This window comes from Streptomyces sp. NPDC050121 (assembly GCF_044460385.1).
GTDB classification, from domain to species: Bacteria; Actinomycetota; Actinomycetes; order Streptomycetales; family Streptomycetaceae; genus Streptomyces; species Streptomyces soliscabiei.
The window spans coordinates 115,343-228,851 of record NZ_JBITJV010000005.1 but is presented as its reverse complement, the minus strand read 5'-3'; the positions used below and the strand labels follow the sequence as shown (position 1 = coordinate 228,851).

General features: G+C 70.6%; 106 protein-coding genes, 5 tRNA genes, 1 pseudogene and 1 riboswitch (2 of these 113 cut by a window edge). Of the genes and pseudogenes, 74 read left to right on the top strand and 38 right to left on the bottom strand.

The features are described 5' to 3' along the window. Together cimA and ACIBTS_RS10665 are read left to right on the top strand one after the other, a co-directional pair. A protein-coding gene (gene cimA / locus ACIBTS_RS10670) for a citramalate synthase (protein WP_319671554.1) crosses the window boundary here: on the top strand, window positions 1-530 show its 3' end. 1,075 nt of this gene lie to the left of the window's left edge; the window shows 530 of its 1,605 coding nt (coding positions 1,076-1,605); its start codon lies off the left edge, out of view; the stop codon is at window positions 528-530. Window positions 531-583: 53 nt separating this feature from the next. Next, entirely contained in the window at window positions 584-1,975 is a 1,392-nt protein-coding gene (locus ACIBTS_RS10665) for a hypothetical protein (protein WP_399318244.1), read from the top strand. 123 nt (window positions 1,976-2,098) lie between these two features. On the opposite strand, the gene ACIBTS_RS10660 is transcribed toward ACIBTS_RS10665, so the two are convergent. The 4 genes from ACIBTS_RS10660 to ACIBTS_RS10645 all read right to left on the bottom strand — a co-directional run bounded on the left by ACIBTS_RS10660 (window position 2,099) and on the right by ACIBTS_RS10645 (window position 5,212). Continuing rightward, on the bottom strand, window positions 2,099-2,887 hold the full coding sequence (locus ACIBTS_RS10660; protein WP_399318242.1) for a S1 family peptidase: 789 nt from the start codon (window positions 2,885-2,887) through the stop codon (window positions 2,099-2,101). Between the two features lie 169 nt (window positions 2,888-3,056). Further along, entirely contained in the window at window positions 3,057-4,685 is a 1,629-nt protein-coding gene (locus tag ACIBTS_RS10655) for an IS200/IS605 family accessory protein TnpB-related protein (protein ID WP_399318428.1), read from the bottom strand. Window positions 4,686-4,827: 142 nt separating this feature from the next. Further along, complete coding sequence (locus ACIBTS_RS10650; RefSeq protein ID WP_399318241.1) at window positions 4,828-4,968, bottom strand: hypothetical protein; 141 nt, start codon at window positions 4,966-4,968, stop codon at window positions 4,828-4,830. Between the two features lie 55 nt (window positions 4,969-5,023). Continuing rightward, entirely contained in the window at window positions 5,024-5,212 is a 189-nt protein-coding gene (locus ACIBTS_RS10645) for a hypothetical protein (protein ID WP_399318239.1), read from the bottom strand. 192 nt (window positions 5,213-5,404) lie between these two features. Between ACIBTS_RS10645 and ACIBTS_RS10640 the strand changes: the two genes are divergently transcribed. Beyond that, complete coding sequence (locus tag ACIBTS_RS10640; RefSeq protein WP_399318236.1) at window positions 5,405-6,850, top strand: ATP-binding protein; 1,446 nt, start codon at window positions 5,405-5,407, stop codon at window positions 6,848-6,850. A 46-nt stretch (window positions 6,851-6,896) separates the two neighbouring features. Here ACIBTS_RS10640 and ACIBTS_RS10635 read toward each other — a convergent pair whose 3' ends face one another. The 3 genes from ACIBTS_RS10635 to ACIBTS_RS10625 all read right to left on the bottom strand — a co-directional run bounded on the left by ACIBTS_RS10635 (window position 6,897) and on the right by ACIBTS_RS10625 (window position 10,521). Next, the gene (locus ACIBTS_RS10635) at window positions 6,897-9,050 is read right to left on the bottom strand and encodes a tetratricopeptide repeat protein (protein WP_399318235.1); all 2,154 of its coding nucleotides are present in this window, start codon (window positions 9,048-9,050) and stop codon (window positions 6,897-6,899) included. A 138-nt stretch (window positions 9,051-9,188) separates the two neighbouring features. Further along, window positions 9,189-9,827 (bottom strand): hypothetical protein, encoded by a 639-nt coding sequence (locus tag ACIBTS_RS10630; RefSeq protein WP_399318233.1) that lies wholly within the window; start codon window positions 9,825-9,827, stop codon window positions 9,189-9,191. A 94-nt stretch (window positions 9,828-9,921) separates the two neighbouring features. Then, on the bottom strand, window positions 9,922-10,521 hold the full coding sequence (locus tag ACIBTS_RS10625) for a YceI family protein (protein WP_319671547.1): 600 nt from the start codon (window positions 10,519-10,521) through the stop codon (window positions 9,922-9,924). 433 nt (window positions 10,522-10,954) lie between these two features. Here ACIBTS_RS10625 and ACIBTS_RS10620 point away from each other — a divergent pair, with 433 nt between their 5' ends. Both ACIBTS_RS10620 and ACIBTS_RS10615 read left to right on the top strand, forming a co-directional pair. Then, entirely contained in the window at window positions 10,955-12,487 is a 1,533-nt protein-coding gene (locus ACIBTS_RS10620) for an acyl-CoA carboxylase subunit beta (protein WP_319671555.1), read from the top strand. Between the two features lie 57 nt (window positions 12,488-12,544). Then, window positions 12,545-12,739 (top strand): acyl-CoA carboxylase subunit epsilon, encoded by a 195-nt coding sequence (locus tag ACIBTS_RS10615; protein ID WP_079659281.1) that lies wholly within the window; start codon window positions 12,545-12,547, stop codon window positions 12,737-12,739. Window positions 12,740-12,909: 170 nt separating this feature from the next. Here the strand turns inward: ACIBTS_RS10615 and ACIBTS_RS10610 are convergent, their stop codons facing one another. The 8 genes from ACIBTS_RS10610 to ACIBTS_RS10575 all read right to left on the bottom strand — a co-directional run bounded on the left by ACIBTS_RS10610 (window position 12,910) and on the right by ACIBTS_RS10575 (window position 23,621). After that, window positions 12,910-13,491, bottom strand: a complete 582-nt coding sequence (locus tag ACIBTS_RS10610) for an ATP/GTP-binding protein (RefSeq protein ID WP_026248371.1) — start codon at window positions 13,489-13,491, stop codon at window positions 12,910-12,912. Continuing rightward, window positions 13,472-14,059, bottom strand: coding sequence for a DUF742 domain-containing protein (locus tag ACIBTS_RS10605; RefSeq protein WP_399318230.1), 588 nt, complete (start codon window positions 14,057-14,059; stop codon window positions 13,472-13,474). The genes ACIBTS_RS10610 and ACIBTS_RS10605 overlap by 20 nt, the downstream gene beginning before the upstream one ends. Before the next feature lie 96 nt (window positions 14,060-14,155). Next, the gene (locus tag ACIBTS_RS10600; RefSeq protein ID WP_037781109.1) at window positions 14,156-14,569 is read right to left on the bottom strand and encodes a roadblock/LC7 domain-containing protein; all 414 of its coding nucleotides are present in this window, start codon (window positions 14,567-14,569) and stop codon (window positions 14,156-14,158) included. 10 nt (window positions 14,570-14,579) lie between these two features. Continuing rightward, window positions 14,580-17,984 (bottom strand): nitrate- and nitrite sensing domain-containing protein, encoded by a 3,405-nt coding sequence (locus ACIBTS_RS10595; RefSeq protein WP_399318228.1) that lies wholly within the window; start codon window positions 17,982-17,984, stop codon window positions 14,580-14,582. A gap of 376 nt (window positions 17,985-18,360) precedes the next feature. After that, complete coding sequence (locus ACIBTS_RS10590) at window positions 18,361-18,936, bottom strand: ATP/GTP-binding protein (RefSeq protein WP_030793795.1); 576 nt, start codon at window positions 18,934-18,936, stop codon at window positions 18,361-18,363. After that, complete coding sequence (locus ACIBTS_RS10585) at window positions 18,917-19,315, bottom strand: DUF742 domain-containing protein (RefSeq protein WP_009190816.1); 399 nt, start codon at window positions 19,313-19,315, stop codon at window positions 18,917-18,919. Before ACIBTS_RS10585 ends, ACIBTS_RS10590 begins: the two co-directional genes overlap by 20 nt. Window positions 19,316-19,427: 112 nt before the next feature. Continuing rightward, window positions 19,428-19,841, bottom strand: a complete 414-nt coding sequence (locus ACIBTS_RS10580) for a roadblock/LC7 domain-containing protein (RefSeq protein WP_003993189.1) — start codon at window positions 19,839-19,841, stop codon at window positions 19,428-19,430. 9 nt (window positions 19,842-19,850) lie between these two features. After that, window positions 19,851-23,621 carry a nitrate- and nitrite sensing domain-containing protein gene (locus ACIBTS_RS10575; protein WP_399318226.1) on the bottom strand — a complete coding sequence of 1,257 codons (3,771 nt, stop codon included), beginning with the start codon at window positions 23,619-23,621 and terminating at the stop codon, window positions 19,851-19,853. Between the two features lie 603 nt (window positions 23,622-24,224). On the opposite strand from ACIBTS_RS10575, the gene ACIBTS_RS10570 reads away from it, so the two are divergent. The 3 genes from ACIBTS_RS10570 to gltX all read left to right on the top strand — a co-directional run bounded on the left by ACIBTS_RS10570 (window position 24,225) and on the right by gltX (window position 26,851). Then, on the top strand, window positions 24,225-24,413 hold the full coding sequence (locus tag ACIBTS_RS10570) for a hypothetical protein (protein ID WP_399318224.1): 189 nt from the start codon (window positions 24,225-24,227) through the stop codon (window positions 24,411-24,413). A gap of 175 nt (window positions 24,414-24,588) precedes the next feature. Then, entirely contained in the window at window positions 24,589-25,374 is a 786-nt protein-coding gene (locus tag ACIBTS_RS10565) for a fumarylacetoacetate hydrolase family protein (protein ID WP_079659277.1), read from the top strand. Beyond that, window positions 25,367-26,851 (top strand): glutamate--tRNA ligase, encoded by a 1,485-nt coding sequence (gene gltX / locus ACIBTS_RS10560; RefSeq protein ID WP_399318222.1) that lies wholly within the window; start codon window positions 25,367-25,369, stop codon window positions 26,849-26,851. Before ACIBTS_RS10565 ends, gltX begins: the two co-directional genes overlap by 8 nt. 63 nt (window positions 26,852-26,914) lie before the next feature. Here the strand turns inward: gltX and ACIBTS_RS10555 are convergent, their stop codons facing one another. Further along, window positions 26,915-27,199 (bottom strand): hypothetical protein, encoded by a 285-nt coding sequence (locus ACIBTS_RS10555; protein ID WP_399318220.1) that lies wholly within the window; start codon window positions 27,197-27,199, stop codon window positions 26,915-26,917. Window positions 27,200-27,235: 36 nt separating this feature from the next. On the opposite strand from ACIBTS_RS10555, the gene ACIBTS_RS10550 reads away from it, so the two are divergent. From ACIBTS_RS10550 to ACIBTS_RS10525, 6 genes are all read left to right on the top strand, one after another. Beyond that, window positions 27,236-27,967, top strand: a complete 732-nt coding sequence (locus ACIBTS_RS10550) for an HAD family hydrolase (protein WP_399318218.1) — start codon at window positions 27,236-27,238, stop codon at window positions 27,965-27,967. 91 nt (window positions 27,968-28,058) lie between these two features. Then, window positions 28,059-28,130: transfer RNA gene (locus tag ACIBTS_RS10545), tRNA-Gln, on the top strand. Window positions 28,131-28,151: 21 nt separating this feature from the next. Next, a tRNA-Glu gene (locus ACIBTS_RS10540) sits at window positions 28,152-28,224 on the top strand. 62 nt (window positions 28,225-28,286) lie between these two features. Continuing rightward, window positions 28,287-28,359: transfer RNA gene (locus ACIBTS_RS10535), tRNA-Glu, on the top strand. Between the two features lie 20 nt (window positions 28,360-28,379). Beyond that, window positions 28,380-28,451: transfer RNA gene (locus ACIBTS_RS10530), tRNA-Gln, on the top strand. Between the two features lie 42 nt (window positions 28,452-28,493). Next, window positions 28,494-28,566: transfer RNA gene (locus tag ACIBTS_RS10525), tRNA-Glu, on the top strand. Window positions 28,567-28,617: 51 nt separating this feature from the next. On the opposite strand, the gene ACIBTS_RS10520 is transcribed toward ACIBTS_RS10525, so the two are convergent. Continuing rightward, a complete protein-coding gene (locus ACIBTS_RS10520) occupies window positions 28,618-29,262 on the bottom strand; it encodes a MerR family transcriptional regulator (protein WP_399318216.1) in 645 nt (214 codons plus the stop codon). Window positions 29,263-29,300: 38 nt separating this feature from the next. On the opposite strand from ACIBTS_RS10520, the gene ACIBTS_RS10515 reads away from it, so the two are divergent. Then, on the top strand, window positions 29,301-29,810 hold the full coding sequence (locus ACIBTS_RS10515; protein WP_399318215.1) for a DUF4188 domain-containing protein: 510 nt from the start codon (window positions 29,301-29,303) through the stop codon (window positions 29,808-29,810). An 82-nt stretch (window positions 29,811-29,892) separates the two neighbouring features. Here ACIBTS_RS10515 and ndgR read toward each other — a convergent pair whose 3' ends face one another. Next, window positions 29,893-30,609, bottom strand: a complete 717-nt coding sequence (gene ndgR / locus ACIBTS_RS10510; protein WP_007384919.1) for an IclR family transcriptional regulator NdgR — start codon at window positions 30,607-30,609, stop codon at window positions 29,893-29,895. Window positions 30,610-30,807: 198 nt separating this feature from the next. Between ndgR and leuC the strand changes: the two genes are divergently transcribed. The 4 genes from leuC to ACIBTS_RS10490 all read left to right on the top strand — a co-directional run bounded on the left by leuC (window position 30,808) and on the right by ACIBTS_RS10490 (window position 34,134). After that, window positions 30,808-32,238 carry a 3-isopropylmalate dehydratase large subunit gene (gene leuC, locus ACIBTS_RS10505; RefSeq protein ID WP_399318213.1) on the top strand — a complete coding sequence of 477 codons (1,431 nt, stop codon included), beginning with the start codon at window positions 30,808-30,810 and terminating at the stop codon, window positions 32,236-32,238. A gap of 6 nt (window positions 32,239-32,244) precedes the next feature. After that, the gene (leuD, locus tag ACIBTS_RS10500) at window positions 32,245-32,838 is read left to right on the top strand and encodes a 3-isopropylmalate dehydratase small subunit (protein ID WP_399318211.1); all 594 of its coding nucleotides are present in this window, start codon (window positions 32,245-32,247) and stop codon (window positions 32,836-32,838) included. Between the two features lie 276 nt (window positions 32,839-33,114). Continuing rightward, window positions 33,115-33,345, top strand: coding sequence for a hypothetical protein (locus ACIBTS_RS10495; protein ID WP_079659269.1), 231 nt, complete (start codon window positions 33,115-33,117; stop codon window positions 33,343-33,345). Between the two features lie 138 nt (window positions 33,346-33,483). Continuing rightward, window positions 33,484-34,134: an HU family DNA-binding protein gene (locus tag ACIBTS_RS10490; RefSeq protein ID WP_399318209.1), complete on the top strand. Its 651-nt coding sequence runs from the start codon at window positions 33,484-33,486 to the stop codon at window positions 34,132-34,134. A gap of 68 nt (window positions 34,135-34,202) precedes the next feature. Here the strand turns inward: ACIBTS_RS10490 and ACIBTS_RS10485 are convergent, their stop codons facing one another. Then, complete coding sequence (locus ACIBTS_RS10485; protein ID WP_399318206.1) at window positions 34,203-34,415, bottom strand: hypothetical protein; 213 nt, start codon at window positions 34,413-34,415, stop codon at window positions 34,203-34,205. A gap of 9 nt (window positions 34,416-34,424) precedes the next feature. Continuing rightward, window positions 34,425-35,063: a 2-phospho-L-lactate guanylyltransferase gene (gene cofC / locus ACIBTS_RS10480; RefSeq protein WP_399318204.1), complete on the bottom strand. Its 639-nt coding sequence runs from the start codon at window positions 35,061-35,063 to the stop codon at window positions 34,425-34,427. A 163-nt stretch (window positions 35,064-35,226) separates the two neighbouring features. Here cofC and ACIBTS_RS10475 point away from each other — a divergent pair, with 163 nt between their 5' ends. The 3 genes from ACIBTS_RS10475 to ACIBTS_RS10465 are packed head-to-tail and all read left to right on the top strand — an operon-like array spanning window position 35,227 to window position 38,292. After that, entirely contained in the window at window positions 35,227-36,069 is an 843-nt protein-coding gene (locus tag ACIBTS_RS10475) for a lysophospholipid acyltransferase family protein (protein WP_399318202.1), read from the top strand. Next, window positions 36,066-37,076, top strand: coding sequence for an NAD(P)H-dependent glycerol-3-phosphate dehydrogenase (locus tag ACIBTS_RS10470; protein ID WP_399318200.1), 1,011 nt, complete (start codon window positions 36,066-36,068; stop codon window positions 37,074-37,076). Before ACIBTS_RS10475 ends, ACIBTS_RS10470 begins: the two co-directional genes overlap by 4 nt. Before the next feature lie 58 nt (window positions 37,077-37,134). Beyond that, on the top strand, window positions 37,135-38,292 hold the full coding sequence (locus tag ACIBTS_RS10465; RefSeq protein WP_319671533.1) for a D-alanine--D-alanine ligase family protein: 1,158 nt from the start codon (window positions 37,135-37,137) through the stop codon (window positions 38,290-38,292). Between the two features lie 28 nt (window positions 38,293-38,320). On the opposite strand, the gene ACIBTS_RS10460 is transcribed toward ACIBTS_RS10465, so the two are convergent. Both ACIBTS_RS10460 and ACIBTS_RS10455 read right to left on the bottom strand, forming a co-directional pair. Continuing rightward, complete coding sequence (locus tag ACIBTS_RS10460; protein ID WP_319671532.1) at window positions 38,321-38,821, bottom strand: DUF3515 domain-containing protein; 501 nt, start codon at window positions 38,819-38,821, stop codon at window positions 38,321-38,323. A gap of 20 nt (window positions 38,822-38,841) precedes the next feature. After that, on the bottom strand, window positions 38,842-39,075 hold the full coding sequence (locus ACIBTS_RS10455) for an Lrp/AsnC family transcriptional regulator (protein WP_079659261.1): 234 nt from the start codon (window positions 39,073-39,075) through the stop codon (window positions 38,842-38,844). Window positions 39,076-39,281: 206 nt separating this feature from the next. Here ACIBTS_RS10455 and ACIBTS_RS10450 point away from each other — a divergent pair, with 206 nt between their 5' ends. Further along, a complete protein-coding gene (locus ACIBTS_RS10450; RefSeq protein WP_079659260.1) occupies window positions 39,282-40,247 on the top strand; it encodes a thiamine-phosphate kinase in 966 nt (321 codons plus the stop codon). After that, window positions 40,244-41,059: a bifunctional hydroxymethylpyrimidine kinase/phosphomethylpyrimidine kinase gene (thiD, locus tag ACIBTS_RS10445; RefSeq protein ID WP_399318198.1), complete on the top strand. Its 816-nt coding sequence runs from the start codon at window positions 40,244-40,246 to the stop codon at window positions 41,057-41,059. The genes ACIBTS_RS10450 and thiD overlap by 4 nt, the downstream gene beginning before the upstream one ends. Before the next feature lie 180 nt (window positions 41,060-41,239). Here thiD and rpmB read toward each other — a convergent pair whose 3' ends face one another. After that, a complete protein-coding gene (gene rpmB / locus ACIBTS_RS10440) occupies window positions 41,240-41,425 on the bottom strand; it encodes a 50S ribosomal protein L28 (RefSeq protein ID WP_007384934.1) in 186 nt (61 codons plus the stop codon). A 276-nt stretch (window positions 41,426-41,701) separates the two neighbouring features. Here rpmB and ACIBTS_RS10435 point away from each other — a divergent pair, with 276 nt between their 5' ends. Continuing rightward, on the top strand, window positions 41,702-43,414 hold the full coding sequence (locus ACIBTS_RS10435; protein WP_399318196.1) for a DAK2 domain-containing protein: 1,713 nt from the start codon (window positions 41,702-41,704) through the stop codon (window positions 43,412-43,414). 122 nt (window positions 43,415-43,536) lie between these two features. On the opposite strand, the gene ACIBTS_RS10430 is transcribed toward ACIBTS_RS10435, so the two are convergent. Beyond that, window positions 43,537-46,506, bottom strand: a complete 2,970-nt coding sequence (locus ACIBTS_RS10430; RefSeq protein ID WP_399318194.1) for a tetratricopeptide repeat protein — start codon at window positions 46,504-46,506, stop codon at window positions 43,537-43,539. Beyond that, window positions 46,506-48,362: an HSP90 family protein gene (locus tag ACIBTS_RS10425; RefSeq protein ID WP_399318192.1), complete on the bottom strand. Its 1,857-nt coding sequence runs from the start codon at window positions 48,360-48,362 to the stop codon at window positions 46,506-46,508. Before ACIBTS_RS10425 ends, ACIBTS_RS10430 begins: the two co-directional genes overlap by 1 nt. Window positions 48,363-48,528: 166 nt before the next feature. Between ACIBTS_RS10425 and ACIBTS_RS10420 the strand changes: the two genes are divergently transcribed. The 8 genes from ACIBTS_RS10420 to mutM all read left to right on the top strand — a co-directional run bounded on the left by ACIBTS_RS10420 (window position 48,529) and on the right by mutM (window position 56,984). Then, window positions 48,529-51,765: a helicase-related protein gene (locus ACIBTS_RS10420; protein WP_399318190.1), complete on the top strand. Its 3,237-nt coding sequence runs from the start codon at window positions 48,529-48,531 to the stop codon at window positions 51,763-51,765. Between the two features lie 122 nt (window positions 51,766-51,887). Then, window positions 51,888-52,475, top strand: coding sequence for a 16S rRNA (guanine(966)-N(2))-methyltransferase RsmD (gene rsmD, locus ACIBTS_RS10415; protein ID WP_319670437.1), 588 nt, complete (start codon window positions 51,888-51,890; stop codon window positions 52,473-52,475). Between the two features lie 26 nt (window positions 52,476-52,501). After that, window positions 52,502-52,981 (top strand): pantetheine-phosphate adenylyltransferase, encoded by a 480-nt coding sequence (coaD, locus tag ACIBTS_RS10410; RefSeq protein ID WP_079659254.1) that lies wholly within the window; start codon window positions 52,502-52,504, stop codon window positions 52,979-52,981. 58 nt (window positions 52,982-53,039) lie between these two features. Continuing rightward, a complete protein-coding gene (locus ACIBTS_RS10405; RefSeq protein WP_399318189.1) occupies window positions 53,040-54,152 on the top strand; it encodes a cell division initiation protein in 1,113 nt (370 codons plus the stop codon). A 150-nt stretch (window positions 54,153-54,302) separates the two neighbouring features. Continuing rightward, complete coding sequence (locus ACIBTS_RS10400; RefSeq protein ID WP_319341144.1) at window positions 54,303-54,947, top strand: YceD family protein; 645 nt, start codon at window positions 54,303-54,305, stop codon at window positions 54,945-54,947. Window positions 54,948-54,949: 2 nt separating this feature from the next. After that, window positions 54,950-55,123: a 50S ribosomal protein L32 gene (gene rpmF, locus ACIBTS_RS10395; RefSeq protein WP_007493396.1), complete on the top strand. Its 174-nt coding sequence runs from the start codon at window positions 54,950-54,952 to the stop codon at window positions 55,121-55,123. Between the two features lie 19 nt (window positions 55,124-55,142). Next, complete coding sequence (gene rnc, locus ACIBTS_RS10390) at window positions 55,143-55,967, top strand: ribonuclease III (RefSeq protein ID WP_319670435.1); 825 nt, start codon at window positions 55,143-55,145, stop codon at window positions 55,965-55,967. Between the two features lie 96 nt (window positions 55,968-56,063). After that, window positions 56,064-56,984, top strand: a complete 921-nt coding sequence (gene mutM / locus ACIBTS_RS10385; protein WP_399318186.1) for a bifunctional DNA-formamidopyrimidine glycosylase/DNA-(apurinic or apyrimidinic site) lyase — start codon at window positions 56,064-56,066, stop codon at window positions 56,982-56,984. Here the strand turns inward: mutM and ACIBTS_RS10380 are convergent. Both ACIBTS_RS10380 and ACIBTS_RS10375 read right to left on the bottom strand, forming a co-directional pair. Then, the gene (locus ACIBTS_RS10380; RefSeq protein WP_079659249.1) at window positions 56,957-57,358 is read right to left on the bottom strand and encodes a helix-turn-helix domain-containing protein; all 402 of its coding nucleotides are present in this window, start codon (window positions 57,356-57,358) and stop codon (window positions 56,957-56,959) included. The genes mutM and ACIBTS_RS10380 overlap by 28 nt on opposite strands. A 170-nt stretch (window positions 57,359-57,528) precedes the next feature. Further along, a complete protein-coding gene (locus tag ACIBTS_RS10375) occupies window positions 57,529-58,704 on the bottom strand; it encodes a CAP domain-containing protein (RefSeq protein ID WP_399318184.1) in 1,176 nt (391 codons plus the stop codon). 197 nt (window positions 58,705-58,901) lie between these two features. Between ACIBTS_RS10375 and ACIBTS_RS10370 the strand changes: the two genes are divergently transcribed. From ACIBTS_RS10370 to ACIBTS_RS10355, 4 genes are all read left to right on the top strand, one after another. After that, a complete protein-coding gene (locus ACIBTS_RS10370) occupies window positions 58,902-59,183 on the top strand; it encodes an acylphosphatase (RefSeq protein WP_079659247.1) in 282 nt (93 codons plus the stop codon). 380 nt (window positions 59,184-59,563) lie between these two features. Further along, window positions 59,564-59,767 carry a hypothetical protein gene (locus tag ACIBTS_RS10365; RefSeq protein WP_079659246.1) on the top strand — a complete coding sequence of 68 codons (204 nt, stop codon included), beginning with the start codon at window positions 59,564-59,566 and terminating at the stop codon, window positions 59,765-59,767. Between the two features lie 274 nt (window positions 59,768-60,041). Continuing rightward, a complete protein-coding gene (gene smc / locus ACIBTS_RS10360) occupies window positions 60,042-63,596 on the top strand; it encodes a chromosome segregation protein SMC (RefSeq protein WP_399318181.1) in 3,555 nt (1,184 codons plus the stop codon). 153 nt (window positions 63,597-63,749) lie between these two features. Further along, window positions 63,750-65,165, top strand: a complete 1,416-nt coding sequence (locus tag ACIBTS_RS10355) for a sugar porter family MFS transporter (protein WP_399318179.1) — start codon at window positions 63,750-63,752, stop codon at window positions 65,163-65,165. A 91-nt stretch (window positions 65,166-65,256) separates the two neighbouring features. Here ACIBTS_RS10355 and ACIBTS_RS10350 read toward each other — a convergent pair whose 3' ends face one another. After that, complete coding sequence (locus ACIBTS_RS10350; RefSeq protein WP_079659243.1) at window positions 65,257-66,228, bottom strand: LLM class flavin-dependent oxidoreductase; 972 nt, start codon at window positions 66,226-66,228, stop codon at window positions 65,257-65,259. 170 nt (window positions 66,229-66,398) lie between these two features. On the opposite strand from ACIBTS_RS10350, the gene ftsY reads away from it, so the two are divergent. After that, a complete protein-coding gene (ftsY, locus tag ACIBTS_RS10345; protein ID WP_399318178.1) occupies window positions 66,399-67,604 on the top strand; it encodes a signal recognition particle-docking protein FtsY in 1,206 nt (401 codons plus the stop codon). Window positions 67,605-67,729: 125 nt separating this feature from the next. Here the strand turns inward: ftsY and ACIBTS_RS10340 are convergent, their stop codons facing one another. After that, complete coding sequence (locus ACIBTS_RS10340) at window positions 67,730-68,386, bottom strand: bifunctional DNA primase/polymerase (RefSeq protein ID WP_399318176.1); 657 nt, start codon at window positions 68,384-68,386, stop codon at window positions 67,730-67,732. Window positions 68,387-68,834: 448 nt separating this feature from the next. Here ACIBTS_RS10340 and ACIBTS_RS10335 point away from each other — a divergent pair, with 448 nt between their 5' ends. From ACIBTS_RS10335 to ffh, 5 genes are all read left to right on the top strand, one after another. Then, window positions 68,835-70,319, top strand: coding sequence for a hypothetical protein (locus ACIBTS_RS10335; protein WP_399318175.1), 1,485 nt, complete (start codon window positions 68,835-68,837; stop codon window positions 70,317-70,319). A gap of 337 nt (window positions 70,320-70,656) precedes the next feature. Continuing rightward, entirely contained in the window at window positions 70,657-72,000 is a 1,344-nt protein-coding gene (locus ACIBTS_RS10330) for an ammonium transporter (protein WP_399318173.1), read from the top strand. Continuing rightward, the gene (locus tag ACIBTS_RS10325) at window positions 71,997-72,335 is read left to right on the top strand and encodes a P-II family nitrogen regulator (protein WP_003997576.1); all 339 of its coding nucleotides are present in this window, start codon (window positions 71,997-71,999) and stop codon (window positions 72,333-72,335) included. The genes ACIBTS_RS10330 and ACIBTS_RS10325 overlap by 4 nt, the downstream gene beginning before the upstream one ends. A gap of 26 nt (window positions 72,336-72,361) precedes the next feature. Continuing rightward, window positions 72,362-74,809 (top strand): [protein-PII] uridylyltransferase, encoded by a 2,448-nt coding sequence (locus ACIBTS_RS10320; RefSeq protein ID WP_319670425.1) that lies wholly within the window; start codon window positions 72,362-72,364, stop codon window positions 74,807-74,809. A 150-nt stretch (window positions 74,810-74,959) separates the two neighbouring features. Next, entirely contained in the window at window positions 74,960-76,510 is a 1,551-nt protein-coding gene (gene ffh, locus ACIBTS_RS10315; protein WP_334576907.1) for a signal recognition particle protein, read from the top strand. A gap of 242 nt (window positions 76,511-76,752) precedes the next feature. On the opposite strand, the gene ACIBTS_RS10310 is transcribed toward ffh, so the two are convergent. Beyond that, the gene (locus tag ACIBTS_RS10310) at window positions 76,753-77,658 is read right to left on the bottom strand and encodes an SAM-dependent methyltransferase (protein ID WP_399318170.1); all 906 of its coding nucleotides are present in this window, start codon (window positions 77,656-77,658) and stop codon (window positions 76,753-76,755) included. 199 nt (window positions 77,659-77,857) lie between these two features. On the opposite strand from ACIBTS_RS10310, the gene proS reads away from it, so the two are divergent. The 18 genes from proS (at window position 77,858) to ACIBTS_RS10220 (ending at window position 92,791) form a co-directional block, all read left to right on the top strand. Beyond that, window positions 77,858-79,273, top strand: a complete 1,416-nt coding sequence (gene proS, locus ACIBTS_RS10305; protein WP_399318168.1) for a proline--tRNA ligase — start codon at window positions 77,858-77,860, stop codon at window positions 79,271-79,273. A gap of 315 nt (window positions 79,274-79,588) precedes the next feature. Further along, the gene (locus ACIBTS_RS10300; RefSeq protein WP_079659231.1) at window positions 79,589-80,185 is read left to right on the top strand and encodes a hypothetical protein; all 597 of its coding nucleotides are present in this window, start codon (window positions 79,589-79,591) and stop codon (window positions 80,183-80,185) included. Window positions 80,186-80,518: 333 nt separating this feature from the next. Then, a complete protein-coding gene (gene rpsP, locus ACIBTS_RS10295; RefSeq protein WP_079659230.1) occupies window positions 80,519-80,941 on the top strand; it encodes a 30S ribosomal protein S16 in 423 nt (140 codons plus the stop codon). Window positions 80,942-80,946: 5 nt separating this feature from the next. Then, window positions 80,947-81,186, top strand: a complete 240-nt coding sequence (locus ACIBTS_RS10290) for an RNA-binding protein (RefSeq protein WP_003973401.1) — start codon at window positions 80,947-80,949, stop codon at window positions 81,184-81,186. 84 nt (window positions 81,187-81,270) lie between these two features. Beyond that, complete coding sequence (rimM, locus tag ACIBTS_RS10285) at window positions 81,271-81,831, top strand: ribosome maturation factor RimM (protein WP_079659229.1); 561 nt, start codon at window positions 81,271-81,273, stop codon at window positions 81,829-81,831. After that, on the top strand, window positions 81,831-82,664 hold the full coding sequence (gene trmD, locus ACIBTS_RS10280) for a tRNA (guanosine(37)-N1)-methyltransferase TrmD (RefSeq protein WP_399318166.1): 834 nt from the start codon (window positions 81,831-81,833) through the stop codon (window positions 82,662-82,664). Before rimM ends, trmD begins: the two co-directional genes overlap by 1 nt. A gap of 137 nt (window positions 82,665-82,801) precedes the next feature. Further along, entirely contained in the window at window positions 82,802-83,152 is a 351-nt protein-coding gene (gene rplS, locus ACIBTS_RS10275; RefSeq protein WP_030943163.1) for a 50S ribosomal protein L19, read from the top strand. A gap of 45 nt (window positions 83,153-83,197) precedes the next feature. Then, window positions 83,198-83,929: a signal peptidase I gene (gene lepB / locus ACIBTS_RS10270; protein WP_399318164.1), complete on the top strand. Its 732-nt coding sequence runs from the start codon at window positions 83,198-83,200 to the stop codon at window positions 83,927-83,929. Then, complete coding sequence (gene lepB / locus ACIBTS_RS10265; RefSeq protein WP_399318162.1) at window positions 83,922-85,019, top strand: signal peptidase I; 1,098 nt, start codon at window positions 83,922-83,924, stop codon at window positions 85,017-85,019. Before lepB (ACIBTS_RS10270) ends, lepB (ACIBTS_RS10265) begins: the two co-directional genes overlap by 8 nt. Beyond that, window positions 84,907-85,887, top strand: coding sequence for a signal peptidase I (lepB, locus tag ACIBTS_RS10260; protein WP_399318160.1), 981 nt, complete (start codon window positions 84,907-84,909; stop codon window positions 85,885-85,887). The genes lepB (ACIBTS_RS10265) and lepB (ACIBTS_RS10260) overlap by 113 nt, the downstream gene beginning before the upstream one ends. Before the next feature lie 140 nt (window positions 85,888-86,027). Beyond that, window positions 86,028-86,810 (top strand): signal peptidase I, encoded by a 783-nt coding sequence (gene lepB / locus ACIBTS_RS10255; RefSeq protein WP_319670417.1) that lies wholly within the window; start codon window positions 86,028-86,030, stop codon window positions 86,808-86,810. Next, window positions 86,800-87,354: an NUDIX hydrolase gene (locus tag ACIBTS_RS10250; protein WP_399318157.1), complete on the top strand. Its 555-nt coding sequence runs from the start codon at window positions 86,800-86,802 to the stop codon at window positions 87,352-87,354. Before lepB (ACIBTS_RS10255) ends, ACIBTS_RS10250 begins: the two co-directional genes overlap by 11 nt. Window positions 87,355-87,410: 56 nt before the next feature. Then, the gene (locus ACIBTS_RS10245; protein WP_008737534.1) at window positions 87,411-87,719 is read left to right on the top strand and encodes a DUF2469 domain-containing protein; all 309 of its coding nucleotides are present in this window, start codon (window positions 87,411-87,413) and stop codon (window positions 87,717-87,719) included. 117 nt (window positions 87,720-87,836) lie between these two features. Beyond that, entirely contained in the window at window positions 87,837-88,214 is a 378-nt protein-coding gene (locus tag ACIBTS_RS10240; protein ID WP_079659222.1) for a YraN family protein, read from the top strand. Between the two features lies 1 nt (window position 88,215). Next, window positions 88,216-89,841 (top strand): YifB family Mg chelatase-like AAA ATPase, encoded by a 1,626-nt coding sequence (locus ACIBTS_RS10235; protein ID WP_399318154.1) that lies wholly within the window; start codon window positions 88,216-88,218, stop codon window positions 89,839-89,841. An 11-nt stretch (window positions 89,842-89,852) separates the two neighbouring features. Further along, entirely contained in the window at window positions 89,853-91,052 is a 1,200-nt protein-coding gene (dprA, locus tag ACIBTS_RS10230) for a DNA-processing protein DprA (RefSeq protein ID WP_399318425.1), read from the top strand. A 264-nt stretch (window positions 91,053-91,316) separates the two neighbouring features. Then, window positions 91,317-92,159, top strand: coding sequence for an RNA polymerase sigma factor WhiG (gene whiG, locus ACIBTS_RS10225; protein ID WP_334576884.1), 843 nt, complete (start codon window positions 91,317-91,319; stop codon window positions 92,157-92,159). Window positions 92,160-92,233: 74 nt separating this feature from the next. Beyond that, the gene (locus tag ACIBTS_RS10220; RefSeq protein WP_399318423.1) at window positions 92,234-92,791 is read left to right on the top strand and encodes a TetR/AcrR family transcriptional regulator; all 558 of its coding nucleotides are present in this window, start codon (window positions 92,234-92,236) and stop codon (window positions 92,789-92,791) included. Window position 92,792: 1 nt separating this feature from the next. Here ACIBTS_RS10220 and ACIBTS_RS10215 read toward each other — a convergent pair whose 3' ends face one another. Further along, window positions 92,793-93,371 (bottom strand): murein hydrolase activator EnvC family protein, encoded by a 579-nt coding sequence (locus ACIBTS_RS10215; RefSeq protein WP_399318153.1) that lies wholly within the window; start codon window positions 93,369-93,371, stop codon window positions 92,793-92,795. A 280-nt stretch (window positions 93,372-93,651) separates the two neighbouring features. Here ACIBTS_RS10215 and rpsB point away from each other — a divergent pair, with 280 nt between their 5' ends. The 12 genes from rpsB to ACIBTS_RS10155 all read left to right on the top strand — a co-directional run bounded on the left by rpsB (window position 93,652) and on the right by ACIBTS_RS10155 (window position 105,873). Further along, window positions 93,652-94,590: a 30S ribosomal protein S2 gene (gene rpsB, locus ACIBTS_RS10210; protein ID WP_399318151.1), complete on the top strand. Its 939-nt coding sequence runs from the start codon at window positions 93,652-93,654 to the stop codon at window positions 94,588-94,590. Between the two features lie 155 nt (window positions 94,591-94,745). Further along, window positions 94,746-95,582, top strand: a complete 837-nt coding sequence (tsf, locus tag ACIBTS_RS10205; protein ID WP_319670409.1) for a translation elongation factor Ts — start codon at window positions 94,746-94,748, stop codon at window positions 95,580-95,582. Between the two features lie 187 nt (window positions 95,583-95,769). Beyond that, window positions 95,770-96,528, top strand: coding sequence for a UMP kinase (gene pyrH, locus ACIBTS_RS10200; protein ID WP_079659215.1), 759 nt, complete (start codon window positions 95,770-95,772; stop codon window positions 96,526-96,528). 207 nt (window positions 96,529-96,735) lie between these two features. After that, entirely contained in the window at window positions 96,736-97,293 is a 558-nt protein-coding gene (gene frr / locus ACIBTS_RS10195; RefSeq protein ID WP_319341088.1) for a ribosome recycling factor, read from the top strand. Continuing rightward, window positions 97,293-98,471 (top strand): phosphatidate cytidylyltransferase, encoded by a 1,179-nt coding sequence (locus tag ACIBTS_RS10190; RefSeq protein WP_319670408.1) that lies wholly within the window; start codon window positions 97,293-97,295, stop codon window positions 98,469-98,471. Before frr ends, ACIBTS_RS10190 begins: the two co-directional genes overlap by 1 nt. Before the next feature lie 172 nt (window positions 98,472-98,643). After that, window positions 98,644-99,093, top strand: coding sequence for an SRPBCC family protein (locus ACIBTS_RS10185; protein ID WP_399318148.1), 450 nt, complete (start codon window positions 98,644-98,646; stop codon window positions 99,091-99,093). Window positions 99,094-99,158: 65 nt separating this feature from the next. Then, window positions 99,159-99,830, top strand: a complete 672-nt coding sequence (locus tag ACIBTS_RS10180; RefSeq protein ID WP_399318147.1) for a hypothetical protein — start codon at window positions 99,159-99,161, stop codon at window positions 99,828-99,830. 64 nt (window positions 99,831-99,894) lie between these two features. After that, on the top strand, window positions 99,895-101,001 hold the full coding sequence (gene rlmN, locus ACIBTS_RS10175) for a 23S rRNA (adenine(2503)-C(2))-methyltransferase RlmN (protein ID WP_079659211.1): 1,107 nt from the start codon (window positions 99,895-99,897) through the stop codon (window positions 100,999-101,001). A 24-nt stretch (window positions 101,002-101,025) separates the two neighbouring features. Beyond that, window positions 101,026-101,134: riboswitch (TPP riboswitch) on the top strand. A gap of 83 nt (window positions 101,135-101,217) precedes the next feature. After that, on the top strand, window positions 101,218-102,294 hold the full coding sequence (locus ACIBTS_RS10170) for a thiamine ABC transporter substrate binding subunit (protein ID WP_399318144.1): 1,077 nt from the start codon (window positions 101,218-101,220) through the stop codon (window positions 102,292-102,294). A 92-nt stretch (window positions 102,295-102,386) separates the two neighbouring features. Further along, window positions 102,387-103,988: an ABC transporter permease gene (locus ACIBTS_RS10165; protein WP_399318421.1), complete on the top strand. Its 1,602-nt coding sequence runs from the start codon at window positions 102,387-102,389 to the stop codon at window positions 103,986-103,988. Continuing rightward, entirely contained in the window at window positions 103,988-105,010 is a 1,023-nt protein-coding gene (locus ACIBTS_RS10160; protein WP_399318142.1) for an ABC transporter ATP-binding protein, read from the top strand. Before ACIBTS_RS10165 ends, ACIBTS_RS10160 begins: the two co-directional genes overlap by 1 nt. A 26-nt stretch (window positions 105,011-105,036) precedes the next feature. Further along, on the top strand, window positions 105,037-105,873 hold the full coding sequence (locus ACIBTS_RS10155; protein WP_399318140.1) for a maleylpyruvate isomerase family mycothiol-dependent enzyme: 837 nt from the start codon (window positions 105,037-105,039) through the stop codon (window positions 105,871-105,873). A 92-nt stretch (window positions 105,874-105,965) separates the two neighbouring features. On the opposite strand, the gene ACIBTS_RS10150 is transcribed toward ACIBTS_RS10155, so the two are convergent. The 7 genes and pseudogenes from ACIBTS_RS10150 to ACIBTS_RS10120 form a co-directional block, all read right to left on the bottom strand. Beyond that, window positions 105,966-106,697 (bottom strand): LAETG motif-containing sortase-dependent surface protein, encoded by a 732-nt coding sequence (locus ACIBTS_RS10150; protein ID WP_399318138.1) that lies wholly within the window; start codon window positions 106,695-106,697, stop codon window positions 105,966-105,968. A gap of 162 nt (window positions 106,698-106,859) precedes the next feature. Then, a pseudogene (locus tag ACIBTS_RS10145) lies at window positions 106,860-107,006 on the bottom strand (Rossmann fold nucleotide-binding protein); the annotation flags it as partial. 158 nt (window positions 107,007-107,164) lie between these two features. After that, entirely contained in the window at window positions 107,165-107,584 is a 420-nt protein-coding gene (locus tag ACIBTS_RS10140) for a VOC family protein (protein ID WP_399318136.1), read from the bottom strand. Between the two features lie 129 nt (window positions 107,585-107,713). Further along, window positions 107,714-109,129, bottom strand: coding sequence for a hypothetical protein (locus ACIBTS_RS10135; RefSeq protein WP_399318135.1), 1,416 nt, complete (start codon window positions 109,127-109,129; stop codon window positions 107,714-107,716). Continuing rightward, window positions 109,111-109,854 carry an ABC transporter ATP-binding protein gene (locus ACIBTS_RS10130; protein ID WP_399318133.1) on the bottom strand — a complete coding sequence of 248 codons (744 nt, stop codon included), beginning with the start codon at window positions 109,852-109,854 and terminating at the stop codon, window positions 109,111-109,113. The genes ACIBTS_RS10135 and ACIBTS_RS10130 overlap by 19 nt, the downstream gene beginning before the upstream one ends. Before the next feature lie 194 nt (window positions 109,855-110,048). After that, entirely contained in the window at window positions 110,049-111,413 is a 1,365-nt protein-coding gene (locus tag ACIBTS_RS10125) for an aspartate aminotransferase family protein (protein WP_319676633.1), read from the bottom strand. A 19-nt stretch (window positions 111,414-111,432) separates the two neighbouring features. After that, complete coding sequence (locus ACIBTS_RS10120) at window positions 111,433-111,951, bottom strand: Lrp/AsnC family transcriptional regulator (RefSeq protein WP_319676632.1); 519 nt, start codon at window positions 111,949-111,951, stop codon at window positions 111,433-111,435. Between the two features lie 178 nt (window positions 111,952-112,129). Between ACIBTS_RS10120 and ACIBTS_RS10115 the strand changes: the two genes are divergently transcribed. After that, window positions 112,130-113,509 carry the 5' portion of a gamma-aminobutyraldehyde dehydrogenase gene (locus ACIBTS_RS10115; RefSeq protein WP_399318131.1) on the top strand. 60 nt of this gene lie beyond the right edge of the window, so only the first 1,380 of its 1,440 coding nucleotides appear in the window; its start codon is at window positions 112,130-112,132; its stop codon lies beyond the right edge, outside the window.

Here is a 113,509-nt window from a genome sequence, read left to right as displayed (position 1 = left end):
GCGACCGCGAACTCGTCGGCCGGGTCGTGGAGCGGGTCAAGGAGCGCGAGCTCAAGGGCTACACCTACGAGGCCGCCGACGCCTCCTTCGAGCTGCTGCTGCGGGGCGAGGTCGGGGGCAGCCCGCTGAAGTACTTCGAGGTGGAGTCCTGGCGGGCCATCGTCGAGGACCGTCCCGACGGCACCCACGCCAACGAGGCCACGGTCAAGCTGTGGGCCAAGGCCGAGCGCATCGTCGCCACGGCGGAGGGCAACGGCCCCGTCAACGCCCTGGACCGCGCGTTGCGCGTGGCGCTGGAGAAGATCTACCCGCAGCTGGCCAAGCTCGACCTGGTCGACTACAAGGTCCGCATCCTGGAGGGCGTCCACGGCACCCAGTCCACCACGCGCGTCCTGATCTCCACGAGCGACGGCACGGGGGAGTGGTCCACGGTGGGTGTGGCGGACAACGTCATCGCCGCCTCGTGGCAGGCCCTGGAGGACGCCTACACCTATGGGCTGCTGCGGGCGGGAGTCGACCCGGCTGAGTAGGCGCCGACCCCATTGCGTGTCCGGTTTTATGGGGCTTCGGGTAGCTTCGAAGTATGAAGGTCGCGATCCCGACCCGCCCTCCCCGAGGCCTCACCGGACCGCTGCCGGCGCTGGCGCTCGTCGTCCTCATGGTCCTGGCCGTCCTCATGTCGGCGGGCGCCCCGCGCGCCACCGCGGCCACCACTGATCCGACGAGCGTCTCGGCCATCGCCGCTTCCCTCCGCGAGAGCCCGGTCTACGTCGATCCGGAGGCGGGCGGCGAGCTGTCCCAGGCGGACGCGCACGCGCTCCAGCAGCGGATCGAGGACGCCGGCAAACCCCTCTTCATCGCAGTCCTGCCCGCCGGCCGGCCTACGCAGAACCTGTTCACGGACCTGCGCACCGCCACCGGAGTCACGGGTCTGTACGCGATCCGCCTGGGCGACCGCTTCGACGCCCGCGCCGACTCCTCGGTCCTGCCCCGCACGGCCGTCCAGAACCTGGTCACCAGCGTCCGCGGCGAGAGAGACGCCAACAGCCAGCTGACGGACTTCACCGACCGGGCGCTGGCCAACATGGGTGGCTCGGCCCCCGCGAGCTGGAGCGCCTCGGGCGGCGACGGCATCTCGTCCACCGCGCTGATCACCGTGGGCGCGGTCCTGGTGGCCGGCGGCGCCGGGGCGTACGCCCTTGTGCGGCGCAACCGCCGCCGGCGCGCGGAGGAGCAGCGGGCCGCCCTCGACCGGCTGCGGGTCGTCGTGGACGAGGACATCACGGCCTTCGGCGAGGAACTCGACCGCCTGGACTTCCACCCGGCCGAGGCGGGCGCCGACGACGCCATGCGCGCCGACTACGAACGCGCCCTGGACGCCTACGAGGAGGCCAAGTCGCTGATGGCGGCGGCCCTGCGACCGGAGGACGTCCGCCCCGTCACCCAGGCCCTGGAGGACGGCCGTTTCTCCCTCGCCCAGCTCGCCGCCCGCCGTGAGAGAAGGCCGCTGCCCGAGCGCCGTCCGCCCTGCTTCTTCGACCCCCGCCACGGCCCCTCGGTCACCGACGCCACCTGGACGCCGCCGGGCGGGGCCACCCGCGAGGTCCCGGTCTGCGCGGCCGACGCGACCCGTCTCGCCGACGGCCGCGACCCGGTGATCCGCGAGGTCGACAGCGACTACGGCCGCCGCCCCTACTGGGAGGCGGGACCGGCCTACGGTCCCTGGGCAGGCGGCTACTTCGGCGGCGGCATCCTGCCCGGCCTCCTCGTCGGCACGATGCTCGGCTCCCTTATGGCGACCCCGTCCTACGCCGCCGACTACGGCACGGGTTACGGCGACTTCGGCGGCTACCAGGGCGGTGACGTCTCCGGCGCCGACTTCGACCCCGGCGACTTCGGCGGCGGCTTCGGCGACGGTGGGGGAGGGGACTTCGGCGGCGGCGGGGGCGGCGGCGACTTCGGCGGAGGGTTCTGAGATACCTGAGGGCCGGGCCGCGGGCGCGAAGCCACGGGCACGGGCCCGGCGCGGGGCGGCGCCGGGCCCGCGGACCTCGTACGAGGTGGCTTGCGGGGGTGGCCTACGCGGCCGAGGTGTGCGTCAGAGCGAGGCCGCCGCGGAGGCGATGGCCGAGGCGAAGGTGGACACCTCGGAGTAGACGCCGGGGGCGTTGGGCCGGGCGCAGCCGTCGCCCCAGCTGACTATGCCGACCTGGATCCAGGCGCCGGCGTTGTCCCTGCGGAACATCGGGCCGCCGGAGTCGCCCTGGCAGGTGTCGACCCCGCCCGCGGCGAAGCCGGCGCAGATCTCGTCGCCCGCGACGAGGCCGCTGTAGAGACCGCCGTACGCCTTGCAGGTCGCATCGCTGATGAACGGCACCGTGGCCTTGAGCAGGTAGCGCTGCTGGGCACCGCCCTCACGGGCCGCGCCCCAGCCGGCGACGGTGAAGTCGCCGGTGTTGTACTGCGTGGTGGTGGCGATCTTCAGGGTGGGCAGCGTGGTGATGGGCGAGGCGAGCTTGATGAGCGCCCAGTCCTTGCCGTTGCCGTTGTAGCCGGGGGCCCGGTACACGTACGTGGACCTGACCTGGACCCGGCCGCTGGTGGACTGCAGGTCCACGACGCCGGCGGTGGCGGTGATGCTGGTGTTGGCACCGGTCCCGCTGACGCAGTGCGCGGCGGTGAGCACGATCTGCTGGGTGTAGAGCGCGCCGCCACAGCCCATGGAGAGCCGGACCATGAACGGGAACTCGCCCTGCGCGGCGCGGGTTCCGCCGACGACGGGCGCGGGCGCGGCCTGCGCGGCCGAGAGGGGCTGGAGGCTGGCGATCGCGAGGGCGGCGGCGCCGACGGCGGCGAATCTCTTGAGCGCCGTGAGGAGCTTCTTCAAGGTGCTGCCTTCCGTGGGGGGCTGACTTTGGTGAGGACATGTCAACGCATACCGCAAAAGAATGGCCATGCGTTGGCATGGTCAGGTCAAATCTGTTGCTGGATTATGGGAATGCCGCGACCCCTCACACAAGGGGGCTGATTCAGCCACCTGTCGCGTCAGACCGTTCCTAAAGACTGAGCGGGAGTGGGTCCTGGTGCCAGGACTCATGCTCAGCCGGATGCCCCGAACGGTGTTGGGCGTCCTGGTCTGCCGCGTTCGCTCCGCGTCCGGCGCGCACGGATCGTGTCCGTGGTCCGGGGATGCGGGGGCGGCTTTCCTCACGCCCTGGGGCTCCCGATGCGGCCTGGACGGTCCGATGCCCCACACGATCGCTCTGGTCGTGTGGGGGCGGTGTCGTCCGTCGCCGGATGGGGTGTCCCAGGGCGCGTCTTCCGATCGCCACGGCGGCTGCGTCGTGGCGGGTGGTCTTGCGGTTCTTGGTGGTGAGGGGTTTCTGCCAGTGCTGGGCGCCCCATCGTGAGGTGTAGGCGGGGTCGACGGCGACGACGGGGATGCCCAGTTCGGCCGCCATCGACACCAGCCGGGCCCGCAGCTTGCCGACGGGCATGCCGGAGATGAGCTTGCGGAACCGTTTGCGGCGGCCGTGCTTCTCGCGGGTGGTCTCGGCGGTGAAGTCGAGGTCTTCGACGGCGATCGCGAGGCCGTGGCGTCTGGCCCAGTGCAGCAGGCGGATGAGGGCGTGGCGGACCTGGGCGTCGCGGTATTCGGCGGTGCCGGTGAGGTCGTAGCCGAACCGGTGGGGGCGGCCGACGGGGTTGCCGTGTCGGTCCAGGCGCCAGGCCGCCAGGTGGTCCGCGTTGGTGTCCACGCCGATCAGACCGTTCGCGCGGGCTGCGGCGAGGGGGACGGTGCGGACCGGTGGGATGGTCCAGGAGGCGGTGAGGTACCAGCGTCCGCGGGCTGTGTCTTCGTGGATGCGGTAGGCGACGGCCCGGTTCGCCGCTGCCCGGTCGCGCCACTGCTCACCCCGGTGCGCGAACCCCACCTTCACTGCGAGGACGTACCGGCCGTGCGGGGCGTTGGCCAGGTGCGCCAGCGGGGCGGGCAGTTTGAGGGAGACCTCGCCGTCGGGGGTGACGCGGAGGGTCTCGTTGCCGTACCGCTTGCCGGACTCGCCGTCGGCCTGGAGGAAGCGGCGTTCGGCCTGCCACCGCTCGCGCCACCGCTCCTCGGTGAGCTGCGCGGCTCGGAGGTGGTGGCGTGTGTTCAGCAGCCGTTTCCCGCCGCGCACGACGTGCACGACTCCGGCCTCCCAGTCCGCGCGTGCCGCCTGAAGCCGGTCGGTGAGCACGTGCAGGCGGCGGGTCTTGGCATGCCACTCCCGCCTGCTGCGGTAGCCGCCCGGAGCCCGCCTGTTGCCCTTCTCCCCGACCGGGAGGGACAGCCGGTGCGCGATCGTGCGCACACCAGCCTCCAGGCTCTGGACGTGCGCGAGCTGGGCGCGCCGGGCGAGCGCCCACTGATCGTGGGTGGCCTTCGTGACCGACCCGGCCCAGCGCGAGGAGGACTCCGGCGTGAGGGCGCGTTTGCGCTCGGCCCACCGCTCGCCGTCGTGCTCCAGCCCGGCCGCGCAGCGGGCCTTCAGGTCCCGGGAAGCGAGCGTGCCCAGATGGTCACCGACCAGACGCAGCACCTCCTCATCCCCGGCCGTCAGGCCCTTGAGTCGGTCGCGCACCGCCACACCGGAGGGGCCCAGGGCGACGAACGACGCAGCCATCTCCCGCAACCCGCCCATCCCTTCCGCCCCCGTCCCCTGCGTCAGCCCGAGGAATCCCTCACCGCACCCAACGACCACCACCGGCAAAGGTCACCCATTCGACCAGGAAACTCCTGTTCCCCTCCAGGGCCGCCAGAGCTGCCGCGGCGGCAAGACTCATTCATGCGCGCCAGAAACACGCCCGTGCGCACTCAGTCGCCAGCAGTTCACAACCCTGCAGGGCCAGACCCAGGTTGTTCCATCCCTTGGCCCTGAGGTGCCAGTCGCCGAGTTCGGCGGACAGCCCGAGAGCACGGGTCAAGGGTGCATTGATTCATCGTGATGACCGAGGTTGATCAGGGCGAGTCCAAGACTGTTCAGCGTGCTCGGCTCCCCGCAGTCTGGCGTACGTCGCCCAGATCCGAGTAGCCGCGCAGACTGTGCTGCTTGGCCTCGAGCGCGTCGTCGTACCTACGCATGCCGCTCAGTGCCATCGCGACGTTGTGCCATGTCATGGCCTGGCCGTCCAGATTTCCGAGTTCGGTGTAGATGTCCCCGTCACCCATCAGCCCGTCCCGTCTCTCCGACCGTTTGGCCCAGGTCATTCTGGTCCAATGCCTGATCCGACGTGACTTCCTCGGCGTGGGGTCGTTAAGGGAAACGTACTTCCGGGAAACGTACTTCCCTAAACCTCACCAGCCAGGAGCCGCCTCGTGCCTCGCCGCCCCCGCCGGTCCCACCTCCCCAAACCCCCCGACATGTTCGCCCGAGACTGGGAGTGGAGTGAACTCACCGCCTTCGCCGCCGACGACGGCCCCGAGGCGACCATGGCCGTGGTTTCCGGGCGGCGCAGGCAGGGAAAGTCCTTTCTGCTCGACTCCCTGGCCCGGGCGGCCGGAGGCTTCTACTTCTGTGCGTACGAGGCGACGGAGGCCGAGTCGTTGCGCCGGTTCGGCGAGGAACTCGGCCAGTACACCGGTACCGTCGCCCCGATGCGGTTCGACCGCTGGGAGCAGGCCGTCGACGCGCTGCTCGCGCTGGGGAAGGAGCGGCCCGTCCCGGTCGTCCTCGACGAGTTTCCCTACCTGGCCAGGGCGACACCGTCGCTGCCCTCCGTCGTCCAGGTCGCCTACGGGCCGCGCCGCCCCGAACGCCTAGAGTCCCGCACCCGGCTACTCCTGTGCGGCAGTTCCCTCTCCTTCATGGGCAAGCTGCTCAGCGGTACTTCGCCGCTCCGTGGCCGCGCCGGCCTCGAACTCGTCGTCCAACCGCTCGACTTCCGGCAGGCCGCGGCCTTCTGGGGCATCGACGACCCCCGCCTCGCCCTGCTCGTGCACAGCGTCGTCGGCGGAACTCCCGCCTACCGCCGGGAGTTCGTACGGGACGACACCCCCGCCGACCTCGCCGACTTCGACGCCTGGGTCTGCCGTACCGCGCTCTCGCCCCGTTCCCCGCTCTATCGCGAGGCCCGCTACCTCCTCGCTGACGAGTCGGATCTCCGCGACCGGGCGCTGTACCACTCCGTACTGGCGGCCCTGGCTTCCGGCAACGCCACGGCAGGGCGTATCGCCGCCTGCCTGGAGCGGCCCGTCAGCGACATCACGCACCCTCTCACCGTCCTCCAGGACTGCGGCCTGGTCCGCAAGGAGGCGGATGCCTTCCGCAAGAACCGCAGCGTCTACCGCGTGGGCGAGCCGCTGATCGCCTTCGACCACGCCATCTCGCGGCCCCGGCTCCCCCTGCTCGACCGGGGGTTGGCGGAGCAGGTCTGGCCGAGTTCCCGCTCCCGGTTCCTGTCCGGCGTCGTAGGGCCGCACTTCGAGCAGATCTGCCGGGAGTGGGTGGCGCACTTCGCTGCTCCGGAGACCTTCGGAGGCATGCCGATCGACGTGACGTACGGGACCGTGCCCGATCAGGCAGGGCGGACCAGCCACGAGATCGACGTGGTGGTGCGCGGGGCCGTCGGACAGGACAACGGGGTTCTGCTGTCCCTGGGTGAGGCCAAGTGGGACCAGGTCATGGGCGTGGGGCACCTGGAACGGCTGCGTCACGCGGCGGCGCTGCTCGCGGAGCGCGGCGTCGACACCTCGGCTGTACGGCTCGCCTGCTACAGCGGAGCGGGGTTCAGCGACGAACTGCGCGCGGCCGGGGGCCGCGGAGAGGCGGTACTGGTGGATCTGGCGCGCCTCTACGCGGGGGAGTAGGGCGGGTTCGCGTCGGAGGCGGTTCACGGGGCCGGCCGCCGGCGTCCTACCGTTGTGCGGCCAGCCGCAGGGCCTGCTTCGCTTCCTTCTCCGAGCCGGCGTATTCGAAGCAGGCGGCGGCGGCTCTCAGGGCGTATTCGGCCTCGGCGTGGCGGCCCAGGACACGCAGGGCCCGGCCGTTGCAGAGGGCGGCTGTCGCTGCCTCGTGCGGGTTGTCGAGTGCGGTGTGGAGGCGGGCGGAGCGCAGATACTCCTCGGCGGCCAGGTCGGGCCGGCCGGCCGTCAGCCAGAGGCGGCCCATGGAGGATCGGGCGGTCGCCTCGCCGGCCTTGTCGCCCAGCTTGAGAGCGATGCCGAGGGCTTTGCGGGTGGCGGCGAGCGAGTCGTCGTATCGTCCCAGCGCGTGGAGAGTGACGCCGTAGTTGAGGAGCGCGGCTCCCTTGGCGCGCCGGTCACCGAGCGCTTCGTAGAGCCGCAGGCTGCTCCGGTGGGCCCGGACGGCCTCGGCGTGCCTGCCCAGAGTGCGCAGGACGATCCCGAGGTTCGTCCACGCACCGCCTTCGGCCCGCTGGTCCCGCGTCTCGGCGCAGAGCTCTGTCGCGCGGCGCAGGAAGGGGACCGCCTCCTCGGCCCGGCCGAGCATGGCCAGGGACATGCCCAGCGACTGGCACGCGGCGGCCTCGGCCGCGGTGTCGCCCAGGCGCTGCGCGGTGCGGTGCGCGGCCGTCGCCACCTCCAGCCAGTCCTGGTGGGCCCGGCGAAGATGCAGGTACATGTCGAGATTGAGCCCCAGCGCCATGGCCGTCCTGGCCTGCTCCGGGGTGTCCGTGTCCATCCACCGGGCCAGACCGAGGAGCGTCTGGCGTTCCACGTCGAGCCAGTTCAGCGCGCGCTGGTAGTCGCCGTCGAAGGAGTCCAAGGAGTCGGGGACTTCGGGGTGGAGGCCGGGCCAGAGGCAGTTGTTGGCGGACCGCACGCCGATCTCGGTGATGTCGAGGAGGCTTCCCCGGGCGGCCTCCGCTTCCTGGGCGGTCTCCGGGTCCGCGTCCGACACGCTGCGGACGTACACCTGGACCAGGTCGTGCATCCGCCACATATCGCCGCCGGGGTCCGCGGTCAGCAGGGACGCGGCGACCAGGTCGTCCAGCAGGGGCAACAGCTCCTCCATCGCCACGTTCGCGAGGACGACCGCGGAGCCCACCCACACCTCGGGAGCGGGCGCCTGTCCCAGCGCCCTCAGCACCCGGGCGACCTCCGGCTCCAGTCGGCCGTACATCACGTCGAAGACCGGCCGCAGCGCCAGCTCCCGCCGGTACTGGTCCACCCCCTTGAACCGCAGCGCCCGCACCCGGTCGGCGGCGGTGCGAAGTTCGGCGGTCAGCGTGCTCACCGGGCGCGGTCCACGGCGTCGTAGCAGCGCGGCGGCGATCAGCAGGGCGAGGGGCAAGTGGCCGCACAGGGACGCCAGTTCACGGACGGAGTCGGGTTGTTCGGTGGCGCGCCGGTCCTCGGGGTCGTGTTCTCGCAGGCAACGGTCCACGAGCAGACAGGCGTCGTCGGTCTCCAGCACGCCGATCGTGAACTGCCGTACGGGGAGGGAGTCCTGGACGTCGCGGGAGGTCACCAGCACGCGGTGCCCGTCGCCCTCCCCGGGCAGCAGGGGGGCGACCTGAGCCGGGTCGGAGACGTTGTCGAGGACGATCAACATCGGCTCGCGGCGGGCGAGTTCGGCGCGGTAGTGGTCGTAGAGGGCCTCGTCGCCCGGAGCGTCCTTGCCGAGCACCCGCAGCAGCGACAGCACGGCGTGCTCGGGGGTGGCCGGGACCTCGTCGTACCCGCGCAGGTCCACGAAGAGCGCCCCGCCGGGAAACCAGCCCCGCGCACGTGCCGTGTGCGCCACGTGCAGGGCGAGGGCCGTCTTGCCCACGCCGCCCAGACCGGCGACGGCGGCGACACCGACACCGACATGGACACCGACCCCGGCGGCTCTGCCGGGTCCGGTGGCTGGATCGAGGACGTCCAGCAGCCGTTCGGCCTGGGTGTCCCGGCCCGTGAACACGGCGGGTGCGCCCGGCAGATTGGACACGGCACCGGAGGACGGGGAGGCGGCACCCGAGCCGGCTCCCACCCCGATCCCCGACCCCATGACGGGCCCCAGGAACACATTGTCCCGGAACTCGACGCGATCCCCGTCTCCCACCGGCCCCGCCCCCTTGTCGTATGACCGCAGCAGCAGGCCCCGAGACGACGCCCGCACTCCTGCCTCTCTGCTTCCCCCGCGCGCCCACCCTCGACGCCTGACTCGCCGGAACCCGCGGTCGGTCCGGGCGGGCGTCCGTCAGTCCTGGACCGCCGCCTTCGCGAAGTCCAGCAGCCCGCCGAAGTCGATCCCGCCGGGGTCGCCGTGCGCGTTCTCGGGCACGTGCATGTGCCCGCACACGCCCTTGAACGCGTTCCACGGCGCCCCGCTCATCCGCTGCCCGCCCCCGTTGCCCGCGGACTTCGGGTACGCGGGCCACAGCGTCGGCCCCCGCAGCGGCACGTTGTGGTGGATGTGCATCCACGCCAGGTACTGGGCGACCCCGCGCAGCGCCCACTCCGGGGCCTTCGGCCAGTAGACGTGGGCCCGGTCGCCGGCGTTCAGCCGGGCGTGGACGTCGGGGTCGCAGGTGCCGACGAGTTCCGCCTGGCACACGTTCAGCGTGTTCGTCTCGACGCCGCCGGGCGGGTTGGCCAGCGCGCGTGAGGAGACGTCGATGTCGAAGTGCTGGTACCACTTCAGCCGCTTGGCGGCGAAGTCCGGCACCGCCGTCAGGTTGGGCGCGACGGCGCCGCCCTGGTAGTCGGGAAGCGAACTGCCCTCCGTGGTGTGCAGGACGACGACGTTGACCTCCATACGGTCACCGCCGAAGTGGTCCTGGTACCAGTGGTCGCGGTTCGCGCCCGGATAGTGCTGGGGTCCGGTCATGGTGCTCATGCCTCGTGACTGTGACACGGAGCACAGCGAGGGGCCGGGAGCTACTCGCTTCCGGCCCCTATCCGCCGATTTCTTAAGAAATTCGACGGCTGTCTTACGCGTTCTTGATCGCCGAGATGTCGAAGTTCAGCTTGATCTTGTCGGAGACCAGGACGCCGCCCGTCTCCAGCGCCGCGTTCCAGGTCAGGCCCCACTCCGAGCGCAGGATCTCGGCCTTGCCCTCGAATCCGACGCGCTCGTTGCCGAACGGGTCCTTGGCGGCGCCGTTGAACTCCAGGTCGATGGTGAGCGGCTTGGTGACGCCGAGGATGCTCAGGTCGCCGGTGATGCGGTAGTCGTCGCCGCCGAGCGCCTCGGCGGAGGTGGAGCGGAAGGTCATCGTCGGGAACTCGTCGGTCTTGAAGAAGTCCGCGCTCTTCAGGTGGCCGTCACGGTCGGCGGAGCCGGTGTCGATGCTGTCCATCTTGACGTCGATGGAGGCGGTGGACCTCGACGGGTCCGAACCGTCCAGGTGCAGCGAGCCGGTGAAGTCGATGAACTTGCCCTTGACGTTGGTGACCATCGCGTGGCGCGCGACGAAACCGAGCGTCGAGTGCGCCGGGTCGATCGCGTAGTCACCGGTCAGGGCGGCGAGATCGGGGTTCACCGCGCCGGCGGCGGTCTCGTCGGTGCTCTTGCGGCCGAAGATGCCCATGACGTGCTCCTTGGAGTGACGGGGAAGATCGATTATGTTGAATCTTCAACGAGGTCAACACGACCGACCGTAGACCTATTCCGTTCAATGTTCAACATCATCCGGAGTGTGTTCCCCTGATTGCTCCATGCGATGATCGTCAACGGCCGCCCGGGCCCTCCCGTTCACCCTGGGGAGGGCATGCGCCCCCGTCGAATGTGAGCCGGGTCTCAGCCCCGCCTTTGTTCGACCTGAACAAGCCCCAGGCCCCCTGAGCAGTCGGAACGCCTGAGTGCCCGCCCGGTTCTGTTCAGTGCTACCAGGAAAACGCGTCGGAGACTGTACGGAGTCGACGTCCCTCTTTTCTTGGCGGGCTTCGTAAGGTCGCTACATGACCGTTTTGGAAGAGACGACGGGTGAGCCGACCGGGGAACCCACGGACGCGCGCGGCCGCGTGGCCGAGCTGCACGAGATCCGTGCCCAGGCGCTGGCCGGCCCGAGCGAGAAGGCGACCCAGGCGCAGCACGCCAAGGGCAAGCTGACCGCCCGGGAGCGGATCGAGCTGCTTGTGGACCCCGGGTCCTTCCAGGAGGTCGAGCAGCTGCGCCGGCACCGGGCGACCGGGTTCGGCCTGGAGGCCAAGAAGCCGTTCACCGACGGTGTCATCACCGGCTGGGGCACGGTGGAGGGCCGTACGGTCTTCGTCTACGCCCATGACTTCCGTATCTTCGGCGGCGCGCTGGGCGAGGCCCACGCCACGAAGATCCACAAGATCATGGACATGGCCATCGCGGCCGGCGCCCCGCTGGTCTCCCTCAACGACGGCGCCGGCGCCCGCATCCAGGAGGGCGTCTCCGCGCTCGCCGGCTACGGCGGCATCTTCCAGCGCAACACCAAGGCCTCCGGAGTCATCCCGCAGATCAGCGTGATGCTCGGTCCCTGCGCGGGCGGCGCGGCCTACAGCCCCGCCCTGACCGACTTCGTCTTCATGGTCCGCGAGACCTCGCAGATGTTCATCACCGGCCCGGACGTCGTCAAGGCGGTCACCGGTGAGGAGATCACCCAGAACGGCCTCGGCGGCGCCGACGTGCACGCCGAGACCTCCGGCGTCTGCCACTTCGCGTACGACGACGAGGAGACCTGCATCGCGGAGGTCCGCTACCTCCTCTCGCTGCTCCCGCAGAACAACCGCGAGAACCCCCCGCGCGTCGAGTCCGGCGACCCGGCCGACCGCCGCAGCGACGTCCTGCTCGACCTGGTCCCGGCGGACGGCAACCGCCCGTACGACATGACCAAGGTCATCGAGGAGATCGTCGACGACGGCGAGTACGTCGAGGTCCATGAGCGCTGGGCCCGCAACATCATCTGCGCCCTGGGCCGGCTGGGCGGCCAGGTCGTCGGCATCGTGGCCAACCAGCCGCAGTCCCTCGCCGGCGTCCTGGACATCGAGGCGTCGGAAAAAGCTGCACGCTTTGTCCAGATGTGTGACGCTTTCAATATCCCGATCGTCACCTTCCTGGACGTCCCCGGGTTCCTCCCGGGCGTCGACCAGGAGCACGGCGGAATCATCCGTCACGGCGCGAAGCTGCTCTACGCCTACTGCAACGCGACCGTGCCGAGGATCTCGCTGATCCTGCGCAAGGCGTACGGAGGTGCCTACATCGTCATGGACAGCCAGTCCATCGGTGCGGACCTCACCTACGCCTGGCCGACGAACGAGATCGCCGTGATGGGCGCCGAAGGTGCCGCCAACGTCATCTTCCGGCGTCAGATCGCCGAGGCCGAGGACCCCGAGGCCATGCGGGCCCGCATGGTCAAGGAGTACAAGTCCGAGCTGATGCACCCGTACTACGCGGCGGAGCGCGGCCTGGTCGACGACGTCATCGACCCCGCCGAGACCCGCGAGGTCCTCATCAGGTCCCTCGCCATGCTGCAGTCCAAGCACGCCGACCTGCCCTCGCGAAAGCACGGCAACCCCCCGCAGTAACCCTGCGGATCCTTCGCGGTACCCCTGCGGAAACCTCTCTCCCGGAGACTGACACCCATGAACACTCCCGACATCCGCGTCGAGAAGGGCCACGCCGAGCCCGAGGAAGTCGCCGCCATCACGGCGATCCTCCTGGCCCGCGCCGCCGCCCGCTCCTCCGAGACCCCCGAGGCGCACCACCGCCGCCCCAAGGCCGGCTGGCGCCGCCTGGAGCGCGAGGGCGGCTTCCGGGCCCCCCACAGCTGGCACTGAGCCCGCAGCAAGAACCACGCAGAAGGGCCCCTCTCCCAGAGAGGGGCCCTTCTGCATGCCCAAGGGGCGCGGGGCTGTTTCGATATGCGGCTCGCGTGGGCGCGACCAGCCACGGACTGCCCACAAGACGGCGCACAACCGTCAGAGGCAGCCCGGTGGCCGCACGCGAACTACCGCAAGCGAGCCATCAACGCATGCTCCACGAGAGTGATCAGCGCAGACTTCGCGTCGGCGCGATGCCGCGCGTCGGTCGTGATGATCGGCGTGTCCGGCCCGATCTGCAGGGCCTCCCGCACCTCGTCCGGGTTGTACGGCTGGTTCCCGTCGAAGCCGTTCAGGGCGATCACGAACGGCAGACCCGAGTTCTCGAAGTAGTCGACCGCGGGGAAGCAGTCGGCGAGACGACGGGTGTCCACGAGCACGATCGCGCCGATCGCGCCGCGCACCAGGTCGTCCCACATGAACCAGAAGCGGTCCTGGCCGGGGGTGCCGAACAGGTACAGGATCAGGTCCTGGTCCAGGGTGATGCGGCCGAAGTCCATGGCGACCGTCGTGGTCGTCTTGTCCCCGGTGTGGGTGAGGTCGTCGATACCCGCCGACGCGGACGTCATGACGGCCTCGGTGCGCAGCGGATTGATCTCCGAAACAGCCCCGACGAACGTGGTCTTGCCCACGCCGAAGCCGCCCGCCACCACGATCTTCGCGGAAGTGGTGGAGCGGGAGGGACCCCCGCTAGAGCTTGCGAAGTCCACTGAGCACCCTTTCGAGCAGTGTCACGTCTGGCTGGCCGCCGGCGCTCTCGTCGCCGCCGGGCTGATGGATGGCGACCAGTCCCGCCTCCGCCAAGTCGGCGACGAGGATCCTGGCCACGCCGAGAGGGATGGTCAGCAGCGCCGAGATCTCGGCGACCGACTTGATCTCTCGGCAGAGGTTGCAGATCCGCTGATGCTCGGGCAGCTGGCCCTGCATCTGGTGCGGCTGCGCAGTGGTGTGCACCAGCGCCTCGATGGCGAGCTGGTAACGCGGGCGGGTCCGGCCACCGGTCATGGCGTACGGACGCACCAGCGGGTTGTTCGACGCCCCGGCGGGGGCCGCCTCAGGGGTACGGCGATGCGGCTGCACGGGCTGGATGCGCGGCGCCGGCGGCTGGTCGTACGGGGACGGCCCGGGGCCCTGCGGACCCTGCGGCGAGTACGGCCTCTGCTGGCTGGGCGCGGAGGGGAAGTTGTAACGGTTCGCGTTCTGGGAACCATCGGCCTGGCCCTGGGCAGGGCCGTACGACCAGTTACCCGAATTCGAACCGCCTGGGGGTGTTGCCACTTTCTCTCCTCCTCCGAATGTGCCTGGCGCCCATCACGTGGAAGCCGCGTCCCGAAACCCTACGGCCTCGGGACGCCAAAACGCACCGTCCGTCTGTCAGTTGAGCAGGCTCCCTTGAAGCTCCGCACGAAGGTCGGGCGTCAGGACCGAACCCGCGCGGTCCACCAGAAGGGCCATCTCGTACCCAATGAGACCGATGTCCGCCTCGGGGTGAGCGAGAACCGCGAGCGAGGAACCGTCGGATACGGACATGATGAAGAGGAATCCCCGCTCCATCTCCACAACCGTCTGATTCACGCTGCCGCCCTCGAAGATCCGGGAGGCGCCTGCCGTCAGTGACGTCAGACCGGAGGCGACGGCCGCGAGCTGGTCGGCACGGTCGCGGGGAAAGCCTTCGGACATCGCCAGAAGGAGTCCGTCGGCGGAGACCACCACCGTGTGGGACACCCCCGGGGTGTTGTCCACGAAGTTGGTGATCAACCAGTTCAGGTTCTGTGCCGCCTGGCTCATCGGGCTCACACTAACGCTCCTGGTTGTAGGTGCTGTCAGAACCGAAGCCCTGACCGTTCGTTTCACTGCTTCCTGCGTTGCGTCCCCGCTGGACGCCCCGACGCAGGTTGCTCAACCTGCCTCGGACGTCCTCCGGGGCGCGGGAGACCTGAGGGCCTCCCTGAGGGGTGCTCTCGGCCGCGCCCTCGACCAGATTGGCCTTGGGCACCCGCCGCGGCAGGCCGGAGGAGGTGACCCCACCCGCCTTGGGCTTCTTCAGAGCGGAGGCCTGCTGCCAGCGCTCGTCGTTCGCCGAACGCCAGATGTCACCGCCGCCGGTGCTCTGAGAAGAGGTGGCCGACGCTTCCTGCTTCGCGGGGCCCGAGCCGTTCGCACCGCTTGCGGCGGAGCCGCGGCGGGGGAGACCGGCGTCGGTCAGTGCGTGGGAGGCGGAGGGGGTCGGTCCCGGACGGTCGAAGCCTACGCGGTTCTGCTCACCCGCGTCAGCGGTCGGCGCGGATTCCGCTTCCGGAGCGTACTGGTCCGGGTAGCCGTTCTGGTAACCGTTCGTGTGGCCGTTCTGCTGGGGCTGCTGGGGCCAGTCGTCCTGGTAGGACTGCTTCTCCTCGTACGGCTGGAAGCCCTCGGAGGCGGTGGCCGGGGACGCCGGCCGCTCCTCCTGGGCGGGCTCCGCATAGGCGGGGTCCGGGTAACCGCCGTTCGACGGGAAGCTGTCGCTCGACGAGAAGGCGTCGCTCGGCGGGAAGCCGTCGTTCTGCGGCAGACCGCCGTTGGTGGAGTAGGAGTCGGCCTGCGGCGCCCCGCCGTTCGGTGCGAAGTACTGATCGTCGTACGCCGGGCGCTGCTGCTCCTCGTACGCCGTCTGCTGGTCGAACGCCGAGGGTTGCTCGGCATAGCCGGTCGCGCTGTTGTCGTAGCCGTTGCGGGCGCCGTTCTGGGCGGGATCGTAGCCGTTCTGGCCCGCGTCGAAGGCCTGCTGCTGACGGGTCGAGTCGAAGCCCTCACCGAAGGCGGGCGTCTCGCCGGACTGCTGCTGTTGCTGCCCGGCCGGTTGACCCGGTTGACCCGGCTGATCCGGGCCCGACTGGGTCTCCAGGGCCGCACGGCGTTCCTCGCGCATCAGGGAGCGGCCCACCGGGTCCAGCTCGCGGATGTCGTCGGGGACCTCGTACTGGCTGTCGTCGAAGCCGAGTTCGGCGGCGGTGCGCATCGGCAGGCCCGTGTTGAAGTCCTCGCCGCCGGGGCGGAAGTTCTGCTCCGGGATGATCTGCGAGACGGTGAACTCGTCGCGGTCGGGCTGGTGCTCGCCGCCACCGCCACCGTGCGTGATCGCGTCGGGCAGCATGACCAGCGAGGTCGTGCCGGCCTGCTCACCCGAGGGACGCAGCTGGACGCGGATGCCGTGCCGGTCGGACAGCCGGCCGACCACGAACAGACCCATGCGCTGCGAGATCGCGGCGTCCACCGTCGGCGGGTTGGCCAGCTTGTGGTTGATGTCCGCGAAGTCCTCGGCGGTGAGGCCGATGCCCTTGTCGTGGATCTCGATCATCACGCGGCCGTCGGGAAGACGGGTCGCGGTGACCCGGACCTTGGTCTGCGGGGAGGAGAACGTCGTGGCGTTCTCCAGCAGCTCGGCGAGCAGGTGCACGAGGTCGGTGACGGCGCGGCCGTGGATCTCGGCCTCCGGGACGCCCGACAGCTCGATGCGCTCGTACTGCTCCACCTCGGAGGAGGCGGCGCGCAGCACGTCGACCAGCGGGACCGGCTGGTCCCAGCGGCGGCCGGGCTCCTCGCCGGCAAGGACCAGGAGGTTCTCGCCGTTGCGGCGCATACGGGTCGCGAGGTGGTCCAGGCGGAAGAGGTTCTCCAGCTGGTCCGGGTCGGCCTCGTTGTTCTCCAGGTCGGTGATCAGGGTCAGTTGGCCCTCGATCAGGGACTGGTTGCGGCGCGACAGGTTGGTGAAGATCGCGTTGATGTTGCCCCGCAGCAGGGCCTGCTCGGCGGCGAGCCGGACGGCCTCGCGGTGGACCTGGTCGAAGGCGCGGGCGACCTCGCCGATCTCGTCCGTGGTGGTGATCGGAATGGCCTGCACGCGGGTGTCGACCCGGCCGGGGTCGGTGCGGGAGAGCTGGTCGACCAGCATCGGAAGGCGCTGCTCGGCGATGCCGAAGGCGGCGTTGCGCAGCTGGCGCATCGCACGGCTCATCTGGCGGGCCACCGCGCCGGCGAGGATGAACGCCAGGAGCAGGGCGACGACGACTGCGGCACCGGTGATGATCGCGGAGGTCTTGGCGTCAGCGGCGATGTCCGAGGCCTCGGTCACGGCCCTGTCGGCCATGTCCGACTCGATCTGCCGGTAGGCGTCGTACTTCAGCGAGGTGACCGCCCACCAGTTCTCCTTGCTGATGCCCTTCTCGGCGAGCCCGGCGCGCTCGGCGCCCGAGGTCGTCTCCATCGTGGAGATGGCGGCGACCATCGTGGTCGGGTCGGACGGCGGCGGAACGTAGTCAGGGTTCTGCTGCTTCGCGGCGGCGGCCTGTGCGGCGCCGTCGCTCTTGATCTTCGCGGTGGCCTCGTCCAGCCTCTTCGCGTCGGCCGCGGTGCCGCCGCCGATGTACTCCTCGATGGCGATGCCCTCGAGGTAGGCGTAGGAGGAGAGGGAGACCTTCTGCTTGGCGAAGTCGCTGTCCTGCGGGCCCGGCTTGATCAGCAGGTGCATGCCGATCGAGCGCTCCAGGGACAGCGCGGCCTTGGTCAGCGAGATGGCGTAGACAGTACGGCCGTAGGAGGTGATGTTTCCGGTGCCCAGACCGAGTTCGTTGGAGAACTCCATCAGGGGGTGCGCGACCTGGGTGTAGCCCTCTTCGGTCTGCACGCCGTTGAGCTTGGAGGTGTAGGCGGCCGCGCGCAGCGCCGTCAGCCTGGTCTCCGCGGTGCGGAACAGCTGAAGGCGGCGCTCCAGACCGGCCTTGGCCGGCATTTTCTTCGCGGCCGCGTCGAAGGCGTCGGCCGCGGTGTTCGTGGCCTGACGGGCCGCGCTGACCGTCGCGTCGTTCTGCTTGCCCGCGAGGAGGGGCGCGGCCGAGATGTCGCGCTCCTTGTAGAGGGCGTCGCCGTAGCTCAGGGCGGCCCGCACCAGACGCGCGGTGTTCTCCGCGTCCTCGGCCTCCTGCCAGGTGTCGATCGAGCTCTTCACCTGGAAGCCGCCCATGACCAGGCCGACCACCACGGGTATGAGCAGAATCGCGTTCAGCCGGGTCGGCACCCGCCAGTTGCGCGGGGAGAGACGGCCGCCGCTCTTGGCGGGCGCGGCCGCCGGCTCCGAGCCGGGCGCAGGGGCGGTCGCCGCTCCGCGCGGCGGCGGGGTGAAGTTGCCCCGGGCCGCCGGCTCGGGACTTTTCTTGCTTCGCCTCACTCGACCAACAACCTCTCGGCGGTCGGCACCTTCGTCGTGCCGCAGTGTCTCAGAGCCCGGTCAGCCATCGACCATGAGTACGTCATTGACTATTGGGCAGTTCAGGCATTCCAGCACGACGACCAGTGCTCCTCCAAACATGGGAAAGAGTTGGTTCGACGTGATGTAAACCCCAGATAAAACGGTCAAAAAGAACGAGCCCCACCATAAGGCGGGGCCTTCGTGAGCACAGTGAGACCGAGTGACCGCGACGCGTGGCGGTACCACCCGATTCCTCTGCCGAAACGTTATGAACACCGGAGCCGACCGTGTCAAAGGCCACAGCCGGCTCCGAAGTGTCTACGACAACTGCCGTACGGCACCGGGTACTTGAAAGTTACCGCAGCCGTGCCATGAGTGCGTGCTCCACCAGCGTGATCAGCGCACTCTTGGCATCCGAGCGGTGCCGGGCGTCCGTCGTGATGATCGGGGTGTCCGGTCCGATCTGCAACGCCTCGCGCACCTCTTCGGGCTGGTAGGGCTGCTGGCCGTCGAAGCCGTTGAGGGCGACGACGAACGGCAGACCCGAGTTCTCGAAGTAGTCGACCGCGGGGAAGCAGTCGGCAAGGCGGCGCGTGTCCACCAGCACCACCGCGCCGATGGCGCCGCGCACCAGGTCGTCCCACATGAACCAGAAGCGGTCCTGGCCGGGGGTGCCGAACAGGTACAGGATCAGGTCCTGGTCGAGCGTGATACGGCCGAAGTCCATGGCCACCGTGGTGGTGGTCTTGTCCCCGGTGTGGGTGAGGTCGTCGATGCCCGCGCTCGCGGACGTCATGACGGCCTCCGTGCGCAGCGGGTTGATCTCGGAGACGGCGCCCACGAACGTGGTCTTGCCCACGCCGAAGCCGCCCGCCACCACGATCTTCGCGGAGGTGGTGGCCCGCCCCCCGTCAGAGCTTGCGAAGTCCACTGAGCACCCTTTCGAGCAGCGTCACGTCCGGAGCGCCGCCGTTGTTCTCGTCGCCGCCCGGCTGGTGGATGGCCACCAGTCCGGCCTCGGCGAGGTCCGCGACCAGGATCCGAGCCACCCCCAGCGGCATGGCCAGGAGAGCCGAGACCTCCGCGACCGACTTCACCTCGCGGCACAGATGGCAGATGCGCTGGTGCTCCGGGAGCAGCCCCATGAGCGCTGCCGGGTCGGCCGTGGTGCTGATCAGCGCCTCGATGGCGAGCTGATAGCGCGGCCGGGTCCGGCCACCGGTCATCGCATACGGACGCACCAGCGGCTGGTCGCCCTCATCCCCGTACGGCTCCGCGTACGGGTCATGATGGGCGGTGGGCGGGGTCATGGATCCTCCGGGCGGGACAGCATTCTCGGTCAGTCGTGCCGTCCGTCGAGGCCGGTGGGGGGATTGTGTCGGCCGGACGGTGATTTCGTGAGGCGGGTGGTACTCGGGCGGGTCAGTGGAGCAGACTGCCCTGAAGCTCGGCGCGCAGGTCGGGCGTGAGTACCGCGCCCGCCCGGTCGACAAGGAGCGCCATCTCGTAGCCCACGAGGCCGATGTCGCACTCGGGGTGAGCGAGCACCGCGAGGGACGAGCCGTCCGAGACGGACATGAGGAAGAGGAAGCCTCGCTCCATCTCCACGACGGTCTGCGCCACGCTGCCGCCCTCGAAGATCCGGGAGGCTCCGGCCGTCAGCGAGGTCAGCCCCGACGCGACGGCCGCCAACTGGTCGGCACGGTCGCGCGGAAAGCCCTCGGACATCGCGAGCAGGAGCCCGTCGGCGGACACCACGACGGTGTGGGACACCCCAGGGGTGTTGTCCACGAAGTTGGTGATCAACCAGTTCAGGTTCTGTGCCGCCTGGCTCATCTGACTCAACTAACGCTCCTGCTGGTGAGTGGGGTTCGGGAAGCTGCCGGTCTGGCCGTTGCCGACCTGACGACCCTGCGCGATGCCCCGACGGAGATTGGTCAGTCGGCCGCGTACGTCGTCAGGCGCACGCGAGACCTGCGGACCGGTTTGGTGCTGTTGCTGCTGAGCCGTACCCGGGACGAGGTTCGCCCGGGGCACCCGGCGCGGCAGACCGGAAGTGGTGACGCCGCCCGCGGCCGGCTGCCTGACGCGCTCGGCCTGCCGGACGAGTTCGTCGTTCGGCGAGGTGCGCCAGGAGGCACTGGCGGCAGCGGGACGCTGGGGAGCAGCCGGAGCCTGCGGCTGCTGGTGCTGCTGGGGGGCCCGCTCCGGCTCCGGTGCGGAACCGCCCGCCTGCTGACCGTGGAACCAGTTGGTCTCCAGCGTGTCGTACAGCGGCGTACGACCGTCCCCGGGACCGGCCGGCGGCAGGGCCTCCGGCTCCGGACGCCCGGCCGGACGCGGCGGGACCGCCGGCTGCTGCCCGGTGCCGTAGCCACCGGGCTGCGCGACGGGGAACTGGCCCGTGGACGAGGGGTCCTGGCGGCCGGGCAGCGAGTGCTGACCGGTCGAGGAGCCGTCGTAGCCGGGCATGGCGAACTGCCCGGTGGAGCCGTTGTCGTACGCCTGCGGTGCGAAGTGGTTCGGGGCCGCCTGGGCGTTCTGGCCGCCCGCGGCGCCGAAGACGTCGGACCGGGTGAAGCCGTTGGTGTCCTGCTGACCCGGACCCTGACCCTGGCCGCCTGCGCCGGGGCGCTCGAACTGGCCGGTGTCCTGTCGGCCGTTGGCACTCGGACGCTGGAACTGTCCGTTGTCCTGACGCCCGTTGAAGCCCGACTGGCCGTTGCCCACGGCCGGGAACTGGCCCGTGCTCTGCAGCCCGTTCGCCCCCGGACGACCGAAGTCGGCGGGACCCGCCGGACCCTGGCGCTCGTCCGGTCGCGGGATCACCGGTATCTCGGCGGTGGCCCCGGGACCCTGACGGTCGTCGATGCGGGGCATCCGCGACGTCTGGGCGACGTCCGGCTCCTCGTGACCGCGCGGGGCGTCCAGCGGGGTGCGCGGCACCGGCGGCTGGGCGTTCTCGTCGCCCCAGCTCGGCACGCGCGGCTGCGGGTTGCCGCCGGGCAGCTCGGCGCGCGGACCACCGCGCGGCGGCAGCTGCGGCTGACGGCCGCGGCCGCCCTGCTCGGCCTTGTTGCCCCGCTGCGGCGGACGTCCGCCACCGAACATGTCGGTGCCCTGCGTGCCCGTACCGGCCGCCTGCAGACCCTGCGGCGCGCCCGGCGCCTGGCCGCCGAAGCCGGCCGGAGCGGGCCGGCCCTGCTGGGGGGAGGCCGGAGGCTGCTGCGGGCCGCGCGGCGGCTGGCCGCCGGGACGGCCACCGCCGTCACGGCCGGGCAGCGCGGCCCGGGGACCCTGACCGGCGCCGAGCAGGCCGCCGCCGCCGGGGCCGGCGCCGAGGGCGCCGCCCTGCGAGCCGTTCTGGCGACGCGCGGCGGCGACTCCCGCCGCGGCCTGCGCGGCGGCGGGACCGCCCGCGGTGCCGCCCTGGCCGGGCTTGGGCTGAGGCTTCTTGCCGCCCTGCGCGACGTCCACCGGCAGCATGACCAGCGCGGTCGTACCACCGGAGTCGGACGGGCGCAGCTGGATGCGGATGCCGTGACGCTGGGACAGCCGGCCGACCACGAACAGACCCATGCGGCGGGAGACCGACACGTCCACGGTGGGCGGCGAGGCGAGCCGCTCGTTGATCGCGGCGAGGTCCTCGGGGGACAGGCCGATGCCGGTGTCGTGGATCTCGATCAGGACGCGGCCGTCGGGCAGCGCGTGACCGGTGACCTTGACCTTGGTCTGCGGCGAGGAGAACGAGGTGGCGTTCTCCAGCAGCTCGGCGAGGAGGTGCACGAGGTCGTTGACGACCCGGCCGGCCACTTCGGTGGTCGGCACGGAGGACAGCTCGATGCGCTCGTACTGCTCCACCTCGGACGCGGCGGCACGCAGGACGTCGACCAGCGGGACCGGGCGGGTCCAGCGGCGGCCGGGCTCCTCACCCGCGAGGACGAGGAGGTTCTCACCGTTACGGCGCATGCGGGTCGCGAGGTGGTCGAGCTTGAAGAGCGAGGACAGCTGGTCCGGGTCGGCCTCGCGGGACTCCAGTTCGGAGATGAGCGAGAGCTGACGCTGGATGAGGCCCTGGGAGCGGCGCGAGAGGTTGGTGAACATCGCGTTGACGTTGCCCCGCAGCAGGGCCTGCTCGGCGGCGAGGCGGACCGCCTCGCGGTGCACGTCGTCGAAGGCCGCGGCCACCTGGCCGATCTCGTCCCGGGAGTGCACACCGACCGACTCCACGGACGTGTCGACGTCCTGCGGGTCGGACTCGGACAGCTGCTTGACCAGCTCGGGCAGGCGGTCCTGGGCGACCTTGGTGGCGGTCTCCTGCAGACGGCGCAGCGAGCGGATCATGGACCGGGCGACGACGAACGCGCCGACCAGCGACACACCGAGCACCAGCAGGATGAGCGCACCGGAGATGATCGCTTCGCGCTCCGACGCGGCGCGCAGCTCACGCGCCTTCTGCTCCATGTCCTCGAGCAGCGTGTGCTCGATGTTGTTCATCTGCGTGATCTTGGTCGTGCTGTCGTCGATCCAGTCCTGGTAGGACCGCTTGTCCAGCGACTGCAGACCGGTGGCGGAGCTGAGCGCCCGGGTGGCGTAGGTGTCCGCCTCCTCGATGACCGGGTTGCCCTGCTCGATGGGCTTCAGCAGCTCCTCGGCGCCGTCGTCGCCGTAGATGCTGCGGAAACTCGAGAGTTCGGAGTCCTGGTTCTCGAGCGCGGCCTCGGCGTACTGCCGGTCGTTCTCCTTGAGGTCGCCGCTGACGGTGTTGCCCACGGGCAGTGCCGCCGCGAGCACGGCGCGCTGGACGGAGGCGTACTCCTTGGCGGAGGAGAAGGCGGCCAGTGCACGCGTGCGCTGGATCATCTCCGGGTTGTTCGTGGCCTGCGCCATGTCCTGCGACAGGTCGAGCAGGCCGGTGATGAGGCGGTGGTAGGCCTCGACCGTCTGGGTGGAGTTGCCCCTGTCCGCGTAGGCCGTGCTGCGGATCTTGGCGAGGTTGTTCAGGTCGCTCAGGAGACCCACGAGGGTGTCGCGGACACCCTGGAGGTTGCCGTCCGTGGTGGCGCCGTCGATCTCCTCCGAGGCGTCCTGGAAGGCGACGAGGGCCTTGTCGGTCTTGTCCCGGTAGCCCTTGACGCCGAAGTCCGTCGCCTTGGCGCCGTGCGCCAGCGGGCCCGCGGAGCGGTCGCGCTCGTTCTGGAGCTGCACGGCCAGTTCCGTGGCCTGCTTGGTCATGTCCGTCAGCAGCTTCATGTTGTCGAGCTGCTGGATGTCGTCCATCGACTGGTTGATGCGGATGGCGCCCAGCGTGGTGGCCGCGACCACGGGGAGCGTCAGCAGCGCCACCAGACGCGTGGAGATACGCCAGTTGCGCAGCGCGACGCGCGAGCCGCTGCCGGGCGTGCCGGCCGCCGGCTTGACGGTCGGAGTCGGAGGAGGAGAACTCGGCGACGCGGACGCGCCGGGGCGCCCGGGGCGCTCACCGCCGTCGCCGGACGGGGCCGGGCCCGGGTTCTGGGCGTGCTGGGGCGAGGAGCCGACTGCCATCGGGCCAGTCCCGCCGTGCGGCTCCGGCTCGGCCGAAGCGCTGCCATCCCTCTTGAAACGTCCCTGCACTAGCGTCGCAACCTCTGGACCAGGCGCCCCTCCGCGTGAACGGAAGGACGGTGTCGGCGTGTTGAGGGGCGTCCTGAATTACGCCCCCCGATGGTCGTGAGTGACCGGCGCTCGCTCCCCCTGTCTCGCCGCCACCGGGCGCGCTGGGCGCCCCATGTGCGCCGGCTCGAACCCGCGGCGGTCCGAGGAATTCCAGCACAGTGCAGGATCTCCAACAAGGCCCGTTGGCCAGGCTGTGACATCCGTGACACCACGTAAGGGTCAAGTTACGGGATGTAGAAGGTGATCCCCCGTAAGGCGGACATAAGCGGGCGAAGCGAGGGCGTCCAGAGGGTGTCCCAGTCGCCATGATCAGGAGCGGAATGAGCGCTTCAGGTGTGCAATGTCCGTTTCATAGTGGTCACTTGAGGGCCTTAATTGACCGTTTTGCCCGCCAAGTCGTGAGCAAACTCACACGCCGATCATGCGACCTTCACGCGTTCCACGGGAATCGCGTGTTTAGCCTGACGCTTTACAGGGATGGCAAATCCGACAAGCTGCGCTTGTGCGGGGGCCCTTGACGGCTTCCCCCGGCGCCCCGAGACGACAGGGTTACGTACAACAGTGAAGACGACGACGATGTTCCACAAGATCGCCAACCCGCGGCGCACGACGCTGGCGCACCTCAAGGACGCCGACGAACTGCAGCTCCCGGAGCAGCGGGAGCACTCCGTCGAGCTGCCTGCCCAGACTGCCAACCCCAAGCGCACCATCCTCATGGAGGCCCCGGTCGCGGTCTCCGTCGCGGAGTAGATCTTCACGGACCTTCGTGGATCTTCATGTCTTCACGCGGAGATACGGGCGCCGACCGCGGAATGCTCAAGGCGGCGGCCCGCGGATGTCAAGGGCGTCCCCGGCCGGGGACGCCCTTCCGCGTTAGCCTGGACCGTCACACTCCAGCCAGCTCAGTCAAGGGGCCAACCAACCCGTGCGCATCGCCAGGTTCTCCATCGACGGGAACGTCGCCTTCGGCGCGGTCGAGGGCGACAAGCCGGACGAGCTCGTCCTCGACATCATCAAGGGCATCCCGTTCGTGGACTTCGAGCTCTCCGGCACCAAGGTGCCGCTGAGCAAGGTCCGACTGCTCCCGCCCGTGCTTCCCAACAAGGTCGTGGCCTTCGGCCGCAACTACGCCGAGCACGCGCGCGAGCTGGGCAACGAGGTGCCCGACGCCCCCTTCGCCTTCTTCAAGCCGTCCACCTCGGTGATCGGCCCCGGCGACGACATCCAGTACCCGTCCTTCTCCGCGGACGTCCACCACGAGGCCGAGCTCGCCGTGGTCATCGGCCGGCTGTGCCGCGAGGTCCCGCGTGAACGCGTCAAGGACGTGATCTTCGGCTACACCTGCGCGAACGACATCACCGCCCGCGACGTCCAAAAGCGCGAGAAGCAGTGGGCCCGGGCCAAGGGCTTCGACACCTCCTGCCCGCTCGGCCCCTGGGTGGAGACCGGCCTGGACCTCGAGACCGCGAGCGACCTCACCGTCCAGCTCACGGTCAACGGACAGCAGCGGCAGCTCGGCCGCACCAGCGAGATGATCCACTCGATCGAGGATCTGATCGTCAACATCACCGAGGCCATGACGCTGCTCCCCGGCGACGTGATCCTCACGGGCACCCCGGCAGGGGTCGGCCCCCTGGCTGTCGGCGACGAGGTCGCCGTCACCATCGAAGGCATCGGCACTCTCACCAACAAGGTTGTCAAGCGTGGCTAGCGCACCCGGCTCTCCCGTACGCGTCCGTTTCTGCCCCTCGCCCACCGGTAACCCCCACGTGGGCCTGGTCCGCACTGCCCTGTTCAACTGGGCGTTCGCCAAGCACCACCAGGGCACCCTGGTCTTCCGCATCGAGGACACCGACGCGGCCCGCGACTCCGAGGAGTCGTACAACCAGCTGCTCGACTCGATGCGCTGGCTGGGCTTCGACTGGGACGAGGGCCCGGAGGTCGGCGGCCCGCACGCGCCGTACCGCCAGTCGCAGCGCATGGACCTCTACAAGGACGTCGCCGAGAAGCTCCTCGCCGCCGGCCACGCCTACCGCTGCTACTGCTCCCAGGAGGAGCTGGACACCCGCCGGGAGGCCGCCCGCGCCGCCGGCAAGCCGTCCGGCTACGACGGCCACTGCCGCGACCTCACCGAGGCGCAGGTGGCGGAGTACCAGGCCCAGGGCCGCACCCCGATCGTCCGCTTCCGCATGCCCGGCGAGACGATCACCTTCACCGACCTGGTCCGCGGCGAACTGACGTTCACCCCGGAGAACGTGCCCGACTACGGCATCGTCCGCGCGAACGGCGCCCCGCTGTACACGCTGGTCAACCCGGTCGACGACGCGCTGATGGAGATCACGCACGTCCTGCGCGGCGAGGACCTGCTGTCCTCCACCCCCCGCCAGATCGCCCTCTACAAGGCGCTGACCGAGCTGGGCATCGCGAAGTCCGTGCCCGCCTTCGGCCACCTGCCGTACGTGATGGGCGAGGGCAACAAGAAGCTCTCCAAGCGGGACCCGGAGTCGTCCCTCAACCTCTACCGGGAGCGCGGCTTCCTCCCCGAGGGCCTGCTCAACTACCTCTCGCTGCTCGGCTGGTCCCTCTCGGCCGACCAGGACATCTTCACGACGGACGAGATGATCGCCGCCTTCGAGATCGCGGACGTCAACCCCAACCCGGCGCGCTTCGACCTGAAGAAGTGCGAGGCGATCAACGCCGACCACATCCGCCTGCTCGACGTGAAGGACTTCACGGAGCGCTGCGCCCCCTGGCTGAGGGCCCCCTTCGCGCCGTGGGCACCGGAGGACTTCGACGAGACAAAGTGGCAGGCGATCGCCCCGCACGCCCAGACCCGCCTGAAGGTCCTCTCGGAGATCACCGACAACGTCGACTTCCTGTTCCTCCCGGAGCCGGTCGAGGACGAGGCGAGCTGGACGAAGGCGATGAAGGAGGGCAGCGACGCGCTGCTCACGACGGCCCGCGAGAAGCTGGAGTCGGCCGACTGGACCTCCGCCGAGTCCCTCAAGGAGGCCGTGCTGGCCGCCGGCGAGGCCCACGGCCTCAAGCTCGGCAAGGCCCAGGCCCCCGTCCGGGTGGCCGTCACCGGCCGCACGGTCGGCCTCCCCCTCTTCGAGTCCCTGGAAGTCCTGGGCAAGGAGAAGACCCTGGCCCGCATCGACGCGGCCCTGGCGAAGCTGGCGGCGTAACGCCCACGCGTGAGTGAGGGGCGGCACCCGGTCGACTCGGGTGCCGCCCCTCACTCGTTCGCCTCAGACGGCGTCGTTCTCGTCGATCAGGTAGGCGAACTCGTCGAAGATCTCCAGCACGACGACGACCATGACGGCCCCCGCGACCACGTACTCCACCATCACGCCGGGGGCCACATACGCCTTGCGCAGGTGTTCGTCGGGACCGAGTTGCGCGGTCGACACCTTGCGGTAGGGATCCCGGGCCAGTATCCGCACAGCCTTGTCCAACTGGGTGCGACGCTCTCCGGGCAGACCGTCGTAGGCCGCCTGGGCCTCGACGGTGAACTGGACTCGGTACTCGCTCATACCGTCAGTGTGCCAGCTCGCGATACCGTCGGGGACATGAGCATTCGCGCCGTGGTCTGGGACGTGGACGACACCCTTTTCGACTACACGACCGCGGACCGCGAAGGCATGCGGTCGTATCTGACGGCCGAGAGGCTGCTCGAGAGGTTCGGGACCGCGGAGCAGGCGCTCGCGCGGTGGCGCGAGGTCACCGACCAGCAGTGGGCGCGGTTCTCGGCGGGCGGGATCACCTTCGAGGACCAGCGCCGGGACCGGGTACGGCTGTTCCTGGAGCGCGAGATGACGGACGCGGAGGCCGACGACTGGTTCGTGCGGTACCGCCCGCACTACGAGGCCGCCTGGTCGCTCTTCCCGGACGTCCTGCCCGTCCTGGACGCCCTCGCCGCCAGTCACCGCCACGCGGTGCTCTCCAACTCCAGCATCCACGTCCAGGACCACAAGCTGCGCGTCCTCGGCGTCCACGACCGCTTCGAGGCCATCCTGTGCGCCGCGGAGCTCGGCGTCTCCAAGCCGGACGCCGGCGCGTTCCTCGCGGCCTGCGAGGCCCTGTCCCTGCCCCCGGACCAGGTGGCCTACGTCGGCGACCACCCGGAGATCGACGGCCGGGGCGCCGCCGACGCCGGACTGCTCTCGGTGTGGATCGACCGCTACGGCGGCACGGCGACCGTGGAGGCCCCGGTGGGACGGCACCGGATCGCCACCCTCGCCGAACTCCCGGCGATCCTCGGCTCGGATACCCGTTTTGGAGCGCAGTCCACCTTCGGGTAATGTTCTTCCTGCGCCGCCGGGGAGCGGGCCGAAAGGCCGGAACCGGAGGAGCGAAACTAGAACAAGATCCCCTACGGGGCTTGCGTTCCAGTGGCCTATGGTGTAATTGGCAGCACGACTGATTCTGGTTCAGTTAGTCTAGGTTCGAGTCCTGGTAGGCCAGCTCGCAGAGCTCATCTGCAAAGCCCCCGTTGTGTAGCGGCCTAGCACGCTGCCCTCTCAAGGCAGTAGCGCCGGTTCGAATCCGGTCGGGGGTACAGATCCTTCCCAGGAAGACAGTCCGGGTCGCACCCGCTGGCTCTCATGCAGGATCGCTAGGGCCCCCGTTGTGTAGCGGCCTAGCACGCCGCCCTCTCAAGGCGGTAGCGCCGGTTCGAATCCGGTCGGGGGTACGATTCAGCTTGAATCACCTTGGTCTATGGTGTAATTGGCAACACTACGGTTTCTGGTACCGTCATTCTAGGTTCGAGTCCTGGTAGACCAGCTCGGCTCTGCGGCGTGTAAGTTAAACGCTTGCAAGATCCTCGCCCCCGTTGTGTAGCGGCCTAGCACGCCGCCCTCTCAAGGCGGTAGCGCCGGTTCGAATCCGGTCGGGGGTACGCAGTCCGACAGGGCCTCCACTTCGGTGGGGGCCCTTCGGCGTTCCCGGCTCATTCGAAGCCGTACCGCCGCGCCGCCTCCTCCTCCTGCGCCAGCCGGTGCAGCGCCTGCAACATCGGCTCGACCAGGATCGCGCCCAGCACCGCCGCCTCGATCCGCTCCGACTCCGACTCCTGCGTCTCCACGAAGTCCAGATCGAGCCCGGCCGCCCGGTGCATCAACCGGGCGTAGGCCAAGAGCAGTTCGGCGTCCCACTCATAGCCGAGGCGGCGCATCGCGGCCACCGCCACCACCAGCGAGCGGTAGGCGGGGGAGACGGTCGTCAGCAGGCGGGCGTTTGACCAGCCCAGGGTGCGCAGCAGTTCGTCCGCCTCCAGCTGGGCGGCGCGCACGTACTCGTCCTCCGCGTCCGGCGCGGGGACCTGCGGCAGCGCCCAAAGGGCCGCGCCGAGGCGGACCGTGCGGCCCAGGGAGTCGTCGTCGACATGCCCGAGCACCTCGCGGACCGTGGCCACCGGCAGCCGGCCCACCTGGATCATCGCGCGCACCAGCCGCAGCCGGCGCAGATGCTCCTCGTCGTACTCGGCGGTAGTCAGGTTGATCTGGCGGCCGGGCGGCAGGAGACCTTCGCGCAGGTAGTACTTGATCGTCGCGGTGGAGACACCGCTGCGTTCGCTCAGCTCGGCCAGCCGCATGCCTTGCGCCCTTCCTTGGTCAGCGGCACTATCCAAGCATGTCTGTCGCAGCGAACCGCACCACCGCCGACGCCCGCGGAGACGTGGTCGTCCTGCTGATCGGGATGCGCGTCAACCGCTTCTGGGCCGTGCACCAGTGGGTGCCGGTCATGCTGGCCATGCTCCGCATGCTGGCCGAGCTCAAGAAGGATCCCGGGCGTGGGCTGCTCTCCCGCGTGCTGCTGACGGCCTCCCCGAGGACGTACTACGTCGTCCAGTACTGGGAGTCCAAGGAGAAGCTGTACGCCTACGCGAGTGCGCCCGACGCGTTCCACCATCGCGCGTGGGCGAAGATCAACCGCCTGGAGAAGGACGGGAAGGTGCGCGGGCACGTGGGGATCTGGCACGAGGCGTATGTCGTGCCGGAGGGCTCGTACGAGGCGGTCTACGGCGACATGCCGGCGTTCGGCCTCGCGGCCGCGCACGGGCAGGTGCCGATGGGGGAGCGGGGGCGCTATGCGAAGGACCGGTACGCGTACCGGTCGGAGCAGACGGAGTCGAAGGCCTGAGCGGGGCCGGGAAGAGCCTGCCGCGGCGTTGAGGCCGGCTCTTTTCCGGGCGTGTGCTCGGCGCGCGCGGTGGAGGGGCGGCTCAGCCCGTCCTGCGCAGGGCCTCCGACAGGCGGGCCGCCGCATCGATGACCGCCTGGGCGTGCATACGGCCCGGGTGGCGGGTCAGCCGCTCGATCGGGCCCGAGACGGAGACGGCGGCCACCACACGGTTGGAGGGGCCGCGCACGGGCGCCGAGACGGACGCGACGCCCGGCTCGCGCTCGCCGATGGACTGGGCCCAGCCGCGGCGCCGTACGCCCGACAGGGCCGTCGCCGTGAAACGGGCGCCCTGCAGACCCCGGTGCAGACGCTCCGGCTCCTCCCAGGCCATCAGGATCTGGGCCGAGGAGCCGGCCTTCATCGTGAGCGTGGAGCCGACCGGGACCGTGTCCCGAAGGCCGGACAGGCGTTCCGCCGCGGCCACGCAGATGCGCATGTCGCCCTGGCGGCGGTAGAGCTGTGCGCTCTCGCCCGTGATGTCGCGCAGATGGGTGAGCACCGGGCCCGCGGTCGCCAGGAGGCGGTCCTCGCCCGCTGCCGCGGCCAGCTCGGCCAGACGGGGGCCGAGGATGAAACGGCCCTGCATGTCGCGCGCCACCATACGGTGGTGTTCCAAAGCCACGGCCAGGCGGTGGGCCGTGGGTCGTGCGAGTCCGGTGGCAGCGACCAAGCCTGCGAGGGTGGCCGGACCGGACTCCAGGGCGCTCAGGACAAGGGCTGCCTTGTCCAGAACGCCGACGCCGCTACTGTTGTCCATGCAACGATACTCCCGTCTCACTCTGTGAAACGCAAGTTCATTTTTCCGTGAGACGCGCAACCCTTGGATGCATGACGGCCCGCGGACCAACGGGCCTGGCGGCGGTTGCCCGGAAACGCCGAGAAACACGACCGTGGGCGTCGCCTCCACAAGATCTCTAGTTGGGCCGGCGCACCTTTGCCGGCCGGAGGGAAAGCGATGGGTAGGACACTCGCGGAGAAGGTCTGGGACGACCACGTCGTCCGGCGCGCCGAGGGCGAGCCCGACCTCCTCTTCATCGATCTGCACCTGCTGCACGAGGTGACCAGCCCCCAGGCCTTCGACGGCCTCCGTCAGAACGGCCGCCCCGTGCGCCGTCTCGACCTCACCATCGCGACCGAGGACCACAACACCCCGACCCTCGACATCGACAAGCCGATCGCCGACCCGGTCTCGCGCGCCCAGCTGGAGACGCTGCGCAAGAACTGCGCCGAGTTCGGCGTGCGACTGCACCCGCTCGGCGACGTCGAGCAGGGCGTCGTGCACGTCGTCGGCCCGCAGCTGGGTCTGACCCAGCCCGGCATGACCGTCGTCTGCGGTGACTCCCACACCTCCACGCACGGCGCGTTCGGCGCGCTGGCGTTCGGTATCGGCACCTCGCAGGTCGAGCATGTGCTGGCCACCCAGACGCTGCCGCTGGCCCGCCCCAAGACCATGGCGATCACGGTCGACGGCGAGCTGCCCGACGGCGTCACCGCCAAGGACCTGATCCTGGCGATCATCGCCAGGATCGGCACCGGCGGCGGCCAGGGCTACATCCTCGAGTACCGCGGCTCCGCCATCGAGAAGCTCTCGATGGAAGCCCGGATGACCATCTGCAACATGTCGATCGAGGCCGGCGCCCGCGCGGGCATGATCGCCCCGGACGAGACGACCTTCGAGTACATCAAGGGCCGCGCCCACGCCCCCGAGGGCGAGGACTGGGACGCCGCGGTCGCGTACTGGAAGACGCTGAAGACGGACGCCGACGCCGAGTTCGACGCCGAGGTCGTCATCGACGCCGCCGCGCTGTCGCCGTTCGTCACCTGGGGCACCAACCCGGGCCAGGGCGCGCCGCTTTCGGCGGACGTCCCCGACCCTGCTTCGTACGAAGACGCTTCGGAGCGCCTCGCCGCCGAAAAGGCCCTGGAATACATGGGGTTGGAGGCCGGACAGCCGCTGCGCACCATCAAGGTGGACACCGTCTTCGTAGGCTCCTGCACCAACGGCCGCATCGAGGACCTGCGCGCGGCCGCCGCGATCGTCGAGGGCCGCAAAGTCGCCGACGGCGTACGGATGCTGGTCGTCCCGGGCTCCGCGCGGGTCGGTCTGCAGGCCGTTTCCGAGGGTCTGGACGTCGTCTTCAAGGAGGCCGGCGCCGAATGGCGGCACGCGGGCTGCTCGATGTGTCTGGGCATGAACCCGGACCAGCTGGCCCCCGGTGAGCGCTCCGCGTCCACCTCCAACCGCAACTTCGAGGGCCGGCAGGGCAAGGGCGGTCGTACGCACCTGGTGTCGCCGCAGGTCGCGGCCGCCACGGCCGTCCTGGGCCACCTGGCCTCCCCGGCCGACCTGTCCGACGCCGAGACCCGTACGCCCGCTGGAGTCTGAGAAGTCATGGAAGCATTCACCACGCACACCGGCCGGGCCGTCCCGCTGCGCCGCTCCAACGTCGACACCGACCAGATCATCCCTGCTCACTGGCTCAAGAAGGTCACGCGGGACGGGTTCGAGGACGGGCTGTTCGAGGCCTGGCGCAAGGACGAGACGTTCATCCTCAACCGGCCCGAGCGGCAGGGCGCCACGGTTCTGGTCGCCGGGCCCGACTTCGGCACCGGTTCCTCCCGTGAGCACGCCGTCTGGGCGCTGCAGAACTACGGCTTCAAGACCGTGATCTCGTCCCGGTTCGCCGACATCTTCCGCGGCAACTCGCTCAAGAACGGCCTGCTCACGGTGGTGATCGAGCAGAAGATCGTGGACGCGCTGTGGGAGCTCACGGAGAAGGACCCGCAGGCCGAGATCACCGTCGACCTCGAGGCCCGCGAGGTGCGCGCCGAGGGGATCACCGCCTCCTTCGAGCTGGACGAGAACTCCCGCTGGCGGCTGCTGAACGGGCTGGACGACATCTCCATCACCCTCCAGAACGAGGGCGACATCTCCGCGTACGAGGCCAAGCGGCCGTCGTACAAGCCGAGGACGCTCCAGGGCTGACCCAGGAGCCCCGAGGAGGCCCTGAGCAGGTCGAGTTTCGGCCACCGCGACACCCCCGCCGTACCCCCGATCGGACCGATCGGGGGTACGGCTGTTTCTGTACCCGTTCGGCCCCGACACCCTTCGCCGTTCTTGCCAACTTCCCACGTTAGGACGGGTGTTGCTTGGGTACGCGCCCTGTACGGACATGACCGCCGGAAGTGCCCGGACGGCCGTTTGAGGCGGTAGTTGCCCCCTGAGCGGGCGACAACTCGCCCCAGATGGCACAATCTGTGCATGGAACACGACGGCCAACTCGAGCTCTATACGGCGGTCGCGAACCAGCTCAAGGAAGCGCACACAAGGGTGCGCGCACTGCAAGTCCCGGAGGGCGTACGGATGGCGCTGACCCGGAAGCTGCTGGTCATTACGGCCGCGGCCAAGCACGATCTCGCCGATGCGACAAGGCGTCTGGAGCGGTTCATGGCGGACCTCGACGAGGGGCGAATGCCCGAAGAGGAGCGCTGATCGCCTCCGGGGCGGCCGATTTCGTTGCGGCACAAGGGTGATTAGCCCGTTTCGTGTTTGATTTGCGGTATATATCTGCCTAACGTGCGAAAAAGCTTGAACACTTTCGTTCTGGCGAATGTCTCCGAAGGGGAAGACGTGAACAAGGCGCAGCTCGTAGAAGCAATTGCCGACAAGCTGGGCGGCCGCCAGCAGGCCGCCGAGGCGGTCGACGCGGTCCTGGACGCCATCGTCCGCGCGACCGTCGCCGGCGACCGGGTCTCGGTCACCGGCTTCGGTTCGTTCGAGAAGGTCGACCGGCCGGCCCGCTACGCTCGCAACCCCCAGACGGGCGAGCGGGTTCGGGTCAAGAAGACGTCGGTGCCGCGCTTCCGCGCAGGCCAGGGCTTCAAGGACCTGGTGAGCGGCTCGAAGAAGCTCCCGCGCGGCGGCGAGGTCGCCGTCAAGAAGGCCCCCAAGGGCAGCCTGACCGGCGGTGCTTCCGCCACGGTCAAGAAGGCCGCCGCGAAGAAGGCGACCACGAAGACGGCCGCCGCGAAGCGGACCGCCGCCGCCAAGAAGACGACGGCCGCCGCGAAGAAGACCACGGCCACCGCGAAGAAGGCCACCGCGAAGAAGGCCACCACCAAGACGACGGCGGCCGCCAAGAAGACGACCACCGCGAAGACGGCCGCCGCCAAGAAGACCACGGCCAAGAAGGCCCCGGCGAAGAAGGCGACGGCCACGAAGGCTCCCGCCAAGAAGTCGACCGCGCGCAAGACCACCGCCAAGAAGGCCACCGCCCGCTAGGCGCAAGCCAGCAGGGGCACTCACGCGCCGGGCCGGACTCCCTCACGGAAGTCCGGCCCGCGGCGTGTTCAGAACGTCTGCAGCGTCACCAGGGTGATCCGGGGAGCGTCCTTCGGATCCTGCGGCTGCGCCACCTCGATCCGGACCCGCTGCCCGGGCCGCAGCAGCCGCAGCCCGCCCGCGTCGAACGCCGACGCGTCGAAGGGCACCGGCGTGCCGTCGTCCAGCAGCACCTGCCCGCTGCGCGTGCCGGGGTCGTACGTGTATGCGGTCGCCTGCATGGCGGCAGCCTACTGCCCCGCGGTCAGCAACCGCGCCGCCGCCGCGGCCGTTCGGGGGCCCACGCCCAGGGACAGGGCCGTGCGCAGGTCCTCGCCGGTGTCGACGTCCTGGCGTACGGAATCCACCCCGTCGAGAAGGAGTTCCACGGCGCCGGAAGCGCGATGCCGGGCGCGGGAATCCGTGCCGAATGCGGGGAGCAATTCACGGCCGGCGGCCACTGCGAGAAGCGTGGTGCCGATTGCGGCCGCGTCCGGGAGAAAAGCGCGGGGGAATTCCGTGGCCGCGTCCAGGACCCGGGCCAATTCCGCCGGGCGCAGGGCCGGCAGATCCGCGTTGAGGGCCGCGAGCGGGGAATCGGGGCGTACGGCGCGTACGGCGGCCGCTCCGTGGGTCAGAGCCGCGTTCAGGCCCGTGCGCGGCTCGCCGGGGACGATGCGGGCGCCCAGGGCCGCCAGGGTGCGTCCGGCCAGCGCGTCGTCCGTGACTACTGCCACATCCCGCACCGCAGGTGAGGCCAGCGCCGCCGCCACGGTGTCCTCGGCGAAGGCGAGGGCGAGGCCCGGGCGCAGGCCGTCGGTCGCGGTGTCCGCGAGCCTGCTCTTGGCCAGCGCCAAGGGCTTCAGGGGTATGACCAAGGTCCACTCCACCGGCGTACCGTCCCTCTCTTGTCGCGGCCATTGTCACCCGGCCCATTCGCCGCTCGGGCGGGCGGGCGTACCGTGTTCTCGACAGACCGGCGGCCCGGGGCGACACTTGTGCGGCCCCAGGCCCGGGAGCAGGCCTTGGGAAGTCCTAGAGGAAGGTGTCCGCGTGCCCCGCCGCAGAATCGGCTTCTGGTACCGCTTCGCAGCGGTCCTCTGCAAACCCTGGCTGGTGGTTCTGATCAAGCGGGACTGGCGCGGAATGGAGCACATTCCGGTCGACGGCGGCTTTATCACCGCGGTGAACCACAATTCGCACGTCGACCCGTTCGCCTACGCGCACTTCCAGTACAACACCGGACGGGTGCCGCGTTTCCTGGCGAAGAGCGCGCTTTTCAAGGACGGATTCGTCGGCGCCGCGATGCGCGGGACCGGACAGATCCCCGTCTACCGCGAGAGCACGGACGCGCTGAGCGCCTTCCGGGCCGCGATCGACGCCGTGGAACGCGGCGAGTGCGTCGCGTTCTACCCCGAGGGCACCCTCACCCGCGACCCCGACGGCTGGCCCATGACCGCCAAGACCGGTGCCGCGCGCGTCGCCCTGCAGACCAAGTGCCCCGTGATCCCGGTCGCCCAGTGGGGCGCCAACGAACTGCTCCCGCCGTACGCCAAGAAGCCCAACCTCCTTCCGCGCAAGACCCACCATGTGCTCGCGGGGCCGCCCGTGGACCTCTCGCGGTTCTACGGCAGGGAGATGACGCCGGAGCTGCTGAAGGAGGCGACCGAGGTCATCATGGCCGCCGTCACCGCGCAGCTGGAGGAGATCCGGGGCGAGAAGGCACCCGAGACGCCCTACGACCCGCGCCGGGAGCGGATCGAGCAGCGCCGCCGCACCCGGGCGCAGACCGGCACGGAAACAGGCGCGGAAACAGGCGCGGAGACGGGCGCAGGCGCAGGAACGGGCGCGGAGATGGGCGCCGAGATCAGTCACGAGGGGGAGAACAGCAAGTGAGCAAGTCCGTGAAGGCGGCGGTGTTCAGCGCCGGTTCGTGGGGGACGGCCTTCGGCATGGTGCTCGCCGACGCGGGGTGCGAGGTCACCCTGTGGGCGCGCCGCCTGGAGGTGGCAGAGGCGATCAACACCGCCCGCGCCAACCCCGACTACTTCCCCGGCGTCGAGCTTCCGGAGAACCTGCGGGCCACGACGGACCCCGCCGAGGCCGCCGCCGACGCCGACTACACGGTCCTGTCGGTGCCCTCCCAGACCCTGCGCGCCAACCTCGCCGCGTGGACGCCGCTGCTCGCCCCGAACACCGTCCTCGTCTCGCTGATGAAGGGCGTCGAACTCGGTACGACCATGCGGATGAGCGAGGTCATCGAGGACGTCGCCAAGGTGGGCCCGGACCGGATCGCCGTGGTCACCGGACCCAACCTCGCAAAGGAGATCGCCTCCCGGATGCCGGCCGCGGCCGTGGTCGCCTGCACCGACGAGGCCGTCGCGCAGAAACTCCAGGCCGCCTGCCACACGCCGTACTTCCGCCCGTACACCAACACCGACGTGGTGGGCTGCGAGCTGGGCGGTGCGGTGAAGAACGTCATCGGCCTCGCCGTCGGCATCGCGGACGGCATGGGACTCGGCGACAACGCCAAGGGCTCGCTCATCACGCGCGGCCTCGCCGAGACCACCCGACTGGGCCTGGCGATGGGCGCGGACCCGCTCACCTTCGCCGGACTCGCCGGGCTCGGCGACCTGGTGGCCACCTGCTCCTCGCCGCTGTCCCGCAACCACACCTTCGGCACCAACCTCGGCAAGGGCATGACCCTGCAGGAGACCATCGCCGTCACCAGGCAGACCGCCGAGGGCGTCAAGTCCTGTGAGTCGGTGCTGGATCTGGCCCGCCGGCACGGCGTCGACATGCCCATCACCGAGACGGTCGTCGCCATCGTGCACGAGGGCAAGCCTCCGGTGGTCGCCGTCAAGGAGCTGATGTCGCGCAGCGCGAAGCCCGAACGACGCTGAGCGAACCGGCGGGCGGACGCTGACTCCCGGCCCTACCACCGGGTACTCTCAAGCCGATATGAGCACCGAGAACCTCCCCCAGAGCCCTCAGCAGCCCGTCCGCAAGCCGCGGGTGGCCGTCGTCTTCGGCGGCCGCAGCTCCGAGCACGGGATCTCCGTGGTCACCGCCGGCGCGGTCCTGCGGGCCATCGACCGGACCAAGTACGAGGTCCTGCCGATCGGCATCACGCGCGAGGGCCGCTGGTTCCTCACCGCCGACGCGCCCGAACGCATGGCGATCACCGACCGCCGTACGCCCGACGTCGACGAGCTCGCCGAGTCGCGGGACGGCGGCGTGGTGCTCCCCGTCGACCCCGCGAACCGCGAAGTCGTCTACTACGAGGCCGGATCGGTGCCGAAGGCGCTCGGCGAGGTCGACGTCGTCTTCCCGGTGCTGCACGGCCCGTACGGCGAGGACGGCACCCTGCAGGGCCTGCTGGAGCTCTCCGGCGTCCCGTACGTGGGTTCGGGCGTGCTCGCCTCGGCCGTCGGCCAGGACAAGGAGTACATGAAGCGGGTGTTCACCTCCTTCGGGCTCAAGGTCGGCCCGTACGTGGTGATCCGGCCGCGCGAGTGGGAGCAGGACGAGTCGGCCGCCCGCAAGAAGATCGTCGACCTCGCCGGCGAGCACGGCTGGCCGCTCTTCGTGAAGCCCGCGCGCGCGGGCTCGTCGATCGGCATCACCAAGGTCGACGACCTCGCAGGCCTCGACGAGGCGATCGCCGAGGCCCGGCGCCATGACCCGAAGATCCTGGTCGAGGCGGCGCTGCGGGGCCGCGAGATCGAGTGCGGAGTCCTGGAGTTCGAGGACGGCCCCCGCGCCTCCGTCCCGGCCGAGATCCCGCCGCCGGACGCGCACGCGTACTACGACTTCGACGCCAAGTACATCGACTCGACCCCGGGGATCGTCCCGGCGCCGCTGACTGACGAGGAGAGCGCCGAGGTCCGCAGGCTCGCCGTGGACGCCTTCGAGGCGGCGTCCTGCGAGGGGCTGGTGCGCGCGGACTTCTTCCTCACGGAGGACGGCGAGTTCGTCATCAACGAGATCAACACGATGCCCGGCTTCACCCCGATCTCGATGTACCCCGCGATGTGGCAGGCCACCGGAATCGCCTACCCGGAACTGGTGGACCGCCTGATCCAGGCAGCGCTGCGCAGGCCGACGGGTCTGCGTTGATCCGGGGTTGATCCAGGACGTGTGCCAGCTAGTCGGCGATCCCCTCGGGGATCGCCTTCTTGATGGCCGGCGCCAGATCGATCAGCGCGCCGGAGCTGTCCGCGCCGTCCGGCACCGTCACCTCGACATACGCGCTCCGGTTGGCCGTGGTGAAGCGGTTTCCCCCACCGTCCCGCTTCTCCATCAGCCAGTCGACGCCGTTCACCCCGCCGGCCACCGCGTCCGGGTCGGCGCCCTCGGAGACCTTCGGGTCGATCATCTTCGGCGGCTGTGCGACACCACAGCGCAGTATGATCTCCGGGCCTCCCCAGCCCGCGGTCAGCGCGGAGGCGGGCTCGGGATCGTGGCGGCTCTCACCGTCCACCTTCGACGGCAGTGCCTTGTCCAGGTTCCCGCACAGCTTCACGGTCTTCGCACCGGGGCTGGGAACCGACACCGACGCGCTGTCGTCTGCTGAGGAGCAGCCCGCGGCCGTGATCAGCAGGACGAGGACGGGCAGACCGAGCGGCCGGTGACGGAAAAGGTTCACCGGCCAAGGGTAGACGGGGGCTACAGATGCACGACCGGGCAGGTCAGGGTACGGGTGATCCCGTCCACCTGCTGGACCTTGGCGACCACCATCCGGCCGAGGTCGTCCACCGTGTCGGCCTGCGCCCGCACGATCACGTCGTACGGCCCCGTCACGTCCTCGGCCTGGACGACGCCAGGAATCTTGCTGATCTCCTCGGCGACGGTCGACGCCTTGCCGACCTCCGTCTGGATCAGGATGTACGCCTGTACCACGGAACCTCCAGGGCGGCCACGAGGATCATGTGGGGAAAAGGAACGCCACGGTATCGCGTCGCCGCGCGCCGCGGGGAGACCTGCGCGGACCCCGGCACGCGCGCCGGGGCACGGGCATGGCAGAAGTTGACGGCTGACTCGACCGTATCGAGGACACTGGTTATGCGCGACCGGGCACGGACAGGTACAGAAGGGGCCAAAGGGTAATGAAGGGCACTGTTGGTGAGCTCGGCGAGTTCGGGCTCATCAGGGAGCTCACCTCCCGTCTCACCACCACCCCCGCGGTCCGGGTCGGCCCCGGCGACGACGCCGCGGTGGTCGCCGCGCCCGACCGGCGGGTCGTGGCCAGCACCGACATCCTGCTGGAGGGCCGGCACTTCCGCCGCGACTGGTCCACGGCCTACGACGTCGGCCGCAAGGCCGCCGCACAGAACCTCGCCGACATCGCCGCCATGGGCGCGGTGCCCACAGCTCTGCTGCTCGGTCTCGTCGTGCCCGCCGAGCTGCCGGTCACCTGGCCGTCCGAGCTGATGGACGGGTTGCGGGACGAGTGTCAGGTCGCCGGCGCCTCGGTCGTCGGCGGCGACGTCGTACGGGGCGACACGATCATGGTGTCGATCACTGCGCTCGGCGATCTGCGCAACCAGGAGCCGGTCACCCGGGGCGGCGCCCAGCCCGGCGACCTGGTCGCGGTGACCGGCTGGCTGGGCTGGTCCGCAGCCGGGTACGCGGTCCTCTCCCGAGGCTTTCGCTCGCCCCGCGCCTTCGTCGAGGCCCACCGCCGCCCGGAGCCGCCGTACCACGCGGGTCCGGCCGCCGCCTCGCTCGGCGCGACGGCGATGTGCGACGTCAGCGACGGGCTGATCGCCGACCTCGGGCACATCGCCGAGGCCAGCAAGGTCCGCATCGACATCCGCTCCGGCGCCATCGACGTCCCGACGCAGATGCACGACATCGGGCAGGCCGTAGGCGTCGACCCCATCCAGTGGGTGCTGACCGGCGGAGAGGACCACGCGATCGTGGCGACGTTCCCGCCGGACGTGAAGCTGCCCGCCCGCTGGAAGGTGATCGGCGAGGTCCTCAACCCGTCCGCGCTGCCCCAGGTGACGGTCGACGGGGCGCCGTGGACCAGCAAGGGCGGCTGGGACCACTTCGGGGACATGGAGTCGTGAGCGCTTCCGGTGCGCCTCCCCGGGTGCTGACCGTTGCCGGCTCCGACTCCGGCGGCGGGGCCGGCATCCAGGCCGACCTGAAGACGATGCTCGCGCTCGGCGTGCACGGCATGAGCGTGCTCACGGCCGTCACCGCACAGAACTCCCTGGGTGTGCAGGGGGCTTGGGAGCTGCCGGTGGCGGCCGTGCGGGCCCAGTACCGCAGCGTCGTCGACGACATCGGCGTCCAGGCCGTGAAGACGGGCATGCTCGCCTCCGCCGAACTCGTGGAGGCCGTCGCCGAGTTGATCGCCGGCACGGACGCCCCCGTCGTCGTCGACCCGGTCGGTGTCTCCAAGCACGGCGACCCGCTGCTGGCGGCCTCCGCGCTGGACTCCGTACGGACGAAGCTGCTGCCGGCCGCGACCGTCGCCACCCCGAACCTCGACGAGGTGGCCCAACTCACGGGCGTACGGGTCGAGTCGGAGGAGCAGTTGCGGGAAGCGGCGGCCGCCGTGCTCGCGTACGGGCCGCGCTGGGTGCTGATCAAGGGCGGCCATCTCCCCGGTGACGCCGTGGACTTGCTGACGGACGGCGCCGAGGAGCACTGGCTGCGGGCGCCGCGTTACGACAACCGGCACACGCACGGCACGGGCTGCACCCTCGCGTCCGCGATCGCGGCGCAGCTGGCGAAGGGCCGGTCCGTGCCGGAGGCGGTGACGGCGGCCAAGGGGTACGTCACCGGGGCGATCGCGGCCGGGTTCGCGCTCGGCGCGGGGATCGGTCCCGTGGACCACGGCTGGGCCCTCGCATCGGATACGCGCGAGGCTTGAGAACGGCCCGACCTTGCCTGGTCAGGTGTTCGAATGGGTACGTCGATCTTGGGCCTGGCGGAATGCCGGCCGTGCGAGAAGCGGGCACGGCAACGGAGCGGGCACAGCAAGAAGCCGGTCCACACGAGGTGGACCGGCTCGATGCAGCGAACCAGCGGTGGCCGCGCGCTTAGCTGTGCGTCAGCGCGAGACCTTGCCGGCCTTGATGCACGAGGTGCAAACGTTCAGGCGCTTCGGCGTCCCGCCGACCACAGTACGGACGTGCTGGATGTTCGGGTTCCAGCGACGGGACGTACGGCGGTGCGAAAACGACACGCTGTTGCCGAAGCCCGGCCCCTTGCCGCAGACGTCGCAGTTGGCAGCCACGGGTCACTCCAAAGACTTCAGATGCACTTACGGTTGATCCCGGCATGCCGGGATCCAGATCGCAGAATCAGAGATCTGAGTGGCGCTGCCAGGGGGAAAGCCCGATGGGATCGGGCAACCGGAGCAGCATACAACGACTGCGCCAGTACAACGAAACTACCATGCCTGCTCAGCGCCCCGCCCCTGCCCCCGGCCCCGGCCCCACCTCACCTGTTTCCGGTGGACACCGGTCCGGGGTCTACGCTGCGTCCAGTCCGGCAGCTCAAGGAGGCGCAGGTGGCGCAGGTGCCGCAGACATTCTTCGATGCTCTCGCGGTGCGCACCTGGTGCGGCCTCGCGCTCACCGCGTTGGGCCGGGCGCGCGAGGAGATCGACGCGATCAACGTCTACCCGGTCGCGGACGGGGACACCGGCACCAACCTGTACCTGACCGCCGAGTCGGCGGCGACCGCCGTCGAGGCCGTGTTCGCCGGTTACGAGGCCGGTTCCGCACCCGCCGGGAGGCCCTCCCTCGCCGACGCCGCGCGCGCGATGGCGCACGGCGCGCTCATCGGGGCGCGCGGGAACTCGGGGACGATCCTCGCCCAGCTGCTGCGCGGCATGGCCCAGGTGCTCGCCGCCGAGGGTGAGGCCTCTCACACCGACGCGGACGGGCTGCGCTTGGCCCTTCGGCAGGCCGCCGACTCCGCGCGCCAGGCCGTGGCCCACCCCGTCGAGGGCACGGTCCTGTCGGTCGCCTCGGCCGCCGCCGACGCGGCCGGGGGAGCGGAGGGCGACTGCGGGACGGTCGCCCGGGCGGCCTACCAGGGGGCGTGCGCGGCCCTCGCCGCGACCCCGGGGCAGCTGGCGGTCCTGGAGCGTGCCGGGGTCGTGGACGCGGGCGGGCGGGGGCTGGTGGCGGTGCTCGCGGCGCTGGTGGAGACGTTCACGGGGGAGGCGCCGGGGCTCTCCGGCGGCCTGATCGGGTCGGCGGTCGGGTCGGTGTCGGTGGCGCACGCGCGTGTGGAGGCCGTCCAGGCGAAGGTCCCGGCGGAGGACTGCGCCGACGGGCCGGACGGCGGGGGCGGCCCCGCCTTCGAGGTGATCTACCTCCTGGAGGCGGAGGACGCGGCCGTGGCGCGACTGCGGCAGCGGCTCGACGCCTTGGGCGACTCGCTCGTCGTGGTCGGCGGCGACGGCCTGTGGAACGTCCATGTGCACGTGGACGACGCGGGCGCCGCGGTCGAGGCGGGCGTCGAGGCCGGCCGACCCTACCGGATCCGCATCACGCACTTCGGCGCCGACGACGCCCACACGCGCGGGGCTGAGCGTCCGCCCCGTGAACGCGTCCAGCGGGCGGTCGTCGCCGTCGTGCCCGGCGAGGGCCTGGCCGGGCTGTACGCCGAGGCCGGCGCGACCACGGTGCTCGCGCGCCCCGGGGAGCCGCCCGCCAGCGGTGAACTCGTCGAGGCCGTACGACGGGCCCACGCGCGCGAGGTGGTGCTCCTGCCCAACGACGCCGACCTGCGCCATACCGCCGCCGCGGCCGCCGAACAGGCCCGCACGGAGGGCATCCGGGTGGCCCTGATCCCGACCCGCTCCGCGGTCCAGGGGATCGCCGCGCTCGCCGTGCACGAGCCGGAGCGCCGCTTCGACGAGGACGTCGTCTCGATGACCTCGGCGGCCGGCGCCACCCGCCACGCCGAGGTCGTCGTCGCCGAGCGCCAGTCGTGGACCATGGCGGGCATCTGCCAGGCCGGCGACGTCCTCGGGCTCATCGACGGCGACGTGGCCGTCATCGGCTCGGATGTCATCGCCACCGCCGAGGTCGTCCTGAACCGCATGCTGGCGGCGGGCGGGGAACTCGTCACCCTCGTGCTCGGCGACGAGGCCCCCGACGGCGTCTCCGAGCGCCTGGAGACGCGGGTGCGGGAGGCGTATCTCGCCGTGGACACGGTGGTGTACCGGGGTGGACGGCAGGGGGCGTTGCTGTTGATCGGGGTGGAGTAGGGGAGCAAGAGGGCGAGGGGACGGGACGGCAAGAGGGCGAGGGGATCGTTCAACGATCCCCTCGCCCTCTTGCCGCCTTCTTGCTTTCTCGTTCCCGGCTTTCCCGCCCCTGCCGGGATCGTTCAACGATCCTTCTGTTCCTCCGCCACCTGCAGCAGCTGCTCCGCCTCGGCCCGCCGCGCGTGCACCGTCTCGTCCTCCCCCTGCTCGCCGCCACCGGCGTCGGCAGAGGCGTCCGCGTAAGCCCTCAGCACCGCACGCGCGCGTGCCGCCGCCGCCGTGGGGCGGCCCAGGTCGCTCTCCAGCCAGCCCGCGGCCAGCTCGGCGCCCGTCCGGGCCTCCAGAGCGCTGTCGCCCAGGGCGACGAACACCGCGACGGCCTCCGCCATCTGGGAGAGCGCCTCGTCCAGGGCGGCCCGGATCGAGTCGTCGTCGGCGTCCTCGGCGGCGGAACGGGCGAGCAGGTCACCGAACTGGCGGTGAGTGTGACCGAGTTCACCGACCAGCCGCAGCCGCGCCTCCTCGTCGTCCGCCGCGTCGAACGCGTCCGCGCACTCCTCCACGGCACGCGTCATCAGGTCGCGTGCCGCGTCCGTCCCGTCCTCGGTGCGCAACGCCAGCCACGCGCGGGCGCGCAGGGAACGGACCAGCCCGTGGACGTTGCCAAGGTCGCGCCACAGCTCGCCCGCGCGCGCGTAGGCCTGGTCCGCCTCGGTGTGCAGGCCGGCCTGGCCGAGCGACTCGGCCGCGAGGTGGGCGAGCGTCGCGTGGTCGTGCTGCTCGGGCCAGTGCCGGGCGATCTCGGCGGCCTGGAGCCGGCGCTCCGCGGCGTCCCGGTGCTCCCCGAGCTCGCTCAGACAGTCACCGAGCCACCACTGCGTCTGGACGACCGCGCCGTCGCCGTGCGTCTCGGCGGTCAGGTCCGGCAGCGCCGACTCCAGGACCTCCGCGGCCTCGGCCCAGCGGCCCTGCCGCACCAGGAACCCGCCGAGCTGGTGGCGTGCCCACGCGCCGAACGTCGGGCCGGCGCCCGCCTCGTCGGCCCAGTGCGCCGCCTCCAGGGCGTGCTCCGCGGCCTCGGCGGCCTGCCCCCGGTCCCCGACGACCTCGGCGAGCTGGAGGTGCAGCTGGGCCCGCCCGACCGCCTCCAGGAACGGTCCGCCGTGCTCCAGGGCTGCCCGCAGCGCCCGCTCCGCCTCCACCATGTCGCCCAACTGGTGGGCGAGACCCGCCAGCCGGGCCTCGTACTCCACGGCGAACCACGGCAACCCCGCCTCGACGAACTCCGCCGCGGCCCGCGCCAACAGCTCCGCGCCCGCCTCCGGATCCCCGGAGTGCGTCGCGAGCTCCGCGAGCATCGCGTGCCCCTCGGCGACCCGGGCGGCCAGCCGTACGTCGTTCCCGGCCCGCCCGTCCACCAGCGCCAGCAACTCCCGTACGGCCGCCTCCGCCTCCGTCAGCACCGTCTGCGGCACCTGCCCGTCGGCCTCGTGGACACGCCGCATCAGGATCCGGGCCCGGCCCATCAGCACGCCCGCCGCCTGCGGCACCTCCGTGCCACCGTCGGCGTACAGCGCGAGGACCAGGTCGTAGGGGTCGGCGACCGCCGCGAGCGCCTCGTCGACCTCACCGGCCAGCGCACGGATGTACGCCGCACGCGCGCGTGCCGCCAGAGCCTCCCCGGGGTCGCCCGCCTGCGCGTACAGCTCGGCGGCCTGCTCGAACGTTTCCGCGCCCTCGGGGCCCAGACCGATCGCCTCGTGGTCGGCGATCTCCGCGCGGTCGCGCGCCGCCAGCTCCACGCCCTCCGACTCCTTCGCCAGCCGCGCCACCCGCGCCCACGCCTCGACGGCGTGCGGCTGCAGGGCGTCCGACAGCTGCCGGGCCTCGACGATCAGGGCCGACAGATCCGGTTCGTCGGCCTCCTGGGCCGGGGCCGGGGCCATGGGCGGCGCGGCGGCCACGACGGCGGCTGGGCGAGCCGCCCGCACGCCCAGGGGCAACCGCTCCACCAGGGGCCGCTGCGTCATCCGCGCGCGTGCCCGCTCGCTGACGTGCCCCGTGCCGTTGCGCTCGTCGAACCGCGCGGCCAGCGCAAGGGCCTCCGCGCGCGCGTGCGCCGCGAGTTCGACGGCCGTCCACTCCCGCCCGGCCGTCCCCGGCACCCGCTGACCGCCGAGCCCGAGCTCGGTCAGGCGCTCCATGAGCAGGACCACGACGCTCAGGAACTCCAGCCTGCTGCGCGGCTGCCCCTCGTCCGTGAAGTACGCAGGCCGCTCCGCGAGCAGCTCCAGACCCCGCGCCTCGTTGCCGGTCAGCGCGCAGAACTCGACGTGGTCGGCGTAGGCGCCCCGCATGCTCTCCATGGGCCGCACCAGCCGGAAGCCCCGCAGATGATGGGCGCGGGCCTCCTCCACACGCCCCAGCCGCAGCAACGGCACCAGGGACGACGCGAGCACCGTGTGCGGCTCGTGCGCGCACGTGTACTCGCCCTCCAGGACAGGCGCCCACACCTGAAGCGCCTCCGCGTCCCGCCCCCGCTCCGCCTGCCACCAGCCCTGCCCGTGCAGCTCGCACGCGTGACAGTCGGCCATGGTGTCCCGGTCCGCGGCCATCCAGGCGGCGAACGCCCGCTCCGCGCGCGGGACGTCCCCGACATGCGCGGCCACACTGAACTCGGCGCTGCGCACCGCCCGCTCCGAGTGCCCGGCGAGCCGGTAGCGGTGCTCCATCTCGCCGAGCCACTTCTCCACCGACGCCAGTGGCACGTGCGGCTGGTCGAGCATGCCGGCCGACATCCACTTGAAGACCCAGTGCAGCGAATGCGTCTCGTACTCGTCGAAGTCCTCGGGCCGCTCGTCCCACAGGCGCAGCAGCCGCGCGAACGGGACGAACATCTTCGCCTTCTCGGAGCTGTAGTTGTAGACCTTCAGCTGATGCCCGAGCGCCTCGATCACCGCGAGCGGGATGTTCAGCTTCTCGGCCTCCAGCAACAGCTGCTCCGCGCGCGCGTTGCGGGCCGGCCCCTCCGGCTGCTCGCCGTTCTCCGCCATCGCCCGGCGGAGGGAGTCGAAGTCCGTGATCTCACTCATCAGTGGTCCCCCTGCCCCTGTGTCGACTCCCCCGGTGCGGACTCCCCGTGCGTGGCCCACTCCAGGAGACCGATGAACGCCCGATTCAGCAGCGCCGAGTCCGCGGGCCGCAGCGGGCGCTGTGCCATCAGCAGCGCCTGACCGTACAGCGACTCCGTGGCGGTGCCGATCAGTTCGGGATCGTTCAACGAACTGATCCGCCGGATCAGCGGGTTGTGATGGTTGAGCACCAGACGCGCGCGGGGGGCGCTCCCGCGCAGCGAGCCCAGGATGCCCGCCCACAGATCGTCGGCCTGCGCCTCGGCCTCCGCGCGCGCCTGTTCGTGCCGGGCCGCCCGGTCGTCGAGATGCAGCGCGGGCACCGACAGCGGATGGAAGGCCCGCAGCGCGATGTCGCAGCCCAGCGGGTCGAGCTTCGCCCGCGCGGCCGCCAGGAAGCCTGCCAGCGCCAGCTCGTCGGCCGGATCGACGGCGTCCAGATGGGCGGTCACGGTGTCCGCGTCCAACTCGGCGACCACCGTCCCCGGCCGCACCGACGGCAGTGCCTCGACCAGCTCGCTGTCGTACGTGTAACCGCCGTTGATCACCCCGACGCCCTGGGCGGACGCGATCGCCGCGACCTGCCGGTACTCCTCCACGGTCCGCGTGAAGTGGACCACCGGGTGCCGCTGCGCGAACTCCTCCAGCGACAGCCGCCCGTCGGTCGTCTCGAAGGGCAGCCACGGCAGCATCGTGCGCAGCATCTCCCTGTCGTGCCGCGCCAGGGACTTCACGCCGAGGTGATGCACCTCGAGGAAGGCCGCGAGCCGCTCCGGATCACCGGCGGCCAGACCCGTCAGCCACGACCGGATCCTTTCCCCCAGCGCCTCCCGTACCGCCGACAGCGTCTCGTCCTCGTACAGCGACTCCCGTGAGGCCGTCGGCCGCAGACTGTCGGTGTCCAGGACACAGCGCACGAAGAACGCCCAGTCGGGCAGCAGCTGTTCTCCGCGCTCGGTCAGCAGCATGCCCTTGAGGTGCACCCGGTGCCCCGCCCGCTGCGCGGGGCTGACCGCCGACGGCAGCACGTACGCCACCCCGCGGATCCCCGCCAGCGGCACATCCAGCTCGACGGAGTCCAACGGCGTGAACCCGAACAGCTCATGACAGTGCCGGGCCAGCGCCACCCGCCGGTCGGCGGGGGAGGCGTACGCCCGGTCCCAGGGCGCGGGCAGATCGGTGACCGCCTCCTCGCCGACACGGACGTCGTACGGCAGCAGTGAGCCGAAGTCCCGTGCCAGCGCCAGCACCCGTGGCTCGGCGAGCCACTCCCCGGCGCCGGCCCGCGCCACCAGATGCACGGTCGTGCCCGGCTCGGGCCGCTCCTCGTGGGGCAGCGTCCGCACGGTGTACGAGCCGTCGTCGCGGGCCGTCCACTCCACGGGCGGTGCGTCCGGCGTACGGGCGCTGCGGCTGACCACGCGGATCCGCTCGGCGACCACGAAACAGGCCAGCAGCCCGATGCCGAACTGGCCGAGGAAGTCCGAACGGACGTCCTGCAGCCCCTCGGCGCGCTTGGAACTGCGCCCGATCGTGGCCAGCAGGGTGTGCACATCGGCCTCGGTGAGCCCGACGCCGGAGTCCTCCACCCGCAGTCCGCCGTCCGCGGCGAACAGCCGCACCCGGGCCGGGGCGTCGGGCTCGTCGGTCCGCCGGGCGGTGATGGCGTCCACGGCGTTCTGCAGCAGTTCGCGCAGGTAGACCTTGGGACTGGAGTACAGGTGATGGGACAGCAGGTCCACCAGACCACGCAGGTCGACCTGGAACGTGTGAGGTGACGGAGATGCCTGGGATGACTGTGAGGTCTGGGAGTCCATCGCTGCAGCGCCGCGGGCTGGGGACGAGCACGGCGCGGGGTCGGGCGGTCCCGATGGGGCGGTGACCGCGGATGATGGCCGGAGCGCGCCATCCTAGAGCCCGAACGAGCCGTCTGACCAGGGGTTTCAGGACACGTATACGGCAATGTCAGTGGCGTGGTGTGCAATGGATCTCGTGCCCGCACTGGAAGAACCACTGCAACAATCCCTCAAGTCAGTGCTCGGCCCCGCCACCGCGAAGGTGATGGCCGAGCACCTCGGCCTGCACACCGTCGGCGACCTCCTGCACCACTACCCCCGCAGATACGAGGAGCGCGGCCAGCTCACCCACCTCGCCGACCTCCCCATGGACGAGCACGTCACCGTGGTCGCCCAGGTCGCCGACGCCCGTCTGCACAGCTTCGCCTCCGCCAAGGCCCCCCGGGGCAAGGGCCAGCGCCTGGAGGTGACGATCACCGACGGCAGTGGCCGACTTCAGCTGGTCTTCTTCGGCAGCGGCGTCCACAAACCCCACAAAGAGCTCCTGCCCGGCACGCGCGCGATGTTCGCCGGCAAGGTCTCGGTCTTCAACCGCCGCCTCCAACTGGCCCACCCGGCCTACGAACTGCTGCGCGGCGACCCGGGCGAGGCCGACGAATCCGTCGAGACCTGGGCCGGCGCGCTCATCCCGCTCTACCCCGCCACCGCCAAACTGGAGTCCTGGAAGATCGGCAAGGCGATCCAGACGGTGCTGCCCAGCGCCCGAGAAGCCGTCGACCCCCTGCCAGCCGGCCTTCGCGAGGGCCGCGGCCTGGTCACCCTCCCCGAGGCCCTCCTCAAGATCCACCGCCCGCACACCAAGGCCGACATCGACGACGCCCGCGCCCGCCTGAAGTGGGACGAGGCCTTCGTCCTCCAGGTCGCCCTCGCCCGCCGCCGCCATGCCGACGCCCAACTCCCGGCCGTCCCCCGCAGGCCCGCCCCCGACGGCCTCCTCACCGCCTTCGACGCCCGCCTCCCCTTCACCCTCACGGACGGCCAGCAGAAGGTCTCCAAGGAGATCTTCGACGACCTGGCGACGGACCATCCGATGCACCGACTGCTCCAAGGGGAGGTGGGCTCGGGTAAGGCCCAGCCGCTTGACTCACTTGTCCTCACACCCGCTGGCTTCCGCCGTATGGGCGATATGAGGGTGGGCGACGAGGTCGTCGTGCCTGACGGGGAGATCGCGCTGATCGACGGCGTCTTTCCACAAGGCATGCGCGATGTCTGGCGCCTGGTCCTTTCGGACGGCAGCTCCGTCGAGTGTGACGACGAGCATCTCTGGATCGTCGGCACCAGTTGCGGGTGGCACCGTGGCCAGGCTCCCAAGGTCATGACGACTCGCGAGATTCGGCTGGACACCTTCAAGGCCAACGGATCGTCGAAGTGGTACCTCCCAGCAGTCACCCCGGTCGATCTCGGCGACGATTGTGGGCCGCCTCTCGATCCCTACCTGTTCGGACTTCTGCTGGGAGACGGCTCATTCCGGCACAACCTGCGTCTGTCCACGGTCGATGCCGAGATCAGTGATGCGGTCGCGACCGCCGTGGCACCCGAATGTCGGCTGGTTCCGGTGAGCGGTTCCCGCTGCGATTACACGATCCAGCTGACCCGCCACGCGGGTGGCGTACGCAATCCAGTGATTCAGGCCGTGCGGGAACTGAACCTTTGGGGTGTGACGTCGCATGGCAAGTTCGTTCCCGACGAGTTCAAGAACACATCGATCAAAAACCGTCTCGCTGTGCTCCAAGGGCTCATGGACACGGACGGCACAGTCGACAAGGGCGGCCTCAGCATTTCCTTCTGCTCCGCCTCGCGGAGGCTCGCAGAGGACGTCGCGTGGCTGGTCCGCTCCCTGGGCGGCCGGGCGCGAATCCTGCCGAAGCGGGCGGCGTTCAATGTCTTCGTGTCCCTGCCCGACGGGTACGCCCCGTTCAGGCTGAGGCGAAAGGCCGAACGGGTAGGTCCCCGCTCGAAATACAACACGTTCCGACGAGGGATTCGGGCGGTCGAGTATGTGGGACGCAAACCCGTACAGTGCATCAGCGTCGCGCACCCCAGCCACGCCTACGTCACTGACAACTTCACGGTGACTCACAACACGATGGTGGCCCTGCGCGCCATGCTCGCCGTCGTCGACGCCGGCGGACAGGCCGCCATGCTCGCGCCCACCGAGGTCCTCGCCCAGCAGCATCACCGGTCGATCGTCGAGATGATGGGCGAGCTCGCCGAGGGCGGCATGCTGGGCGCGGCCGAGAAGGCCACCAAGGTCACACTGCTCACCGGCTCCATGGGGACGGCCGTCCGGCGTCAGGCCCTGCTCGACCTGGTCACCGGCGAGGCCGGCATCGTGATCGGCACGCACGCGCTGATCGAGGACAAGGTCCAGTTCCACGACCTCGGGCTGGTCGTGGTCGACGAACAGCACCGCTTCGGCGTCGAACAGCGCGACGCCCTGCGCGGCAAGGGCAAGCAACCCCCGCACCTGCTCGTCATGACGGCCACGCCCATCCCGCGCACCGTCGCCATGACCGTCTTCGGCGACCTGGAGACCTCCGTCCTCGACCAGCTCCCGGCCGGCCGCTCGCCGATCGCCAGCCATGTCGTCCCGGCCGCGGACAAACCCCACTTCCTGGCGCGCGCGTGGGAGCGCGTGCGCGAGGAAGTGGGCAACGGCCATCAGGCGTACGTCGTCTGCCCCCGGATCGGCGACGAGGAGGACGACCCGAAGAAGGCCAAAAAGTCTGCGGAGGACGAGGCGGAGAAGCGCCCGCCGCTCGCCGTCCTGGAAATGGCCGACCAGCTCTCCAAAGGCCCCCTCCAGGGGCTCCGGGTCGAAGTCCTGCACGGTCGCATGCCGCCCGACGACAAGGACGCCGTGATGCGCCGCTTCGCCGCGGGCGACACCGACGTCCTGGTCGCCACGACCGTCATCGAGGTCGGCGTCAACGTTCCGAACGCCACCGCGATGGTGATCATGGACGCCGACCGCTTCGGCGTCTCCCAGCTGCACCAGCTCCGCGGCCGGGTGGGGCGTGGCTCGGCCCCCGGCCTCTGCCTGCTGGTGACGGAGATGCCGGAGGCGAGCGCGGCCCGCCAGCGCCTCAACGCGGTCGCCGCCACCCTCGACGGCTTCGAACTCTCCCGCATCGACCTGGAACAGCGCCGCGAGGGCGACGTCCTGGGCCAGGCCCAGTCGGGTGCTCGGACCAGCCTGCGGGTCCTGGCCGTCATCGAGGACGAGGAGATCATCGCGGAAGCGAGGCAGGAGGCGACGGAGGTCGTGGCGGCAGACCCCGAGCTGACAAGCCTGCCTGGACTGCGGACGGCACTGGACGCCCTTGTGGACGAGGAAAGGGAGCAGTACCTGGAAAAGGGGTGAGCCGACCCGCCCAGGGGCGCGGGGCCGCATTGAATATGCGGCTACCGCCGCGCGAGCGCGAGCAACCACGACGGACCAGCTGCCAAACTGATTCCGTAACCGCCCCCGAACAAGGACCGAAGATGACCCGCGTGATCGCCGGCAAGGCCGGGGGCCGCCGCCTGACCGTCCCACCCGGCAACGGAACCCGCCCCACCTCCGACCGCGCACGCGAAGGGCTCCTCTCCACTTGGGAATCGCTCCTCGGCGGGCCCCTGGACGGCGAACGTGTCCTCGACCTCTACGCGGGCTCGGGCGCCGTAGGACTGGAGGCACTCTCCCGGGGGGCCGCCCACACCCTCCTCGTCGAGGCAGATGCCAGAGCGGCCCGCACCATCCGCGAGAACGTCAGGAGTCTCGGCCTCCCCGGCGCCGAGGTGAGGTCGGGCAAAGCCGAACAGATCATCCGGACACCGGCGCCGACAGCCCCGTACGACATCGTCTTCCTCGATCCGCCGTACGCCGTCACAGATCACGATCTCCGGGAGATTCTCCTCACACTCCGCTCGGGAGGCTGGCTCGCGCCGGAGGCGATCGTCACCGTGGAGCGCAGCACCAGAGGCGGGGAGTTCCACTGGCCGGACGGCTTCGAAGCGCTCCGGGCCCGTCGCTACGGCGAGGGAACGTTTTGGTACGGTCGCGCCGCCTCTACGTGCGAAGACGCGCGATGACCCGACCGGAGAGCGAGGGACCACAAGTGCGCCGTGCCGTCTGTCCCGGGTCGTTCGACCCGATCACCAACGGACACCTCGACATCATTTCCCGCGCCTCCCGTCTGTATGACGAGGTCTATGTCGCGGTCATGATCAACAAGTCCAAGAAGGGCCTGTTCGAGATCGACGAGCGGATCGACCTGATCCGCCAGGTCACCGCCGAGTACGGCAACGTCCGCGTCGAGGCCTTCCACGGCCTCCTCGTCGACTTCTGCAAGCAGCGCGACATCCCGGCCATCGTCAAGGGCCTGCGCGCGGTCAGCGACTTCGACTACGAGCTGCAGATGGCCCAGATGAACAACGGTCTCTCGGGCGTCGAGACGCTGTTCGTGCCCACCAACCCCACCTACAGCTTCCTCTCCTCCTCCCTGGTCAAGGAGGTCGCTACCTGGGGCGGGGACGTCTCCCACCTCGTTCCGGCGATCGTCCTGGAGGCGCTCAACGAACGCCTGCGGGCGGACTGATGGGGCTACAGTCGTCCCGTCCGTCTCCAACACAGCTGTAGAGAGTGGCGAGCAACCGGTGGACGTGCAGAAGAAGCTCGACGAGATCGTCACGGCGGTCTCCAGTGCCCGGTCGATGCCGATGTCGGCCTCGTGCGTGGTCAACCGCGCGGACCTGCTCGCCCTGCTCGAAGAGGTGCGCGCGGCCCTGCCCGACTCGCTCGCCCAGGCCCAGGAGCTGATCGGCGGCCGGGACCAGATGGTCGAGCAGGCCCGCCAGGAGGCCGAGCAGATCATCTCCACCGCGCACGCCGAGCGCGGCTCCCTCATCTCCGACACCGAGATCGCCCGCCGCTCCCAGGCCGAGGCCGACCGCATCCTCGCCGAGGCCCGCAAGGAGGCCGAGGACGTCCGCGCGGAGGCCGACGACTACGTCGACTCCAAGCTCGCGAACTTCGAGGTCGTCCTCACCAAGACGCTCGGCTCCGTCGGCCGCGGCCGCGAGAAGCTCCTCGGCACCGGCCCGGGCGTCGACGAGAACGGCTACGAGGACGAGGACGCCCCCGAGCGCAGCCACGACCCGGAGACCCTGCGCCGCGACGCCGACACCTACGTCGACGCCAAGCTGGGCGCCTTCGAGGCCGTTCTCGCCAAGACCCTGGAGGCGGTCGGCCGCGGCCGTCAGAAGCTGCACGGCCGCATCGCCACGGACGACCTCGGCGTGCTCGCCGACGACAGCACCACGTTCCAGCACTCCTCCGACGCCGACTACCTCGCCGACCTGACCGCCCTCGCCGAGCAGGACGCGGCGGCGGCCGGCCAGCCCGCCCAGCAGCCGTACGAGCAGCCGCAGGGGGCCTACGCCGCCTACCAGCAGCAGCCGGACCCGTACGCCGACGCCTACGGCCGGCAGCAGGGCTACGGCCAGCAGGACGCGTACGGCTACCAGCAGGCCGACCCCTACTCCTCCACCTTCGAATACGGTCAGGCGGCAGGAGCCTCCCACCAGGGCTATGACACGCAGCAGGCCGCCTACGACCCCCACCAGGCCGCGCAACAGCCCCAGCAGTCGCACCAGCCCCAGCAGCACCAGTCCCAGCAGGGGTACGCGCTCGACGAGACCAGCCTCTTCGACACCGGCATGATCAGTGCCGAACAACTGCGCGCCTACGAGCAGGAACGCGGCCTGTAGGACCTGCCGGAACGGGGTCGCGCCCACCCGATTGGGCTGTGGGCGAAAGCTCCAGTATCCTGGCTCTTCGGTCGTGTGTACGTCCGCGATCACCGCTGCCCGGGAACACCGAAGGGCGGCGGCCCCGAGCTCAGCAGATCGAAAGCAGGAATGGCCCTGAACGCCCGCCTCGACCACCGCAAGCCTCTCGTGTTCGACACGCACGAGCTGGGGCGGCGGCCCGGTGCGCTGCAGCGCCTGACCCGCGAGATCGACGCTCCCAAGGATCTCGGGATCCAGGGAGTGATCGGAGTGCCGGAAGGCGCTCCGGTGGAGCTCGAACTCCGGCTCGAGTCGGTCATGGAAGGGGTGCTCGTCACAGGCACCGTCCGTGCACAGGCCGAGGGGGAGTGCGTAAGGTGTCTGGAGCCGCTGGAGCTGGAGCTCGAAGCGGACTTCCAGGAGATGTTCTCGTACCCTGACGCCGATGACCGGGGCCGCCCCAAGGCGGAGCCGGTCGACGACGCCGAGGAAGACGAGGACAGGCTCTTCATCGAGGACGGCCTGTTCGACCTCGAGCCCGTGCTGCGCGATGCGGTGGTGCTCGCACTGCCGATGCAGCCGGTGTGCCAGGACGACTGCCTGGGCCTGTGCTCCGAGTGCGGAGCGCGGCTCACGGACGACCCGGACCACCACCACGACGCCGTCGATGTTCGTTGGGCGGCACTGCAGGGACTCGCCGGTTCACTCGGAGACGGCGAGAAGGACGAGATGAGCGGCGCCGAAGCGGGCGTCGACGAGAAGCAGGAGAAGTAGCCGTGGCTGTTCCGAAGCGGAAGATGTCGCGCAGCAACACGCGCCACCGCCGGTCGCAGTGGAAGGCTGCGGTCCCCACCCTGGTTGCGTGCGAGCGCTGCCACGAGCCCAAGCTGCAGCACATCGCGTGCCCGTCTTGTGGCACCTACAACAAGCGCCAGGTCCTCGAGGTCTGAGCGGCTGGTGAGAGGCTCAATGTCTGACGCCAAGAAGCAGTCTCTCCGCGCAAGCGGAGGTGGCCCGGCGGAGAACACGGCCTCGTCCCACACGCTTCTGGAAGGGCGGCTCGGCTATCAGCTCGAGTCCGCCCTTCTGGTGCGTGCGCTGACCCACCGTTCCTTCGCATACGAGAACGGCGGCCTGCCGACGAACGAGCGGCTGGAGTTCCTCGGGGACTCCGTGCTCGGCCTCGTCGTCACGGACACGCTGTACCGCACCCATCCCGACCTGCCCGAAGGCCAACTGGCCAAGCTGCGGGCCGCGGTGGTCAACTCGCGTGCGCTGGCGGAGGTCGGTCGCGGCCTTGAACTCGGCTCCTTCATCCGGCTCGGCCGGGGTGAAGAGGGCACGGGCGGCCGGGACAAGGCATCCATCCTCGCCGACACCCTCGAAGCGGTGATCGGCGCGGTCTATCTCGACCAGGGCCTCGACGCGGCCTCCGAACTGGTGCACCGCCTGTTCGACCCGCTGATCGAGAAGTCCTCGAACCTCGGTGCCGGCCTGGACTGGAAGACCAGCCTCCAGGAGCTCACCGCGACCGAAGGGCTCGGCGTCCCCGAGTACCTGGTCACGGAGACCGGCCCCGATCACGAGAAGACCTTCACTGCTGCCGCCCGCGTCGGAGGCGTCTCGTACGGCACCGGCACCGGCCGCAGCAAGAAGGAGGCGGAGCAACAAGCCGCCGAGTCCGCCTGGCGCGCGATCCACGCCGCGGCGGATGAGCGTGCCAAGGCGGCGAAGGCGGCGAAGGCCGTCGAGACCGTCGACGGCAGCCCGGACCCCGAGTCCGCCTCCGCCTGACGAATAGCAGTGCAGTAGAACAGCAGTGCAGTAGAACAGCAGTGCGATAGAGCGCCCGCCGCCCAGCGGGGGCGGGCGCTCCGTACGGGGGATCCCATGCCCGAGTTGCCCGAGGTCGAGGTCGTCCGGCGCGGTCTCGAGCGGTGGGTCGCCCATCGCACGGTCGCCGACGCCGAGGTGCTGCACCCGCGTGCCGTACGCCGTCACCCGGCCGGCGCCGACGACTTCGCGCACCGCCTCAAGGGTCACCGCATCGGCACTCCGAGCCGGCGCGGCAAGTACCTGTGGCTGCCGCTGGAGGACACCGACCAGGCGATCCTGGCCCACCTCGGCATGAGCGGCCAGCTCCTGGTCCAGCCGCACGAGGCCCCCGACGAGAAACACCTGCGCATCCGCGTGCGCTTCGCCGACACGCTGTCATCAGCCTCCCCCACGCTCGAATACGGCTCGCGCGGGGGCACCCCCATCGCGGCGGGGTCCACCGAACTGCGCTTCGTCGACCAGCGCACCTTCGGTGGCCTGTCCCTGCACGACACCACCCCCGACGGCCTGCCGGACGTCATCGCGCACATCGCCCGCGACCCCCTCGACCCGCTGTTCGACGACGAGGCCTTCCACCAGGCGCTGCGCCGCAGACGCACCACCATCAAGCGGGCCCTGCTCGACCAGTCGCTGATCAGCGGCGTCGGCAACATCTACGCGGACGAGGCGCTGTGGCGCGCCCGCCTCCACTACGAGCGTCCGACCGCGACCTTCACGCGTCCGCGCACACTCGAACTCCTGGGCCATGTCCGCGACGTGATGAACGCGGCCCTCGCCGTCGGCGGCACCAGCTTCGACAGCCTCTATGTCAACGTCAACGGCGAGTCGGGCTACTTCGACCGGTCCCTGGACGCGTACGGCCGGGAGGGCCTGCCCTGCAGGCGGTGCGCCACGCCGATGCGCCGGCGCCCGTGGATGAACCGGTCCAGCTACTTCTGCCCGAAGTGTCAGAGGGCGCCGCGCGTCCCGTCGTAGTGCTCGCGGGCCGTGAGGACGTCGCCCATCCGCCCTTCCAGCAGGTGGATGAGGGCGAGGAGGCGCTCGGCCACCTCGCGCCCGAGCGGGGTCAGCTCGTAGTCCACACGCGGCGGGTTGGTGGGCTGGGCCTCGCGATGCACCAGGCCGTCGCGCTCCAGCGAGTGCAGCGTCTGGGACAGCATCTTCTCGCTCACGCCGTCGACCCGGCGGCGCAGCTCGTTGAAGCGCAGCGAACCCTCGTACAGCGCCCCGAGAGTGAGTCCGCCCCAGCGGCCCGTGACGTGCTCCAGCGTGCCACGCGAGGGGCAGGCCTTGGCGAAGACGTTGAACGGGAGGTCCTGGTCCTCCGCGCGCACGTGGGTGATGTTCATGCCCCAAGCCTACGGCACTGCGCATACCATAGGGATGCGCTAACTTTTTGTTAGTGCAGGCGATCCGCTACTGCGGGCCGCGCCTCAGCTGTCGACCGAGGGACCCCGCGCCTTCGTCGCCGGCCGGTCTCCGGCTGCTTGATCGTTTCTGCGAGGTCCGTCGCGCGCGCCTAGTACCCGAAGTCCTGCGTCCACCAGGGTCCGCCGGACCCGAAGTGGACGCCGACGCCCAGCGTCTTGAAGTCGCAGTTCAGGATGTTCGCCCGGTGGCCGGGGCTGTTCATCCAGGCCTCCATGACCGCGGCCGCGTCGGCCTGGCCCCGGGCTATGTTCTCGCCGCCGACGTCGGATATGCCGGCCTTGGCCGCCCGGTCCCACGGGGTCGCCCCGTCCGGGTCGGTGTGGTCGAAGAAGCCTCGCGCCGCCATGTCGTCGCTGAACTTCTTGGCCAGGTTCGACAGTGCGCTGTTCGCGGAGAGGGCGCTGCAGCCGACCTTGGACCGCTCCTCGTTGACGAGCTTCAGTACCTCGGCCGCCGCCTGCGTCTCGGCCGAGACCGTCACCGGCGACTCGGCCCTCTGCGGCGCCTTGGTGACCGTCTTCTTCGACTTGGACGCAGTGCTCCGCGGCTCCTTCGAAGGCGTGGTCTCCGTGGCCTCCGGCTTCTCGGTGGCTGTCTTGGTCGGCGCCGCAGACGAGGTGGAGGTGGAGGGGGTGGGAGAGGCGGGGGACGGGGAGGCGGACCGGCCGGCGTCGCGGCTGGTCGACGTGGAGCCGCGCTCGGTGTCGGCGGAGCCGGACGTGCCGCCCTGCTCGGAGGCGGAGTTGGTCGGCGAGCCGGCGGCGGCCTGGACCTTGTCGCCCGAACCGCTGTCGCCGCCGATCCGGTAGCTGTCGAGGCCGGGCACCACGCCCGTGGCCACGGCGACGGTGCCGATGGCGACCGCCGCGGACACCCCGAGCAGACCCGACTTGACCGGGGTGACGACCCTCTTCTTCCGGCGTCGGCTCGCGCCGCCCCGGCCCGGACCCGCGGGCCCGGCGCCGCCGCCCGGTGTGAAGCCGTCGGCCGCGAACATGGCGGTGTCGGCGTGGCCGTACTCGTCGCGGCCGTAGCCGCCGTGGCCGTACCTGTCCTCCGTGGCGAACAGGTACTCCTGGCTCTTCGCGACGGAGTCGGCGTAGGCCTCCGGGTTCAGATACGGCGCGATCCCCATCGTGGGGCGGTCGTCGGCGTACGAGTCCTGTGGGTTGTTACTGTCCGCGTGCGAGCCGTGCGTCTGTGTGACCCCCGTGGCGCGGCCCGTGGCGGCGCGGCCGGCGGCGGAGCGTCGGTGGCGTCCCATGTCCTTGCCTTCCTCGTCCGAGCGGTGTTCCCAACGGCCGGCCGCGGCCCGGGGCGTCGCGCGCCTACTGGGCCTTCTGGTCAACCTGACTCACTCGATCGAGTGAGTTTCAAATGAGAATCATTGGGTGGGGACGGTACCGCATGGGGCTGAGGGAGGAAGTGCCTCGAGTGACTTTGCCCGGTTAGGTTGCACCCATGAGCGAGGATGTACGGCTGGTCGCCTGGGTGCGCGGACGCGTCCAGGGCGTGGGATTCCGCTGGTTCACGCGGGCCAAGGCCCTGGAGATCGGCGGCCTGAGTGGTTTTGCTCTCAATTTGGCCGACGGACGGGTTCAAGTCGTCGCGGAGGGGACTCGTGAGGGGTGCGAGGGATTGCTGGGGTGGCTCCTGGGTGACGACACGCCCGGGCGCGTGGACGGAGTCACCGAGATCTGGGACACACCGCGCGGCGGCTACGACGGCTTCGCGATCCGCTGAGGAGTCCGCGCGAAGCGGGCCCGGGTAAGCGGAGGGACATGCCACTGGCACCTGCCCCCAGCAGAAAGGGCCAGGTGGTTGCCAAGAACTCCTTGCGGTGGGAGGCTCCGCACGTAAGGATGATCGCCACGCCTCGAGGTCCCCGCAGGAGCCGCAGCGCCGCCGTTTCGGCCGCGCGCCACTGGGATGCCCGCCAATACGGGGCGTGATCGTGTTGACCGTCAAACTTTTTGGTGAGACGCTGAAAGCACCCCGCGCACCTTAGCTGTTTGGCATGGATGAACGGCAGCACGAACAAGATCCTGCCAAGCACCGCGGGTGCGAATCCCTCACGACCCACACCGCTTCGGTCGGTCACTCAGTGTGGAGGACCATCCATCATGGCAAAGGCGCTTCTCGGTTACGTCGGCGGCTCCGACCCGCGACTCCTCGCCGAGATGCGACGGCTCCAGCAGCGTGTACAGGACCTGGAATCCGAGCTCGGACGGATCCAGGCCGAGAACGACGCGCTGACGGCTGCCGCTTCTCACGACTCGCTTCTGGAGAGCATCGACGCACGCCAGGCGGAGCCTGCGCTCACCTGATCGCTGCACCGCTGCACAACGGCACACGCAGTGGTCGGGCGGCTCATATCAACCGCGTCGGACCGCTAAGTTGTCAGAGTTTGCAAGGGACGCTTCGGCGTCCCTTCTTTCTTTGCTTTTTCCCGCCCCCGTCTTCCAGCCCTTGCTCCATGCCCCGACTTTCGCTCCCCCGCGCACCCTTTCAGTCTCTTAACGTTTGGTGTGCCCTGCGCGTTCATGGGTGAAACCGCGGGTTCATGGAGTGAGACACCCCCGGAAGGTAGAGTCCAGCGCCGTGCACCTCAAGGCCCTGACCCTCCGGGGGTTCAAGTCGTTCGCCTCGGCGACCACGCTCCGGTTCGAACCGGGGATCACGTGTGTCGTCGGTCCGAACGGCTCGGGCAAGTCCAACGTCGTCGACGCCCTCAGCTGGGTCATGGGCGAACAGGGCGCCAAGTCGCTGCGCGGCGGCAAGATGGAGGACGTCATCTTCGCCGGCACCACCGGGCGCCCTCCGCTGGGCCGCGCCGAGGTGTCCCTGACCATCGACAACTCCGACGGCGCGCTGCCCATCGAGTACGCCGAGGTCACCATCACGCGGATCATGTTCCGCAACGGCGGCAGCGAGTACCAGATCAACGGTGACACCTGCCGCCTCCTCGACATCCAGGACCTGCTGTCCGACTCCGGCATCGGCCGCGAGATGCACGTCATCGTCGGCCAGGGCCAGCTCGACTCCGTCCTGCACGCCGATCCCATGGGCCGCCGCGCCTTCATCGAGGAGGCGGCGGGCGTCCTCAAGCACCGCAAGCGCAAGGAGAAGGCGCTCCGCAAGCTGGACGCGATGCAGGCCAACCTCGCGCGGGTGCAGGACCTGACCGACGAACTCCGGCGTCAGCTCAAGCCCCTGGGCCGCCAGGCGGCGGTGGCGAGAAGGGCCGCCGTCATCCAGGCGGACCTCAGGGACGCCCGGCTCCGCCTGCTGGCCGACGATCTCGTACGGCTGCGGGAGGCTCTGCGGACCGAGGTCGCCGACGAGGCCGCTCTCAAGGAGCGCAAGGAAGCCGCCGAGCAGGAGCTCAGGAAGGCCCTCCAGCGCGAGGCCCTCCTGGAGGACGAGGTCCGGCAGCTGACGCCGCGCCTCCAGCGCGCCCAGCAGACCTGGTACGAACTGTCCCAGCTCGCCGAACGCGTCCGCGGCACGATCTCGCTCGCCGACGCGCGCGTGAAGAGCGCCACCTCCACGCCCCCGGAGGAGCGGCGCGGGCGTGACCCCGAGGACATGGAGCGGGAGGCCGCACGCGTCCGCGAGCAGGAGGCCGAACTGGAGGCCGCCCTGGAAGCGGCCCAGCACGCTCTGGACGACACCGTCGCCCACCGCGCCGACCTGGAGCGGGAGCTCGCCGCCGAGGAACGCCGCCTCAAGGACGTCGCCCGGGCCATCGCCGACCGCCGCGAGGGCCTGGCCCGGCTGAACGGCCAGGTCAACGCGGCCCGTTCACGCGCCGCCTCCGCCCAGGCCGAGATCGACCGCCTGGCCGCCGCCCGTGACGAGGCCCAGGAACGGGCCGTCACCGCGCAGGAGGAGTACGAGGCCCTGAAGGCGGAGGTCGACGGCCTCGACGCCGGCGACCAGGAACTGGGCGAACAGCATGAGACGGCCAGGCGGCGACTCGCCGAGGCGGAGGCCGCCCTCACCGCCGCCCGCGAAGCGGCCACGACAGCCGAACGCCGGCGCGCCGCGACGCAGGCCCGCCACGAGACGCTGGCGCTGGGCCTGCGCCGCAAGGACGGCACGGGCGCGCTGCTCGGCGCCCGGGACCGCCTCGGCGGCCTGCTGGGCCCGGCGGCCGAACTGCTGACGGTGACCCCGGGATACGAGGTCCCGCTCGCCGCCGCCTTCGGGGCCGCGGCGGACGCCCTCGCCGTGACCACCCCGTCCGCCGCCGCCGAAGCGATTCGCCTCCTGCGCAAACAGGACGCCGGCCGGGCACCGCTGCTGCTCAGCGGCGCCCCCGAGGCCGCGGCGCAGGAGCCCCGGCCGGACGGCCCGCCGTACGCCGCCGATCTTGTCCGTGGCCCCGCCGAGCTGATGCCCGCGGTGCGGCGGCTACTGCGGGGGATCGTCGTCGTCGGCACGCTGGAGGACGCCGAGGAACTCGTCTACGCGCGGCCCGAGCTCACCGCCGTCACCGCCGAGGGCGACCTGCTCGGGGCGCACTTCGCGCACGGGGGGTCGGCCGGGGCGCCGTCGCTGCTGGAGGTGCAGGCGTCCGTCGACGAGGCCGCCGCCGAGCTCGAAGAGCTGGCCGTGCGGTGCGAGGAGCTGACCCGGGCGCAGCACGCGGCCGGCCAGCGGCGCAAGGAATCCGCCGCGCTCGTCGAGGAGTTGGGGGAGCGGCGGCGGGCCGCCGACCGGGAGAAGTCGGCCGTGGCCCAGCAGCTCGGGCGGCTCGCGGGCCAGGCGAGGGGCGCCGCGGGCGAGGCCGAGCGGTCCGCCGCCGCCGCGGCGCGGGCGCAGGAGGCGCTCGACAAGGCCGTAGAAGATGCCGAGATGCTCGCCGAACGGCTGGCCGTCGCCGAGGAGATGCCGGTCGAGGAGGAGCCCGACACCTCCGTGCGGGACCGGCTCGCCGCCGACGGGGCCAACGCCCGCCAGACCGAGATGGAGGCGCGGCTCCAGGTCCGTACGCACGAGGAGCGGGTCAAGGGGCTGGCCGGACGGGCCGACTCGCTGGACCGGGCCGCGCGGGCGGAACGCGAGGCACGCGCGCGTGCCGAGCAGCGGCGGGCGCGGCTGCGGCACGAGGCCGCCGTCGCGCAGGCCGTGGGCTCCGGCGCGCGGCAGCTGCTCGCACACGTCGAGGTGTCCCTCGGGCGCGCCGAGGCGGAGCGGGTCGCGGCCGACGCGGCCAAGGCGCGGCGCGAGCAGGAACTGGCCGCCGCCCGCTCCGCCGGGCGCGATCTCAAGGCCGAGCTCGACAAACTGACGGACTCGGTCCACCGGGGCGAGGTGCTCGGCGCGGAGAAGCGGATGCGGATCGAGCAGCTGGAGACCAAGGCGCTGGAGGAGCTGGGCGTGGAGCCCGCCGGGCTGGTCTCCGAGTACGGGCCGCATCAGCTCGTGCCGCCCTCGCCGCCCGCCGAAGGGGAGCAGCTCCCCGAGGACCCCGAGGATCCGCGCAACCAGCCGAGGCCGTTCGTGCGGGCCGAGCAGGAGAAGCGGCTGAAGGCGGCCGAGCGGGCGTATCAGCAGCTCGGCAAGGTGAACCCGCTGGCCCTGGAGGAGTTCTCCGCGCTGGAGGAACGGCACAAGTTCCTCAGCGAGCAGTTGGAGGACCTCAAGAAAACCCGCGCCGACCTGCTTCAGGTGGTGAAGGAGGTCGACGAGCGTGTCGAGCAGGTCTTCACCGAGGCGTTCCGGGACACGGCGAGACAGTTCGAGGGGGTCTTCAGCCGGCTGTTCCCGGGTGGGGAGGGCCGGTTGATCCTGACCGATCCCGACAACATGCTCACCACGGGTGTGGACGTGGAGGCCCGGCCGCCGGGCAAGAAGGTCAAGCGGCTCAGCCTGCTCTCCGGCGGTGAGCGGTCGCTGACCGCCGTCGCGATGCTGGTGTCGATCTTCAAGGCCCGACCCAGCCCGTTCTACGTCATGGACGAGGTCGAGGCCGCCCTCGACGACACCAACCTGCAGCGGCTCATCCGCATCATGCAGGAGCTGCAGGAGTCCTCGCAGCTGATCGTGATCACGCACCAGAAGCGCACGATGGAGGTCGCCGACGCGCTGTACGGCGTGTCCATGCAGGGCGACGGTGTCTCGAAGGTGATCAGCCAGCGCCTCCGCTGACCATGCGTTCAAGAAGTGAACGAATGTGACCCTTTCGTGTCTGTGATCTCACAATTCCCTCCGTTTGATTTTGAGACTTGAAGGCATAGTCTCTGGAACGTCGAATTTACCTTCAGGTACCACCTATCTGGGGGTCCCACGAGGGAGTGGAACGTGACCACAGCGCAGCCAACAAAGTCAGGAACCCGGACGGCTCACCCCGATCATCTCGGGCACGTCATCTTCATCGCGGCGGCGGCCGCGATGGGCGGCTTCCTCTTCGGCTACGACAGCTCTGTCATCAACGGCGCCGTCGAGGCGATCAGGGACCGCTACGACGTCGGCTCCGCGGCCCTGGCGCAGGTCATCGCCATCGCCCTGATCGGCTGCGCCATCGGCGCCGCCTACGCCGGACGGATCGCCGACCGCATCGGCCGCATCCGGGTCATGCAGATCGCCGCCGTGCTGTTCACCGTCAGCGCCGTCGGCTCGGCCCTGCCCTTCGCGCTCTGGGACTTCGCCATGTGGCGCGTCGTCGGCGGCTTCGCCATCGGCATGGCCTCCGTCATCGGCCCCGCCTACATCGCCGAGGTCGCCCCGCCCGCCTACCGCGGCCGCCTCGGCTCCTTCCAGCAGGCCGCCATCGTCATCGGCATCGCCATCTCGCAGCTGGTCAACTGGGGCCTGCTGAACTCCGCCGGCGGCGACCAGCGCGGCAAGCTCATGGGCCTGGAGGCCTGGCAGGTCATGCTCGGTGTGATGGTCGTCCCGGCCGTCCTCTACGGCCTGCTCTCCTTCGTCATCCCCGAGTCCCCCCGCTTCCTGATCTCCGTCGGCAAGCACGAGCGCGCCCGCGAGATCCTCGAAGAGGTCGAGGGCAACAGCTCCGACCTGGACGTCCGCGTCACCGAGATCGAGCACGCCATGAAGAGCGAGCACAAGTCCACCTTCAAGGACCTGCTCGGCGGCGGCTTCTTCTTCAAGCCGATCGTCTGGATCGGCATCGGCCTGTCGGTCTTCCAGCAGTTCGTCGGCATCAACGTCGCGTTCTACTACTCCTCGACGCTGTGGCAGTCCGTCGGCGTCGACCCGACGGACTCGTTCTTCTACTCCTTCACGACCTCGATCATCAACATCGTCGGCACCGTGATCGCGATGATCTTCGTGGACCGCGTCGGCCGCAGGCCGCTCGCCCTCATCGGCTCCGTCGGCATGGTCGTCGGCCTCGCGCTGGAGGCCTGGGCGTTCAGCTTCGACCTGGTCGACGGCAAACTCCCGGCCACGCAGGGCTGGATCGCCCTGATCGCCGCCCATGTGTTCGTCCTCTTCTTCGCCCTGTCCTGGGGTGTCGTCGTCTGGGTCTTCCTCGGCGAGATGTTCCCCAACCGGATCCGCGCCGCCGCCCTGGGCGTGGCCGCCTCCGCACAGTGGATCGCCAACTGGGCCATCACGGCGAGCTTCCCGTCCCTGGCCGACTGGAACCTCTCCGTGACCTACGTGATCTACACGGTCTTCGCCGCGCTCTCCATCCCGTTCGTCCTCAAGTACGTCAAGGAGACGAAGGGCAAGGCGCTGGAGGAGATGGGCTGAGCCTCGTACAGGAGGCTCCCTTCGAGCTCGAGGAGCCGGGCCGAGTCCCCGCCGCCCGCTCCTCGACACCCGTAGGACGTACTGCCCCGGCTCACCCCCCGAGCCGGGGCAGGACGTCCTCGCAGAACAGTCGCAGACTCCGCCATCCCTCCGCCACCGGCATCCCGCCCGCCAGCGGATGCAGGACCAGATTGTCGAGGTCCTGCGCCACACACGCGTCCGGCGTGAGAATCCGGTACACGCCCTCGTCCCGGAGTTCCTCGACCGTCATCGCCCCCGACTTCACCGCCGAGCGGATCTCGCCGGACTGCCAGGAGGCGTACGTCCGTGCCTCGTGCAGGAAGTGACCGCCGTACGCGGCCCACGCCCGGTCCGGATCCTCGGCGATGTGCAGCAGCGGCGTCTCGGCGCCCGGCATCATCGTCCACCCCGACGTCCCGTACTCCACGAGCCGCTCCTTGTAGTACGCCTCCAGCTCCGGCAGGTGCGCGCTCGGGAAGAACGGCAGCCCGAGCCGGGCGGCCCGCCGGGCGGCGGCCTTCGACGAGCCGCCGACCAGAAGGAGGGGGTGCGGATCGGACGCGGGGCGCGGGGTGACCCGTACCGTACGGCCGCGGTACTCGAACTCCTCGCCGGTCCAGGCCTTCAGCACGGTCTCCAACAGCTCGTCCTGAAGCCGGCCCCGCCGCTTCCAGTCCACCCCGGCCCGCGCGTACTCCTCGGGCCGGTAGCCGATCCCGGCGACCGTGACCAGCCGGCCGCCGCTCAGCAGATCGAGCACGGCGATGTCCTCGGCGAGCCGCAGCGGGTCGTGCAGCGGGCCGATGACGGCGGAGACGGTCACCGCCAGCCGTCGGGTCGCGCCGAGCACCGCGCCCGCGAAGGCGAACGGCGACGGCAGCCAGTTGTTCTCGACGCCGTGATGCTCCTCGGTCTGCACGAGGGTCACCCCGTGCTCGTCGGCATACGCGGCCATCTCCAGCGCGGCCCGGTAACGCTCGCCGAGCTCGGCGGGGGTCGCACCGGGGGCGACGAGGTTGAAACGAACGACGGTGACGGGCATGGGAGGCCCCTTCGCCGGGCGGATGGGGTGCTGGTGCAGGGGGACGGTAGCTGACGAGGCGTCAGGTAACCAGAGGCAGTGCACGCCCGCACGACGAGCAGGGCATGCCGCCGTTCGGACGTGCCGCCACCCGCCCAGGCGCGGAGGGGTCACGCATACTGGGCTCTGTTATGGAAACCGTCATCCTTGCTGTAGTCATCGCCGTGGTCGTGCTCGCGGTGCTCGGCGGGCTCGTCGTCGGCAGTCGACGGAAGAAGTCGCTGCCCCCGCCGCCCCCCACCGCGCCCGACCTCACCGCCCCTCCGGCCGAACCGCACGTCGGCGACGAGGCCGAGACACCGCGCGACGAACCGCGCCGCACGATCGAGGAGGTGGATCTTCCCGACGGCGGCTCGACCGGCGTCGCCGTCGAGGAACCGCCTGTCATCGAGGTCCCCGAGCTCGAGATCCCGGAGCCCACCGAGGGGCGGCTGGTCCGCCTCCGCGCCCGCCTCTCCCGCTCGCAGAACGCCCTCGGCAAAGGGCTGCTCACGCTGCTCTCACGCGAGCACCTCGACGACGACACCTGGGAGGAGATCGAGGACACGCTGCTCACCGCCGACGTCGGCGTGACCCCCACCCAGGAGCTGGTCGAGCGGCTGCGCGAGCGCGTCAGGGTGCTCGGCACCCGCACCCCCGAGGAGCTGCGCGCCCTGCTGCGCGAGGAGCTGCTCAAGCTGGTCGGCACCGAGGTCGACCGCACCGTGAAGACCGAGCCCGAGGACCGCAAGCCCGGCATCGTGATGGTCGTCGGGGTCAACGGCACCGGCAAGACCACCACCACCGGCAAACTCGCGCGCGTGCTCGTCGCCGACGGGCAGACCGTCGTCCTCGGCGCCGCCGACACCTTCCGCGCCGCCGCCGCCGACCAGCTCCAGACCTGGGGTGAGCGGGTCGGCGCCCACACCGTGCGCGGCCCCGAGGCCGGCGACCCCGCCTCCGTCGCGTTCGACGCGGTGAAGGAGGGCAAGGAGATGGGCGTCGACGTCGTCCTCATCGACACCGCCGGACGGCTGCACACCAAGACCGGGCTCATGGACGAGCTCGGCAAGGTCAAGCGTGTCGTCGAGAAGCACGCCCCGCTCGACGAGGTGCTGCTCGTCCTCGACGCCACCACCGGGCAGAACGGCCTCGTCCAGGCCCGGGTCTTCGCCGAGGTCGTCGACATCACCGGCATCGTCCTGACCAAGCTGGACGGTACGGCGAAGGGCGGCATCGTGGTCGCCGTCCAGCGCGAGCTCGGCGTCCCGGTCAAGCTCGTCGGACTCGGCGAGGGCGCGGACGACCTGGCGCCGTTCGAGCCGGAGGCGTTCGTTGACGCCCTTATCGGAGACTGACCGACCCCTACCGACCTTGGCACGACCGCGAGAAGCGCCCGCCCCAGCTGCAGTAGGAGCGGGCGCTTCGGCGTGTACGACCGTTTCGGCCGGTGCGTGCGGTGCGTGCGGTGTGTTGGGTGCGGCTACGCCCGTGACCGATGGGCGACGTACGCCAGCGTCCCGAGCAGCAGGCGGGCCTGTGGGGGTCGGGTCGCCGAGTCCAGGGCGGGTGGGCGCAGCCAGCGGACCGGGCCGAGGCCGCCGCGGTCGGAGGGCGGGGCCGTGATGTACGTACCGGGGCCGAGGCCGCGCAGGTCGAGGGCGGCCGGGTCGTCCCAGCCCATGCGGTAGAGGAGGTCGGTCAGCTCGGCGGCGGCGCCGGGGGCGACGAAGAACTGGGTGCGGCCCTCGGGAGTGGCGGTGACCGGGCCCAGCGGGAGGCCCATGCGCTCCAGGCGGACCAGGGCGCGGCGGCCGGCGGGCTCCGCGACGTCGATCACGTCGAACGCACGCCCGACGGGCAGCATGACCGCGGCCCCAGGGAATTCCCCCCAGGTCCTGCTCACGTCGTCGAGGGTGGCTCCGGCGGGGACCCGGGGGGCGAACCCCAGGGGATGCGCGCCGGGCTCGCCGCACGTGGAGCGCCCACACGAGCAGACGCCCGCCGCGGCCCGTGCGCCCGGCACCGCGTCCCAGCCCCACAGTCCCGTGAACTCGGCGACGGCGGTGCACTCGGACGAGCGACCGCGCCTGCGCGCGCCGGAGCGGATCTCGCGAATGCCGCCGATCGTGAAGCCCATGCCCCCTCCAACGGGTCCGACGCGCCAGCGGTTACGTAATGGACGCATGTCGTAACTGTGCGTGCTCACACTGCCCCGTGGCCGCCCTGTGCGGGCAGCGCCCTGAAGCGCCCCGGGTGGTGTGCTCGACCGCGTGCGCCCCCGAATGCTTCGCTCCGCTCATTCCAGGCCGTTCAGTGTCAAGTGAATCGCGTACAGGTCAACGGCAGTTCATCCGAAGGGGTGGCGAATGGTGGCGATTCCGGGATCGCCATGGCTGGGGGCGTGATCGTGGGATTACTTTGAGTGTGCAGGTCCTGGAGGCACATGCGCCCATGGGTATGCCGGAGGCAAGTCGGCTCTCCGTTCGAAGGGTGACAAGTACCGGACGGCAGGCCGTATTTACCGGCATTCTGATAAGGCTTGGCGCACTCAGTGACAAGTGGTCTCAGGGAGTGGGGGCGTTCCAGTGGGCGGCAACGGCGGAAGCGGAAACAACGCTGCGAGCGCGGACAAGCGCCCGAACGAGCTGCTCACGTCGTGGTTCGTGCGCAGCGGCTGGTCGAAGGGTGAGCTGGCCCGTCAAGTCAACCGTCGGGCACGCCAGTTGGGCGCCAACCACATCTCCACAGACACCTCGCGCGTGCGCCGCTGGCTGGACGGCGAGAACCCCCGAGAGCCCATCCCCAGGATCCTGTCCGAGCTGTTCTCGGAGCGGTTCGGCTGTGTCGTCTCCGTCGAGGACCTCGGGTTGCGCTCGGCGCGCCATGCGCCCTCGGCGACCGGCGTCGACCTGCCGTGGACGGCCCCGCAGACGGTCGCCCAGCTCAGCGAGTTCTCGCGCAGCGACCTGATGCTCGCGCGGCGCGGCTTCCTCGGGACCTCGCTGGCCCTGTGCGCGGGACCGTCCCTCATCGAGCCCATGCAGCGCTGGCTCGTCCCCTCGCCGCCCGCCCCGCCGGCGGAACCCGACTCGGTCCCCACCAGCCGGGCTCGCGGCCGGCTCTCCCGGCCCGAGCTGGACCTGCTGGAGTCCACCACCGTGATGTTCCGCCAATGGGACGCGCAGTGCGGCGGCGGTCTGCGCCGCAAGGCGGTCGTCGGACAGCTGCACGAGGTGACGGACCTCCTCCAGGAGCCCCAGCCCGGGGCCACCGCGAGGAGGCTCTTCAAGGTCGCCGCCGAGCTGGCGGAGCTCGCGGGCTGGATGAGTTACGACGTCGGGCTCCAGCCGACCGCGCAGAAGTACTTCGTCCTCGCCCTGCATGCCGCCAAGGAGGCCGGTGACCGGCCCCTCGGCAGTTACGTGCTGTCCAGCATGAGCCGCCAGATGATCCACCTCGGCCGGCCCGAGGACGCGCTGGAGCTGATCCACCTCGCGCAGTACGGCAGCCGGGACTGCGCGAGCCCGCGCACCCAGTCCATGCTGTATGCGATGGAGGCCCGCGCCTACGCCAACATGGGGCAGCCCGGGCGGTGCAAGCGGGCGGTGCGGATGGCCGAGGACACCTTCGCCGAGGCGGACGAGTGGGACGAGCCCGACCCCGACTGGATCCAGTTCTTCTCCGAGGCCGAGCTGCACGGCGAGAACAGCCACTCCTTCCGTGACCTGGCCTATGTCGCCGGCCGCAGCCCCACCTACGCCTCGCTGGCCGAGCCCCTGATGAGCAAGGCCGTGCAGAAGTTCGCCGGGGACGCCGACCACCAGCGGTCCTACGTGCTGAACCTGATCGGCATGGCCACGGTCCATCTCCTGCAGCGTGAACCCGAGCAGAGCGCCACCCTCGCCACCCAGGCCATGAAGGAGGCCAAGAAGGTGCGCTCCGAGCGCGTCAACACTCGTATTCGAAAAACCGTCGACAGCGCCGTGCGCGAGTTCGGGGATCTCACGGAGGTCGTGGACCTGACCGAGCGGCTCACCATCGAGCTGCCGGAGACGGCCGAAGCGGTCTGAACCAGCTGGTCCACCGAGCAAAACCCTAGAACCCCGGCCGCGGCCGACCCTCCCGAACTGCCCGACTCGGCTCCCCCATGCCAGGTCATCGGAAGGCCGACCGTGGCCGGTTCTTTGTCTTCTCCGAAGGTTGCGCCACGATAACGATCGAATCCGGCAGAATCCGGCAGTTCATCGATGCGTAACACACACGGCGTCTTCGTCACGGCGGCGAAACAACCCGGGGCCTCCACCGAAACCGCGCTGCGTCAATCTCATGGCGCATAACCGGCCCACCCCTCACGAACCCGCTCTGGCTTCGCCCGCACGGGGCCGTACCTACGACGAGGAGACGCCGATGGCAGCAGCCATCACGCTTGCCGCGGAGGCACCCAAGCTGTCCTCCGCGAACACAGGCTTCATGCTCATCTGTTCCGCCCTGGTGCTGATCATGACCCCGGGCCTCGCCTTCTTCTACGGAGGCATGGTCCGCGTCAAGAGCACACTGAACATGCTGATGATGAGTTTCATCAGCATCGGGATCGTCACCATCCTGTGGGTGTTGTACGGCTTCTCCCTCGCTTTCGGCACCGACTCCGGCAGCCTCATCGGCTGGAACTCCGACTGGGTCGGCCTCAGCAACATCGGCCTGACGGACCTCTGGGACGGCTACACCATCCCGATCTTCGTCTTCATGGTCTTCCAGATGATGTTCGCCATCATCACGCCCGCCCTGATAAGCGGCGCCCTCGCCGACCGCGTCAAGTTCTCCGCGTGGGCGCTCTTCGTCGCCCTGTGGGCCACGGTCGTCTACTTCCCGGTCGCGCACTGGGTCTGGGGCGCCGGCGGGTGGGCCTTCGAGCTGGGCGTCATCGACTTCGCCGGTGGTACGGCGGTCCACATCAACGCCGGTGCCGCGGCCCTCGGCGTGATCCTGGTCATCGGCAAGCGCGTCGGCTTCAAGAAGGACCCGATGCGGCCGCACAGCCTGCCGCTGGTCATGCTCGGCGCCGGTCTGCTGTGGTTCGGCTGGTTCGGCTTCAACGCCGGCTCGTGGCTCGGCAACGACGACGGCGTCGGCGCGCTGATGTTCGTCAACACGCAGGTCGCCACCGCCGCCGCGATGCTCGCCTGGCTCATCTACGAGAAGATCCGCCACGGCGCGTTCACCACGCTGGGCGCCGCCTCCGGCGCGGTCGCCGGCCTGGTCGCCATCACCCCGTCCGGCGGTGCGATCTCCCCGCTCGGCGCGATCGCGGTCGGCGCCATCGCCGGTCTGCTCTGCGCCATGGCCGTCGGCCTGAAGTACAGGTTCGGCTACGACGACTCGCTCGACGTCGTCGGCGTCCACCTCGTCGGCGGTGTCATCGGCTCCCTGCTGATCGGTTTCTTCGCCACCGGCAAGGGCCAGTCCACCGCGACCGGCGTCTTCTACGGCGACCACTCCTTCGACCAGCTGTGGAAGCAGTGCGCCGGTGTCTTCGCGGTCCTCGCCTACTCGCTGGTGGTCTCCGCGATCCTCGCCTTCCTCCTCGACAAGACCATCGGCATGCGGGTCTCCGAGGACGACGAGGTGGCCGGCATCGACCAGGCCGAGCACGCCGAGACCGCATACGACTTCAGCGGGGCCGGCGGCGGCGCCGCCCGCACGACCGCCCTCCCGACCGCGGTCACCGGCCAGAGCAAGAAGGTGGACGCATGAAGCTCATCACCGCTGTCGTGAAGCCCCACCGGCTCGACGAGATCAAGGAAGCCCTCCAGGCGTTCGGCGTCCACGGTCTGACGGTCACCGAGGCCAGCGGCTACGGTCGTCAGCGGGGACACACCGAGGTCTACCGTGGTGCCGAGTACACCGTCGACCTGGTCCCCAAGATCCGCATCGAGGTGCTGGCCGAGGACGACGACGCCGAGCAGCTGATCGACGTCATCGTCAAGGCGGCCCGCACCGGCAAGATCGGTGACGGCAAGGTCTGGTCCCTCCCGGTCGAGACGGCCGTACGGGTCCGCACCGGCGAGCGCGGCCCGGACGCGCTCTGACGGCAGAACAGAACAGGAGTCGCTGGGTGACGAGCACGGACGTGCGAAAAGAAGCAGAGGACTCGGGACCCAGCGGCTATGCGGCGGCCCGGCTGCGCCTCCTCACCGAGGAGGCGCGGTCCGGGCCGCCGCGCCGTGCCGCCCTCGCGGAACTGACCGACGACTGGCTGACCGGGCTCTTCACGGCGGGCACGGAGGAACTGAAGGGCGTCTCCCTGGTCGCCGTCGGCGGCTACGGCCGCGGCGAGCTCTCCCCACGCAGCGACCTCGACCTCCTGCTGCTGCACGACGGAGAGGACCCCAAGGCGGTCGCCGCCCTCGCCGACCGCCTCTGGTACCCGGTCTGGGACCTCGGCCTCGCCCTCGACCACTCGGTGCGCACCCCGGCCGAGGCCCGCAAGACCGCCGGCGAGGACCTGAAGGTCCACCTCGGCCTCCTGGACGCCCGCCATCTCGCCGGCGACCTCGGCCTGACCGCCGGACTGCGTACGGCCGTCCTCGCCGACTGGCGCAACCAGGCGCCCAAACGGCTTCCCGAGCTCCAGGAGCTGTGCGCCGAGCGCGCCGAGCGGCAGGGCGAGCTGCAGTACCTGCTGGAACCGGACATCAAGGAGGCCCGCGGCGGCCTGCGGGACGCCACCGCGCTGCGTGCCGTGGCAGCTTCCTGGCTGGCGGACGCGCCCCGCGAGGGCCTCGACGACGCCCGCCGCCGACTCCTCGACGTCCGCGACGCCCTGCACCTGACGACCGGGCGGGCGACCGACCGGCTCGCGCTCCAGGAGCAGGACCAGGTCGCGACCGAGCTCGGCCTGCTCGACGCCGACACGCTGCTGCGCCAGGTGTACGAGGCGGCGCGGGTCATCTCGTATGCGAGCGATGTCACCTGGCGTGAAGTGGGGCGCGTACTGCGGTCGCGCGCCGTGCGGCCGCGGCTGCGCGCCATGCTGGGGGGCGGAAAGCCCGTCGCCGAGCGGTCTCCGCTGGCCGAAGGAGTCGTGGAGCAGGACGGCGAGGTGGTGCTCGCCCGCGCCGCACGCCCCGAACGCGACCCCGTTCTCCCCCTGCGTGCCGCGGCCGCCGCCGCGCAGGCCGGACTCCCGCTCTCCCTGCACGCCGTACGGCGCCTCGCGGCCACCGTGCGCCCCTTGCCCACGCCCTGGCCCGCCGAGGCCCGAGAACAACTGGTCACCCTGCTCGGCTCGGGCCAGCCCACCATCGACGTCTGGGAGGCGCTGGAGGCCGAGGGCCTGATCACGCGTCTGCTGCCGGACTGGGAGCGGGTGCGCTGCCGGCCGCAGCGCAACGCCGTGCACATCTGGACCGTCGACCGGCATCTCATCGAGACCGCCGTGCGCGCCTCCGAGTTCACCCGTCGCGTCAGCCGCCCGGACCTGCTGCTGGTCTCCGCGCTGCTGCACGACATCGGCAAGGGCTGGCCCGGTGACCACTCGGTGGCGGGCGAGATCATCGCCAAGGACGTCGCCGCCCGCATCGGCTTCGACCGCGCCGACGTCGCCGTCCTCTCCACGCTCGTACGGCACCACCTGCTGCTGATCGAGACGGCCACCCGGCGCGACCTTGAGGACCCGGCCACGGTCCGCTCGGTCGCGGACGCGGTCGGTTCGCAGAGCACACTGGAACTGCTGCACGCGCTCACCGAGGCGGACGCGCTGGCCACCGGGCCCGCCGCCTGGTCCTCCTGGCGGGGTTCGCTCGTGGCGGACCTGGTCAAGCGGGTCGCAGCGGTCCTCGCCGGCGACGCGCCCGACGAGCCCGACGACAGCGCGCCCACCGCCGAACAGGAGCGGCTGGCCATCGAGGCGATCGCCACGGGCAGCCCGGTGCTCTCCCTGCGCGCCCAGACCGAGTCGCCCACGGAGGAGCAGCCGGACGGTGATCCCGAGCCGCTCGGCGTGGAACTGCTCATCGCCGTACCGGACCAGGCGGGCGTGCTGCCCGCGGTGGCCGGCGTGCTGGCCATGCACCGGCTGACCGTCCGCACGGCCGAGCTGCGCGCCCTGGACCTGCCGGACGGCGTCGACGGCTCCGTCCTGCTGCTGAACTGGCGGGTCGCCGCCGAGTACGGCTCGCTGCCCCAGGCGGCCCGGCTGCGCGCCGACCTCGTACGCGCCCTGGACGGCTCGCTGGACATCGCCGGACGGCTCGCCGAGCGGGACGCCGCCTACCCCCGGCGGCGCGGCTGGGCTGCGCCCCCCGCGCGCGTGACGGTCGCTTCGGCGGCCTCCCGCCACGCCACGGTGATCGAAGTACGCGCCCAGGACGCACCCGGCCTGCTGTTCCGGATCGGGGCGGCGCTGGAGGACGCCGCGGTGCGGGTGCGCAGCATGCACGTCTCCACGCTGGGCGCGAACGCCGTCGACGCCTTCTACGTGACGCAAGCGCAGGGCGCGCCACTGGCGGGGGACGAGGCGGTGACCGTGGCACGGAAGCTTGAGGAGAAATTGAGGGCGTGACGCGTGCCACGTCACCGGTGCTGATCGCGCCCCGCTTCGCGGGGCTTCCGTCCCCGTCCGTTGAATGCAACGGGCGGGGACGATTCCTTGGCTGGGCCAGATACCCTGGAGGGCAGCCCACCGCCCCCGACTCCGAGGACCGACGTCGCCGTGTTCGATACCCTCTCCGACCGCCTCAGCGCGACTTTCAAGAATCTCCGCGGCAAGGGCAGGCTGTCCGAGGCGGACATCGACGCCACGGCGCGCGAGATCCGCATCGCCCTCCTCGAAGCCGACGTGGCCCTGCCGGTCGTCCGCACGTTCATCAAGAACGTCAAGGAGCGTGCCCTCGGCTCCGACGTCTCCAAGGCGCTGAACCCCGCCCAGCAGGTCCTGAAGATCGTCAACGAGGAACTCGTCACGATCCTCGGCGGCGAGACGCGGCGCCTGCGCTTCGCCAAGCAGCCGCCGACCGTGATCATGCTCGCGGGTCTGCAGGGCGCCGGTAAGACCACCCTCGCGGGCAAGCTCGGCCGCTGGCTGAAGGAGCAGGGCCACTCGCCGCTCCTGGTCGCCGCCGACCTCCAGCGCCCCAACGCCGTCAACCAGCTCAGCGTCGTCGCCGAGCGCGCCGGGGTGGCCGTCTACGCCCCGCAGCCCGGCAACGGCGTCGGCGACCCGGTCCAGGTCGCCAAGGACTCCATCGAGTTCGCGAAGTCCAAGGTCCACGACATCGTGATCGTGGACACCGCCGGCCGCCTCGGCATCGACGCCGAGCTGATGCAGCAGGCCGCGGACATCCGCGACGCCGTCTCGCCCGACGAGATCCTCTTCGTCGTCGACGCGATGATCGGTCAGGACGCCGTGAACACGGCCGAGGCCTTCCGCGACGGCGTCGGCTTCGACGGTGTGGTGCTGTCGAAGCTCGACGGTGACGCCCGTGGTGGCGCCGCCCTGTCGATCGCCTCCGTGACCGGCAAGCCGATCATGTTCGCCTCGAACGGCGAGAAGCTCGACGACTTCGACGCCTTCCACCCCGACCGGATGGCCTCCCGCATCCTCGACATGGGTGACCTGCTCACCCTGATCGAGCAGGCGGAGAAGACGTTCAGTCAGGAAGAGGCCGAGAAGATGGCCTCCAAGCTGGCGTCCAAGAAGGGCCAGGACTTCACCCTGGACGACTTCCTGGCCCAGATGGAGCAGGTCAGGAAGATGGGCAGCATCTCCAAGCTGCTCGGCATGCTGCCCGGCATGGGCCAGATCAAGGACCAGATCAACAACCTCGACGAGCGGGACGTCGACCGCACGGCCGCGATCATCAAGTCGATGACCCCGGGCGAGCGCCAGGACCCGACGATCATCAACGGCTCGCGCCGCGCCCGTATCGCCAAGGGTTCCGGTGTCGAGGTCAGCGCGGTGAAGGGCCTGGTCGAGCGGTTCTTCGAGGCCCGCAAGATGATGTCCCGGATGGCCCAGGGCGGCGGCATGCCCGGCATGCCGGGGATGCCGGGCATGGGCGGCGGCCCCGGCCGGCAGAAGAAGCAGCCCAAGCAGGCCAAGGGCAAGCAGCGCTCCGGCAACCCGATGAAGCGCAAGCAGCAGGAGCTGGAGGCGGCCCAGCGCCGCGAGGCCCAGGCCCAGGGCGGCAACGCGCTCGGGCTGCCGCAGCAGGGTGCCCAGGACTTCGAGCTGCCGGACGAGTTCAAGAAGTTCATGGGCTGAGTGCCCGAGTACGTCGTCGAGGGTTCGGCGAGGGCGCCCTTCTCCGGAAGGGCGCCCTCGCTCTTTCTGGGCATGCCGTTCACCGTCACGGCCGAGCCGGTCGTCCGGCACCACGGCTTTCCGGCACCACGGCTTTCCGGCCAATCTGCTGATGCCACCCTCGACGGCATCGACCACGAGATGCGGCATCGTCGACGAGTGCTACGAGATGGCCCGCCGCCAACTCGGCGCGGTGAGAGGCCTCAGGGTGTGCGCGCGATCAGGTACCGGAAGACGTTCGGCATCCACACCGTGCCGTCCGGCCGCCGATAGGGGTGCAGCGCCTCCGCCAGTTCCTTGTCGACCTGTGCCTGGTCCGTCGCCGTGACCGCCGCGTCGAACAGGCCCGTGGACAGCAGACCCTTCAGGGCGCTCTGCACATCGGCGTACCCGAAGGGGCAGGCCACCCGCCCCGAACCGTCCGGCTTCAGCCCGGCCCGCTGGGCGACCTCCTCCAGGTCGTCGCGCAGCGCCGGGCGCAGCCGGACCGTGCCGTCGCGCAGCGGATCGGCCAGCTTCGCCGCGACCCGCAACACCGCGGACGTGGCGCAGCGTTCCGGCGGACCCCAGCCGACCAGCACCACGGGCGCCCCGCGCGCGGCGAGCGGCGTCGAGGCCGCGAGCAGTCCGGCGAGGCCGTCCGCGTCGCCCGCGAGGCATCCGATCGGCTCGAAGGCGGTCACCAGGGTGTATCCGGCCGTCTCCAGGCCGGCCGCGTCCTCGGGCGACCGGTCGGTGAGCCGGATGCGGTCGTGGTTCCCGCCGTTCCGGCCGCCTTCGGCGGCTCCACGCGCGCGTGCGGAGCGCTCCGGCTCTCCCGGCAGCAGTCGCCGGCGGGCGAGCGTCAGCCGTTCGGGGAAGGAGGTCTCCACCCCTGTGAGCGCGGCCGCCCCTCTCGAGGCCGCCATCAGCAGGGCGAGCCCGGAGCCGCAGCCAAGAGCGAGGAGCCGGGTGCCGACGCCTACGTCGAGCCGTTCGTAGACGGCCTCGTAGAGCGGGACCAGCATCCGCTCCTGGATCTCCGACCAGTCACGCGCGCGTGCGCCCAGGTCCGCGCGGGACGTCGGCCCCGCGTGAGGCAGTGGCTGCCGCACGAGCACAGGTGTCATGGATAAGCGCCCCAATCCGCCGAGAGTTGCCGCAGTAACCGATCAGGTGGCCCCCGTGCAGTGCGCTCGCACTTCCCCCGTATGCCAGGTAACTCCCCGTTCGCGACGGCGTCCAGGGGTCTCGGGGCCCCGCTTGTGGCCCGGCTGGGCCTGTGGCGAGAATTCACATTCCGGCAATCTGGACCCGTACCATCGCGCCATGGCAAAGGCACCCGTTCTCACCCCGCGGGCGGACGACTTCCCCCGCTGGTACCAGGATCTGATCACCAAGGCGGAACTGGCCGACAACGGCCCGGTGCGCGGCACCATGGTGATCCGACCGTACGGGTACGGGCTGTGGGAGCGGATGCAGGCGGAGATGGACACCCGCATCAAGGAGACCGGCACCGAGAACGCGTACTTCCCGCTGCTGATCCCGCAGTCGTACCTGACGCGGGAAGCGGACCATGTCGAGGGTTTCGCGCCCGAACTGGCCGTGGTCACGCACGGCGGCGGCAAGGAGCTGGAGGAGCCGGCGGTCGTCCGGCCCACCTCCGAGACCATCGTCAACGAGTACTTCTCCAAGTGGGTGCAGAGCTACCGCGACCTGCCCCTGCTGATCAACCAGTGGGCCAACGTGGTCCGTTGGGAGCTGCGCCCCCGTCTCTTCCTGCGGACGTCCGAGTTCCTGTGGCAGGAGGGGCACACGGCCCACGCCACCTACGAGGAGGCCCGCGACTTCGCCGCGCACATCCACCGCGAGGTCTACGGCGACTTCCTGGAGAACGTCCTCGCGATCGACGCGGTCGCCGGCCGCAAGACGGTCAAGGAGCGCTTCGCGGGCGCCATCAACACGCTCACCCTCGAGAGCATGATGGGCGACGGCAAGGCCCTGCAGATGGTCACCAGCCATGAGCTGGGCCAGAACTTCGCCAAGGCCTTCAACACCCGCTACCTGTCGAAGGACGGCGCCCAGGAGCTGGTCTGGCAGACCTCATGGGGCTCCACGACCCGCATGATCGGCGCCCTGGTGATGACCCACGGCGACGACGACGGGCTGCGGGTGCCGCCGCGGCTGGCGCACGTCCAGGTCGTCGTCCTGGCGATCAAGGGCGACGAGGCGGTTCTGGCCAAGGTCCGCGAGCTGGGCGACCGGCTGAAGGCGGCGGGCGTCCGCGTCCGGGTCGACGACCGCACCGACGTTCCCTTCGGGCGGCGCGCGGTCGACTGGGAGCTCAAGGGCGTGCCGGTCCGCATCGAGATCGGCCCCCGCGACCTGGAGAACGACACGGCGATGCTGGCCCGCCGCATCCCGGGAGGCAAGGAGCCGGTGGCGATCGACAAGCTGGTGGGCCTGCTGCCGGGCATCCTCGAAGAGGACCAGGCGCTGCTGCTGACGCAGTCCCGCGAGCGCCGCGAGTCCCGGACGACGGACGTGTCGACGATTCCCGAGGCGGCGGAGGCGGCCGTCGCCGGCGGCTGGGCGCGCATCCCGTGGGCGACCCTCGGCGAGGAGGGCGAGGCCGCACTGGCCGAGCAGTCCCTGACCGTACGGTGTCTGGTGGCCGAGGATGGGTCGGTGCCGGACGACGGGGACGCTCCCGGTAACGTCGCGATCGTCGCGCGCGCTTACTGAGACAGCGCCCTTCGCCCAAGAGGGCGACCGAAACGCCTCTTGCGCCCCTGCGGAACATCCGTACCCCGGCGCGCGGACATGGTCTACGCGCCAGGCCAAGGGGGTGGCCCGCAGGGCCTCGGTTGAGGGTGGTGGTGGGAGACGGGTGGGCGTACGTGGGCCTACGCACCAGCTTGGTATGAGCTGTGAGGCTTCTCCGCAGATCAGCGCACCCGCCCTCGTCCGGACGCATCAGTGGCAACTGACGGGTACGTGCAAATTATTTGGGATGCCCCGGAATAGGAACACAGGGGCACCCCCGCTCGTTGTCATTACGTGAGCACGACACAGACACCACCAGTTCTCGCCGCAGAGCTGGCAGAGGCGTGGGCCGACATTCAGCGGTACCACCCCGAACTGCCGGATCTTGCCGCGCCAGAGTCCCTGATCGGGGAGTCGTCGTCCGCCTGCGGTCACGAGCTCTCCTTCGAGCGACTGCTCCATGAGGCAGTCCATGGCATCGCCGCCGCCCGCGGTGTCCGCGACACCTCCCGCGCCGGCCGCTACCACAACCGCAGATTCCTCGCGATCGCCGAGGAGATGGGCCTGGACCACCCCGAGGAACCCCACCCCAGCAGCGGTTTCTCCCTGGTCACGCTCAACCCCGAGGCCAAGCGCCGCTACCGGCCCACGATCGAGCGCCTCCAGCGGGCCCTCAAGGCCCATCTGGCCGCCACCTCCTCCGACACCACCCGTACCTTCCGCGGCCCCGCGGCCCGGCACGGCTCCTCCGGCGGAGGCGTCCGCGTCAAGGCCGTCTGCGACTGCGGGCGCAACGTCCGGGTTGTGCCGTCGGTCCTGGCCCAGGCGCCCATCGTGTGCGGGGGCTGCGGCAAGCCGTTCCGCATCCCGGAGATCGCCGGCGCCGCGTAACAGCGGACGGCCCAGCACCGGCATCTCGTGGCTGCCGGTCGACGGCGAGGCGCGGGGTGGTCGCACACCGCGGGCACCCCGCAGCGCCGGGCCGCGCACCCGACGTGCGCTCACCGCGTCCGACGCCGGGTGCCGCTGAAGCACGCCCGGGTACGGCCGGCCCCTCGGCCCGAGGCGACCCGCCGGGTATGGCACAATGGCTAGCTGTACTCGACAGTCGCACAGGACCCCTCTCTCCTCCGGCTGACGCGTCCATCGGGCACTCGGGTACCGCAACCCCACGCGGCAATCTCGCCGTGCCCAATCACGTCAAAACCAGGAGAACCCACTCCCGTGGCAGTCAAGATCAAGCTGAAGCGTCTGGGCAAGATCCGTTCGCCTCACTACCGCATCGTCGTCGCCGACAGCCGTACCCGTCGTGACGGCCGTGCGATCGAGGAGATCGGCAAGTACCAGCCGACGTACCACCCGTCGATCATCGAGGTCGACGCCGACCGTGTCGCGTACTGGCTGGGTGTCGGCGCGCAGCCGACCGAGCCCGTTCTCGCCATCCTGAAGAAGACCGGCGACTGGCAGAAGTTCAAGGGCGAGCCCGCCCCGGCGCCGCTGCTCGTCGCCGAGCCGAAGAAGGCTCGCCCGTCGTTCGAGGCCCTCGGTGGCGACGACTCGGGCAAGGGTGAGGCCATCACCCAGAAGAAGAAGGCTGAGAAGAAGGACGAGGCCGCGGCCGAGTCCTCTGAGCCGACCGAGGCCTGAGCAGCATGCTCGAAGAGGCGCTTGAGCACCTCGTGAAGGGCATCGTCGACAACCCCGACGATGTGCAGGTCGCCTCGCGCAACCTGCGCCGCGGGCGCGTGCTCGAGGTCCGGGTGCACCCGGACGACCTCGGCAAGGTCATCGGCCGCAACGGCCGCACCGCACGCGCTCTGCGCACCGTCGTGGGCGCCATCGGCGGCCGGGGCGTCCGCGTCGACCTCGTCGACGTGGATCACGTCCGCTGACGCGTTTCGCAGCACCGGCTCGGGCCGGGGAGGGCCACTGGGCCGTCCCCGGCCCGTAGTCGTGATGACAGGAGATTCTGAGAAGTGCAGCTCGTAGTCGCACGGATCGGCCGCGCCCACGGCATCAAGGGCGAGGTCACCGTCGAGGTACGCACCGACGAGCCGGAGCTGCGGCTCGCGCCCGGCGCCGTCCTGTCCACGGACCCGGCCTCGACCGGCCCGCTGACCATCGAGACCGGCCGCGTCCACAGCGGCCGTCTCCTCCTGCGCTTCGAGGGCGTGCGTGACCGCAACGCCGCCGAAGCCCTGCGCAACACCCTCCTGATCGCCGAGGTCGACCCGGCCGAGCTGCCCGAGGAGGAGGACGAGTACTACGACCATCAGCTGATGGACCTGGACGTGGTCACCACCGACGGCGTCGAGGTCGGCCGGATCACCGAGATCTCGCACCTGCCCTCCCAGGACCTGTTCATCGTCGAGCGGCCCGACGGCAGCGAGGTGATGATCCCGTTCGTCGAGTCGATCGTCACCGAGATCGACCTCGAGGAGCAGCGGGCGATCATCGACCCGCCGCCCGGGCTCATCGACGACCGCGCGGAGATCGCGTCCGCACGGGACGAGGCCGAGGGCGAGGACGCGTCGTAATGCGCCTCGACGTCGTCACGATCTTCCCCGAGTACCTCGATCCGCTGAACGTCTCCCTCGTCGGCAAGGCACGCGCGCGTGGGCAGCTCGACGTCCAGGTGCACGACCTGCGGGAGTGGACGTACGACCGGCACAACACGGTCGACGACACGCCCTACGGCGGCGGACCCGGCATGGTCATGAAGACCGAGCCCTGGGGCGACGCCCTCGACTCCGTCCTCGCCGACGGCTACGAGCGAGGCTCGCGCGCACCCGCGATCGTCGTCCCGACGCCCAGCGGGCGCCCCTTCACCCAGGAACTGGCCGTCGAACTCTCCGAGCGCCCCTGGCTGATCTTCACGCCGGCCCGCTACGAGGGCATCGACCGGCGGGTCATAGACGAGTACGCCACTCGGATCCCCGTCTACGAGGTCTCCATCGGCGACTACGTCCTGGCCGGCGGCGAGGCCGCCGTCCTGGTCGTCACCGAGGCCGTGGCACGCCTGCTGCCCGGGGTGCTCGGCAACGCCGAGTCCCACCGCGACGACTCCTTCGCCCCTGGCGTCATGGCCAACCTCCTGGAAGGCCCCGTCTACACCAAGCCGCCCGCCTGGCGCGGCCGGGACATCCCCGACGTGCTGCTCAGCGGCCACCACGGGAAGATCGCCCGCTGGCGGCGCGACGAAGCGCTGCGCCGTACGACGGCCAACCGGCCCGACCTGATCGAGCGCTGCGACCCGAAGACCTTCGACAAGAAGGACCGCGAGATGCTCTCCATCCTGGGCTGGGCGCCCGACCCGCAGGGCGAGCCGTACGGTCGATTTTGGCGCAGGACCGAGGGCGTGGAAGAATAGGTCGCTGTTGTGCGCCGTCCGGTGTGCGCCCCTGCCGCAGGGGGACACGACGCCCGCCTCGACGGGCACACGGCACTCAATCCTCGAACATCTAGTTCCGTTGATGACCTGTGGCATCAGCGAAGAAAGCAGACGAAATGTCTCACCTGCTCGACACCGTCGACGCCGCGTCGCTGCGCAGCGACGTCCCGGCCTTCCGCCCGGGTGACACCGTCAACGTCCACGTGCGCGTCATCGAGGGCAACCGCTCCCGTGTGCAGCAGTTCAAGGGCGTTGTGATCCGCCGCCAGGGCGCCGGTGTCCGCGAGACCTTCACGGTCCGCAAGGTCTCCTTCTCCGTCGGCGTCGAGCGCACCTTCCCGGTGCACACCCCGATCGTCGAGAAGATCGAGCTCGTCACCCGCGGTGACGTGCGTCGCGCCAAGCTGTACTACCTCCGTGAGCTGCGCGGCAAGGCCGCGAAGATCAAGGAGAAGCGCGACAACTGAGCGCGCCGAGGGGTTCAAAGCGGGGCCGGATAACATCTGGCCCCGATGGACACCGAAGCTCAGCCGACGACGGAGCGCGACCGCTCCTCCAGCCCTTCCGTTTCCGTGGACGCCTCCCAGGAGGTCCCGGACACCGAGGGAGTGGAGGGACGGTCGCGTTTCGCGTTGGCGGCACGCGTCATCCAGTGGCTGCCGGGCGGCCGGATCAGTCTGTCCCTGTTGATCGGCCTGGTGTCTTTGCTGCTCCTCAACGCTTTCGTGGCGCAGCCATTCCAGATTCCCAGCGGATCCATGGAAAACGGATTGAGGATCGGCGACCGGGTTCTCGTAAATAAGTTGGCGTACCGTTTCGGTGCCGAGCCGCAGCGCGGTGACGTCATCGTGTTCGACGGCACCGGGTACTTCGGGAACTCCGACTACATCAAGCGCGTCGTGGGTGTAGGGGGAGACCACGTGGTCTGCTGCGACAAGGAGGGGAGGATCCAGGTGAACGGCCGGTCGGTCGACGAGTCGACGTTCCTGTACCCCGGCGACAGCCCGTCCACGGTGGACTTCGACGTGGCCGTGCCCATGAACACCCTGTTCGTCCTCGGTGACCACCGCAGCCACTCCAGCGACTCCCGGGACCATCTGGGCTCACCGGGCGGCGGCATGATCCCCGTAGACGTTGTGATCGGCCGCGCCGACTGGATCGTCTGGCCGTATGCGCACCTGACCCGACTGCCCCGCCCGAGCGGTTACGCGCGCGTGCCCGGTGGGGAGGGCGCCCATGGGTAACCGCGGCAGACCGCGCGGCGTCCCCGCCTCCGCCGCGGACCAGCTCCTGCCCACCGGCGTCCGGCGCGCCTCCAGTCCGGCAGGCGGCCGCACGCGCGCGGAGCGACGCAAGCTGCAGCGCAAGGTCAAGCGCAAGCGCAGGCGCTCCGCCGTCCGTGAGATACCGCTGCTGGTCGGGGTCGCCGTCCTGATAGCGCTGGTCCTGAAGACGTTCCTGGTGCAGGCCTTCGTGATCCCGTCCGGGTCCATGGAGCAGACGATCCGGATCGGCGACCGCGTCCTGGTCGACAAGTTCACCCCGTGGTTCGGCTCCAAGCCCGAGCGCGGGGACGTCGTCGTGTTCAAGGACCCCGGCGGCTGGCTCAACGACGAGCAGACGACGACCAAGAAGAAGGACCCCGTCGTCGTCAAGCAGATCAAGGAAGGGCTCACGTTCATCGGTCTGCTGCCGTCCGACAACGAGAAGGACCTCATCAAGCGCGTCGTCGGGGTGGGCGGCGACCGCGTCGTGTGCTGTGACGCGCAGAAGCGGGTGACCGTCAACGGGGTTCCTCTGGAGGAGGGGGCCTATCTGTATCCCGGCAACGAGCCCTCCAGCACGCCGTTCGACATCACCGTCCCGCAGGGGCGGCTGTGGGTGATGGGGGACCACCGGGCCAACTCCGCGGACTCCCGCTCCCACCAGAACACCGACTACGGCGGCACCGTCTCCGAGGACGAGGTGGTGGGCCGGGCCATGGTCATCGCCTGGCCCCTGGGCCACTGGGTCCGTCTCAAAGAACCGCAAACTTTCTCATCCGTGACCGGCTCGGCCGCCACGGCGACCGCCGCCGCCCAGCTGTCGCATAGGGTTGCTTCCGGCGATCCGAACGGATCAATTCGACAACTCCCGAGCCCTGCGGAACTCCCGCTCGTTATGGGAGTAGTGGGCCTGCGTCGTATGTGGGGCAGGCAGCGGCACAGAGTGAGGAGTTGGCGTGGGGGATGTGGCGGTTGGCGCACGGTCCGGGCACGACGGCGAGGATCACCGCGGACGGTCCGTGGAAGCCGCCGACCCGGCCTCGGACAGCGCCGTGAACGCAGAGAATGACCCCGTGGCGGGCGGTGAGGGCCCGCCGGCGGACGAGCCGCCCCGGACCGGTGGCGAGGGGTCGGGCGACTCTGCCCCGAAGGCGAAGAAGCCGCGCTCCTTCTGGAAGGAGCTGCCGATCCTGATCGGCATCGCGCTCGTCCTGGCCCTGCTGATCAAGACGTTCCTGGTGCAGGCGTTCTCCATCCCGTCGGCGTCGATGGAGAACACCCTCAAGATCGGTGACCGGGTCCTCGTCGACAAACTGACCCCCTGGTTCGGCTCCGAGCCGGAGCGCGGCGAGGTCATCGTCTTCCACGACCCCGACGACTGGCTGGCGGGCGAGAACACCGCCAATCCGAACGCCTTCCAGACCTTCCTCAGCTGGATCGGCCTGATGCCGTCCGCGGAGGAGAAGGACCTGATCAAGCGAGTCATCGGCGTCGGCGGCGACACCGTCTCCTGCAAGGGCACAGGCCCGCTCACGGTCAACGGCAAGGCGCTGAACGAGCCGTACGTGTACCCCGGCAACACCCCGTGCAGCCAGGACGACCAGGGCGGCCAGTTCTCGGTGAAGGTCCCCAAGGGCTTCGTCTGGGTCATGGGCGACCACCGCCAGAACTCGCGCGATTCGCGTTACAACCAGTCGGACGTGAACCACGGCATGGTGCCTGTCGACCAGGTCGTCGGGCGTGCCATCGTCAAGGCCTGGCCGCTCAGCCGCTGGGGCACGCTGCCCGTGCCGGACACCTTCGACCAGACTGGTCTGAGCGAGCAGTCCGCGGCGTCCACGGCGCTGACGGTCGCCCCGCAGGGCCTCGCCCTCGCCGGGGCCGTGCCGGTGGTCCTGTGGCGCCGTCGGCGCACGCAGGAGTCCGCGACCCGCTGATCTTCCGGCTTCCGTTCGGCAAACCCTTTCCCAAGCTTGTGACCACGGCCGGGGAAGACAGGGGAAGACGGGCGGAGACCGGGGAAGAGCGGGAAAGAAGGGCTGACCCGATTCGGTACCGCCGGGTAGGGTGCGGACCCATGGGTGGCGAGAGCATGACGCGTACGGCCCCGCACAGTGGCGGTGGCACAAGCAGTGGCCCGGTGGGCAGCCGGACCGGACAGCGACTGTCCGGACTGGCCGTCGCACTGGGCCTCGCACTGTTCCTCGGCGGATTCGGCTGGGGAGCCCTGATCTACCGGCCGTACACCGTGCCCACCAGTTCCATGAGCCCGACGATCGCCGCCGGTGACCGCGTGCTGGCCGAGCGGGTCGACGGCGGCGAGGTGCGCCGCGGGGACGTCGTCGTCTTCAGCGACAAGACGTGGGTGACCAACGCGCTCGTCGTCAAGCGGGTGGTCGCCGTCGGCGGCGACACGGTCTCCTGCTGCACCGACGGCAAGCTCACCGTCAACGGCAAGCAGATCGAAGAACCGTATCTGCCCCCGGGTAGCCTGGCCGAGATCAAGAACTTCCCCACCGTGAAGGTCCCCGACGGCAGGCTCTTCCTGCTCGGCGACGAGCGGCAGGGCTCGCTAGACTCCACCGCCCACCTCACGGACGCCGCCCAGGGCACGGTCGCGCGCAGTGCCGTCAAGGCCCGTGTCGACTCCGTCGTCTGGCCCATGAACGGCATGCTGAAGCGACCCACGGGCTTCGAGACGCTCGGTGCCCTCTCCCAGCCGGGCCCGCTGCGGACGATCACCTGGCTGATCCTCGCCGGTGCCGTGCTGGTCCTCGGCGGCGGCGCGTACGGCCCGATCGCCAAGCGGACCTCGGGCCGCCGCACCCGCCCCCAGCCGGAGCCGGCCGGTGCCCGCTGAGACGACCGACGGCACCGACGGCTCGGCCGGCGCGGGCGTCGACTCCTACGAGGGCGGTCTGCGCAAGGTCGCCCGGGTCGTCCTGCTCGACCCGCAGGAGCGCATCCTGCTGCTGCACGGCCACGAACCGGACGACCCGGCCGACGACTGGTGGTTCACGCCCGGCGGGGGCGTGGAGGGCGACGAGACCCGTGAACAGGCTGCTCTGCGGGAACTCGCCGAGGAGACCGGCATCACCGAGGTCGAGCTCGGCCCGGTGCTGTGGCGACGGAAGTGTTCCTTCCCGTTCGCGGGCCGCCGCTGGGACCAGGACGAGTGGTACTACCTGGCCCGGACGGCCGATACGCACAGCTCGGCGCCCCGGCCCACGGCCCTGACCGAGCTGGAGCGGCGCAGCGTCGCCGGAGCGCGTTGGTGGACGTGTCAGGAACTGACCCGGGCACATGAGACGGTGTATCCGACCAGACTCGCCGAGCTGCTGCGCACGCTGCTCGACGACGGTCCCCCGGCCGGACCCGTAACCCTGGACACGGAAATCGTCTAGAGGCGCACGGGACTGGCGCACAATGGGGAGATCGCACGGCTGAAGGGGAACATGCCATGAGTGCCGAGGACCTCGAGAAGTACGAGACCGAGATGGAGCTGAAGCTCTACCGGGAGTACCGCGATGTCGTCGGTCTGTTCAAATACGTGATCGAGACCGAGCGGCGCTTCTACCTCACCAACGACTACGAGATGCAGGTGCACTCGGTACAGGGCGAGGTGTTCTTCGAGGTGTCGATGGCGGACGCCTGGGTGTGGGACATGTACCGGCCGGCCCGGTTCGTGAAGCAGGTACGGGTGCTCACGTTCAAGGACGTGAACATCGAGGAGCTGAACAAGACCGATCTGGAGCTTCCGGGGAGCTGAGGCCCGCAGGCGGACGCCCGTGTGGGTGACCGGGTTATCCACAGTCGCCGAGTTCTCCACCAAGATCCTTTCCGCGGCGGCGGATGCGTGAACGTGGGTGCCGGAGGTGGTGCCCACATGAGCACGAACACGGATCTGGCCCGAGGCGCACTCGGCAGGTACGGCGAGGAACTGGCCGCCCGGCGGCTGACCGAGGCCGGGATGACGGTCCTGGAGCGCAACTGGCGCTGCGGCAGGACGGGTGAGATCGACATCGTCGCCAGGGACGGCGACGTCCTGGTCGTCTGCGAGGTGAAGACCCGCAGGGGCGGCGCTTTCCAGCACCCGATGGCTGCGGTCACCCCGGAGAAGGCCGAGCGGCTGCGCGGGCTCGCCGAGCGGTGGATCCAGACGCACGGGGGAGCCCCGCCCGGCGGCGTCCGCATCGACCTGATCGGCGTCGTCCTGCCCCGCCGCGGCGCGGCTGTCGTCGAGCACGCGCGGGGGGTGGCCTGAGATGGGGTTCGCGCGTACGTGCTCGGTGGCGCTGGTGGGCGTCGAGGGCGTCGTCGTCGAGGTCCAGGCCGACCTCGAACCGGGAGTGGCGGCCTTCACGCTGGTGGGGCTGCCGGACAAGAGCCTGAGCGAGAGCCGGGACCGGGTCAGGGCGGCCGTGGCGAACTCGGGCGGCGAGTGGCCACAGAAGAAACTCACCGTAGGACTCAGCCCTGCCTCGGTGCCCAAAGCCGGCAGCGGCTTCGATCTCGCCATCGCCAGCGCCGTGCTCGGCGCGGCCGAACGGATCGACCCACGGGTGCTCGCCGACATCGTGATGATCGGGGAGCTCGGCCTGGACGGGCGGGTGCGCCCGGTCCGGGGCATCCTCCCCGCGGTGCTGGCCGCGGCCGACGCCGGATACGAACAGGTGGTCGTGCCGGAGTGCGCCGCCGCCGAGGCGTCGCTGGTCCCGGGCGTCTCCGTGCTCGGGGTGCGCAGCCTGCGGCAGCTGATCGCCGTCCTCGCGGACGAGCCGGTGCCCGAGGAGGAACCGGACGAGGCGGGCCGCCCGGACCCGCTCCTGGCGGGGCTCAGGATGCCCGGCGCCGGCGCGGCCACCGGGATGCACAGCATGGGCGCCGCCCAGCAGGACCACGGGCACGACCTTGCGGACGTGGTCGGACAGCGCTCGGCGCGGACCGCGGTCGAGGTGGCCGCGGCGGGCGGACACCACCTGTTCCTCGAGGGACCGCCCGGCGCGGGCAAGACCATGCTCGCGGAGCGCCTGCCGGCCGTGCTGCCCCGGCTGAGCAGGGAGGAGTCGCTGGAGGTCACGGCGGTGCACTCGGTGGCCGGACTGCTGCCACCGGGCAAGCCCCTCATCGACGTGCCCCCGTACTGCGCCCCGCACCACTCGGCCACGATGCAGTCGCTGGTCGGGGGCGGGGCGGGGTTCGCCCGCCCCGGTGCCGTCTCGCTGGCCCATCGAGGAGTGCTCTTCCTCGACGAGACCCCCGAGTTCGGCAGCCAGGTACTCGACGCCCTGCGGCAGCCGCTGGAGGCGGGGCACGTGGTGATCGCGCGCAGTGCGGGAGTGGTGCGCTTCCCGGCCCGGTTCCTGATGGTGCTGGCGGCCAACCCGTGCCCGTGCGGCCGGTTCTCGCAACGCGACACCGTGTGCGAGTGTCCGCCCTCGGTGATCCGCCGCTATCAGGCGCGGCTCTCCGGGCCCCTGCTCGACCGGGTCGACCTGCGCGTCGAGGTCGACCTGGTCGGCCGGGCCGAGCTGGCGCACTGCGGTCCCGGAGGCGAGTCCACGGCCACCGTCGCCGACCGGGTCCGGGCCGCCCGGGAGCGTGCGGCGGCCCGGCTGGCGGGCACCGGGTGGCGGACCAACGGTGAGATCCCCGGCCGTGAGCTGCGCAACCGCTGGCATGCCGCGATCGGCGCCATGGACGAGGCGGAACGGAACCTGGAGCGCGGGGCGCTGACCGCACGCGGGCTCGATCGGGTGCTGCGCGTCGCCTGGACCGTCGCCGACCTGGTCGGCCACGACCGGCCCGACGCCATGGACGTGGCCCTCGCCCTGCAACTGCGCACGGGGGTGCCGCGCGGGGTGCCGATGGCCCTCGGGGCGCTGACATGACCGGCCCTGACATGACCGGCCCTGATGGCCCCGACGTCAATGGCCCTGGCGTCAGCGGCGGCGGCGACCCGGCCGACGAGCGGCTCGCCCGCGTTTTCCTCGGGCGGGTCGTCGAGCCCGGCGACGAGGTGGGCGGGCAGTGGGTGCGGCAGCGGGGCGTACGAGAGGTGGTGCGCCGGTTGCGGGGCGACGGGGAGCCGCTGCCCGGGGTGACCGCGAAACGCTGGGCCGGGCTGCTGGCGCGGGCCGGGCGGGCCGAGCCGGAGCGGGACCTGGCCGTGGCGCGGGAGGCCGGGGTGCGGTTCGTGTGCCCGGGGGACGCCGAGTGGCCCGGCACCCTGGACGAACTCGGGGATGCCAGGCCGCTGGGGCTCTGGGTGCGCGGGCGGCCCAGTCTGCGCATGTGGGCGCTGCGGTCGGTCGCCGTCGTGGGCGCCCGCGCCTGCACCGAGTACGGTGCCCACATGGCCGCCGGCCTGGCCTGCGGGCTCGCCGAACGAGGGTGGGTGGTCGTGTCCGGCGGGGCCTACGGCATCGACGGGGCCGCCCACCGGGGCGCCCTCGGCGCGGGCGGCGCCACCGTCGCCGTACTCGCCTGCGGGGTCGACCGGCCCTACCCGCGCGGGCACACCGAGCTGATCAACCGGATCGGGGAACAGGGGCTGGTGGTCGGCGAGCTGCCGCCCGGCGACCATCCCACGCCGAGCAGATTCATCCTGCGCAACCGGGTGATCGCCGCCCTCACCCGGGGCACGGTCGTCGTCGAGGCCGCGTACCGCAGCGGCTCGCTGGTCACCGCGCGGGCGGCGCAGCGGCTGGGCCGGCACACGATGGGGGTGCCGGGGCCGGCCACGAGCAGTCTCTCGGCCGGTGTGCACGAGCTGCTGCGCGGGGAGGCCGTGCTGGTCACCGACGCCGCCGAGGTCGTCGAGCTGGTCGGTGACATGGGTGAGCTGGCCCCGGAGCGGCGCGGCCCGGTGCTGCCGCTCGACCTGCTGGAGCCGGGCGCCCGGCGTGTCCTGGCCGCGCTCCCCGCCCGCAGAACCGCCGGGGTCGACGAGGTCGCCCGCGAGGCCCGCACCACACCCGACGACGCGCTCGCGAGACTGTACGAACTCAGAGCACTCGGTTACGTCGAACGACACGGCGACGGCTGGAAGTTGACACGCCAGGCGATGGTCTCCGTTCGAGTAGGTCGACGCTCGTGTTGACCCGGGAGGTTCGGCCGTCCGGGGGAACGCCGAAAGCCTTGGGAATTGCGGCAGTTGACCCATCCCGGTGATCACCCACAGCGAGCGCGGCAACGCCGGAGTGCGCCCAGCGGAACGTATCTGCGTACCGGTCCGAGCATGCCCTTCGCGCACCGCGACACTCCAGTCACGCTACGCTCACGAGGATTCCTGCACAGACCGGCACCTCTGCACCACGCGGTACCCACCTCACGCACTTCACGGCAGAACGGCACAAGGCGACGAATGCCCCAGCACACCTCCGGGCCCGACCGGGCGGCGATCCCCCCAGCCGCCCGCGACGGTGGCAGCGTGCGGCCGCCCGCTCCCTCGACGCTCGACGAGCTGTGGCGGTCGTACAAGGACACGGGGGACGAGCGGCTGCGGGAGCAGCTGATCCTGCACTACTCGCCGCTGGTGAAGTACGTGGCGGGACGGGTGAGCGTCGGTCTGCCGCCGAACGTGGAGCAGGCCGACTTCGTGTCCTCCGGGGTCTTCGGGCTGATCGACGCGATCGAGAAGTTCGACATCGACCGGGAGATCAAGTTCGAGACGTACGCGATCACCCGGATCCGGGGCGCGATGATCGACGAGCTGCGGGCCCTGGACTGGATCCCGCGGTCGGTGCGGCAGAAGGCGCGCAACGTCGAGCGGGCCTACGCCACGCTGGAGGCGCGGCTGCGGCGGACTCCCTCGGAGTGTGAGGTGGCCGCCGAGCTGGGCATCGCGGTGGACGAGCTGCACGCCGTGTTCAGTCAGCTGTCGCTGGCCAACGTGGTGGCGCTGGAGGAGTTGCTGCACGTCGGGGGCGAGGGCGGCGACCGGCTGAGCCTGATGGACACCCTCGAGGACACCGCCGCCGACAACCCCGTGGAGGTGGCCGAGGACCGGGAGCTCAGGCGGTTCCTGGCGCGGGCGATCAACACGCTGCCCGACCGGGAGAAGACGGTCGTCACCCTGTACTACTACGAGGGGCTGACGCTCGCCGAGATCGGGAACGTGCTGGGCGTGACCGAGAGCAGAGTCAGCCAGATCCACACCAAGTCCGTGCTCCAGTTGCGTGCGAAACTGGCGGGCTTCGGTCGCTGACCGGCCCGAGTCACTCCCGTCGGGGGTGGCGCGTCCGTAGAGTGGTTGACGTGCCAAGGATTCGAGCGGCCTCCGTGGCCGAGCACCGGTCGATGCAGCGTGCCGCCCTGCTGGACGCGGCACGCTCCCTGTTGTCCGATGGCGGGACGGAGGCGCTGACCTTCCCGGCCCTCGCCGAGCGCACCGGCCTCGCGCGCTCGTCCGTGTACGAGTACTTCCGGTCGCGGGCCGCCGTGGTCGAGGAGCTGTGCGAGGTCGACTTCCCCGTGTGGGCGGCGGAGGTCGAGACGGCCATGGCCGCGGCCGACGGGGCGGAGGCCAAGGTCGAGGCGTATGTACGACAGCAGCTCGCGCTGGTGGGGGACCGCCGGCACCGGGCCGTCGTGGCGATCTCGGCGAGCGAACTGGACGCCGGGGCCCGGGAGAAGATCCGCGCGGCGCACGGCGGGCTCGTATCGATGATCGGGGAGGCCCTGGCGGAGCTGGGGCACACGGAGCCCCGGCTCGCGGCCATGCTGTTGCAGGGCGTCGTGGACGCGGCGGTACGGCGGATCGAGCTGGGAGCCGCCGAGGATCCCTCGGCGATCACGGACGCGACGGTCTCCATGGTCCTGCGGGGCGTGCTGGGCTGAGCTACGGCAGGGCGACGCCGAGCACCGGCAGCAGTCGCGACGGGCCCCGGCGAAGCAGCCACGGCGGCAGCAGCGACAGCGGGTCCAGGTACGCCTCGCCCCGCAGCAGCCCCCAGTGCACGCACGTCACCGTGCAGTGCGACCCCACCGGTTCCACCGTGCCGATCACCTGGCCCGGCGCCACCTCGTCACCCTTGTGCACCGACGCCCGCACCGGCTCATAGGTCGTTCGCAGCGGCGGCTCACCCGTGCCGGTCAGCTCCACCGCGACGACCCCGCGGCCCGCCACCCGCCCCGCGAAGGACACGCGGCCCGGGGCCACCGTCCGGACCGGGGCGCCCGGCGGGGCCGCCAGGTCGACGCCCCGGTGACCGCGCGCGTACGGCGTGGCCGGGGGCTCCCAGCCGCGTACCACCGCCGGGCGCGTGCCGACCGGCCAGGACCGGCCGATCGCCGGGACCGGAGCCGACGGGAGCGCGGGGGCTCGCGGCGGGGCCTGCGGGTCCGCCCACGCCACGGACGCCAGCATCGTGATCAACAGGAGCAGCACCAGGCCGCCGAGGCATCGCTTCGCGTACATGGGAAAACCGTTCCGCATCCGCCGGGCCACGGCGCGGACCTGTGGACTACTCGCCGGTTGTGGACAGCGGCGTCACCCGGCGCCTCCCGGGTCCCGTACACTTCTTCTGGCGATCCGGGTCACCGGGTCGACTTCGCACGCCCCGGTATCGGGCGCCGGCCACGGTCGGTCTCCCGGTATCCGCGCCCCTCGGTCCTTCGTGGCTCGGCGCACCGCGGGCGTCAGGCGCGGGAGCCGTCCGGCATCCGCGGCACAACCGAGAAAAACAAGGAGAACGGCCATGGCCGTCGTCACGATGCGGGAGCTGCTGGAGAGCGGCGTCCACTTCGGTCACCAGACCCGTCGCTGGAACCCGAAGATGAAGCGCTTCATCTTCACCGAGCGCAACGGCATCTACATCATCGACCTGCTCCAGTCGCTGTCGTACATCGACCGCGCCTACGAGTTCGTCAAGGAGACCGTCGCCCACGGCGGCACGGTCATGTTCGTCGGCACGAAGAAGCAGGCGCAGGAGGCCATCGCCGAGCAGGCCACCCGCGTCGGCATGCCCTACGTCAACCAGCGCTGGCTGGGCGGCATGCTCACCAACTTCTCCACCGTCTACAAGCGTCTGCAGCGCCTCAAGGAGCTCGAGCAGATCGACTTCGAGGACGTCGCCGCCTCGGGTCTGACCAAGAAGGAGCTCCTGGTCCTCTCGCGTGAGAAGGCCAAGCTCGAGAAGACCCTCGGTGGTATCCGCGAGATGTCCAAGGTGCCCAGCGCCGTCTGGATCGTGGACACCAAGAAGGAGCACATCGCGGTCGGCGAGGCCCGGAAGCTCAACATCCCGGTCGTCGCCATCCTCGACACCAACTGCGACCCCGACGAGGTCGACTACAAGATCCCGGGCAACGACGACGCGATCCGCTCCGTCACCCTGCTCACCCGCGTGATCGCCGACGCGGTCGCCGAGGGCCTCATCTCCCGCTCCCGTGTCGCCACCGGTGACAAGGGCGAGAAGGCCGCGGGCGAGCCGCTGGCCGAGTGGGAGCGCGACCTGCTCGAGGGCGAGAAGAAGGCCGACGCCGACACCGAGGCCGCCGAGAAGCCGGCCGAGGCCGCTGTCGAGGCTCCGGCCGCTGAGGCCGAGGCGCCCGCTGCCGAGGCGCCCGCCGCCGAGGCGCCCGCTGCCGAGGCCGCCCCCGCCGAGGCTCCGGCCGCCGAGGGCGAGCAGGCCTGATTCAGGCCGTAGGCCGTGCGGTCGCCGTCGCGCCCGTACGGTCGTAGGGACGAAGTGACGGCGGGGGCGTCCAGTACGCCGCCCGCCGTTCACCCACAGCCCCCAGATCTTCGTAGATCTTCGAGACTTCGAACTCCGAGAGAGATTCACAGATCATGGCGAACTACACCGCCGCCGACGTCAAGAAGCTCCGTGAGCTCACCGGCGCCGGCATGATGGACTGCAAGAAGGCGCTGGACGAGGCCGAGGGCAACGTCGAGAAGGCCGTCGAGGCGCTCCGTATCAAGGGCCAGAAGGGCGTCGCCAAGCGCGAGGGCCGCTCCGCCGAGAACGGCGCCGTGGTCTCCGTCATCGCCGACGACAACTCCTCCGGTGTCCTCGTCGAGCTGAAGTGCGAGACGGACTTCGTCGCCAAGGGCGAGAAGTTCCAGGCCGTCGCCAACCAGATCGCGCAGCACGTCGCCGCGACCTCCCCGGCAGACCTCGAGGCCCTGCTCGGCTCCGAGATCGAGGCCGGCAAGACCGTCCAGGCGTTCGTGGACGAGGCCAACGCCAACCTCGGCGAGAAGATCGTCCTGGACCGCTTCGCGCAGTTCGCCGACGGCTTCGTGTCCGCCTACATGCACCGCACGATGCCCGACCTGCCCCCGCAGATCGGTGTCCTCGTCGAGCTGGACAAGCCGAACGCCGACGTCGCCAAGGGCATCGCCCAGCACATCGCCGCCTTCGCGCCGAAGTACCTCTCCAAGGAGGACGTGCCGGCCGAGGTCGTCGAGTCCGAGCGCCGCGTCGCCGAGGAGACCACCCGCGCCGAGGGCAAGCCCGAGGCCGCCCTGCCGAAGATCGTCGAGGGTCGCCTCAACGGCTTCTTCAAGGACGCCACGCTGCTCGGCCAGCCGTACGCGCTCGACAACAAGAAGTCCGTCCAGAAGATCCTGGACGAGGCCGGTGTCACCCTGAAGCGCTTCACGCGCATCAAGGTCGGCATCTGAGTCCGTGCCGCGATCGGCGCGTCGGCCCGATAGGGTCGGGTGCAGTCGTCCGGTACGCCGTCACGCGGGCGCGTGACGGACGACAGCAGATCTGACGAGGAGGCCATTGCCGCGCATGGGATGCGAACGACACCCCGCCGGCAATGGCCTCCTCGTATGTGCGACCCGTCAAAGAAGCGAGAACGTCATGACCACCAAGGCCCAGAAGAGCGACGACGGCAAAGTGAGCGGCCGGTTTCTGCTGAAGCTGTCCGGAGAGGCCTTCGCCGGTGGCGGCGGCCTGGGTGTGGACCCCGACGTGGTGCACAAGATCGCCCGCGAGATCGCAGCCGTCGTCCGGGACGGCGCCGAGATCGCGGTCGTCATCGGCGGCGGCAACTTCTTCCGCGGCGCCGAACTGCAGGTACGCGGCATGGACCGCGCCCGCTCCGACTACATGGGCATGCTCGGCACGGTCATGAACTGCCTCGCCCTCCAGGACTTCCTGGAGAAGGAGGGCATCGACAGCCGGGTGCAGACCGCCATCACCATGGGCCAGGTCGCCGAGCCGTACATCCCGCTGCGCGCCGTGCGCCACCTGGAGAAGGGCCGCGTGGTCATCTTCGGCGCCGGTATGGGCATGCCGTACTTCTCCACCGACACCACAGCCGCCCAGCGCGCCCTGGAGATCGACGCCGAGGCGCTGCTGATGGGCAAGAACGGCGTGGACGGCGTCTACGACTCCGATCCGAAGACCAACCCGGCGGCCGTCAAGTTCGACGCCCTCGGCTACGGGGACGTCATCACCCGTGACCTGAAGGTCGCCGACGCCACCGCCGTCACGCTGTGCCGCGACAACAAGCTCCCGATCCTCGTCTTCGAGCTTCTGGCCGAGGGCAATATCGCTCGCGCCGTCAAGGGTGAGAAGATCGGCACGCTGGTGGGTGAGCAGGGCAGCCGGGCCTGACCGAAAACCCCCGGTCCACGACCGGTAGGACTCTTCGGTCCCTCTCCGGTCCGCACGACAACACCTGACCGGGGGACGGACCCGGGTCGGGGGATGGACAATGTTCTGCCGGTCGGGAACCGTGCAGGAAGAAGACGCGACGCAGCCGGCCGCCGCCACCGACAGGGAACCGCAGCCGGGCCTACTCAAGACACGCAGGAGCAAGTGGTGATCGAAGAGACCCTCCTCGAGGCCGAGGAGAAGATGGAGAAGGCCGTCGTGGTCGCCAAGGAGGACTTCGCCGCGATCCGCACCGGCCGTGCGCACCCGGCGATGTTCAACAAGATCGTGGCCGACTACTACGGCGCGCCGACGCCGATCAACCAGCTGGCTTCGTTCTCCGTGCCGGAGCCGCGCATGGCGGTCGTGACCCCGTTCGACAAGAGCGCGCTGCGCAACATCGAGCAGGCGATCCGCGACTCCGACCTGGGCGTCAACCCGAGCAACGACGGCAACATCATCCGGGTGGTGTTCCCCGAACTCACCGAGGAGCGCCGCCGCGACTACATCAAGGTCGCCAAGGGCAAGGGCGAGGACGCCAAGGTGTCCATCCGCGCGGTCCGCCGCAAGGCCAAGGACGCGATCGACAAGCTCATCAAGGACGGCGAGGTCGGCGAGGACGAGGGCCGTCGTGCGGAGAAGGAGCTCGACGACACCACCGCGAAGTACGTCACTCAGGTGGACGAGCTCCTGAAGCACAAGGAAGCGGAGCTGCTCGAGGTCTGATGAACGACTCATCCTGGGGCTCACCGCCACACACCGGGTCGCGGGCCGGGTACTGGGGGCCCGTCGACCAGGGGCCTGTCCAGGGCGCTGCCCCGGCGGGTTCCGCGTACGATGCGCCTGAGGCGCAGCAGACTCGCCCCATGCCCGTCGTCCCCGACGTATCCGCACACGGCGGTCACCAGGATGACGACCGGGGGGCCGCTCGGCTGGGCGGCCCCTTGTTCCGAGACGAGACCTACGGCGGCGCCCACGCCGGCGCCGCCCACGGTGACGACACCCCGTCGGCACAGCCCCCTGCGGCAGTGCCGCAGAATCCGGAGCCCATGCCCGACGCCCCTCACCCGGCGCCCGCACCGCAGAAGAAGAGTGCGGGCCGAGACCTGGGCGCGGCCATAGGGGTCGGGGTCGGGCTCGGTGTGGTGATCGTCGCGTCGCTGTTCGTCGTCAAGGCCGTGTTCGTCGGGGTGATAGCCGTCGCCGTCGTCGTGGGTCTGTGGGAGCTGACCAGCAGGCTGCAGGAGCGCAAGGGCATCAAGGCGCCGCTCGTGCCGCTCGCGGTCGGCGGCGCGGCGATGGTCGTCGCCGGCTACGTGCGGGGGCCCGAGGGCGCCTGGGTCGCCATGGCCCTCACCGCGCTCGCGGTGCTGGTCTGGCGGATGACGGAACCGCCCGAGGGCTACCTCAAGGACGTCACGGCCGGCGTCTTCGCCGCGTTCTACGTTCCGTTCCTGGCCACCTTCGTCGCCCTGATGCTCACCGCCGACGACGGGGCCTTCCGCGTCATGACGTTCCTGCTGCTGACGGTCGTCAGCGACACGGGCGCGTACGCCGTCGGCTGGCGCTTCGGCAGGACCAAGCTCGCCCCGCGCATCAGCCCCGGCAAGACCCGCGAGGGTCTGCTCGGCGCGGTGTCGTTCGCGATGGTCGCCGGCGCGCTGCTCATGCAGTTCGTGATCGACGACGGGACCTGGTGGCAGGGTCTGCTGCTCGGCTTCGCCGTCGCGGCCAGCGCCACGCTCGGCGACCTCGGCGAGTCCATGATCAAGCGGGACCTGGGCATCAAGGACATGGGCACGCTGCTCCCGGGCCACGGCGGCATCATGGACCGGCTGGACTCGCTGCTGCCCACCGCTCCGGTCGTATGGCTGCTGCTCGTGCTGTTCGTGGGTTCCGGCTGATTCAGACTGATCCAGGCTGATTCCGGCCGACCCGAGCGCGTTCTTCGGCTTGTGCGGGCCCCCGTCCTGACCTCAGGGCGGGGGCCCGCTGCCGTGGCCGCCGGGGCGGCCGAGTGGGACGATTTCTGGTGCGGGCTCTCAGGGGGGATCTCCCTGGAAGGGGGCGGGCTTCATGTCCGACTTCCGTGATTCGATCGACGTCGACCGCAGCCCCGAGGACGTCTGGGCGTATGTCATCGACCCGTCCCATCTGCCGGAGTGGCAGCAGAGCGCCGTCTCGGCGGAGCCGCTCGACCCCGGGCCGGTGGGCGTGGGCTCCCGGCTGCGGATCACCCGGCACGTCGGCCGCAGGGACGTGCCGATGACCATGGAGTACACCGAGTACGACCCACCGCGCGCCTGGGGTCTGCAGGGCGTCGACGGCCCCATCCGCGGCCATGTCCACGGCGAGATCACTCCGCTCGACGACGGCCGCCGCTCCCGCGTCACGATGGAGCTCGACTTCGAGGGCAAGGGCATGGGCAAGATCCTTCTCCCGCTCGTCGTCCGCGCACAGGTCCGCAAGGAGCTCCCGCACAACGAACGGCTGCTGAAGGACCGGCTGGAGCACGGGATGGCGTAGCCCCGCCCCGCTCGATGGAACTCCCGGCTGTGTGTCCCCCTCTCACTGTGTGAAGGGGGACACACATGAAGTTGATGACTCGGTACGCACCCGTCGCCGTGGTGCTTGCCTTCTGCTGCCTGCCGCTGACCGCCTGCGGCACGCAGCACGCCGGGGAGCGAACGGCTGCCACGTCCGGGCCGGGATCGTCCGCGACGGACGAGACGAGCGACGACCAGGGCAGTCTTCCGGACGAGACCACGGACGACGGCCAGAGCAATCTCCCGGACGAGACCAGCGACGACCAGGGCAGTCTTCCGGACGAGACCACGGACGACGGCCAGAGCAATCTCCCGGACGAGACCACCGACGACGGCCAGAGCAACCTTCCCGACGAGACGAGCGACGACCAGGGCAGCCTTCCCGACACCACCAGCGACGACCAGGGCACCGACGGCCCTGCGAGCGGTCCGCACCGCTGGTTCCCGATGCTCCGCGAATTCCGCGCCTACCTCACGACGGACGCCCCGAAAGCGGATGCAGCCCTCGCCTCCCACGTGACGAGCGTCCACATCCGGGTGCCCGCGGACAGCGCCCGCAGCGTGGCCGTGGTCCGGGTCGACTTCGGTGTGGGAGAGCAGGACAGCGCGGACCGCACCGCGAAGGTGTTCGGCGACTGGCGGCGTGCCCTGTACGGCGATCACGGCCACGTGGAGGTCCTCGGCCCGGCCAAGACCACCGCCGAACGGAACTGGTAGCCGCCCCGCACCCGGATCCGGGCGGCCCGGGCCACCCGATTCGATCTGCGACACTGGTAAGGCCATGCCTAAGCCCGGAGAACTCACTTTCGTCGCCCCCCGCGGAGCCAAGAAGCCGCCGCGGCACCTCGCCGACCTCTCGCCCGCCGAGCGGAAGGAGGTCGTGGCGGAGATCGGTGAGAAGCCGTTCCGTGCCAAGCAGCTGTCGCAGCACTACTTCGCGCGCTACGCGCACGACCCGGCGGAGTGGACGGACATCCCCGCCGGTGCGCGCGAGAAGCTGCGTGAGGCGCTGCTGCCGGACCTGATGTCGGTCGTCCGGCATCTGTCGACGGACCAGGGGACCACACGCAAGACCCTGTGGCGGCTGTTCGACGGCACGCTCGTGGAGTCGGTGCTGATGCGCTACCCGGACCGGGTGACCATGTGCATCAGCTCGCAGGCCGGGTGCGGGATGAACTGCCCGTTCTGCGCCACCGGGCAGGCGGGGCTCGACCGGAATCTGTCCACCGCCGAGATCGTGCACCAGATCGTCGACGGGATGCGGGCGCTGCGGGACGGGGACGTGCCCGGGGGGCCTGCCCGGCTGTCCAACATCGTCTTCATGGGGATGGGCGAGCCGCTCGCCAACTACAAGCGGGTCGTCGGCGCCATCCGCGCGCTCACCGACCCGGCGCCGGACGGGCTCGGGCTCTCGCAGCGGGGCATCACCGTGTCGACGGTCGGGCTGGTGCCCGCCATCCACCGGTTCGCCGACGAGGGCTTCAAGTGCCGGCTCGCGATCTCCCTGCACGCGCCCGACGACGAGCTGCGCGACACCCTCGTCCCCGTGAACACGCGGTGGAAGGTGCGGGAGGTGCTGGACGCCGGGTTCGAGTACACCGAGCGCTCCGGGCGCCGGCTGTCCATCGAGTACGCGCTGATCCGCGACATCAACGACCAGGCCTGGCGCGGTGACCGGCTCGGGCGGCTGCTGCGGGGCAAGCCCGTGCACGTCAACCTCATCCCGCTCAACCCGACCCCGGGCTCGAAGTGGACGGCCTCCCGGCCGGAGGACGAGAAGGCGTTCGTCGAGGCGATCGCCGCGCACGGCGTCCCCGTGACCGTCCGGGACACCCGTGGTCAGGAGATCGACGGGGCGTGCGGTCAGCTCGCGGCCACCGAGCGGTAGTCTTTAGGCCGTACACATATCTTCATATTCCGACAGGGGAGCGCCACAGCGCTGAGAGTGCGGCATCCAGGCCCGCAGACCCTCTGAACCTCGCCCAGGTCATTCTGGGTAGGAAGTTCGGTCATCACTCGAGCTGTTGCGCCCTGCCCGGTGTCCGTTCCGTGCGGACCCGGGCAGGGCCGCGTCTCTTCCTGGTCACCCCCAGGAGGAAATCCAGTGCAGAACAAGACCATCGTGGCCGTGGCCGTCGGGCTCGGCCTGCTCACGCTGTCCGCGTGCGGGTCGACGGACGGCGGCGGGGGAGCGACGGAGTCCAAGACCGTCACCCTCGTCAGCCACGACTCGTGGGCCGTCTCCAAGAGCGTGCTCGCCGACTTCGAGAAGCAGTCCGGCTACAAGGTGAAGGTCCTCAAGGACGGCGACGCCGGGCAGGCCGTCAACAAGGCCATCCTCACCAAGGACCACCCGCAGGGCGACGTCTTCTTCGGAGTCGACAACACCCTCCTGTCCCGCGCCCTCGACAACGGGCTGTTCCAGCCGTACGAGGCGAAGGGGCTCGCGCAGGTCGAGACCCGCTTTCAGCTGGACGCCGGCAAACACCGGGTCACGCCCGTCGACTACGGCGACATCTGCGTCAACTACGACAAGAAGTACTTCGCCGAGCACAAGCTGACCCCGCCCGCCTCCTTCGACGACCTGGTGAAGCCCGCCTACAAGAACCTCCTCGTCACCGAGAACGCCGCCACCTCCTCGCCCGGCCTCGGGTTCCTGCTCGGCTCGGCCGCGAAGTACGGCGACGGAGGCTGGGAGGGCTACTGGAAGAAGCTCAAGGCGAACGGGGTGAAGGTCGTCGACGGCTGGGAGCAGGCCTACAACGAGGAGTTCTCCGGTTCGGCCGGGGGCAGGAAGGCGGGAGCGGACCGGCCGCTCGTCGTGTCGTACGCCTCCTCGCCGCCCGCCGAGGTGATCTTCGGCGATCCGAAGCCGACCACCGCTCCGACGGGCGTCGCGACCGGCACCTGTTTCCGCCAGGTCGAGTTCGCGGGGCTGCTGGACAACGCGGCCGACGGCAAGGGCGGCAAGGCGCTGATCGACTTCCTGATCAGCAAGAAGTTCCAGGAGGACATGCCGCTCAACATGTTCGTGTACCCGGTGGTGAAGGGCGCGGCCGTGCCCGCCGAGTTCACCCAGTACGGTCCCGCCGCCAAGGACCCCGAGACCATGGACCCGGCGAAGATCGCCGACCGCCGCGACCAGTGGGTCAAGTCATGGACCTCGCTCGTACTGAAGTAGCCCTGGAGAAGAGGCCCCCGGGGGAGCGCACCCCCGGGAAGGGCGCCCCCGGGAAGGGCACCAAGGAGAGCGCGGCGGCGCGGCTCGCTCTGATGACCGTGCCCGTCGCGTTCTTCGCGGTCTTCTTCGCCTACCCGGTCGCCGCGATCGTCGCGCGCGGCCTGAAGACGGACGGCGGCTGGCAGTTCGGGCGGTTGTGGGACGTGCTCGCGCAGTCCGACATCCGGCACGTCCTGTGGTTCACCACCTGGCAGGCGCTCGCGTCCACCGCGCTCACGCTCCTGGTCGCGCTGCCGGGCGCGTATGTGTTCGCGCGGCTGGACTTTCCGGGCAAGCAGGTGCTGCGGGCCGTCGTCACCGTCCCGTTCGTGCTGCCGACGGTCGTCGTCGGTACGGCGTTCCTCGCGCTCGTCGGGCGCGGCGGACTGCTCGACGAGCTGTGGGGCGTACGGCTGGACACCACCGTGTGGGCGATCCTGCTCGCGCATGTCTTCTTCAACTACGCGGTCGTCGTACGGACCGTGGGCGGGCTGTGGTCGCAGCTCGACCCGCGGCAGGAGGAGGCGGCGCGGATGCTGGGCGCGTCCCGGCTGAGGGCCTGGCGCACGGTCACGCTGCCGGCCCTCGGGCCCGCCGTCGCCGCCGCCGCGCTGATGGTCTTCCTCTTCACCTTCACCTCCTTCGGTGTGGTGCAGATCCTCGGCGGCCCCACCTTCTCCACGCTCGAAGTGGAGATCTACCGGCAGACCTCCGAGATCTTCGACCTGTCGACGGCGGCCGTCCTCACGATCGTCCAGTTCGTGGCCGTCGGCGCGATCCTCGCCGTGCACGCCGCCGCCGTACGACGGCGGGAGACCGCGCTGCGGCTCGTGGACGCCTCCGTGACGGCGCGCCGGCCGCGTGGGACCGGGCAGTGGGCGCTGCTCGCCGGGGTGCTCGCCACGATCGCCGTGCTGCTGGTGCTGCCGCTCGCGGTGCTGGTGCAGCGCTCGCTGGACACGCCAGGCTTCGCCTACTACCGGGCGCTGACCAGCGACGACGGCAATGTCTTCCTGGTTCCGCCGATCGAGGCGATCGGTAACTCCCTGCAGTACGCCATCGCCGCGACCGCCATCGCGGTGCTGATCGGCGGGCTGGCCGCCGCGGCCCTCACCCGCCGGGACGCCGGGCGGCTGGTCCGTGGCTTCGACGCGCTGTTGATGCTGCCGCTCGGCGTCTCCGCCGTGACCGTCGGCTTCGGGTTCCTGATCGCGCTGGACGAGCCTCCGCTGGACCTGCGCGGTACGTGGATCCTGGTGCCGCTGGCGCAGGCGCTGGTCGGCGTGCCCTTCGTCGTACGGACCATGCTGCCGGTGCTGCGGGCGGTGGACCAGCGGCTGCGTGAGGCGGCGGCCGTGCTCGGGGCGTCGCCGTGGCGGGTGTGGCGGGAGGTGGACCTGCCGATGGTGCGGCGGGCGCTGCTGGTCGCGGCCGGGTTCGCCTTCGCGGTGTCACTGGGGGAGTTCGGGGCGACCGTGTTCATCGCGCGGCCCGACAACCCGACGCTGCCGGTCGCCGTGGCACGACTGCTCGGGCGGGCCGGTGAGCTCAACTACGGCCAGGCGATGGCTCTTTCGACGATTCTGATGATCGTGTGCGCGGTGGCCCTGCTGGTGCTGGAGCGGCTGCGGACCGACCGGACGGGGGAGTTCTGATGCGGCTGCTCGAACTGGAGCGTGCCACCGTGCGGTTCGGCGGACGGGCGGTGCTGGACGCCGTCGATCTTGCCGTCGCCGAGCACGAGGTGGTGTGTGTGCTCGGGCCCAGCGGCAGCGGCAAGTCGACGTTGCTGCGGGCGGTGGCCGGACTGCAACCCCTGGACTCCGGGCGGGTGCTGCTCGACGGACGCGACCAGGCGGGCGTGCCCGCGCACCGACGGGAGCTCGGGCTGATGTTCCAGGACCATCAGCTGTTCCCGCAGCGGGACGTGGGTGGCAATGTGGCATTCGGGCTGCGGATGCGGGCGGTTTCCCGGCAGGAACAGGCCGACCGGGTACAGGAGTTGCTCGACCTCGTGGGACTGCCCGGCGCCGCCCGGCGGGCCGTCGCCGCGCTGTCCGGCGGGGAGCAGCAGCGGGTCGCGCTGGCCCGGGCCCTCGCGCCCCGGCCCCGGCTGTTGATGCTGGACGAGCCGCTCGGTCAGCTCGACCGGTCGCTGCGGGAGCGGCTGGTCGTCGAACTGAGGGAACTCTTCGGCCGGTTGGGGACCACGGTTCTCGCGGTGACGCACGACCAGGGCGAGGCGTTCGCGCTCGCCGACCGGGTCGTGGTGATGCGGGACGGGCGGATCGCCCAGTCCGGTACGCCTCTTGAGGTGTGGCAGCGTCCGGCGGACGCGTTCGTGGCCCGCTTCCTCGGCTTCGACAACGTGGTGGAGGCGACCGTCGCCGGGGAGGTCGCGGTCACGCCGTGGGGCAAGGTGCCGGTGCCGGCCGGGTCCGGGCAGGGGGCGCGCACGCTGCTCGTCCGGCCCGCCGGGGTGCGCCTGGTGAGCGCGGAGGAGGGCCTGCGCTGCACGGTCGCCGCCCGCACCTTCCGGGGCACCCATGTTGCCGTGCATCTCCAGCCGGAGGGCGCACCGAGGTTGGAGGCGGCGTGCGCGCTGCGGGACGCGCCGGAGGTCGGGGGCGTCGTGGGGGTGTCCTTCGACACGGCCGAAATCGTCGTGCTGGACTGACCGGGCCGACCCCTACGGTGTTACGTATGACCCTTCTCGCACATGACCGCTACTGTGACGAAATCGCCCACCAGGTCGGCCTGTTGAGGGCCGTGGTGACCTCCGGGGCGGACCTCTCGGCCACCGTGCCGACCTGCCCCGACTGGTCGCTGGAGCAACTCGTGCGGCATATGGGCGGAGCCCTGCGCTGGGTGGACGCGCTGGTGCGGACGCGGGCCCAGGAGGAGATCCCGGCGGAGTCGGTGCCGCTGTACGGCGGACCGGACGGCGAGGGCGACCCGGCCGCGCTCGACGCCTGGCTCGCGGAGACCGGCGAGCTGGTCGTCGGCGCGCTGCGGGAGGCCGGTCCCGACGCGAAGGTGTGGGGCTGGGCCGGGACGCTCGACTCCGGCTTCTGGGCGCGCCGGATGACCCACGAGATCACCGTGCACAGCGCGGACGCCGCCCTCGCCGCCCAAGTGCCCTACGAGGTCGCGCCCGAGGTGGCCGCCGACGCGCTGGACGAGTGGCTGCAACTCGTGGAGTGGGTGCAGCGGAACATGCCGCAGGCGGCGGACGACGAACTGCTCGTCCCGGGCCGCAGCATCCACCTGCACGCCACCGACACGTCGGCTGACTTGAACGCCGAGCGAAGCGAGATGGGGGTCCCCCCGCCCGAAGGGTGGGGGAGGACGGTCGAGCTCACCGAGCGTGGGATCGTCTGGCGTCGCGGTCACGAGAAGGCGACGGTCGCCCTGCGCGGCCCGCTCACCTCCGTGCTGCTCGCCTTCTACCGCCGACTGCCGCTGGACAGCCCGGGGTTGGAGGTGCTCGGCGAGCGCGAGCTGCTGGAGCTCTGGCTGGAGAAGACGAAGTTCGGCTGAGGAAGCCGGGCGCGGGTGGGGCGGCGGCCGAACATGCGGGTGGCCCGCCCCGGCGAAGGGACGGGCCACCCGCGCGCTGTTCGTTGTGCGGGTCAGCGGTTGCTGGACCCACGGCGACGCATGCCGAAGAACACCGCGCCACCGCCGACGACGACCAGCACGGCCGCTATGCCCGCGATCAGACCGGTGTTGGAACTGGCACCGGTCTCGGCGAGGTTGGACTCCTGCGCGGCGGCCGACGGGGCGTTGCTCGCGGAGGGCGCGGGCGCGGCGCTGTCGCTCGCCGAGTCGGACGGGCTCGGGGCGGCGGTGTCGGCCGGCGGCGAAGCGGTGTCCGACGGGGTCGAGGACGGAGCGCTGCTGGAGGGGGTGCCGGACGGCGTGGTCGACGGCGTGGAGGTGTCGCCTGCCTTGCAGGCCTTGGACGGGGTGGTCACGTTCGGGCTGATGTCGGCGTCGACGAACGTCTTCTTGCCCTTGACGGCCAGGACGCGGACCCGGTACTCGGCATTCGGCTCCCAGTCCTCGGCGAAGGAGACGGTGACGCCCTTCTTCGAGCCCACGACCGTCTGTTCCGCGCCGACCTGTCGGAGGTCGGCACCGTTGTTCTCGAGGAAGACGGTGATGACGGCCGGGACGCCCGTGGGGTCCTTGTCGGTGACGGTGATGACGCCCTTCGTGCCGTCACAGGCGGCAGCGGCGGAGAACTCGCTGATGTCGCAGGCCATCGCGTTGCCCGCTGCGCTGAGCGCGAGGGCGGCGGAGGCGGCGGTGACACCGAGCATGCGCACCGAACGGGCGGCGGTACGGCGGGAAAGGGACACGTTTGTCCTTTACGGGAAGCGCAACTGCGGGGGGTGGAGGGGGAGATGGCGCCCCCGGTGAGCCGAGTGCGTCACCATCCCCAGCAGGCTCACAGGTCTATAAGCGTCTCATAAGCAGTGTCAATGCGGGGACGCTTCTGAGTGGCCGACTTTGCCCGCTTATTAAGCACCGAGACGTTTCAACGCCTCCGACGCCTCCTCGATCCGGTCAACGAGGGAGATACGGGACTCCATCGACCGCTCCCGGGCGAGTGACCGCAAGAGCGGCCGGGCGGGCAGTTGTTCGGTCCAGTGCTCCCGGTTCACGAGACGGCGCCCGAGGTGTCCAGGGCGAGCAGGCTGTCCCTACGGTCCGTCAGATCGACGGTCGTGGGAATCGTCGAACGGCCGGGCGGGTGTCGTCGGATGCACCCGCCCATGCCAGGCACTGCGTACGGCGGACCGGACGGTTCCGGCTCCGGCTTCGGTCAGCCCTGGACGGCCGAGGGGTCCATCCAGATGACCTCCCAGGTGTGGCCGTCGAGGTCGTCGAAGGAACGGCCGTACATGAAGCCCATGTCCTGCGTCCGGCCGCTGGGCGAGCCGCCGAGCGCGAGCGCCCTGTCGACCAGTTCGTCGACCTTCTCGCGGCTCTGGGCGCTCAGGGCGATCAGGACCTCGCTGCTCTTCGTGGAGTCCGCGATCTCCTTGTCGGTGAAGGTCGAGTAGAACGGCTTGGTGAGGAGCATCGCGATGATCGTGTCGCTGATCACCACCGAGGCCGCCTTGTCGTCACTGAACTGCGGGTTGATCGTGTAGCCGAGGTCCGTGAAGAACTTCTTCGAGGCGTCGAGGTCGCTCACGGGCAGGTTAACGAAGATCATCTGCTGGTAGGCCGGGGCGGTCATCTGGTCTCTCCCATCGGGTGGTGTGTTGTACGTCGGGATAGACCGGGGGGTCGCGCGGAACTCATCGGTGGGCGGAGATCTTCTTTCCGGCGAGGATCCGTCGAGGAACCGGCGAGTATCCGGCGGGGCTCAGTCGGTCAGGGGGAGCGACGCGAGTTCGGCCACGATCAGGGTGAGCGGGACGAAGAGGGCGAGGAGGGCGCCGGCGCGCAGGGCGGCGGCGCTGCGCAGTGTCTTGGCCGGGGCGCCGAGGCGGAGGAGGGCGGCGGTGGTGTCGGCGCGGGCCTGCCTCGCCTCCACGGCCGCCGTCAGCAGCGTGGCGACGGTGCAGCCCACCACGACCAGCGCGCCCAGGGTGCTGAGCGGGCCGAAGGACGCGTCGGCCGGGTCGTACAGCGCGGCCATCGTGTACGCACCGGAGGCCACCGCGCAGACCACGCCCAGCGGACGGCCGATGCGGGACGCCTCCTGCATCAGGCCGCGGCCGGCGAGGAGGCGGAGGGCGCCGGGGCGGGCCGACTGCAGCACACGGCCGCAGAGGAGGGTGAGGCCGGGGCCGGCCAGGGCGAGGCCCACGGCGGTCAGGGTCCAGCCGAGGAGGACCGCGGCGGGGCCGGTGGGGAGGCCGCCGGGGAGGGGGAAGGTGCTCGGGTTCGCCGAGCGGTTCGCGTACGCCTCCACGGCCAGGCCGGCGGCGAGGACGGCTGCGCCCCAGGGGAGGGCGGTGGGGTTGGGGGGTGCGGTGAGGGCGCAGGGCGCGGTGAGATCGGGGAGGTGGTCCGGCGTTTCCTGAAGGTCGCCGGTCGCTGCGGGTGCGGGTGCCGGTCCCGGGGGGTCGGTCGTGCCGTCCGGCGCTTGCGGGGTGCTGTCCTCCGTGGGCCGGGAGCCGCCCGAGGCGGTACGACTGCCCGCGGGCTGCGCCTGGAGGCGTGCGCCGAACCTGCCGTACTCGCCGAATCTCTCGCCTGTGTCCCTCCTCCCGTTCGCCGCGAAGCGGCCCAGCATCCTTGGAGTTGCGCGGGCTGCCACCTGGGTGTCCCTCGGGCGCAGTGTCCATGCCACGGCGAGGGACGAGGTGACCGGTACCAGGGAGAGCAGGGTCAGGGCCGCCGGGAGGGGGAGGGGCTGGTCCGCGGCCAGCAAGTCCCGTGCGGCTCCGTCGAACGGCATGCCTGTGAGGTCGCCGCGGAGGTGGAGGAAGAGCACGAGGGCCAGCATCGAGCCGAGGAGGGTGGAGAGGGCTGTCGTCGTCGCCGAGACGGCCATCAGCCGCGTCGGGCCCAGGCCGATGGCCGCCAGACCGGGGCGGGGGCGGGTGCCGGGGTCGGTGCGGGCGACCGCGAGGGCGAAGTAGACCGTCGCCGTCAGGGGCGCCGCGCACCAGGCGAGGCGGAGCAGGGAAGTGGTCGAAGGCTCGGGGTGGGTGAGGGCTTGGCCGAGGGCGCTGAGCAGGAGGAAGCCGGTGCCCGCGGAGGCCGTCGCCACCAGGAGGCGGCGCAATTGCACCGCGGGGTGGGCGCTGCGGGTCAGACGGAGAGCGAGCACGCGGCCCCCCGGCCTTCCTGCTCCGTGACCGGCGGCAGATGGACCGTCTTCACCCGGCGCCCGTCCAGCAGCGGCACCGTGCGGTCGGCGAGGGCCGCGGTCTCCGGGTCGTGCGTGGCCAGCACCACGGTGACGCCGTGGGAACGGGCCGCCGTCGTCAGGGTGCGCAGGACGTGGGCCCGGTCCGCGCGGTGCAGGGGGGCCGTCGGCTCGTCCGCGAAGAGGACGGAGGGGGCGGGGGCCAGGGCGCGGGTGATGCAGACGCGCTGGCGCTCGGCCTGGGTGAGTTCCAACGGGTGGCTGTGGGACTTGTCGCCGATGTCGAGGCGCTCCAGCCACTCCAGGGCCGCGACCTTGGCCCGGCGGCGGCTGGTGCCGCGCAGCATCAGGGGGAGGGCCGCGTTCTCCCAGACGTTGAGTTCGGGGACGAGGACCGGCACCGGGTCGATCCAGCCGAAGCGGTCGCGGCGCAGCCGTTCGCGGGCCATCGGGCCCATCGTGTGCACGGGGACGCTGTTGAACCAGACCTCGCCGTGCTGGGCGGGCACCAGGCCGGACAGACAGCGCAGCAGGGTCGTCTTGCCGCTGCCGCGCGGGCCGCTGACGGCGAGGATCTCGCCCTCCCGTACCTCCAGCGAGACCCCGCCGAGGCCGGGTGAGCCGTCGCGGTGCGTGAAGTGCAGGGAGCGTGCCCAGAGCACGTCGTTGTCCGGCGGGGCCTCCATGGGCGTACACCTCGGTTCAGATCTGTGGTTCCCGTGCCAATCCCCCGTGCGGGGGAACGAAGGCAGGGCCGATCGGTCACTGGCACGCTAAGGAGGCGAGAGCGGGCATCCGGACAGCACGCGGCCCCGGGCCGCCGTTTCTCACTCGAACGGTCGACGCCGGGGCCGGTGTTGATCAGCTGATCAGGCTGATGTCACAGCTTCGTCCACGCCTCCGTCAGGGTGGCGCGCAGGATCTGCTCGATCTCGTCGAACGTCTCCTGGTTGGAGATCAGCGGCGGCGCGAGCTGGACGACCGGGTCGCCGCGGTCGTCGGCACGGCAGTACAGGCCGTTGTCGAAGAGGGCCTTGGACAGGAAGCCGTACAGGACGCGCTCGGTCTCCTCCTCGTTGAAGGACTCCTTCGTCGTCTTGTCCTTGACCAGCTCGATGCCGTAGAAGAAGCCGTTGCCGCGGACGTCGCCGACGATCGGCAGGTCGTGCAGCTTCTCCAGCGTCGCGCGGAACGCGCCCTCGTTGTCCAGCACATGCTGGTTCAGGCCCTCGCGCTCGAACAGGTCGAGGTTGGCGAGGCCGACCGCCGCGGAGACCGGGTGGCCGCCGAAGGTGTAGCCGTGCAGGAAGGTGTTGTCGCCCTTGTAGAACGGCTCGGCCAGCCGGTCGCTGACGATGCAGGCGCCGATCGGGGAGTAGCCGGAGGTCATGCCCTTGGCGCAGGTGATCATGTCCGGGACGTAGCCGAACTTGTCGCAGGCGAACATCGTGCCGAGGCGGCCGAAGGCGCAGATGACCTCGTCCGACACGAGCAGCACGTCGTACTGGTCGCAGATCTCGCGGACCCGCTGGAAGTAGCCGGGCGGGGGCGGGAAGCAGCCGCCCGCGTTCTGGACGGGCTCCAGGAAGACGGCCGCGACCGTCTCCGGGCCCTCGAAGAGTATCTGCTGCTCGATCTGGTCGGCGGCCCAGCGGCCGAAGGCCTCCGGGTCGTCGCCGAAGATCGGGGCGCGGTAGATGTTGGTGTTCGGGACCTTGTGCGCGCCCGGGACGAGCGGCTCGAAGGGGGCCTTCAGGGCCGGCAGGCCGGTGATGGACAGGGCGCCCTGCGGGGTGCCGTGGTACGCCACCGCGCGGGAGATGACCTTGTACTTGGTCGGCTTGCCCTGCAGCTTGAAGTACTGCTTGGCGAGCTTCCAGGCGGTCTCGACGGCCTCGCCGCCGCCGGTGGTGAAGAAGACCTTGTTGAGGTCGCCGGGCGCGTGGTGGGCGAGACGCTCCGCCAGCTCCACGGCCTTGGGGTGGGCATAGGACCACACCGGGAAGAAAGCGAGCTCCTGCGCCTGCTTGAAGGCGGTCTCGGCCAGCTCGGTGCGGCCGTGACCGGCCTGGACCACGAACAGACCCGCGAGACCGTCGAGGTAGCGCCGGCCCCTGTCGTCGTAGATGTAGGTGCCCTCGCCCCGGACGATCGTCGGGACCGGCGAGTTCTCGTACGAGGACATGCGGGTGAAGTGCATCCACAGGTGGTCGTACGCGGTGCGGCTGAGGTCCTTGGTGCTCACGGTTATCGGGTCCTCACGGTTATCGGGTTCCCCACATGTAGGTCTGCTTCTTCAGCTTCAGATAGACGAAGCTCTCGGTGGAGCGCACGCCGGGCAGGGCACGGATGCGTTTGTTGATGACGTCCAGCAGATGGTCGTCGTCCTCGCAGACGATCTCGGCGAGGATGTCGAACGAGCCCGCCGTCATCACCACGTACTCGACTTCCGGCATGTCGGTCAGCGCGTCCGCGATGGCCTCGACGTCGCCCTCGATGTTGATCCCGACCATCGCCTGCCGGCGGAACCCCACGGTGAGCGGGTCCGTGACGGCGACGATCTGCATCACGCCCTGGTCGAGCAGCTTCTGGACGCGCTGACGCACCGCCGCCTCGGAGAGGCCGACGGCCTTGCCGATCGCGGCGTACGGCCGGCGGCCGTCCTCCTGGAGCTGCTCGATGATGGCGAGGCTGACGGCATCGAGGTGAGGGGTGCTGCCGTTCCTGGACTCGCGGGAGTCCCTGTGCTCTGCGCTTCGACTGGCCACGGCCTCACTGTGCACGACGTCTCGACAGTTCCGCAAGGCCGATGCGATGAAATTCGTTGTTTACGTGAGCGAGATCTGCGGATTCCGCAGTCGACGCGGGGACGGGGGTGTTGAAAACGTGGGCGGGCGGATTAGGGTGGGTGTCTCAGTCCATGGACACCCCCAGCAGTCAGAAACCGACAGGAGGCCGGCAGTGAGCACCGAGCTGCGTCGTCTGCGCAACTACATCGACGGTGAGTTCCGGGACGCCGTCGACGGACGGACCACCGACGTGGTCAACCCCGCGACGGGCGAGGCGTACGCGACCGCGCCGCTGTCCGGCCAGGCGGACGTCGACGCCGCGATGGCGGCCGCGGCCCAGGCCTTCCCGGGCTGGCGCGACACCACCCCGTCCGAGCGTCAGAAGGCCCTACTGAAGATCGCGGACGCGTTCGAGGAGCGCGCCGAGGAACTCATCGCGGCCGAGGTGGAGAACACGGGCAAGCCGATCGGGCTCACGCGGTCCGAGGAGATCCCGCCGATGGTCGACCAGATCCGCTTCTTCGCGGGCGCGGCCCGGATGCTGGAGGGGCGCTCGGCCGGCGAGTACATGGACGGGATGACGTCGATCGTCCGCCGTGAGCCGGTCGGCGTCTGCGCGCAGGTCGCGCCGTGGAACTACCCGATGTTGATGGCCGTGTGGAAGTTCGCCCCGGCGATCGCCGCGGGCAACACGGTGGTGCTCAAGCCGTCGGACACGACGCCCGCCTCCACCGTCCTGATCGCCGACATCGTCGGCTCGATCCTGCCCAAGGGCGTCTTCAACGTCGTCACCGGCGACCGTGACACCGGCCGGCTGATGGTCGAGCACCCGACCCCGGCGATGGCCTCCATCACCGGCTCGGTCCGCGCCGGCATGTCCGTCGCCGAGTCCGCGGCCAAGGACGTCAAGCGCGTCCACCTGGAGCTGGGCGGCAAGGCGCCGGTCGTCGTCTTCGAGGACACCGACATCGCCAAGGCCGTCGAGGACATCTCCGTGGCGGGCTACTTCAACGCCGGCCAGGACTGTACGGCCGCCACCCGCGTCCTCGTCCAGGAGTCGATCCACGACGAGTTCGTCGCCGCGCTCGCCAAGGCCGCGGCGGAGACGAAGACCGGCCAGCCGGACGACGAGGACGTGCTCTACGGCCCGCTGAACAACCCCAACCAGCTCAAGCAGGTCACTGGCTTCATCGAGCGGTTGCCCGCCCACGCCAAGGTCGAGGCGGGCGGCCAGCGGGTCGGCGAGAAGGGCTACTTCTACGCCGCGACCGTCGTGTCCGGGCTGAAGCAGGACGACGAGATCATCCAGAACGAGGTCTTCGGACCCGTCATCACCGTCCAGTCCTTCACCGACGAGGACCAGGCGGTGGAGTGGGCCAACGGCGTCGAGTACGCCCTCGCCTCCTCCGTGTGGACCAAGGACCACGGCCGGGCGATGCGCATGTCCAAGAAGCTGGACTTCGGCTGCGTGTGGATCAACACCCACATCCCGCTGGTCGCCGAGATGCCCCACGGCGGCTTCAAGAAGTCCGGCTACGGCAAGGACCTGTCG

Excerpts from the sequence above, each read along its gene's own strand:
- ACIBTS_RS10190 (WP_319670408.1), top strand. The coding sequence starts at position 97,293 with ATGAACGACTCATCCTGGGGCTCACCGCCACACACCGGGTCGCGGGCC.
- ACIBTS_RS10550 (WP_399318218.1), top strand. The coding sequence starts at position 27,236 with ATGAGCATTCGCGCCGTGGTCTGGGACGTGGACGACACCCTTTTCGAC.
- ACIBTS_RS10240 (WP_079659222.1), top strand. The coding sequence starts at position 87,837 with ATGAGCACGAACACGGATCTGGCCCGAGGCGCACTCGGCAGGTACGGC.
- ACIBTS_RS10495 (WP_079659269.1), top strand. The coding sequence starts at position 33,115 with ATGGAACACGACGGCCAACTCGAGCTCTATACGGCGGTCGCGAACCAG.
- ACIBTS_RS10245 (WP_008737534.1), top strand. The coding sequence starts at position 87,411 with ATGAGTGCCGAGGACCTCGAGAAGTACGAGACCGAGATGGAGCTGAAG.
- whiG (WP_334576884.1), top strand. The coding sequence starts at position 91,317 with ATGCCCCAGCACACCTCCGGGCCCGACCGGGCGGCGATCCCCCCAGCC.
- ACIBTS_RS10645 (WP_399318239.1), bottom strand. The coding sequence starts at position 5,212 with ATGGGTGACGGGGACATCTACACCGAACTCGGAAATCTGGACGGCCAG.
- leuD (WP_399318211.1), top strand. The coding sequence starts at position 32,245 with ATGGAAGCATTCACCACGCACACCGGCCGGGCCGTCCCGCTGCGCCGC.
- proS (WP_399318168.1), top strand. The coding sequence starts at position 77,858 with ATGGCAAAGGCACCCGTTCTCACCCCGCGGGCGGACGACTTCCCCCGC.
- rlmN (WP_079659211.1), top strand. The coding sequence starts at position 99,895 with ATGCCTAAGCCCGGAGAACTCACTTTCGTCGCCCCCCGCGGAGCCAAG.
- ACIBTS_RS10350 (WP_079659243.1), bottom strand. The coding sequence starts at position 66,228 with ATGCCCGTCACCGTCGTTCGTTTCAACCTCGTCGCCCCCGGTGCGACC.
- ACIBTS_RS10520 (WP_399318216.1), bottom strand. The coding sequence starts at position 29,262 with ATGCGGCTGGCCGAGCTGAGCGAACGCAGCGGTGTCTCCACCGCGACG.
- lepB (WP_399318162.1), top strand. The coding sequence starts at position 83,922 with ATGGGTAACCGCGGCAGACCGCGCGGCGTCCCCGCCTCCGCCGCGGAC.
- ACIBTS_RS10380 (WP_079659249.1), bottom strand. The coding sequence starts at position 57,358 with ATGAACATCACCCACGTGCGCGCGGAGGACCAGGACCTCCCGTTCAAC.
- ACIBTS_RS10370 (WP_079659247.1), top strand. The coding sequence starts at position 58,902 with ATGAGCGAGGATGTACGGCTGGTCGCCTGGGTGCGCGGACGCGTCCAG.
- ACIBTS_RS10420 (WP_399318190.1), top strand. The coding sequence starts at position 48,529 with ATGGATCTCGTGCCCGCACTGGAAGAACCACTGCAACAATCCCTCAAG.
- ACIBTS_RS10165 (WP_399318421.1), top strand. The coding sequence starts at position 102,387 with ATGACCGTGCCCGTCGCGTTCTTCGCGGTCTTCTTCGCCTACCCGGTC.
- trmD (WP_399318166.1), top strand. The coding sequence starts at position 81,831 with ATGCGCCTCGACGTCGTCACGATCTTCCCCGAGTACCTCGATCCGCTG.
- ACIBTS_RS10630 (WP_399318233.1), bottom strand. The coding sequence starts at position 9,827 with ATGAGCACCATGACCGGACCCCAGCACTATCCGGGCGCGAACCGCGAC.
- ACIBTS_RS10585 (WP_009190816.1), bottom strand. The coding sequence starts at position 19,315 with ATGACCCCGCCCACCGCCCATCATGACCCGTACGCGGAGCCGTACGGG.
- ndgR (WP_007384919.1), bottom strand. The coding sequence starts at position 30,609 with ATGGACAACAGTAGCGGCGTCGGCGTTCTGGACAAGGCAGCCCTTGTC.
- pyrH (WP_079659215.1), top strand. The coding sequence starts at position 95,770 with ATGACCACCAAGGCCCAGAAGAGCGACGACGGCAAAGTGAGCGGCCGG.
- ACIBTS_RS10365 (WP_079659246.1), top strand. The coding sequence starts at position 59,564 with ATGGCAAAGGCGCTTCTCGGTTACGTCGGCGGCTCCGACCCGCGACTC.
- ACIBTS_RS10640 (WP_399318236.1), top strand. The coding sequence starts at position 5,405 with ATGTTCGCCCGAGACTGGGAGTGGAGTGAACTCACCGCCTTCGCCGCC.
- rpsB (WP_399318151.1), top strand. The coding sequence starts at position 93,652 with ATGGCCGTCGTCACGATGCGGGAGCTGCTGGAGAGCGGCGTCCACTTC.
- ACIBTS_RS10330 (WP_399318173.1), top strand. The coding sequence starts at position 70,657 with ATGGCAGCAGCCATCACGCTTGCCGCGGAGGCACCCAAGCTGTCCTCC.
- lepB (WP_319670417.1), top strand. The coding sequence starts at position 86,028 with ATGGGTGGCGAGAGCATGACGCGTACGGCCCCGCACAGTGGCGGTGGC.
- ACIBTS_RS10625 (WP_319671547.1), bottom strand. The coding sequence starts at position 10,521 with ATGGGCATCTTCGGCCGCAAGAGCACCGACGAGACCGCCGCCGGCGCG.
- ACIBTS_RS10515 (WP_399318215.1), top strand. The coding sequence starts at position 29,301 with ATGTCTGTCGCAGCGAACCGCACCACCGCCGACGCCCGCGGAGACGTG.
- ACIBTS_RS10325 (WP_003997576.1), top strand. The coding sequence starts at position 71,997 with ATGAAGCTCATCACCGCTGTCGTGAAGCCCCACCGGCTCGACGAGATC.
- ACIBTS_RS10155 (WP_399318140.1), top strand. The coding sequence starts at position 105,037 with ATGACCCTTCTCGCACATGACCGCTACTGTGACGAAATCGCCCACCAG.
- ftsY (WP_399318178.1), top strand. The coding sequence starts at position 66,399 with ATGGAAACCGTCATCCTTGCTGTAGTCATCGCCGTGGTCGTGCTCGCG.
- ACIBTS_RS10555 (WP_399318220.1), bottom strand. The coding sequence starts at position 27,199 with ATGAGCGAGTACCGAGTCCAGTTCACCGTCGAGGCCCAGGCGGCCTAC.
- ACIBTS_RS10425 (WP_399318192.1), bottom strand. The coding sequence starts at position 48,362 with ATGGACTCCCAGACCTCACAGTCATCCCAGGCATCTCCGTCACCTCAC.
- ACIBTS_RS10400 (WP_319341144.1), top strand. The coding sequence starts at position 54,303 with ATGGCCCTGAACGCCCGCCTCGACCACCGCAAGCCTCTCGTGTTCGAC.
- rnc (WP_319670435.1), top strand. The coding sequence starts at position 55,143 with ATGTCTGACGCCAAGAAGCAGTCTCTCCGCGCAAGCGGAGGTGGCCCG.
- ACIBTS_RS10655 (WP_399318428.1), bottom strand. The coding sequence starts at position 4,685 with ATGGGCGGGTTGCGGGAGATGGCTGCGTCGTTCGTCGCCCTGGGCCCC.
- ACIBTS_RS10290 (WP_003973401.1), top strand. The coding sequence starts at position 80,947 with ATGCTCGAAGAGGCGCTTGAGCACCTCGTGAAGGGCATCGTCGACAAC.
- ACIBTS_RS10235 (WP_399318154.1), top strand. The coding sequence starts at position 88,216 with ATGGGGTTCGCGCGTACGTGCTCGGTGGCGCTGGTGGGCGTCGAGGGC.
- ACIBTS_RS10430 (WP_399318194.1), bottom strand. The coding sequence starts at position 46,506 with ATGAGTGAGATCACGGACTTCGACTCCCTCCGCCGGGCGATGGCGGAG.
- tsf (WP_319670409.1), top strand. The coding sequence starts at position 94,746 with ATGGCGAACTACACCGCCGCCGACGTCAAGAAGCTCCGTGAGCTCACC.
- rsmD (WP_319670437.1), top strand. The coding sequence starts at position 51,888 with ATGACCCGCGTGATCGCCGGCAAGGCCGGGGGCCGCCGCCTGACCGTC.
- mutM (WP_399318186.1), top strand. The coding sequence starts at position 56,064 with ATGCCCGAGTTGCCCGAGGTCGAGGTCGTCCGGCGCGGTCTCGAGCGG.
- ACIBTS_RS10465 (WP_319671533.1), top strand. The coding sequence starts at position 37,135 with ATGAGCACCGAGAACCTCCCCCAGAGCCCTCAGCAGCCCGTCCGCAAG.
- ACIBTS_RS10600 (WP_037781109.1), bottom strand. The coding sequence starts at position 14,569 with ATGAGCCAGGCGGCACAGAACCTGAACTGGTTGATCACCAACTTCGTG.
- ACIBTS_RS10450 (WP_079659260.1), top strand. The coding sequence starts at position 39,282 with ATGAAGGGCACTGTTGGTGAGCTCGGCGAGTTCGGGCTCATCAGGGAG.
- ACIBTS_RS10310 (WP_399318170.1), bottom strand. The coding sequence starts at position 77,658 with ATGACACCTGTGCTCGTGCGGCAGCCACTGCCTCACGCGGGGCCGACG.
- ACIBTS_RS10340 (WP_399318176.1), bottom strand. The coding sequence starts at position 68,386 with ATGGGCTTCACGATCGGCGGCATTCGCGAGATCCGCTCCGGCGCGCGC.
- ACIBTS_RS10215 (WP_399318153.1), bottom strand. The coding sequence starts at position 93,371 with ATGTACGCGAAGCGATGCCTCGGCGGCCTGGTGCTGCTCCTGTTGATC.
- rplS (WP_030943163.1), top strand. The coding sequence starts at position 82,802 with ATGTCTCACCTGCTCGACACCGTCGACGCCGCGTCGCTGCGCAGCGAC.
- ACIBTS_RS10140 (WP_399318136.1), bottom strand. The coding sequence starts at position 107,584 with ATGACCGCCCCGGCCTACCAGCAGATGATCTTCGTTAACCTGCCCGTG.
- dprA (WP_399318425.1), top strand. The coding sequence starts at position 89,853 with ATGACCGGCCCTGATGGCCCCGACGTCAATGGCCCTGGCGTCAGCGGC.
- ACIBTS_RS10375 (WP_399318184.1), bottom strand. The coding sequence starts at position 58,704 with ATGGGACGCCACCGACGCTCCGCCGCCGGCCGCGCCGCCACGGGCCGC.
- ACIBTS_RS10580 (WP_003993189.1), bottom strand. The coding sequence starts at position 19,841 with ATGAGCCAGGCGGCACAGAACCTGAACTGGTTGATCACCAACTTCGTG.
- ACIBTS_RS10130 (WP_399318133.1), bottom strand. The coding sequence starts at position 109,854 with ATGGAGGCCCCGCCGGACAACGACGTGCTCTGGGCACGCTCCCTGCAC.
- ACIBTS_RS10160 (WP_399318142.1), top strand. The coding sequence starts at position 103,988 with ATGCGGCTGCTCGAACTGGAGCGTGCCACCGTGCGGTTCGGCGGACGG.
- ACIBTS_RS10665 (WP_399318244.1), top strand. The coding sequence starts at position 584 with ATGAAGGTCGCGATCCCGACCCGCCCTCCCCGAGGCCTCACCGGACCG.
- ACIBTS_RS10180 (WP_399318147.1), top strand. The coding sequence starts at position 99,159 with ATGAAGTTGATGACTCGGTACGCACCCGTCGCCGTGGTGCTTGCCTTC.
- leuC (WP_399318213.1), top strand. The coding sequence starts at position 30,808 with ATGGGTAGGACACTCGCGGAGAAGGTCTGGGACGACCACGTCGTCCGG.
- ACIBTS_RS10485 (WP_399318206.1), bottom strand. The coding sequence starts at position 34,415 with ATGCAGGCGACCGCATACACGTACGACCCCGGCACGCGCAGCGGGCAG.
- ACIBTS_RS10615 (WP_079659281.1), top strand. The coding sequence starts at position 12,545 with ATGAACACTCCCGACATCCGCGTCGAGAAGGGCCACGCCGAGCCCGAG.
- lepB (WP_399318164.1), top strand. The coding sequence starts at position 83,198 with ATGGACACCGAAGCTCAGCCGACGACGGAGCGCGACCGCTCCTCCAGC.
- ACIBTS_RS10185 (WP_399318148.1), top strand. The coding sequence starts at position 98,644 with ATGTCCGACTTCCGTGATTCGATCGACGTCGACCGCAGCCCCGAGGAC.